Source organism: Streptomyces sp. NPDC102270, assembly GCF_044766405.1.
Classification (GTDB): domain Bacteria; phylum Actinomycetota; class Actinomycetes; order Streptomycetales; family Streptomycetaceae; genus Streptomyces.
Genome location: NZ_JBIWLX010000009.1, coordinates 1 through 112,474, shown reverse-complemented (window position 1 = coordinate 112,474; position 112,474 = coordinate 1). Strand labels below are relative to the sequence as shown.

Below are 112,474 nucleotides of genomic sequence, written 5' to 3'. Positions count from 1 at the left end.
TCGCGCCGTCCAGCGAGGACGCCTCCCGCAGCGAAAGGTCCACGCCCTTCAGCCCGGCCAGGTACAGGATCATCATGTAGCCGGTGTGCCGCCAGGACGCGGCGATCAGCACCGCCCACAGGTTCAGGTGCGGGTCGCCGATCCAGTCGATGTAGTGGCCGGGCTTGTTGGCCCCGATCAGGCTGTTGATCAGCCCGGTGTCGGGGTTGTAGACCAGCTGCCACACGAACCCGGTCACCGCGAGGGAGACCACGACGGGCAGGAAGAACGCCGTCTGGTAGACCCGGGAGAAGCGGATGTTCTTGTCCAGCTGCACGGCCAGGAACAGGCCGAACGGCGTCGGGATCAGGATGAGCACGACGAACCAGATGACGTTGTGCTCGACGGCGGGCCAGAACTGCGGGTTGTCGCTGAACAGTTGCTTGAAGTTGTCCAGGCCGACCCACTTGATGGAGCCGAAGCCGATGCCGTCCCAGCTGGTGAAGGCCAGGGCGATCGAGGCCAGCGCGGTGACCCAGACCAGGGCCACGTGCAGGATCGTGGGCACGCCGGCCATGAAGCCGAGCGTGATGCGGTCACGGCGGGTCAGCAGCCGCCGGTGCCCGCGCGGGACCCGCTTGCTGACCGGCGCGGGGCCCGAAGGCGGCACGGCGGCCGCCTCCGGGGTCTTCGTGGTCGTTTCGGAGCTCATGGTGTCGGTGTTCATCCGCTTCAGAAGGGGGTCGGTCTCAGCCGGACGCGAAGATCGTCTTCTTCTGGCGCTCGATCGAGGACAGCAGACTGTCGATCCCCTTGGGGTCGCGGATGAACTTCTGCAGCGCGGGCTGCATCACCGTCGAGGTGAAGTCCGGCCGGCTGTCCCGGTCCATGAACTGCGTGAGGTGCTTCGCGCCGCTGATCATCTCGTACGCCTTCTTCTGAAGGGCGCTGTAGGCGGAGGTGTCGGCCTTCGAGGAGGCGGCGATGAGGCTCGGGTCGGCCTTGAGGTAGGTCTCCTCGGCCTGCGGCGTGCCCAGGAATTCGAGCAGCTTGACCGAACCGGCGTGGTTCTTGGGCTTCTTGCTGAGCATGATGCCGTCGGTCGGCGCCTCGACGGTGTCCTGCCCGTACGCCGGGTCGATCTCGGGGAAGGCGAAGAAGTCGAGGTCGTCCAGGTCCGCCTTGTTGGTGAACTGCTGGGCCACGAACATGCCGAGCATATACATGCCGGCCTTCTTCGCCACCAGCGTCTGGGCGGCGTCCTGCCAGGTGCGGCCCACCGCGCCCTCCTGGTGGTAGGGGAGGGTCTCGGCCCAGGTGTCGAAGACCTTGCGGACCTTCGGGTCGGTCCACGAAGCCTTGCCCGCCATCAGCTCGACGTGGAAGTCGTAGCCGTTGAGGCGGAAGTTGATCTGGTCGAAGGAGCCCATCGCCGGCCAGGCGTCCTTGTCACCGAACGCGATCGGGACCAGACCGTCCTTCTTCATTTGCTTGCACAGGGCGACGTACGCGTCCCACGTGGTGGGGACCTCGTAGCCGTACTGCTGGAAGACGCTCTTGCGGTAGAAGACCGCCCACGGCGACGTGGTCAGCGGCACCAGGTAGAACTTGCCGTCCTGACCCTTGCTCAGGTCGTGCATCGCCGGAGGGAAGTTGCCGCCGATCGTCTTCCACACGTCGTCGATCGGGGTGGCCAGACCCTTGGCCGCGAAGAACTGCATCCGGTAGCCGGCGAACCACTGGAACACGTCGTCCGGCGTGCCCTGGAGGTAGGAGTTGATCTGCTCCTGGAAGGTGTTGTGGTCCTTGGTGTTGAGGGCGACCGCGATCCCGGACTGCTTCGTGAAGGCGGCGTAGACGTCGCCGTACGCCTTCTTCGGCACCGCGTCGGACGCGTTGGAGCCGACGGTGACGGTCTTGGTGTCCGACGAGGCGGAACTGCCGGCGCAGGCACTCAGCAGAGGGAGGCCGGCACCCAGGACCGCGGCTCCGCCCAGTCCGCGGAGCACGGTGCGGCGGTTGGTTCCGGACATCGGCTGACCGGGGGAAGAACGGTGCATTTCGGCTCCTACAGGGCTGGCGGTACCCCGGTATGGCACGTCAGCCGGACGGGGGTATGACGGAGGGCGGGTCGTCGAGGGACCGTTTGAAGGTCAGTCGCGAGCCGGAATCCAACACGATCGAACAAACACGATCGTCGGACGCCAGGAAGCGTGGACGCTGTGTGGACTCGCTGTCAAGACTTTCCCTCCGACAATCCGCGATGAGCCGGCTCCGGCCGCAAGCCCTATGTGCCGGCCGTCGGGACCGGACGGACGGGGCTGACACGGCCGGCCATCGATCCGCCTCGGGCCCACTAACTGGCGATTCACCTGCAGGAATGCATCGGAGTCACGTTTCCCCTGACGGCTCAAGCGTCTCGCTCAGCAGACCCGCAGGTCTCGATGTCCATCGCACTGGAAGTAAGTGACGTTGCGCGGACCCTTGACGTGTGCCAGGCGGATGCGTACACATTGACCGCGCGGTCAGACCGCGCGGTCATGTAATTTGACCTCGTTCGATGAAGAACGCACGGCCATGGGAGACGTCATGACAACAGGGCTGGAGCGCGGTACGGGCTCCTCCGCGCCGCGTAGTGAGGACGTGGCCAGGCTGGCCGGCGTCTCACGCAAGACGGTCTCCCGGGTCCTCAACAATGAGCCGTACGTCTCCGAGGAGTCCCGCCGACGCGTCCTGGCGGCCGCCGAGGAACTCGGCTACCGCCTGAATCACGCGGCCAGGGCACTGGCTTCCGGCCGTACCCGGTCCATCGGTGTGGTTGCGCTGGCAACCGCCGGGTACGGAACCGCCTCCCTGCTCGTGGGCATCGAACAGGCCGTACGGGACGCCGGCTACGCGCTGCGCGTGGTCAACACCCCGGACGGTGACCCGCAAAGCATCGCCGCCGCGCTGGAATCACTCCTGGAGCAGGGCGTGGACGGCATCGTCGTCTCCGTACCGGTCGTCGAGGGCGAAGTCCCGCTGGGCGTCGACGTGCCGGTCCTCTTCGTAGGAGCCCCACCCGCCTTCAGCGCCACCCGGACGCTGACCGTCGGCGTGGGCGCCCATGAGCTGGCACGCGCGGCCACGGAACATCTGCTGGACCTGGGGCATGCGACCGTCCATCACCTCGCGGGGCCGCGGCGGTGGTACGCCACCAAGGACCGTATCGAGGGATGGCAGGCAGCGCTGGCGGACCGGGGCGCGCACGAGCCCCCCGTGCTGAACGGTGACTGGTCGGCGGCCTCCGGGTATGCCGCGGGCCTCGGGCTGGCCTCGGACCGTTTAGTGACCGCGGTGTTCGCCGCGGGCGACGAGATGGCCATCGGCCTCATTCACGGCCTGCGGGAAAGCGGTCGCCGGGTGCCGGAAGACGTCAGCGTCGTCGGTTTCGACGGCAATCCCGTGTTCGCCTACGTCTCCCCGCCGCTGACCACCGTCCGTCAGCCTTTCGAGGCCGCGTCGAGCGAAGGAATCAGGCTTCTCCTCCACGCCATCGAGAAGCCTGACACCGAGCTGCCGCCCGCGAACGACCCACCCGTCGAACTCGTCGTCCGCGGCTCGACGGCACCCCCGCCCTCCCTCTGACCCACCCCACCTCCTCGTGCCACGGCCCCGGCACACCTACCCGCCGGGGCACCCCATTTCCGCGCTTGTCGCGCCGCGCCCCCGCGCCCGCGTGCCGCGCCCGGCTGTCCCCGGGCCACGCGCCGAACAAACCCCGCCGCGTCACTCCGAGCCGTTCCGAGCCGGCGGACACCGAGTCACACCTTCCCCTTCCCCTGGGAGCCGCAATGTCCCTTGCCCGCACAGGCGCCAGATCCGGCGCCGCTCCGCGTTCCCGTCCCGTCTCCTTCTTCACCCTGGCCTTCATCCTGCTCGTCTCGGTGCTGACCCTGGTCGTACCCGCCGGCCGGGCAGACGCCCTGGCGCGTCCCTCGCAGACCATGTACACCCCGCCGTCGGGTGCGCCCTCGCCAGGGTCGCTCTACCCGCGGGCGGTGCGGATGCAGCACAACGGCTCCGCCAACGGCACCATCCTCGCGACGTTCGAGCAGTACACCACCGGCACGCCGGTCCTCCCGATCTACCGCAGTACGGACAACGGCAACTCCTGGTCGAAGATCTCCGAGGTCGCCGACACGCAGAACGGCTGGGGCATGCGCTGGGAGCCCGAGCTGTTCGAACTGCCCGCGGCGGTGGGCGACTTCCCGGCCGGGACCATCCTGGCCGCCGGCGCCTCGGTTCCCTCCGACCGCTCGGCCATCAAGATCGACGTCTACGCCAGCACCGACCGCGGACAGACCTGGACCTTCGCCGGCAACATCGCCACCGGCGGCCAGGCGTACGACACGAACGGCAACACCCCCGTGTGGGAGCCGTTCTTCCTCTACGCCAACGGCAAGCTGATCGTCTACTACTCCGACCAGCGCGACCCCGCTCACGGCCAGAAGGTCGTGCACCAGGTCACCACCGACCTGCACACCTGGGGTCCGGTCGTGGACGACGTGGCGATGCCCACCTACAGCCAGCGCCCGGGCATGCCCACCGTCGCGAAGCTGCCCAACGGCAACTACGCCATGACGTACGAGTACGGGGGCTCGCCCTCGGGCAACTTCGCCGTCCACTACAAGATCTCCGCCGACCCGGAGGCCTTCAACTCCGTCACGGGCATTCCCCTGCAGGCGACGGACGGCACGATACCCACCAGCACGCCGTACATCACGTGGCTGCCCACCGGTGGTCCGAACGGCACGCTGGTCGTCAGTGCCTACAGCACCAGCGACCTGTTCCTCAACACCCAGAACGGCGCCGCGAACACCTGGACGCGCATCAGCTCCAACGTCGCCGGCGGCTACAGCCGTGGCATGGTGCCCCTGTCCGACGGTCACAGCCTGCTCGTGCTCAGTGGCGGCAGCGGCGGCCCCAACCTCTCCAACCCCGTCACCTACAGCACCATCGACCTGGGCGGCGGCATCTCGGACGGTGCCACCTACACCGTGTCGAACGCGGGCAGCAACCTCCTGCTGAGCATCGCGGGCGGCTCCACCACCAACGGCGCGAACGCCACCCAGCAGGCCGCCGACAACGCCACCGACCAGCAGTGGCGCTTCGTGCAGCAGAGCTCCGGCTACTTCAAGATCCTCAACGTCGCCAGCGGCAAGGTCCTCGGGGTGGAGAACCAGTCCACCGCCGACGGAGCGAAGATCCTCCAGTGGGACGACAACGGCACCCTGGACCACGAGTGGGCCGTCGCCCCGAACCCGGCCGGCGGCTACAGCCTCACCAACCGCGTGACCGGCAAGTACCTGGAGATCCCGAACGCCTCCACCGCCACCGGCACCATCGCCGGCCAGTGGAGCGCCACCAGCTGCGCCTGCCAGCGCTGGAACGTCACCCAGACCGCTCTGCCGGCGCTGGGCACCGGGCAGTACGTCCTCGTCAACAAGAACAGCGGGAAGTACCTGGACATCCCGCAGGGCTCGACAGCCACCAACACGGCAGTCCAGCAGTGGCAGAACTCGGCCTGCTTCTGCCAGCTGTACACCTTCCAGTCCGCCGGCGGCGGAGCCTGGACCATCAAGAACGCCAACAGCAACCTGAACCTGGACATCCGTAGCGGTTCCACCGCCGCCGGAGCCGCCGTCGTCCAGAACACGCCGTCCATCGCGAACTCACAGAAATGGGCCCTCACCGACGCGGGCAACGGCTACTACAAACTCAAGAACGTCGGCAGCGGTTTCAACGCCGCCGTCGCCCAGTCCTCCACCGCCAACGGCGCGGCAGTCGTGCAGTGGAACAACCTGACCATCGACGACCAGCTCTGGAAGATCGTCCGCATCAACTGAACAGTGTGGCGAAGGGCCTCCTGTCACCTCGGGATCGCGATGCGCGACCGAGTGGCAGGGGGCTTCCCACGCGGGCCGTCGCGCAGGAGCAGGCCCTGACCGCCGGCGGCGCCACCCGGCTGGGTGGATCGCGTGGAGACGGCTGATTTCGTGACGCGGGGAGAGTCACAGCCGTACGCGCTGCCGGGAGGATTTGCGCATCCTCGGCCACACGGCCCAGGACGTAGCGCCGCCTCGATTCCCCTGACCTGCGGACCGGCGGTAGCGCAGATCTAATGGCATTGAGTGCTCGCATGTGCCCCGGATCACACGGGTCCAGAAATATCTGACGAGTCAGGTACTGTTTGATCAGGTGAACCGCTCGCAATCGGCGGGCGCCCCTCTCTGCCGAGGTCTTCGATGAAGCTCGTCTACATCTTCGACGCCTATTGCGGCTGGTCGCACGGATTCACCGCGACCCTGCGCGAAATCATCACGCGCCACCCCGACCTGCCGGTCGAGGTCGTCTCCGGCGGCCTGTTCACCGGCGACCGCCGGGTCCCGATCCGTGAGTTCGGCTACGTCCAGGGGGCCAACGCCCAGATCACGGAGCTGACCGGCGCCGAGTTCGGTGAGGCCTACGAGAGGCTCATCGCCGACGGATCCTTCGTCATGGACTCCGAGGCCGCCGCCCGTGGCGTCGCAGCCGTGCGTCAGGTGGCCCCCGACCGCGCGGCGGAGCTGGCCACCGCCTTGCAGCACGCCTTCTACATCGACGGCCTGAGCCTGTCCGACCCGGTCACCTACCGGACGGTCGCCCGGGCGGCCGGGCTCGACTCGGATGCCGTCGTCGCCGCCTTCGAAGCGCCCGAGGCGCAGAGCGCGGCCCGCGCCGACTTCCGCCGCACCGCCGAACTGGGTGTCACCGGCTTCCCCACCCTGCTCGCCCTCGACGGCGAGCGCGCCGTCCCCCTGGCCCGCGGACACGCCACCGCCGACGAGGTGGACCGGCGTCTCGCAAGCCTCAACTGACCCCGCAATCCTCCACCCCCCAAGGAGTTACGAGCATGAGCGCCCTCGACTTCAAGGTCCTCGACCTCGACTTTCCCGCCGGCAGCAAGAACAAGACGGCCACCCTCGTCACCGGCGAGCAGGAGGCCCTGCTGGTGGACGCCGCCTTCACCCGCGCCGACGGCCACCGCCTGGCCGCCGAGATCCTCGACTCCGGCAAGACGCTCACCACCGTGTTCGTCTCCCACGCCGACCCCGACTTCTACTTCGGCGCCGAGGTGATCGCCGACGCCTTCCCCGATGCCGTCTTCGTCGCCACGCCGATCGTCATCGAGCACATCCACCACTCCTACGAGGGCAAGCTGAAGGCCTGGGCGGCGCTGGGCCCGAACCTGCCCACCCGCCTGGTCGACCTCCAGCCGCTCACCGGCGACCTCACCCTGGAAGGCCACCGATTCGAACTCAAGGGCGGCTCCGCGGGTCTGCCCGACCGTCACTACCTGTGGCAGGCGGAGTCCCGCGCCCTGCTCGGCGGGGTCCTGCTCTTCCAGCAGGAGCACGTCTGGGTCGCCGACACCGCCACCCCGGAGTCCCGCGCCGCCTGGATCGACCTGCTCGACGAGATGGCCGCCCTCGACCCGCAGCTCGTCGTGCCCGGCCACCGCCTGCCCGGCACCGCCGCAGACACCTCCGCCATCACCGCCACCCGCGACTACCTGCTCGCCTTCGAGGAGGAACTCGGCAAGGCGGCCGACGGTGCCGCGCTCACGGAGGCGCTCGTGGCCCGCTACCCGGACAACGGCATGCTGATCGCCGCCCAGATCGGTGCGAAGGTCGCCAAGGGCGAGATGAAGTGGGGCTGACCATGAGCGAGTTCGCCACCTCCACCGCCCCCGCCGACGTCGTACGGCGCCAGTACCTGGCTTCCGCCGCGGGAGACCTGGCGGCCCTGCGCGCCACCCTCGCCCCGGACGTGGAGTGGACCGAGATGGCCGGCTTCCCGCTGGCCGGCACCTACCGCACCCCCGACGGCGTCACGTCGAACGTGATGGAACAGCTCGGCAAGGACTGGGACGGCTGGACCGCCCACGACGACACCTACGTCGTCGACGGCGAGAACGTCGTCGTCCTCGCCCGCTACACCGCGGCCAACAAGGCCACCGGCAAGCGGATCAATGTGCGGGTCGCCCACCACTTCGTCGTACGCGGCGGACTCATCGTCCGCTTCGAGCAGTTCGTCGACACGGCCCTCGTCCGCGACGCCATGACCGGCTGACGCGTTTCCGTTCCATCCGCATGGCAGGAGAACAGCATGTCCGCCGACGACAACAAGGCGCTCGTGATCGCCTTCTACGAGCTGGCCTTCAACGACTACCAGCCGGAACAGGCCGCCGAAGCCCACCTCGGTGAGACCTACATCCAGCACAACCCCGAGGCGCAGGACAGTCCCCAGGCGTTCGTCGGCTATGTGCACTGGCTGCGCGGGCAGTTTCCCGACCTGCGCCTGGACATCAAGCGCGCGGTCGCCGAAGGGGACCTGGTGGTCACCCACAGCAACCTGCACCTCAAACCCGGCGACCGAGGCATGGCCGTCGCTGACTTCTGGCGCGTCGTCGACGGGAAGATCGTCGAGCACTGGGACGTGATCCAGGAAGTGCCGGAAAAGAGCGCCAACGACAACGCGATGTTCTGACTCCGCGGTGACATCCGCGCCGGGATCGGGTGCGGATGCGGATGCCCCTTGGGCCCTCCGCCCGCCGAGTGAACGGCCCACTGGGGGGCGTGGCTTCGCGCGCCGCGCAGTGGACTCAAAGCACCCCGTAGCTGCGGTGGCGTTCCCGCGATGTGGCCCGCCGCTGATGGCAGTCAGGCGACCGGACTCGTCATCCCCTCCGAGTGCTCACCGCCCCTGACCCAGGGGCGGTGCTGCAACCGGCGCCCTTCTTCCCCTCAGCCAGAAAGGTCCTGCCCCACATGACCGAACTGCGCAGTCGCCGCCACCTGCTCGCCACCGGAGCGGGCGCCGCTCTCGGCCTCGGCGCCTTGGCCGCCACCGCCTCGCCCGCCGCAGCGTCTACCGGCCCCGGTTCAACGGCAGGAGCCGAGGAGACGAGGACGCTCGACGAGCTCTACCAGGCGGCTCTCGCCGAGGGCGGCAAGCTCGTCATCTACGCAGGCGGTGACGTCTCCTCGCAGGCGGACGGCCTCCGAAGCGGCTTCAAGAGTCGCTTCCCGGACATCGACCTGACGGTCGTCGTCGACTACAGCAAGTTCCACGACGTCCGCGTGGACAACCAGTTCGCCACCGACACCCTCGTGCCCGACGTCGTACAGCTGCAGACCGTGCAGGACTTCGTCCGCTGGAAGCAGCAGGGCCGTCTGCTGGCCTACAAACCGGCCGGCTACTCGAAGGTGTACGCCCCCTTCAAGGACCCGCACGGCGCCTGGGTAGCCGTCCAGGTGAGTGCCTTCAGCTACATGTACGGTCCGGCGGCGGTCGGTTCGGACGCACCGCGCAGCCCACTGGACCTCGCGGACGCCAAGTGGAAGGGGCGGATAGCCTCTTCCTACCCGCACGACGACGACGCGGTCCTTTACCTCTACACGCTCTACGTGGAGAAGTACGGCTGGGAGTGGCTGGCCCGACTGGCGGCCCAGGACGTGCAGTTCGCCCGCGGCAGCTACACCCCGAGAGACGCCGTCACCAGCGGGCAGAAGGCGATCGGCGTCGGTGGCTCCGGTGCGGCCCTGGCGACCGGCCCCGTCAAGTGGGTGCTCCCCGACGAGGCGACGCCGTTCATGTCCTGGGGGCAGCGGGCCGCGATCCTGAAGCGGGCCAAGCACCCGACCGCTGCAAAGCTCTACCTCAGTTGGCGGCTGTCCGTCGAACAGCAGCAGGCCGCCACCAACGGCTGGTCGGTCCGCACCGACGTCACCCCGCCGACGGGCCTGAAGCCCATCTGGCAGTACCCGAACGGCAACCTCGACGGCTTCCCCCGCTTCATGGCCGACCGCGCCGCCGTCGAGCGCTGGAAGCAGACCTTCGCCCTGTACTTCGGCGAGGTCAAGGGCGACCCTTCGCCGGGTTGGCTCGGACTGCACCCGGGAGCCTGATCGGCATCTCGGGGGTATCTGGACCTCGGCCGTCCTCCCAGGGGGGGACGGCCTTGCCGTCGGAGAGGACCTGTGCGCGTCCGTTGTCGGCAGACGTGCGTTGCGGCGGAACGCGTACCAAGATGCCGACCCAGGTTTCCCGCCGTGGCCAAGCGTCACGCGAGGATATGCGCACTGTGCCGGAAGCCGCGACCGTCCAGCTCCAGGGCCAGGACCAGGGTGTATGTGAAATCCATGGGACAGCCGACCGCTTCCGCGGCCTGACCGTCGAGAGACCGGGCGCCCGGCACACGGGACAACTGCTGGGCCTTCGAAACAGCCCCGAACGTGCCCGCCGATCATGCCGGCGCAGCTAGGACGGGGTGAACAGGGCCTGGAGGGTTCGGGTGGCTGTTTCGCGTAGCCAGGCGTGGGCGGGGTCGTTGTCGTGGCGCTGGTGCCAGAGCAGGTGGAGGGGTACGTCGGGCAGGTCGAGCGGCAGCGGCAGTGTGGTCAGGCCGAGTTGGTGGCGGACGGAGCGGGTGGCCGCTTCGGGGAGGGTGACCACGAGGTCGGTCTCGCGGGCGAGTTGCAGTGCGGTGGCCGTGGTGGGGGCGGAGGCGATGACGCGGCGCTCGTGGCCGAGCGCGGTCAGCGCGTCGTCGATCCGGTCGTGGAGGCTTCCGCGCCGGGAGACGATGACGTGATCGGCTGCCGCGTACCTCTCGGCGGTCAGGGGCTGTTCGGCGAGGGCGTGGCCCGGGCGGACCGCGAGGACGAGCCGGTCGCGGCCGACGAGGCGGTGGCGGATGTCGGGCAGGGACGGCGGGCCGGCACTGGAGGCGAGGTCGACTTCGCCGCGGCGCAGCTGGGGGGAGTCGTCGCCGGGCTCGGCGATCAGCCGCACCTGCACCCCGGGGGCCTGACGGTGCACCGCGGCGATCAGGGCGGTCCCGCAGGTGGAGGCGAGGGCGTCGTGCCAGCGGACGGTGAACACCCGCTCCAGAGTCGCCAGGTCGAGTTCCGTCTGAGCGGACAGCAGGTGATGGGCCTGCTGTACCAGGGCGTGGACCTGGGTGCGCATGGCCAGGGCGCGGGTGGTGGGCGTCATATGGCGTCCGGTGCGGACCAGGATCGGGTCACCGGTTGCCTTGCGGATACGGCTCAGGGAGCGGCTCATCGCGGGGGAGGTGACGTGGAGGCGGGCCGCGGCACCCTGGACGCTTCCTTCCTCAAGGAGTGCGTCCAGGGCGGTGAGCAGATTCAGATCCAGTTGCATGGCAGTAACTTTACAAGTGAGAACCATGCACTTGTTGTTAACTGCCGTAGCTCCTACCTTCGAGATGCGGGGCGGAACAGCTTCCGGAAACACCCCCGCTTCCACCGAATCCAAGGAGTGCGCCATGAGCACAGCCATGCCTTTCGACCTCGACGCCACGCTTCTGTCCGCGGTGACCGCTGTGGTGGAGGACGCCGGAGCCACTCTGCGGGAGCGCTACACGACCCACGCCCGGGGCGTGAGCCTGGAGGAGGTCGTCGGCGAGATCCACGCGAACGACGACGCGGTCCTCGCCGTGATGCGCGAGCCGCTCCTCCGGGCGAGGCCGGGGTCGCAGTGGGCGGAGGACGAGCTGGCCGGCGGAGCGCTCCCGGCGGGCGAGTGGTGGGTCGTCGACCCGGCCGAGGGCAACATCAACCACGTCCACGGCATGCCGGACTGGGGCGTCACCGCCACTCTGGTGCGCGACAACCAGCCGGTTCTCACGGTCGTGCACCTCCCGCTGACCGGCGACACCTACACCGCCACCGCGGGCGGCGGCGCTCACCTCAACGGCCGTACCCTGACCGTGTCGGCGAAGAACGACCTGGGCGCCGCGCTGATCGGCACCGGCCAGGCCCGGCCCGGCGAGAGCACCGACACCTTCCGCCGCATCGGCGCATCGGTCACCGCGATGCTCACCGCCGGTCTCGTGGTGCGCGTGTCCGTCCCGGCGACGCTGCAGCTCATCCACGTCGCCGCCGGACGCATGGACGCCTTCTGGCAGTTCTCCGACGTCCGTTCCGGCCTCGTCGCCGGCGCCCTGCTGGTCACCGAGGCCGGAGGCACCGTCACCGACCTGGACGGCAAGCCCTGGAACGCGGCCAGCCGCGACTTCCTCGCCGCAGCCCCCCACATCCACACCGCCGCGCTCGACGTCCTCGCCTCGATCTGACCCCTGGCTCGAAGAGCCACCCCGGCCCTCCCACCTCAGACTTCAAGGAAGACCCCATGACCAGCATCGGAATCCTGGGCGCCGGCCGCGTCGGCACCAACCTCGCCCGCACCCTCAGCGCGGCGGGACATGACGTCACCCTCGGCCGCCGCGAGAACGGCGACGGCAGCGACACGCCGCCCGCTGACGGTGCCGCGTTCCGCTACGCCGATCACTCCACAACCGCCCGCGGCGCGGACATCGTCATCAACGCCACACCCGGCGACACCACCCTGGACCGGCTCACCTCCCTGCGGGCCGAACTCACCGGCAAGATCCTCATCGATGTCTCCAACGCCACCCGCGACGCCGACGACGGCCTGCCCGGTGAGCTGTGCCACCCGGGCAGCAGCCTGGCCGAACAGCTCCAGGCCGCCCTGCCCGACACCCACGTGGTCAAGACCCTCAACACCATGCTGTTCACGGTCATGACCGCCCCCGGGGAACTGACCATCCCGCCCACCGCCTACCTCTCCGGAAACGACGAGCAGGCCAAGAAGACCGTGACCACCCTCCTGGGCGACCTGGGCTGGCAGACCGACTGGGTCGAAGACCTCGGCGACATCACCACCGCCCGCGCGACAGAAGCCATGATCCTCGTCGTCCCCCACGTCCTGCGCCGCCACGGCTTCACCCCCTTCGCCGTCTCCCTCGCCCGCTGACCCCGCCCCGGTGGAAGGGACGTGCCCGTCCGGGCCCGACAGCACCGGGCGGGCAACGGCCCAGCGGCACCGGGCGCGCCACGCAGCACAGCACCGCCGCGCCCCCGATCACCGACAGCGGAAGGAGCCACAGCGGTGACAGCGACCGTGCCGCCAGAAGACCTACGGGACTGGGGGTCGCGCCTTAGGGAAGCCGCCGGTGGAGCGGCCTCAGCAGTCGAACACCGACCAGCAGATGTCGTTCCGCAGTCGCTGGTCGTCCAGCACGAGCTCGCGAATCGCCTCCGGGAGCTGGTCGCGCTGCCACTGGCACTCGCGTCGCCCAGCGGCCTCGCTCTCGCCTTTCGGCGCGGCAGCGCGTGCGGCCTTGATCGCATAGGCAGCCGCACCGAGCTCGTGCGCGGCGACGTGTGCGACAACTGCGGCCTGACCGGCGGCATAAGCGGCATGCCGTGCCGCGCCACGCAGGTCTCGAGCCGCGCCCATTGTATGGCCGCCCGCCGCGCGGGCCTGCATCATCCTGACCTCGCCACGCACCCAGGCGCGGGCATGCTCGATCGCCTGGCGCGGTCGTGGGTCCTCAGGCTGAGCCGACTCGAAGAAGTCAAGGACGTGCTCCGCGCAGGCCGCCGCCCAAAGGGCGAGGAGATGGTGATCCGAATCAGTGAGGATCCCGCCGCGGCGGATCGTCACGAAGCGAGGATCCCTGACCTTCGGGAGGATCATCGGCCGGCGCTCCTTCCTCCTGGCATCCGCCCGCCACATAGGTACGCGCACCCGCGACCATGCCCGCCCCGAAGCGAAGCGTGCAAGCCCGGCGGTCGATCCAAAGCTCTGCCTCAGTCGCCGACCACTCGCTCACGGACGCGCGCGGGTGGCGGCCTCAAAGACGGCATCTTCTCCCGGATGTAGTTGCGCTCGATCTGCCCGGCGATGGCGAGCACTGCAAAGAACATGGCGCCCATGCCGTTGGGGTCGTAGATGCCGGGGAGCGGGCCGGTGAGGAGTTCGAGCTGGATGCCGCCGGCCTGGAGTTCGGCGGACAGCCTCATCAGCTCAGCGGCGTTGCGGGCCAGGCGCTTGAGCCCGTGGACGGTGAAGATGACTGGCGTCTCGGGCGCGGCCTCCTCGAACTGGTGGGCCAGTGCGAGCGCCTTCTCCAGTTCGGGCCGCACCTGGACGCGGGTGCTGAGCTGCTCCTGGAAGATCTTGTGACACTCTGCCCGGCGGAGGGCTTCGAGCTGGCTCGCCAGTTCCTGGCGGGCTGTCGACGTACGGGCGTACCCCGATTCTCACCGGCCGCTCGGTGCGGGGCGCGGGCACGACGGCGAGCGCCGGACCCTGCTTCCATGCGCGGCCGGGACCGCGGTCGGCGGGGACGAGGACTTCGAGCTCTTCGCGCAGCGCGGGAACGAGGACGAAGTGCGGAGTGTGGTACTTCGCGGCGGTCTTCCCGCCCCGGGTGCGGCAGGCGCTGCCAGCGGGCGTGTCACAGTTCGGGCAGTCGTGGCGTTCTACGCCGATGCGGCCTGATCGGGCGTCACATCCATGGTGGCAGTCTCTCAGAACCCTGTCGCACAACCTGCGGGTTTTGAGGGGCCTTTTGCGAGCGATCACCTGCGGAGACGTGGTCGCGTCCGGGGCTCTCGCAGAACGGAACTGCTTCCGGGGCGGGAACGCTGATCCGGCACGGGCGATCGGGTCGCGATCAGGTCGGTCGAGGTTGCCGCAGTCCCTGGAGGAGCAGTTCGATCAAGCGGCGGGGGTCGTAGCGGGGGTCGTCGTCGCGCCCGATGCAGAGGTTGCCGATGCCGCGCATCAGTTCGTAGGGCTGGATGTCGGGCCTGATGTCGCCGGCCGCGACCGCGGCGTTGAGTAGTTGGGCGCTCACGGGCTCCAGGCGGTCGACGAGGTAGGTGTGCAGCGTGGCGAAGCGGTCGCTGTCGGACTGCAGGGCGTCGGCGAGTCCGTGCTTGGTGACCAGGAAGTCGACGAAGAGGTCGATCCACTGACGCAGTGCGTCGAACGGGGATTCCGAACTGGCCAGCAGGTTCGGGCCGGCCTCGGCGCATGCCTCGATCTGATGGCGGTAGACGGCGGTGACGAGGTCCGCCCGGGTCGGGAAGTGGCGGTAGATCGTGCCCATCCCGACGCCCGCCCGTGCGGCGATCTGGCGAATCGGCGCGTCGACTCCGGAGGTGACGAACACCTCGGCGGCGGCGGTGAGCACGGTCTGCTGGTTGCGCAGCGCGTCGGTCCGCTTTCGGGCCGACGCCTTTCCCGTGGGGCTCTCGCTGGGCATCACGCTCTTCCTTCCGGCGCCACTTGACAAAGCGGAGCGTTGTTCCGGATGCTAAGTGGAACGACGCTCCGCTTCAGGTTAGCCGAAAGCCGGGGCGCCCCCTACCTCCCTTGCCCTACCGCCTCCGAACCGGCGGTCGGCAGGGCCCGCAGAAAAGGAAATTGCGCATCATGAGCACATCCGCCGCCACCGCCGACACCTCGGGCTCGCCAGTCCCGGTCCTGTCCTACAGCCCGCTGGTGCTGTCCGTACCCGGACGTCCCGTGGACCTTGAGGTACGGGTCACCGCGCCCGAGACCGGCACGGACCTTCCGGTCATCCTTCTCTCCCACGGTCAGGGACCTTCGAACAACCTGTCCTCGCTGAACGGCTACGCGCCGCTTGTCAACTCCTGGGCGGCGCACGGGTTCGTGGTCATCCAGCCCACCCACCTCACCTCCAGGACACTGAGCCACCTGGTCGCTGACGCCCCCGGGGCGCCCTTCTTCTGGCGCTCGCGATCGGAGGACATGTCGCACGTCCTCGACCGGCTCGACGTGATCGAGAAGGCCGTGCCGCTGCTCGCCGGGCGGATCGACCACACCAAGGTCGCTGTCGCCGGACACTCCTTCGGCGGTTTCACCTCCAGCCTCCTGCTAGGCGCCCGGGTCACCGACCCCGATACCGGGGAGGAAGTAAGCCTCATCGAGCCCCGGTTCAAGGCGGGTGTGCTGCTGGCCGCGCCCGGCAGGGGCGACGTCCTCAACGGACCCATGGGCGACATGCTGCCGGTCTTCGGGACCATCGACTTCTCCACGATGACCACGCCCGCGCTGGTCGTCGCCGGCGACGAGGACGACTCCCGGCACTTCACGGACATGGGCCCGGACTGGCACGCCGACCCCTACACGCTCGCCCCGGGACCCAAGTCCCTGCTCACCCTGTTCGGCGCGGGGCACGCGCTCGGCGGGATCCCCGGATACGACGTCGCCGAGACGACGGACGAGAGCCCCGAGCGGGTCGCCGCCGTCGCGCGCCTCACCGCGGCCTACCTCCGCACCGAGCTCTGCCCCGGCGACAACGCCTGGCAGACGGCACGCGACGCGCTGGCGACCGGCTCCGGCCCCGACTCGTTCGGACGAGTCGAAGCCAAGTAGGCCGCCCGCGGACACGTCCGGCACCGCGCGGACGGTCCGCGCTGTCGGCATCACGCACTCCAGGGGCCCTGGCGGGGCGCGCTACGCCCCGCCAGGGCCCTGCCAGGTTCGCCGAGGACTCGCTCTGCGGGTATCCCCGGACGGCCTCCGCCTTTCACCGTTCCGCGCCTACGTCATCCCCGCCACCTGACCGGCCCCGCGTTAGGGCCGATCGCTGTCCAGGCCCGGCTCACTCCTGCTGAGCGCGTCGTCGATGGCCTTGGCCTCCAGGTGGCGCATCATCGCGATGCGTTTGAGCCCGCTGGTCCGCTCCCGTTTCGCCGCCTCGGTGCCCAGCCCGTAGCGAGCCAGGGCGGAGAGCCGGTCCGGCGGGACCTTGTCCAGCTTCACCCGCCCCAGTTTGAACGCGGCGATGTCGCCGACCCGCTGCAATGCGCCCTTCATCGCGGTGCCGGTGGTCCGCGTCTGCGGCCGGCGCATCCGCTCCAGCTCCGCATACCGCTTGCCCTCCGGCGTCTTCAGCGTGGCCACCAGGTCCCCGGGCAGCGCCGGATCGACCCGCCGGGCGGCCTTGGCGACCGTGGTGTGCAGCCGCCCGTCCGCGATGGTGCGGACCTCGGCGACCTGCCGGGCCAGCACGCTCACCCCCGGCAGCAGCACCCGGTGCCGGCGCAGCCACCCCACCCGCGTGATCGAACAGCGCCTTCGGACCCTCCGCGTGAGCCGTCCACGCCCGCCCGTGCAGGAACGTCCGAAACTTCCGCCCCTGGCCGTGGTCCTCGTACAGGTGGCAGCCGTACGCGTCGCGGGTCTCCCACGCGTGCTCGTACGGCTTCGGTTGCTCGGTATACGGCTTGGTCCCGGCAGCGGCGGCGGGACCGCATGATCCGCGACAGTGAGCGTTCGGCGACCCAGCGGCGGGGCAGCACGACGAAGCCGGGTGTGTTCGGTGATCGGCGGACGATCTTGATCGTGAGATCGAGCCGGGTCTTCGCCCAGGGCACGAGGGTTGCCCAACTGGGTCGATCACGCCGGCCGTTCCCGGTGCCACGGCGAGAAGTCCATCGGCGTCCCCCGCCAGTCAATGCCGTTGTCCACGAGGTAGCGGATCGCGTCCAGCATCGCGCGGTGGCAGTACGCCTCGGGCTGCCCGTCCCGCCCGTGCGGCATGGTCGACTGCGTTTGCGAGGCGGTGGGCGACACCATCACAGGCCGGAGACGTCGCGTTGAACCTCACTCGCGCGCGCGACCTTGAGCTGCCAAGAGACTCTGCAGCAACCACCGCTCAGCCGCGTTCCTGCACAAGCTTCACTCGGTGACCCTCAGGATCACGCAGCCAGGAAAATCGAAGACGTCCGTCCGGTGAGTCGGTCGGACTCTTCAGTGGCTCGCCTCCTGCATCGAGCACCGTCTGGTGCACGCCGTCGACGTCGTTGCACCACAACACGATCTCAGTGTTTTCCCCGGGCGCCGTGGCGATGCCGAAAAGCTCGCTGCCCACACGAGCGGAGCTGAACCCGATCCGGACGCCTGCCGCCTCCACCTCGACCTGGTGAGGCTCGCCCTCGGACGGGAAGCGGAACTTCTCCGGCATCCCAAGGCTGCGGAAGAACGCCGCACAGCGCTCCACGTCGTCGCACCACAGGTTCACCTGAACAGCTCCGAACACCGCCATGCCCACACGCTGCCCACCCAGACGCCGTTCGATCGACAGGGTCAAGCGCTCTGTACGACAACAGGCACTCAGCCGACCAGCTCGGCGTTCGGCCCCCAGCCCGCCCCTCACCCCACGTCCCGCCGGACGAGCGCGTGCGCGATCGGCTCACCGCTGCGCTGCGCGTACGTCATCCGTTCGCGTAACTCGCGCAGGGTCCGGGGGCGGTATCCGGGGCCGCCGCAGCAGCTCTTGTGGAACCCCACACCGGCGTTCAGCAGCACCGTCAGTGTCCGCCACGCTGCGACATCCCGCCGTCGGGGCGGGGCGAACGCCGAACCTGCGTGGATCAGCGGCTGCGCACAACGGGGACAGGCCCGCTGACGCGTGCTGTCGTAGGGCTGCTTGTAGGAGGCCCGGCAAGAGAGACAGACGTACGAGGTCTTCGCATGAGCCATGGGCTCAACCGTAGAGGTCTCCCAGGGGCCCGACCAGCGAATTGAACAGACCGAGAGGCCCGGACGGCGTGTTGGCAAGCTGCCGGATCCCAACTGGCCAACTGAGGTGCTCAGTCACAGCGATGAGGCGAAGTCCGGTGTCGCCGTGGCGATCGGGTTGCGCAGCTTTCCGGCGCTCAACCGGCCGTCGTCGGCCTTGACTCCGACCACGCCGCACGGCAGGTTCGTCCCCGGGCTGGGAGGTGGGCGCGCTGGTGGACCCCGGGCACTTCGAACGCGTTCTGCCCTACGCCGAGTTCGGCACCGGCAGACTGTCTTCGCGGACGTTCCCCGTGGCGGCCGGATCCTCCAGGAGGAGAACTTCGGCCCCGGGTCGCCCCCGCGCCCACCTCGCCTACCGGGTCCGCACTCCCGGGAACAACCGGAGTCGGAATCGCTGTGTCCTGGTCACCGCGTGGTCTCGGCCGCGCTCCGGTCGGGGAGCAGGGCGAGGAGTTGTTCGGTGTGGCCGGGCAGTTCTGTCTGGGCCAGGCCGGTGACGATGTCGCGCAGCGCCATGGGCTGATCGACCAGGAGGGTGTCGTGGGACAGGAGCCGCGTGGGCGCGAGGGTGCTGAGCTCGGCGTCGCTGAGCGCCGTGGCTGCGGTGAGTGCGCACAGGGCGGCTGCCTGGCTGCTGATGCGGTCGCGGAGCCCGGCGTTGTCACCGGCGTGCGCGATGGTTTGCTCGATGGTCCAGGCGTCGAGGGCGATCCGGTTGTCGTACGTCGTGTTGGTCCCCGCTGCGACACCTGCGACGGCGGCGATGGTAGCTGCGCTGATGAGAGAGACGTGGGCGAGGATCTGGTCTGCGTTCCACTCGCCGTCCGGCGGGCGGGGGCGGGGGTTGGGGCTGTCGGCGTTGGCCACTGTGGCGGCGGCGTCGAGCAGGGCGCGGTAGGCGTCCTGGAGTGGGGCGGTGTCCAACATGTCGTGCACCTCTTTGTGCGGACGTAGGGGGAAGGAAGGGGAGGAGGGGCGCGGCTCACGTGTGGGCGGCGCGGGACATTTCCCAGGGCGCCTGTGGCAGGACCTCGCCGGTCTCCAGCAGCGACTTGAGATTCGCCAGCACGGCCGGCCAGCCGGCCGAGATGCCGCCCAGCATTTCCTGGTCGGGGAGGTTCTCGTGCGTCACGGTGAGGCGCACGATGTCTTGATGCGGTTCGACGAGGAAGGTGACGACCGACGCCTCTCTCGGTGCTTTGGCATCGGGGGCGTCATCAAAGGTGATGACCAGCCGGGTCGGGGGCTCGGCCTCCAGGACTCGGCCCACCACGTCGATCTTGCCTGACCCGTCGGCCCGCCGGTGTTCCCAGGCCGAGCCCGGCTGCCAGTCGGAGACGTTGGCGTGCCCCCAGTAGCGTGCCGTCAGGTCGGCGTCGGTCAGGGCATGCCACACCTGCTGCGCACTGGCGCGGATGTAGGTGACGTATACATAGTCCGGCACCGGTGTGGGTGCGTTGGTCATGGCGTACTCCTCTGCCTGGTGCTTGATGGCGCTGATCGCTTGCAGGCGGGGCTTGTCGAAGCCGGAGATCCAGCGCTCCTCGATCTCGTGGATCGGGGCCGGGTTGAGGTAGTGCAGCCGCTCCCGGCCGCGCCGCACCACGGTGACGAGGTTGGCCCGCACGAGGATGTCCAGGTGCTGCGTCACCGATTGGCGCGCCATGTCGAGGCGCTCGCACAGTTCGCGCAAGGTCTGCCCGTTGTGCTCGCGCAGCCGGTCGAGCAGGAGTCGCCGGGTGGGATCGGCCAGTGCCTTGAATGCCGAGTCCATCGCTGTCGCTTCGAGGCTCACGCTCGTCATTATGCAGGTATTCACCTGCCTATTGTCAAGGTGAGGCCGGTCGAGCGAGCCGGGCGCAGCGCCGCGCCCGAACCCCCCCGGCCGAAACCGCCATCACCACCGGCGCCGGCAGGCCCCCCTCCCCGAGCCGCACTGGCACTTCTCGCCCATGCTGTGGCTTTTCGGCTGCACAGGTTGAACGGGGATCGCCCATCAGACCGCGACCGGGACACCTTCGGGATGCCCTTCGGTCACTGGGGCACGGACCGACCGGAGCCTGCGGGTCGGATGCGGCTACGCCGCCGCGTCTCCGGTGGTCTCCCTGCTGGAACGTTTCGGAGTGGGGCCAGAACCACGCCACCACGCTGGCGTCGTACGGGGCCTGCCCCTCGATACCACCGCGCTGGCCCGGCGCGCCGGGCCAAGTCCTTTGTACCCAGGGCGCGTTCCTCGTCGCCGCTGCTCGGTCGGGTGGCCGGACCCGATGGGTCCACGTGCATGGTGAGGCCGGCGCGCCGCTCGTCTGGACCGCGCCATCGACGGTGTCATCGGCGAACGGAACGAACGCGGGGGCGGCTGCGAAAGCGGGAGAAAGGGTGCGGTCGCATCGGGGTCCCGCTCGGTCGGGACGAAATGGCCGTCGTCCTGCCGCGCGGTTGCGGCGCGAACGTGCGTGCGCGGGATGTGCCGGCCGTCGGCGACGCACACCGTGGGGGGTTGCCGGACTGAGGTCTAGCAGTCACTCCGGCGCCGGAGAGGTCTCCCGATTCATCGGGTCTATCGACAGCATGAGCAGATTTGATGTCTCCCTGCCCATTGCTTGGCCGTAATGGCGAGAGGGGCAAGGTCTCGAACTTCCCGGTGTGCCGACGGGCTTCCGCGCTTCCCGCGTCCCACGCCAATAGTCTGGTCCAAGTCCTTGACTCCTCCGATGTATTGAGGTTGCCTGCTTTCCGCACTCCTCACCCCACGCCCTCACTTCACCGGAAAGGGACCCCCCCATGAACAGGAGATCCGTCTTACGGGCCGGTGCCGGTCTGCTGGCCGGCGGCGCCGCGCTCGCACTGCCGCCCGCCGCCCTTGCCACCGTGGAGCCCGCCGCGCTCGCCGCCTCCCCGACCGACGGCTGGACCAGGACCTCGTTCACCTACAGCTGGCAGAAGCCGTGGAACCTCGACCTCAGTGACCGGCACAGCTACAGCGGCGGCGTCGACCGCATGTGGGTGTACGCCACCGACCAGCCGTTCCAGGAGGGCAGTTCCACAGACCCGCGTACCGAGATGCGCTGGAAGGTCGACTACACCACGGGCGACCGCATGTGGGACGCCGACGTCTACCTCCCGTCCGGCACCGACGGGGCGTCCTTCGTTCAGATCCTGCGCAGCGTTCACCCCTCGGGCACTCCCGCCACCGACATCATGCTCAACATCTACGAGACCAACGGCGGCACCGTACGCCGTTACGACGGCACGGTGCTCAAGACGGGCGCGTACGACACCTGGTTCAACGTGAAGATCGCCCACGAGGCGAGAACCGGGACCGGCACCGTCAGGGTCTACTTCGACGACTCCCTCGTCCTGACCGTCGACGACCGGGGCCCCGCCACCCGCTACTTCAAGAACGGCGTCTACAACCACGGTTCCGGCCGCGCCGAGGCCCGCTTCCGCAACATCCAGTACTGGACACGGTGACCCTTCACGCGCCGACGACAGGCTCTCGCCTGCTCGGCGGCACCGTTCAGGCGTGCACGGGCGGCCGGGCGCACACCGCCGACCGGAGGTCCGGTGGCGAAAGTGGATCAGGAGTCGTGGTCGGCTGGGGGCAGCTGTCTGCTCCGACCAGCCCCGCGATAGGGGAGCGGTCGGTTCGGAGCGCGTCGCGCTGTTCGGTCACCCATTCCTCAACCTGATCACCTTCCTTAACCTGATCACCGTCCAGCCTGGTCCCGCTACGTCCACGCCCCCTTGTATCGGCCAACTTGCGCCTCTTAACAGTTCCTCAGCGTTATCCACTCACGCGTACGGCGTCTATTCGCCGACGGCGGTTGCCAAGTCCCGTGCGGTGCTGCCCTAGTTGCGACGGCAAGCGTGTCGATGAGTCAGGAGACTGCCGGGTCGGAGGCCACCGCCCCGAACACGGGCCGCTCGGCGCGCAGCGTGCCAACATCGACGAGTGAACCCGTCTCTTTCCTCCGCCGGTGCTCCGTCGCTGTCCGACCACGGCGGGTACCGGCCCGGCTGCATGCTGGCACTCATGGCGCCCGTCATCCTCGTGCTGCTCGCCGGGGGCACGCTCATGATCGTGTCTCATCGCCAGAATGACGCCGAGGAACGCCATGAGAACGAGGCGCTGGAGCAGATAGCGAGGCATGCGGAGTCGTACGAGGACGATGTGCAGAACGAGGCGCGGAACGGCTACCCGAGCGAGGACCGGACACGCGCCATCGCCCAGCAGAATCACAGCAGCCTCATCTCATACGGGCCGTCAGCCAGGTCTCTGACCACCGTGGTCGAGTTCTTCGCGACGTATGAGGACACCAGTTTCTTCGGCACCTCACCCTCAAGGGCCTACCGCTGCTATGTGGGTGGAACAGTCCGGACGACGCTCGCCCTTCAAGAATGCAATTCCACCTGACCGGACAACCACCAACGGCGTCTGCGGGATCGTGGCCGAGGCGGATGTCGCGTACGAGGCAGCGCTGGGCCAGGGGCCCCCGATCACCGGAGCGCTCAGGCGCCGTGGACGGTGCGTGTCGCCGGACTGCGGGCTATCTACTGCGTAGCAGGCTTGGGCAGCTGAAGGTGCTCGGGCGTGGGCGGAGCACTCTCCGTGTCCCGGCCCGCCCAGGGCTCCGCGCTGCGATCATCGGCCTGCCCCGCAGATCCCACGCCGCGGTGACAGCGCCGCGTGCGGTGCGTCCCGACAGAGGTCCCTGCTTGAGTACGTGCAGGCCGGGGCGTTGTCAGTGGTGGCGGGCAGGATAACGGACATGACGACACCCGCTGCAGAGATCATGGACAGTGCCGCCTACGCGCAGGCGGTCGAGGACGCGGTGAAGGCGTCGGCGGCCTACTACGGGGGCGGCACGTCGGCGCTGGACGACGATGCCTACGACCGGCTGGTACGCGGCATCGCCGCGTGGGAGACGGACCATCCCGATCAGACGCTGCCCGACTCGCCGACCGGGAAAGTCGCCGGCGGGGCGGTGGTGGGCGATGTGCCGCACACGGTGGCGATGCTGAGCCTGGACAACGTGTTCTCACCCGAGGAGTTCGCGGCCTGGACGGCCTCGCTGGCCAGACGGATCGGCCGCGAGGCTCAACGTTTCAGCGTCGAGCCGAAGCTCGACGGTCTCGCCATCGCGGCCCGATACCGCCAGGGCCGGCTGACCCGGCTGATCACCCGCGGCGACGGGATCGCCGGGGAGGACGTCTCGCACGCGATCGGCACCCTCGAGGGCCTGCCCCACACGCTGGCGGATCCGGTCACCGTGGAGGTGCGCGGCGAAGTCCTCATGACGAGGGCCCAGTTCGAGCATGCCAACGAGATGCGCACCGCGCACGGTGGGCAGCCGTTCGCCAACCCGCGCGGTGCTTCCGCAGGCAGCCTGCGTGCCAAGGACCGTGCCTACACGGTGCCGATGACGTTCTTCGGCTACAGCCTGCTGCCGCTGGCCGACACCGACACCGCGCTCGCCGCGCGGCTGGGCGAGCTCGCCCACAGCGACCTCATGGCTCTGAGCGCGCAGCTGGGAGTGAACACCACCGCCGCCACCGCGGTCCCCGCAATCGTCGCCGACACCGTTGAGGAGGTCCTGGAGCGCGTGCGGGAGATCGCCGCGCTGCGCGCGGAACTGCCGTTCGGCATCGACGGCATCGTCGCCAAGGCCGACCTGGCCGCCGACCAGCGGGCCGCAGGATCCGGTTCGCGCGCTCCGCACTGGGCGATCGCCTACAAGCTTCCCGCCGTGGAGAAGATCACCCGCCTGATCGAGGTGGAGTGGAACGTGGGGCGCACAGGGATCATCGCCCCGCGCGGCGTCCTGGAGCCGGTGGAGATCGAGGGTGCCACCATCACTTACGCCACCCTGCACAACCCGGCCGACATCACCCGCCGCGACCTGCGCCTGGGCGATCAGGTCATGGTCCACCGTGCCGGCGATGTCATCCCGCGCATCGAGGCACCGGTCGCCCACCTGCGCACCGGCGACGAGCAACCGATCGTGTTCCCGGAGGTGTGCCCTCGGTGCGGCTCCGCCATCGACACCAGCCAGGAACGCTGGCGGTGCGAGCAGGGCCGCAACTGCCACCTGGTCGCTTCCTTGTCCTACGCGGCCGGCCGCGACCAGCTCGACATCGAAGGCCTGGGCGCCACCCGCATCGTGCAGCTCGTCGAGGCCGGCCTGGTGGCCGATCTCGCCGACCTGTTCACCCTCACCCGCGACCAACTCCTTGCACTGGAACGGATGGGCGCGACCAGCACCGACAACCTCCTCACCGCGATCGCCGCGGCCAAGGACCAGCCGCTGTCGCGGGTCCTGTGCGCGCTCGGGGTCCGCGGAACGGGCCGCTCCATGTCCCGCCGCATCGCCCGCCACTTCGCCACCATGGACAACATCCGATCCGCCGACGCAGAAGCGATGCAGCAGGTCGAGGGCATCGGCACCGAAAAAGCACCCTCGATCGTCGCCGAACTCGCCGAACTCGCCCCGCTCATCGACAAACTCGCCGCGGCAGGGGTGAACATGACCGAACCCGGCGTGACTCCGCCGCCCGCGGCCCGCGACACCGACGCCGTTGCCGATGGGACGGATGCGGCGGTCGGGCCCCTGGCCGGGATGACGGTTGTGGTCACCGGCGCGATGACCGGTGCGCTGGAGAATCTCAGCCGCAACCAGATGAACGAACTCATCGAACGCGCCGGTGGCCGCTCCTCCTCCAGCGTCTCCCGGAAGACCACCCTGGTCGTGGCCGGGGAAGGCGCCGGATCCAAGCGCGCCAAGGCCGAAGCCCTCGGCATCCGCCTGGCCGGCCCGGACGAATTCGCCGCCCTGGTCGCCGACTTCACCAGCTGACCACCGCGACGGCTGTGCTCCAGCTCACCGCGGCCAGGGCAACGAGCGGGAACACCGCACAACCGTTGACCGTTCATCTGTATGTGGCTGGCGGAGGGGACAGTGTCCCCGGGCCTCACCTTCCGCCCATGGGGACGATCGTCCGGCTGAAGCCCCATGGAGCAACCCGCCGAGAGGCGACCGCCCTCCGCACGCCACGGCCCCGGCTGGTCTCCCCCGTCCAGCCGGGGCCTTCTCATACCCCAGCAACCGGCACAGACCCTTCGAGAAGATTCCGTACCGCAGGGGCGAGACCGGCGAGCACGGTGAGCGCAACACGTACGTCCGCGACCTCGACGCCAACCGCAGGGTCATTTGCCCGGACAGCAGGGCCGCCAAAACCGCCCACCCGAATACCACACCGGTGACCGACATCTCGGCCAGCGACAAGGTGTCCTGTGACGAGTTCACTAGCGCAAGGCCGCGCCGACTCCGAAGCGTGCGGCAGGTCCGCGATGTCCGGGTGGGTCAACTCCACCTCGCCTCGACGCCGTCGCGGCCGGCACCGCCAACAGCACCCAGCTCTACCCCTGCTCGAACGGCAGCAACCAACACTGGACCCACACCTGAGGGAGACGCCGCCGGGTGAGGGGTTGCCCGGATTCCGACGGAAGCCTCCAGGCAACCCCTGGGCCGTTCGTCGGGATGCGAGGCGGCTCTCTCCGTTGGATGGTGGAGCCATGAACCAGGACTACCGCCAGCCCCAGCGGATGATCGAGATCGACACCCGGCTCATCAGGACCGGCGCCGTGCTCACCGCGGCCGGTGCCGCTGTGGCGTGCGCCGGCATGGGCGTCGCGGCCTTCGCCGTGTTCTCGGCAGGCCGGCGCATGATCCGTGAGATGGACGTGCCCCCCTCCCAGCAGGCGGCCATGAAGTGGCGGCAGGCCAAGGAGGCGTCCCTGGCGGGCGCGCGGGCGTGGCAGGCCGCGTCCGACGCCCAGAACGGGTCGCTCGCCCGCTAGGTCCGGTGCCGCCTTCCGGACTTGCCACGTGCGGACGCGATGGTCGCGCGTTCCCTTGTCTGTGGTCGTGGCGGCTGTGAGCAAGCACGCCTACGTGGGCTCCCCGTGGTCGGCCGCCGTGGTTCTGGCCGTCATCAGGCCTGGTAGCCCGGCGGTGTGACGTGCCCCGCCGAAATCGGCGGCACCGTGTGCCGGTCGGTGTCGCCCGCGACGCGGGGTGCTTTCGTCTGAGCCCGGGTGTGCGGCGGCCGGCTCCTGCGCCTGTCCCGGTGGGCCGGCCCAGGCCCGGCCTGCCTCCTGCCTCGCCCGATTCCTGAGGGCGTGCCGTCCGAAACGTCCGAGGAGACATCGCGATGACAACGAAAGTCGAGAGCCGCGGCACGACGTCCGGGCAACTTCTCAGGGGTCAGAAGGCACTGGTGACCGGGGCCAACTCGGGCATCGGCCTGGCGACCGCCGTTGCCCTGGGCCGGGCCGGAGCGGACGTCGTGGTGAACTACGCCGTCGGTGCGGACGAGGCCGAGAAGGTCGTGAAGGAGATCGAGAGCTTCGGCGTCCGCGCCTACGCGCACGAGGCCGATGTGTCCGACGAGGACCAGGTGACCGCCATGGTCGCGCGGATGGTCGAGGAGTTCGGCACCATCGACATCATGGTGGCCAACGCGGGCCTTCAGCGGGACGCGGCCGTGACGGAGATGACGCTCGCCCAGTGGCAGAAGGTCATCGACGTCAACCTGACCGGCCAGTTCCTGTGCGCGCGGGAGGCGGCCAAGGAGTTCATCCGGCGCGGAGTGGTGGAGGAGGTCTCCCGCTCGGCCGGAAAGATCATCTGTATGAGCTCGGTCCACCAGATCGTCCCGTGGTCGGGCCACGTGAACTACGCCTCCTCCAAGGGCGGGGTCGGCATGCTGATGCAGACCCTCGCCCAGGAGCTGGCACCCAAGCGGATCAGGGTCAACGCCGTCGCACCCGGCGCCATCCGCACACCGATCAACCGCGATGCCTGGGACACCCCCGAGGCCGAGGCCGACCTGCTGCGCCTGATCCCGTACCGCCGGGTGGGCGATCCGGACGACATCGCCAACGCCGTCGTCGCCTTGGCTTCCGACCTGCTCGACTACGTCGTCGGCAGCACCCTCTACGTCGACGGCGGAATGACGCTCTTCCCCGGCTTCGCCACCGGAGGCTGAGCTCCGGTGCAGGATCACATCACGCCCCGCCGGGTGGTGATCCTCGGCGGGGGGTTCGCCGGGCTGTTCGCCGCCCGTGCCCTGCGGAAGTCACCGGTCGCGGTGACCGTGGTCGACCGCCGCGCCCACCACCTCTTCCAGCCACTGCTCTACCAGTGCGCCTCCGGAATCCTCTCCGAGGGCCAGATCGCCCAGCCGCTGCGCGGGGTCCTGCGGCGCCACCACAACGTGAGGTGCGTGCTCGCCGAGGCCACCGACGTGGATGCCGGCGCCCGGCTGGTCCACGCCCGGCGACCCGACGGCGGAGTCCTCGTGCTGCCGTACGACGAACTGATCCTCGCGGTGGGGATGCGCCAGTCCTACTTCGGGCACAACGAGTTCGCCGCGCACGCCCCCGGTATGAAGACCCTGGACGACGCACTCGAGATCCGCCGACGGATCTACCGGGCGTTCGAGATGGCCGAAACGGCGGCGAACGACCGGGAACGGGAGCGGTGGCTCACCTTCGCGCTCGTCGGTGGTGGGCCGACCGGTGTGGAACTCGCGGGACAGATCCGGGAGATCGCCGGCCACACCCTCGACCGGGAGTTCCAGAAGATCGACTCCGCCCAGGCACGGGTGCTGCTCTTCGAAGGGTCCGACGCCGTACTGGGCGCGTTCGGCCCGGCACTGGCCCACCGCGCGGCCCGAACCCTGCGGGGGCTCGGTGTGGAGCTCCACCTGGGCACGAAGGTCACCGACATCGACGCGCACGGCCTGACGGTACGAGATCACGACGGCAAGGCGACCTGGTTCGGCGCGCGCACCGTGCTGTGGACGGCGGGCGTCGAAGCGCCGCCGATCGCGGCCGCCCTGGCCCGGGCGACCGGTGCCGAACAGGACCGGGCCGGACGCATCCTGGTCGAACCCGACCTCACCGTGCCGGGCCATCCGGAGATCCGGGTCACCGGCGACGTGATGAGCCTGAACCATCTGCCGGGCCTGGCCGAGGTCGCCATGCAGTCCGGCGCCTACGCGGGCCGGACGGTGCGACATCAGGTCGAAGGCAGGACCAAGAAACCGAAGCCCTTCACGTACGTGGATCTCGGCAGCGCCGCCTACATCGCCCGCGGCCGGGCCGTGGTCAAGGCCGGCCCGCTGCATCTCTCGGGATTCATCGGCTGGCTCGTCTGGCTCTTCATCCACCTGGCCTTCCTTACCGGCTTCCGCAGCAGGCTGGGAGCGGTGCTCAGCTGGTCCGTCGCCTTCGCCACCGGCTCGCGCCGCGAACGCGCCTTCACCCTGACCGACCCCGACGCTCCGGCCGCCGGGCCACCCCCTCAATGAACCCCTCCTTCCCCAGCCCCGCCTGCTCATACGGGGCAGACCTCCGAGGCGCACATGTTCCGCACTGCGGTCCTTCTCGCGAACACGCCGGACCAACTCCTGCCGGCCCGCGAGCTGATGGCCTTCACTCTGGCCTCACACATCCTGCTGGTCCCGTTCGGTGTGGCACTGCCGTTCATCACCCTGCTGATGCACCATCGGGGGCTGCGTCGCAACGATCCCGTCGCCCTCCTGCTCGCCCGGCGTTGGTCGGCGGTGATGGCCGTGCAGTTCGCCATCGGCATCATCACCGGCACCGTGCTGTCCTTCGAGTTCGGCCTGCTGTGGCCCGGCATGATGGGCCGCTGGGGCGACGTCTTCGGCCTCGGGTTCGGCGTCGAGGCGTGGGCGTTCTTCCTGGAGGCCGTACTGATCGCGATCTACCTCTACGGCTGGCGCCGGCTCAAGCCCTGGACGCACTTCTGGCTGGCCGTACCGCTGCCGCTGGCCGCCCTCATGGGCGCGTTCGGCATCATCGCGGCCAACTCCTGGATGAACACCCCCCAGGGCTTCAGCCTCGACCCCCAGGGCAAGCCGATCCACGTCGACGTACGGCAGGCGATCTTTACACCGATCTTCGGCCCGGAGTACTGGCACTTCGTCGTAGCGATGCTCCTGACCGCCGCCTACGTGGTCGCCGGTGTGTACGCGGTCGGCTGGCTGCGCGGGCGCCGAGACCGATACCACCGGCTCGGATTCACGCTGCCGTTCACGGTGGCCGCGATCCTCACACCGGTCCAGTTCATGCTCGGCGACTCCGCCGCTCGCGCCGTGTTCCACAAGCAGCCGATCAAGTTCGCCGCGACGGAGATCGTCTGGAAGACCGACACCCATGTGCCCGAGTACATGTTCGGACGGCTGAGCAGTGACGGGACGATCTCCGGCGGACTCAAGATCCCCCAACTGGACTCGATCCTCGCGGGCTTCAAGCCCAGCACACAGGTGACGGGACTGACCTCGGTGCCGGCCGCCGACCGTCCCACCGCCGTCCAGGCCACCATCGCCCACTGGGCCTTCGACATCATGGTCACCATCGGCAGCCTGCTCATCCTGCTCGCGCTCTGGTACGCCTGGTCCTGGTGGCGGCACCGGGACAACCCCGGCGGCCGCTGGTTCTACCGCTGCGCCGCGTTGGCGGGCGTCTCCTGCCTGGTCACCGTGGAGTGCGGGTGGATCACCACGGAGGTCGGCCGTCAGCCCTGGATCGTCTACAACCACATGCGGGTCTCGGAGGCGGTGACCAGTACGCATGCCTCGGGGCTCTGGACCCTGCTCGGCATCGTCATGGCCGTGTACGTGCTGGTGTTCGGCGCCTTCCTCGCCGTCGTCCTGAAGATGCGCACCCGATGGCGCATCGCCGACGAGGGCTCGACCGCCGCCCGCGCCGATCTTCCCCCGGAGGCCGACACCCCGTACGGGCCCCGAAGCGAGCCCGAGCCCGCAGCCACCGGGGCCGCGCCCGACGGCGGGTCCGGCCACACATCCGGCGGTGCGTCGTGATGGCCGAGTTCATCGCATGGGTACTGGTGCTCGCGATCGCCGCCTACGCCTGCGCCGGAGGCACCGACTACGGCGCGGGGTTCTGGGACCTCCTGGCCGGGGGCGCGGAGCGCGGCAAACGGCCCCGCCGGCTCATCGACCACGCCATGACACCGGTCTGGGAGGTCAACAACGTCTGGTTGATCTTCGTCCTGGTCATCATGTGGACCGGCTTCCCGACAGTCTTCCAGGCCGTCTTCTCCGCTCTGTGGCTGCCGCTCGCCCTCGCCGCCGTCGGCCTCGTGCTCCGCGGCGCCGGGTTCGCCCTGCGCAAGCCGACCCGACGCCTGGCCCAACGACGGATCTACGGGGCGATGTTCGCCGTCTCGTCACTGGTGACGCCGTTCTTCCTGGGGGCAGTGCTCGGCGGCATCGCCTCGGGCCGGGTCAAGGTCGGTACGACCGCCTCCGCGGACGCCTGGGCCAATGGAACCTCCGTCCTCACGGGCCTGCTGGCCATCGCGGCCACCGCGTTCCTCGGGGCGGTCTTCCTCTGCTCCGACGCCCTGCGGTTCGGCGCGCACGATCTCGTCGACTACTTCCGCGTACGGGCGCTGATCGCCTTCGCCGCCGTGGTGGTCCTCGCGCTCATCGCCCTGCCCGTCACCCACGACGACGCCCGGTACGTCTGGGACGGCCTCACCGGGGGCCTGGGCCTGCTGCTGATCATCCTGGCCGCGGTCTGCGGGCTGACGACGGTGCTGTTTCTGCTGCGCCGGTCCTACGGCTGGACTCGCTACACCTCGGTGGCGAGTGTCGCCCTGACCGTCGGCGCCTGGGGCTGCGCGCAGCGGCCCTATGCGCTGCCCACCTCGCTGACGGTGGCCGAAGCGGCGGGCGCCGCCCCCACCCTGCGCTGGCTGGTGATCGTCACCGCCATCGCGATCGTCCTGGTCGGTCCAGCGCTGGTAGTGCTCTACCGGCTCGACACGATGGGCGAGCTGGAGGAGCTGACCGACGCCGACACCGGGGCCGTCCGAGCAGCGGGGGACAACCTGTAGCGACCGCAGCCTGTTGCTCGTCCGCCTCGGCGCCGGTGAGCAGGGTCTCCGACCTGATCCATGGCAAGAGCACCGACTCGTCCATCACGCGTCGAAAGGCCCCCTTGTGACAACCAACAAGGTGCTCATCGACGTGGGCCTGATCCTCGTCCTGGCCGTCGGGCCCCAGGTCCTGGCCGGCCGCCTGCGCATCCCTGCCCTCATTCTGCTGCTGCCGGTCGGCTTCGCCGCGGGCGCGCTGATCGACGACGTCGATCCCGAGCAGCTGCTCGGGGCGGCGTTCTCACCGCTGGTGTCGCTGGCCGTCGCCGTGATCCTCTACGATGCGGGCCTCGGGCTGAATCTGGCGAGGCTGAAGGGCCACACCCGCCGCGTCGTCGTCCGGCTGCTCTGGATCGGTGTCCTGATCACCTGGTTGCTCGGCACGCTCCTCGCCGCGCCCCTGCTGGGAATGTCCCGACGTGCGGCCATCATGACCGGCGCGATCCTCGTGGTCTCGGGACCGACGGTCGTAGGACCGCTCCTCAGCTTTGTGCGACCTAAGGACCGTCTCCAGCACATCCTGATCTGGGAGGGCTCCCTCATCGACCCGGTCGGTGGCGTACTGGGAGCACTGGTCTTCCACGCGGTCGTGGCGAGCCCGGACCACCACCTCGGCAGCGGAACGGCACAGTTCCTGGCCAGCGTGGGTGTCGGAGCGGCCGGAGGAGCCGTCGGGGCGGCCTTGCTGTGGCCGTTGTTCCGGGTACTGCGGCTCGGCGAGGTCCTCGGCACCACAGCGCAACTGGCCGCGGTGATCGGTGTGGCGGCGCTGTGCGATGTGCTGCGGGACGACACGGCACTCATCGCCGCCGTGGTGATGGGCCTGGCCGTCGCCAACCTGCCCGGCACGGGCGCACCCGCACGCCGGCCGTTCTTCGAGACCCTGGTCAGCCTGATCCTCGGCCTGCTCTTCGTCTCCATCTCGGCCACCGTCACCCCGCACTCACTGCGCCATGTGTCGCTGCCCGCGCTCGGCCTCGCCGCCTTTCTGGTGCTGGTCGTCAGGCCGCTGGTCGCGGTCGTGTCCACCCTCGGCCGGGGAACAGGTGCGGGCGGCCGTCCGCGAGGTGCGGTCGGGACGTACGGTGTCGCTCGCAGCCTGGCAGACGCCGAACCTGCGGCGAAAGGCCTGGAATTCGCGCGGGACCGCTTCGCCATGAACATCCACGGTGATGTGAACAGCCACCTGGACGCGCTGTGCCACGCCATCTACGACGGCACCCTGCACGGCAGTGCACCGGCGGCGGACGCCCTGTCCCCGGCCGGAGCGAGCGCGCTCTCCGTCGACCTGGTCCGCGACGGCATCGTCAGGCGCGGGGTCCTGCTCGACGTTCCCCGGTTGCACGGCGTGCCCTGGCTCGAACCCGGAACGAGCGTGACAGCGGAGGACCTTGCCGCGGCCGAGGCGCGGCAGGAGGTCCGGGTGGGCCGGGGCGACATCGTCCTCGTACGGGTCGGACACAGCCGACGCCGTGAGGAGCTCGGCCCCTGGGACGTGTCCGACGCCCGTGCCGGACTGCACCCGACCGGCATGGAGTTCCTGGCCGAGCGAGAGGCGGCCGTACTCGGCAGTGACGGCAACAGCGACACGGCCCCAGTCCGGTGGAGGGGGTCGCGTTCCCCGTGCACGTACTCGCCGTCCACGCGATGCGACTGCATCTGCTCGACTACCTGCAGTTCGAGGACCTCGCACCGATCTGCGCGGGGGAGGGCCGCTGGACGTTCCTGTGTGTGATCGCCCCTCTCCGGCTGCCGACGGCCACCGGCTCCCCGGTCAACCCCCTCGCGATCCTGTGACGGCAGACGGCAGACGGCAGACGAGCGATCGCCCGGCGTCCCAGGAATCAGGCGGTCAGCTGGTGGACGCTCTGCCCACCAGACGGCGACTGTCCGGTCCTGTGGCCCGCCGGCCATGTCCGCAGCCGGACTCAGCCCGAGGCCACCCGGAGACGCCGCCACCACCCTCCTCACCCGTACGGCACAGTCGTGCCCGCGCCGCGGGCGTCGTCGGCCGCCCGGGGCGGCACTCTGGTGAGGCGGTCACGCCCCGGTCGTGACGCCCGGACCGGACAGCGGGAGCAGCATGCGCGCAGACAGAGAATCCGGCTCGTCCGCGGACGGCGGGAAGAGCAGTTGGCGCGAACGGGCGGCGGATCCGAAGGCCCGGCTGCTGAGGCTGCGCGCCACCGCCGAGGAGCGCTTCCCGGTGATCACCCGCCTCACCGCCCACCTGATCGCGGTGAACCTGCTGGACTCCGCGACGCGGCTGGCGGCCCAGGCCTTCCTGACCGCCGTACCCCTGCTCTTCCTGGTCGCCGCTCTCGCCCCACAGGGCCTGCGCAACCAGATCATCGACTCCGTGCACGACCTTTTCGGCATCCACGGCGCCGTCGACCACGAGCTGAAGAAGGTCTACCAGGCCAACCCCGCCGATCTGCAGCAGAGCACCGGGGTCGTCAGCGCACTGATGGTGCTGCTCTCCGCGACCGCCTGCAGCCGCGCGATGCAGCGGTTGTGCCAGCGGGCCTGGCGGTTGCCGAGTGCGGGCGCCCGTGTCGCCGCGTGGAGATGGCCTGTGTGGATCGCGGTCTGGCTTGGCGTCGTCGTTCTGCAGGGGCCGTTGCGGGAGGGATTCGGCGCCGGACTGTGGCTGGGCGTGCCGCTCCTGCTGACCGTGGAGGTGGCCGTGTGGTGGTGGACCCAGCACCTGCTCCTGGCCGGTCGCCTTCCCTGGATGCCGCTGCTTCCCGGGGCGGTCCTCACCGGGGTCGCGCTGACCGTGCTGTCGGTGATCGCGAAGTTCTACGTGCCGGCCGCGCTCAACCGCAGCCTTGACCGGTACGGGTCGCTCGGCGCGGTCTTCACCGTGCTGTCGTGGCTGATCGGACTCTGCGTCGTGGTGGCCGTCTCCATCACCGTCGGTGCGGTCATCGCCCAGGAACCCGCCGTGGCCCGACGTCTTGGATCACCCGATCGGCGCAACTCGCCGGAAAAGTAACCCGGGGATACGTTGGTAGTGGATCAGGAGCCCTTTTCACCCGGCGGGACCGGAGCATGCTCCGAGGACGGTGGCCGGCATGACCGACGCATTGCACTACGACGTCATCATCATCGGTACCGGTGCGGGCGGCGGCACCATCGCCCACCGCCTGGCCCCCACCGGAAAACGGATACTCCTCCTCGAACGCGGCGGCTATCTGCCCCGAGAACGCGCCAACTGGGAATCCACCGCGGTCTTCGTCAAAGGAAAATACCGCGCTCCGGAATTCTGGTACGACAAGAACGGGAACCAGTTTCCGCCCGAGGTCAATTACTACGTGGGCGGCAACACCAAGTTCTACGGCGCCGCACTTTTCCGAATGCGCCCCGAGGACTTCGGCGAACTCCGGCACCACGACGGCATCTCCCCGGCCTGGCCACTGAGCTACGAGGAGCTCGAGCCGCACTACACGCAGGCCGAACACCTCTATCTCGTCCACGGCCGGCACGGTGATGACCCGTCCGGGGGCCCCACCAGCGCCCAGTACGCCCACCCGCCGGGCCAGCACGAGCCGCGCATCCAGCAGCTCAGTCACGATCTGGAGAAGCAGGGACTGCACCCCTTCCACCTCCCGATCGGGGTGAACCTCACCCAGGACGACCGGGGCCGGGCCACACACACCAGCGTCTGCATCCGCTGCGACCGGGTCGACGGCTTCCCCTGCCTGGTCGGCGCCAAGTCCGACGCACAGGTCATCTGCGTCGATCCCGCCCTCGAAGACGCCAACGTCGAGATGGTCACGCACGCGGACGTGCGACGCCTCGACACCGACGGGACCGGTCGCAGTGTCACGTCGGTCGTCGCGACCGTGGGGGACGGGGACGCCACCACCGCGGAGTTCAGTGCCGACGTCGTGGTCGTCGCCTGTGGTGCGGTCAACTCGGCCGCCCTGCTGCTGCGTTCGGCCAACGACCGGCATCCGCAGGGCCTGGGCAACAGCTCGGACGTGGTGGGCCGGCACTACATGCGGCACAACAACCTCGCGCTGATGGCCGTGTCCAAGGAACCCAACGACACCAAGTTCCAGAAAACCCTGGCGCTGCACGACTGGTATCCGGGATCCGACGACTGGGACTACCCCCTCGGCGGCATCCAGATGCTGGGCAAGTCCGACTCCGAGCAGATCCACGGCGAGGCGCCCCGCTGGGCCGGGGCCGTCACCCCCGACATGCCCTTCGAGGTGCTCGCCCCCCGCGCGGTCGACTTCTGGCTGTGCGGAGAGGATCTGCCCCTCGCCGAGAACCGCGTCACCCTGGACCGGGACGGCGGCATCCATCTGGCGCTCGACGAGAAGAACAACATCGCCGGCCTGAAGCACCTGCGGCACAAACTGCAGGGCATGCTCAGCCACTTGGGCATGCACGAACACCATCTGCTGTCGCACAGCATCTACCTGCACAAGGGCATGCCCATCGGCGCCACCGCGCATCAGGCGGGCACCGTCCGCTTCGGCAACGACCCCGAGAGCTCCGCGCTGGACGTCAACTGCAAGGCCCATGACCTCGACAACCTCTACGTCCTCGACACGAGCTTCTTCCCGAGCATCGGAGCGGTCAACCCTTCGTTGACCGCCATCGCCAACGCCCTGCGCGTCGGCGACCACATCGCGGAGCGACTTCAATGACACCGAACCATGCGGACAGCGGCCAAATTCGGCACCGCACACCTCAGGAGCGAGCCCAACGCGGCAAGGCCGCCCGGTCGGCCGTGCCCCGCTCCAGCCACGCCGAGTTCGCGCCCACGGTGAAACGGTCCGACCCGGTGGACGTCATCGACGCGCAGTCCGCGACGCGGGTTCCCGAACTCGTACCGATCCGCTACGGCCGGATGACCGAGTCGCCGTTCCGCTTCTACCGCGGTGCCGCCGCCATCATGGCCGGGGACCTCGCCGACACCCCCGTGTCCGGGATCAGGGCGCAGTTGTGCGGGGACGCGCACCTGCTGAACTTCCGGCTGCTGGCCTCGCCCGAGCGCCGCATGATGTTCGACATCAACGACTTCGACGAGACGCTGCCCGGCCCGTGGGAGTGGGACGTCAAGCGCCTGTCCACGAGTTTGGTCATCGCGGGCCGGGCGAACGGCTTCAGTACCAAGGAGCGGGCCCGCATCGTCCGGGCGACGGTGCGCTCCTACCGCGAGTGGATGCGACGCTTCGCCAAGGAGGGCAACCTCGCCGTGTGGTACGCCCAGTTCGACGAGACGTGGGTGCGGGAACACTTCGGCGCGGAACTGAGCGCACGGGGCCGCGACCGGTGGTCGCAGGCGGTGACCAAGGCACGCAGCCGGGACGGTCTCCAGGCCTTCGGCAAGCTCACCCACATCGTCGACGGTCAGGTCCGCATCGCCCCGGTTCCGCCGCTGATCACCCCGCTCCAGGACCTGCTTCAGGGCGTCGACCGCGACGCGCTGGAGAAGGAGATCCACCGGCTGATCGAACGGTACGGCCGCAGTCTGCAGTCGGACCGGCGCTCCCTTCTGGAGCAGTACCGGGTGGCCGACATGGCCCGCAAGGTGGTCGGGGTCGGCAGCGTGGGCACCCGCTGCTGGATCGTGCTCCTGCTCGGTCGGGACGACCAGGATCCGCTGCTGCTGCAGGCGAAGGAGGCCGACCAGTCGGTGCTGGCGCCCTTCGCCGGAGCCGGCGGCTACGCAACGCAGGGCGAGCGCGTGGTCTCCGGCCAGCGGCTCATGCAGGCCACCAGTGACATCTTCCTCGGCTGGGAGCGGGTCGAGGGGATCGACGGTCGCCGACGTGACTTCTACGTACGGCAGTTGCGGGACTGGAAGGGCATCGCCGAACCGGAGGCGATGGTGCCGGCCGGAATGCGGACCTTCGGCGAGCTGTGCGGCGCCACGCTGGCCCGCGCGCACGCGCGGTCGGGCGACCGGATCGCCATCGCCGCGTACCTGGGCGGGGGCGACTCCTTCGACCGAGCGCTGGTGACCTTCGCCGAGCGTTACGCAGACCAGAACGAGAAGGACCACCAGGCACTCGTCGACGCCGTCCGTACGGGACGAGTAGCGGCTCAAGCGGCCTGACGGGGCGACCAGCAGGGAGAACTCCATGGAACGCTACCCGCCCATCGCCGATCACGGACTTGTCGGGGATCTGCAGACCGCGGCCCTGGTCTCGTCCCAGTGCGTGATCGACTGGTTCGCGGCACCGCGCTTCGACTCGCCGAGTGTCTTCGCCGCCCTGCTGGACCATGACGGTGGCGGTCATTTCCTCCTCGCGCCCGATCATCCCGAGGGCACCTGGAAGCAGCTCTACTACCCGGACAGCGCCGTCGTGGTGAGCCGGTTCATGTCCCCCGACGGAGTCGGCGAGATCGTCGATCACATGCCGGTCCTGCCGGACCCGACTCCGACGGACCGGCATCAAGCTCCTCACCTACGCCCCCAGCGGCGCGCCGGTCGCCGCCGCCACCATGGGACTGCCCGAGCAGGTCGGCGGCGAGCGCAACTGGGACTACCGCTACACGTGGGTCCGGGACGGCTCCCTCTCGGTGCGGGCGCTGCTCGACCTCGGTTTCGTGGAGGAGGCGACCCGCTTCACCCACTGGCTCGGCGACCGTCTGCGGGCCCGCGAGGGACCGGACGACGAACCCCTTCAGATCATGTACCGGGTCGACGGCGACCCGCATCTGACCGAGGAGATCCTGGAGCACTTCGAGGGCTACCGCGGCTCCTACCCGATCCGGGCCGGCAACGCCGCCTCCGACCAACTCCAGCTCGACATCTACGGCGAGGCCCTCTACGCCCTGGCCGAGGGCCGCCACATCGGCGAACAGGCGGGCTACCACGGGTGGAAGGGCCTGACCCGCACCCTCGACTGGCTCGCCGACTCCTGGGACCGCCCCGACGAGGGCATCTGGGAGACCCGGGGCGGACGCAAGGACTTCACCTACAGCCGGCCGTGCACCGGAGTGCGATCCGCAGCCGTGCGTCGCAGTGCTCGCAGAATGCGCTCATCTCGCTCGGTCGCTCGGCGAACCGGTCGAGGCTGCCCACCTCCGCGTTGACCAATGTCGCTGTCTGTGTGCTGTCACCGACGTGCCGAGTGACGTAGGTGTGCGTGATGCTGTACCGGAAGCTGTCCGAGATCTCGCTCCCCACAGGCCCTCCCCGCTCTCCCGGCTCCTGCCGACTTTCTTCCCGCTCTGGACAGTTCACACCCGTGGGCGGCAGGAATGGGTGTGGTTGACAGAAAAGCGCGCCGGCCGGCCGCCGAGGCTGTCCGGCCGGTGTAGCCTCCCCAGCCCGGCGTCGCGGACGCCAATGCCGCGTAGGTGTGCCATCTTTCGGCGGGCAAGGCTGGGCTGTCCACGGCGACGGCCACGGCCGGCACGGGCTGACGCAACGACCACGTCCGACGTCGCTGGTCGAGGAGAACAGGTTCGTACTCGAGGGCAAGCGACGTGCCGACACTCCGGGCCGTGCTGTCACCGCGCCAGGCGCCGTAGTTCGTCCTCGTACAGCTCGACCGGGTCGAATCCCATGCCGGTGAAGTGGCCTGCCAGTTCCAAAGAGAGGGCGCCGTGCAGGCGGGTCCAGAAGTGCAGGGCGAGGCGCAGGGCCGCTGGGGAAGCGGGGTGGTCACCTGCCCACTGCCGGTGTCCGGCGAGGTGGGATTCGAGCGGAGTCTCCTCCACTGCGGTCGTGGCAGGGCCGGCGGCCGGCTGGGCGGCGTCGAGGAGAGCGTCCATGATCTCGGAGGCGATCATGGTGATGTCGTCGGGTGCGTGGTAGCCGGGGACCGGTGTGCCGTAGATGAGGAAGTAGCGTTGCGGGTCGTCCAGCGCCCAGGTACGCAGCGCGCGCCCGAGTCCGGCGAGATCGGCGTCTGACGCGGCGGCGGTGTGGATGGTGTCGGCGAGGCTGCGGTAGGCGTCCCGGATCAGTTCGGTGATGAGTTCGTCCCGGCTGGCGAAGTACCGGTAGAGCGCGGGGCCGCTCATGCCCATCTGTTTGGCGATGGCGTTCAGGGACAGCCCCGGTGCCCCGGCGGCGGCGATCTGCTCCCAGGCCCGTTCCTTGATCTCGGCCCGTACCTGTGCGCGGTAGCGCTCGCGGGGGGTCTCCTTGCTCGCGACGGTCATGTGCCCGTTCCTTCCCTGGGTGTTCGCCGGCTCCCAGGAGCCGGATGCGCAGCTGGCCGCTCGCCCTGAGTTAGACCCTATTACGAACGCTCTTGACTGTCACTCTGCGGTCGCGTTATAACTTCTAACGAACACGCCAGCCACTAACAGAGCTGGTGGAGTCGAGGGAGGTCGTCATGAGCGTCGCAGCGATGGTCGAGGTCGTGCTGCCGGGCAAGGTCGAGCCGGAGGGACTGCAAGTGCGCCACGGCGCCGTCCCGACCGCCGGCCCAGGCCAGGTCGTCGTCCGCATGGAAGCCACCGGGGTCTCCTTCGCGGAGCAGCAGATGCGCCGCGGCCGCTACTACGACCAGCCGCCCTTCCCGTTCGTCCCCGGCTACGACATGGTCGGCACCGTGGCGGCGACCGGCGAGGGTGTCGATGCGGGTCTGGTCGGCACCCGGGTGGCCGCGCTGCTGAAGGTCGGCGGCTGGGCCAGTCACGTGGTCGTCGACGCCGCCGACCTGGTACCGGTCCCGGACGGGGTCGGCGCGGCGGAGGCGGAGACCGTGGTGATCAACGGCATCACCGCCTGGCAGATGCTGCACCGCAAGGCCCGCGTGCGCGCCGGGCAGACCATCTTGGTGCACGGCGCCAACGGGGGAGTGGGCTCGGTCCTGGTCCAGTTCGCGCAGGCCGCGGGCGTGAAGGTGATCGGCACAGCCTCCTCACGTCACCACGCCGCCCTGCGGGAACAGGGAGTGACGCCGGTCGACTACCGTACCGAGAACCTCCCGGCCCGCGTCCGTGAACTCGCCCCGGACGGCGTGGACGCCGTCTTCGACCACGTCGGCGGCCGCGGCATCGTCGACTCCTGGCGCCTTCTCGCACCCGGCGGCACGCTCGTCTCCTACGGCAGCGCCTCCACCCGCGACGACGAGGGCTCCAAGCAGTGGCCCGTCCTCAAGCTGCTCGGCCGGGTCTGGCTGTGGAACACGCTGCCCAACCGCCGCCGCGCCTACTTCTTCAACGTCTGGGCCGGGCGCGCCCTGAACCGCGGCCGTTTCCAGGTCCGGCTGCGCAACGACCTCAGCGAGGTCTTCGAAGCCCTGCGCCGCGGCGAGATCACCGCCCAGATCGCCGCCGAACTGCCCCTGACCCAGGCCGCCGAGGCGATGCGGCTGGCCGAGTCCGGCACCGTCGCCGGAAAGATCGTCCTGCACGCCTGACGCAGCACGCGGAAGCCCGCACACACGGGTCCCCGAGGGCCGCTCCCGGCCGCCCGCCCGGCTGTCCCCGTATCCCCCGCGCCTCGTCACGGCGCGAACACTTTCAGGAGCATCCCGTCATGCCCAGGCCCGGACTGCGGACCTACGTCCGGCGGACTCTGAGCACCGCCCTCGTCGCCGCGGCCACCTTCGCCACCCCGGCGGTCGCCGCCCCCGGCACCACCTGCACCGACTGACATCACAGCCCACCGCTGCTTCCCACTCACACTGATATGCGAGGAACCATCATGGCCGCCACCGCCCGCACCCGGATCCGCCTGCTCCTCCCCGCCGCCATGGTCGCGCTGGCCGTCAGCGCCACAACGGCCGCAGCATCCACCTCGTCCGCCGCCCCACCCGCGCACTCGGTCACCTCCCCGGGTCACCGGGCGGCCGCCAAGAACCCGAAGGCGATGCTCGACGCGTGGCTACGCCTGTGGAACGGTGACTACACCCAGGCGCCCGGCATCATCTCCCCGGACTTCACCGTTCACGCCGCCCTCCTCGACGGCGGCGACGGCAGCAGCATCCGAGGCGCGGACGGCCTGGTGGCCTGGATCTCCCAGACCCGCGCCGCCTTCCCCGACCTGCGCTTCTCCCTCCAGACCGGCCCCCTGATAGCCGGACACCGCGCCTCCGTGCGCTGGACGGCCACCGGCACCTACGCCGGCGGCTTCCCCGGCGCCAAGGCCCAGCCCGGCACGACCGTCACCTTCACCGGCACCGACACCCTGCGCATCAAGGACGGCAGGTTCGTCGAGTACTGGCTCAACTCCGACACCCTCCAGCTCCTCACCCAGCTCCACGCACTGTAAGCACCACCCGCGCGCCGCCCCGCCGCCCTCACCGACCGCATGGCCGAGGAGGGCGGCAGGGCGCTGCGTGGCAGGTGGTGCCCTCGGCTTCCTCGAAGTCCTGCGCCTTACCACCTGCTTCGCAAGAACCACCCCGAAGGTCGGCGCTCGCCGAGGAACCTCACGGACCGCCGACTGCGGTGACCGCTCAGCTGCTCGGTGACGACATGGTTGTAGTCGACGCCGTCGACCAGCCGTACATGGTCGGGGGCGCGCACCCACCCCCGGGTACTCCGCCGCCTCCACACCGCCGTCCTCACGGCATGGTCTGGTCGAACTCGTCCTTGTCGAGCGCGCGGTGGGGCAGGGGAGTGGGGCGGTCGCGGTCGTGGCGCAGACCGTCCAGGAGGAGGGCGACGTACCGCCTCCACAGCTCGGGGGCGCCCTCCCGGGCGCTGCGCGAATGGGAGCAGCGACTGCGGCCCTTCATGGCCGTCCAGCAGAAGACCGGCCGCACGCACGGCCTGACGATGTTCGTCCCCCAGACCCGCCGCGACATCGCCCTGCGCCACCTCACCCAGAAGCTGACCAGCCGCCCGGTCGGCAAACGCGCGATGCAGTCCCTGCTCGTCGGCAAGTTCAAGGAGAAGTCCATCGACATCGCCGCACCCTGACCACCACCGGCGCGAGCCCGCGGCACGCACGTGGCACGCGACTGGCCGACGCCACGAACCAGTCAGGTAGCCAGAAGAGGATGAACAGCCCGGGCATGCCCGGCGCATTCCAGAAACCACGGAGGCAATGTGATGACCCACACGACAGAGACAGTGGTAGACCGCTACATCACGCTCATCGACCCCGTGGTGGATGAGCCTGCGGTACTCGAGGAGCTCGGATCGTTCTTCGCTGCGGACGCCATCGTGCAGCTCGAAGACTTCGAACCGGTGACCAGCCTGCCCGCGATCACGGAGTTCTACCGGCGCTTCTACTCGAACGCGGGCGAGGGCAAGCACTTCTGGAACACCACGGTGCTCGACGACGAAGGGCTCGACGTCCGCTTCCTCGTAGCGGGGCGTACGCCCGATGGTCAGCTGACGGCCAGGAGCGGGATCGAGCAGGCTACCGTCAATGCCGACGGGCTGATCACCTACCTGACCGCCGAAGCGGTGGCCCTGGACGTCTGAGCCGCATAGATGGCCGGACGGCGTCCCGCGTCATGACTCCGCTGCGGACTCTGCTGGTCTAACGGCCAAAGGCAGCCAACGAGCGAGCCCTCCGGCTACTGGATGAGCAACCTGCCCGCCACCACCCCAATCGCCGATCTGGTGCGCCAGGCGAAGATGCGATGGGGCATCGAGCACGACTACCGCGAGCTCAAACCCGGCCTGGGCCTGGACCACTTCGAAGGCCGCACCTGGCGGGGCTGGCACCATCACGTCACCGCCGCGCAGGCTTTTCTCACTCTGAGGCGCTACGACCCCAAAGCCCGCATCACAGCCTGAGCATCTACCACGTCCTCGACGCGCTACAGGACCTGCTGCGGTGCTGGGACGGCACCTGCACCACCTGCGGCCACCCCCTAACCACAGGCAGAGACAGAGCGAGAACCTGACGAAGCACTACTGACTCCTGATCCACCGTCAGGAGCGGAGCCGTCGGGGAAAGCCGGGAGCGAGCGTCGAAGATCGCTGGGTAGAGTGCAGGCGCTTTGCCCCCATGACCCCGTCGCCGAGGAGGCCGTCCCATGGAACCCGTTACGCTGATCACCGGTGGCTCGACCGGAATCGGCGCCGCCACCGCCCGCGTCCTGCTCAAGCAGGGCCACCGCGTGGCCGTCACCGGACGCGACGTGGGCAAACTGGCCGCCTTCGCCACCACCGCGGGGGCGGGCGGGCGGCTGCTGACGATCACCGGCGACGCCAGCGAAGCGGACGACGTCGCCGCCTCCGTCCGCCACGTGCTGGACACCTGGGGCCAGCTGGACAACGTCATAGCCAACGCTGGTTTCTCCCTGCCCGGCAACCTGGAGATCCACGCCCCTGAGGACATGCGCGCCATGATCCTCACCAACGTCCTGGGCCCCGCCCTGCTGATCAAAGAGACCCTGCCCCACCTGAGGACCTCCAAGGGCCGAATCGTGATCATCGGCTCGGTCGCCGGCGTCCGCCACACCCCCGGCAACCTCTACTCCGTCACCAAGTGGGCCGCCCACGCCCTCGCCGAGAACACCCGCCTCCTGGTCGGCCAGGACGGAATCGGCGTCACCGTTGTCGCCCCCGGCATCGTGGACACCCCCTTCTGGCACGCCCGTGGCGGCACCCCCGAGGCAGCCGCCACGATGACCGCCGAGCAGATCGCGGACACCATTGTGTTCGCCATCAACCAGCCCACGGGTGTGGACATCAACCACATCACGGTGCGGCCGACGGGGCAGGTTGGCTGAGGTAGAGCTCCCAAGGGTCGTACGGGGAGGCGCCTTTGGCTCCGCCAAGCTGCGGTATGCGGGGGCTCCGACCGCAGTTTCGTGAAAGGCCGCGTCAGGACGGTGCCCTGACGACTGGCTTCCCCTCTTGCCGGTTACGTCACGGGAGCGATCGCCGAAGCCCGTGGCGGCACGCCCGCGCATCCCTGAGACCCGTAGGGGCGTATGAGGGAGTCGAGGCCGGAGACGGCGTCGGCCGGTCGGTCTCGACCCGGCGCCGCGTGAAGCCGAGCACCGACGCGACCGCAGCCTTCAGGTTGGCATACCGGATCTTGCCGAAGGGCACGCCGCCCAGCACTCTGAAAGCGTGCTCGTGGCCCTCGAAGAACGCCTCCTGACCGCCGGAGGCGAACACCCGGTGCACCGCCTTCCCGGAGAACGACAACCGCAGGCAGAACAAATGGCACTTCACCAGCTCGCCCCGCAAACGGACCGCTCTCGCCGAAGTAGACCTCGGCTTCGGCGCCGGCCAGGTGCGACTGCTCGATGATCACCTGCGCCGGGCCACGGCCGGCCTCGACCCGAATCTCCGGCTTTCCCTTGGCGACGTAGGCGCGCACGACCTGGTAGGACACGTCGTCCGTCGCGTGCTCGTTGATCAACCGGCGATAGATCCGGACCACCGTGTGACGCTGCTTCCTCGGCGCATCCAGATCAGCCAGCAGCATCTGGTCGATCACCGGCTTGAACGGATCCAGCTCGGAACGGCGAGGCGCGTACGGTTCCCGAGGTGCCGTGGACGCGGTGGCAAGCGGAGCCCAGGTGATCGACAGCCAGGTGAAGGTGAGCATCGCCGTCGCGCTGATCAGTGGAATCCTGTTGGTGGTTAAACCGGCGACCATGAGGATCGGACCGAGGACGCCGGCGCTCAGGCTGTAGGTGCTCGATCCGCGCGTGCTCCGTCGGCTCTGGGCGCGGGACAGTACGAGGCGGACGGCGGTCAGTGAGACCACCACGATCATTACCGTATTTCGTTAAATCCGGTGGTGGTGTGGGTTGACGGCGGGCCGGTAGTGGGTCTTAGCCTCGGCATTTCATGACGGCTCGTCGGCCTAACTGGCGTCCCGTCTCGGCGTGTTGGGCTGATGGTGGGCAGCGCGAGGGCCCGGCTGTCGCGTCGGGTGGGCGCCGGGTGCCACGGCTCCGGCGGGGTGGTGTTGCTCGCAGGGAAGGGAACGCGCTGGTCAGCCGGGGTTCGGCAGGGCTTCGAGCCGGGGCAGGGCCTCGGTGATCACACCGCTCCATGGCCAGTGGGTGGGCGAGGCGGAGGATGCGGCGGCGGCCTGTGGTGACCAACTGGGTGGCGGTGGAGAACAGCCGCAACCGCAGGCGGCGGGGCTCCCAGAGGCGGGGCTTGCCGGTCAGGGTGAGCATCGGCATCCAGGCGAGCAGGTCCAGGATCTGGACGATCTCCAGCCAGATCCGGTTCTGCGCCATGTCAGGAAGCGGGAGATTACGCAGGCCGGTGGCGCGGGCGGCGCGGATGCGGTCTTCGGCACGGGCGCGCTGGCGGTGACGCAGTTCCAGCGCGGCGATCGCGACGTTCTTGGTGTTCGTGGCGAAACAGGTCAAGCGCATGCCGTCGGCGTCGATGGAGCGCAGCTGGGCGCCGGGGTGCGGGCGTTCCCTGCGGACGATCAGCCGCATCCCCTCGGGCCAGCCTTTCAGGCAGTCTCCGTCGAGTTCGGCCACCCAGGCGCCGTCGCGGATCTGGCCGCCGGGTTCGACGGCCACCGTCCAGGCCGGGGCGGGAACCTTCAAGACGGTCTGATGGATGGCTTCGGTGATGGTCATGCCGACCGAGTAGGACAGCCACCGGCCGCGCGCGGACAGCCAGTTGACGAACTCGTGGGTGCCCCCGCCCGAGTCGGTGCGGATGAGCGTCCGCCGTCCACGGCGGTACTTCTTCGGCAGCTGCCTCAGGGCGAGTCCGGCCGCTTTGATGTGGTCTGCCGCATGTTGCTTCCCGCGTCGCCCGGCCGCAGCGGACCGGCCACGGGTTCGCCGGACCCGCCCTGGCCGTGGTCGACGAACCCCGTCAGCGGGTGGTGCCCGAAGGTCTTCTTCCAGGTCGCGGCCGCATCCTGCTTCTCGGAGTGTGCGATGACGAGCACACCGTCCAGGTCCACGGTCACCTGCCCGTCGGCATCCCGAGCTGTCTGACCGGCCAACGTCCAGACATGTCCACGTACTTCGGTCAGGGCGGTACGGATCGCCGTCAGGGCCCGATCCCCGCCCGACGCGAGGGTGTCGATCAACCGGGACACCGTCGGATCGGAGGCCACCGGCCCGAACACCGCAGGCTCGGCCCGAAGCAAGCCCACATCCGCCAGGCAGTTCCCGCCCAGCGCGAGGGCGAGCGCCACATCAAGCAGGACCTTGCCCGGATCATGCACCGCCCGCGCTTTGCGCCACGGCGCCAACGCCGCCGATATCGCCCTGCCCAGGCCGGTCTTGCGGATTCTCTCCACCAGCAGCACACCGCCGGCCTGGGAGACGACCCCACGACCCCCACCTTGGGTACGGACACGCGGGTGGGACCCGATACGCTTCTTCACCTGGAGAGTGCTTCTTTCACGCGACGACCTGGACCCTAGTCAAGTCCCATCGTTGCAGGTCAAGAGCACTCTCCGCGTTTCTGATCACCTATCGGACGGTGCCACGTGAAGGCGCGCGGTCAGGAAACGGCCTTGCGCAACGACGCGATGAGGCGGTCAAGATCCCCGCGTGCCGTGTACGTACGGATCGGGTCGATGTAGTCGCGTGACTCGATGATCCGACCGTCCCGCACACGCATGACGAAGATGCAGGGCACCTTGGCCATGGAGTCGTCCGGCAACGTGAACTGGTAGGCGAACTCGGCGACGATCACTTCAGGATCGGCGGTCTCGTGAACGACGACATCGACGACGCTCCTCTTCGGTAAGGACTCCCGACCTTCCGGCGGCACCGTGAAGTGCTCCCGGAGCGCACGCCGACTCGTCAACGGCTCGGACTCCGGTGTCGCCATCGGATGCCGGACATCGGTGACCTCGCCATACAAGTCAGGCAACTCGCTTAAGTTCCCGTCGGCGACCCCATGAACAAGCTGGAGAAACACCTCGCGCGGACTCAGACTCACAAGACTCCCCAAGTGATACGCACAGGCAGCTAACGATCATTATCGCCTGATGCGGGCCCGTACGGCGGACTGTCTCGACCAGTAGCACCCCACCCGTCCGACTTCACCCGTGGCGCTGGACGCGGACATGCGGTCTTCACCTGCAAAGTGCTCCTTCGACAGCAACGGCCAGGACCCTCCGCAGGTCTCATCGTTGCAGTTCAGGAGCACTTCTCGCGTCGCTCGGCAAGCGGTAGTCGACACTGCTCGTGAAAGCCCGAGGTTAGAGAGCATTTGATCTAGGTGGTTGGTGTTCTGGGATGGTTTTGTTACTGGTGGTGTTGGCGGTCGATGGATGAGGCGTGAGTGTTCGTCGTCGTACCGCAGTGACGTTCCGACGCCCGCTGGGTCTTGATCGAACCGGTCTTCAACGCTTGGCGGGCGAGACGGAACGGGCCCGGAACGGCAGCCCGGGTGCACCACTTGCGAGAGATCGTGAACGCTCTCCTCTACGTCAACCGCACCGGCATCACGTGGGAGTACCTGCCGCACGACTTCCCGCCGCACAAGACCGTCTACGACTACTACGCGAAGTGGGAAGCCGACGGCACCACCCAGCAGGCCACGACCTGTTACGCGAGAAGGCCCGCCGATTGCATGGCCGTCGTGCGGAGCCGACCGCGGCCGTGGTGGACGCGCAGAGTGTGAAGACCTCGGCACATGTCGCCGGGACCAGCCAGGGCATCGACGCCGGCCAGAAGATCAAAGGACGCAAGCGTCACCTGATCACAGACACGCTCGGCCTGGTGCTGGCCGTCCCGGTCACCGCCGCCAACGTGCACGACACCACCGGCGGCAAACTCCTGCTGGACGACCTGGCCGCGGCACATCCCGGACGTCGAGGTGGTGCAACGGTCCGGGGCCAAAGGGTTCGAGCCGCTGCCGAAACGGTGGATGATCGAGCGGACCTTCGGCTGGCTGATGCAGCACCGCCGCCTGGCCCGGGACTACGAAGCCCTGCCCGAACGATCACGGGCGATGATCCCGTGGGCGATGGCTAACAAAATGTCGCGCGAACTGACCGGAGAATCCGTACCAACCTGGCGAATTGAAACGGACATCCCACACACATCCGCGTGAACGCCGATCAGATGCTCTCTAAGCGAAGGCCGTCGCTTCAATGTCCGGCGAATGCCCAGGTGAGTGATCCAGTTCGAGATGTCGTTCAGCGCCGGGAGCCAGGCATGGGCACTGGTGCCTCAGCTAGCGAGCAGGGCCTGCATCCACTGGTCTTCGCGTTGCTCGATGTATTCGGCGTCGTTTCGCCAGGCGTCGCCGTGGCCTTCAGCCCACAGCCTTGCCCAGGGCTGGGTTCCTCGGGCTGCCTGGTCGCGCAGGAAGTCGTGCATGGAACGCGTACGGCGCCCCAGTAGAGAGACCAACCGACGACGTTCGGGCTCAGCGAGACCGTAGGCGTCGGCGAAGACTCGCAGTCGGGCCGCCGCGTCCGGGCTCTGCCAGTCCGGATGCGCGGACAGCGGGATGAACCCGTGAATCGCGTATGCGACATCCCACAGGGCCGAGCCAGGACCTGCAGCGTCCCAGTCGATGAAGGCCCACCGCGCCTCGTCTGCGACCACGAGGTTCCAGGGGGCCAGGTCGTTATGGGCGATGATGTCACTGCCCTCAGCGGGGATCAGCGTCTGCCACCGCGCATCGGATGGCGGCGTGAAGTCCTGCACGGCGTCGTGGAAGTCCCGGATCAGCCGTGCCACGCGTGCCAGTTGTCGAGCGGGTTCCATCAGCGAGAACCGGTCGGGCCAGACCACATCTCCCGGCATGAAGGTCAGGACCTCACGCCCCTGATCGTCCATGCCGAGTGGGCGAGGTGCCGCGCCGAATCCCACCTCGTGCAGGTGGGCAAGCAGGGCATGCACAGGGGGAGTCCATGGTCCGGCCGGACGGCGAACGGTGTCCCCGGCCGCCCGAGCAGCAGACCCGGCCGCTCGCGCAGCTGCGCAAGGAGTGGAAGACCAGCGCGATCCGCACCTCCAACGTGGCCGTCGACGTAATCAACTCCCTCCTCGAGTACGCCCGCGCCGCGGCTGTGGCGATCCGGGCCCGGGTCGCCGCCGTGGTTGACGTCGCCCTGGCGGCCCTCGACGTCGCCGCGACCGTGTTCGTGCTGAACGAAGGCGGCCGCTTCCGCCGGCACCTGCTCGCCGAAGCCCGCCGCCACCTCGCTCTCGTCCTGCGCGGCCGCCGCCGCGGCCCCGGCCTGGACGACCCAATCGTGGCCTCTGCCATCTCCATCCACTGCCTGGACGTCAGCGAGCCGAAGACCGTGCGCGGCCTGGAGGCCGACTACCGCCTCTACACCGCCCGTTGGGCGTCCGACCTCCCCGCCCACCCCCGCACCGCGGCCGGGAGGCCGGCCACTGAGTGGACCCGATGCCGCGCACGACCACCGTGGCGCTCTACCTCGACGAACTCGGCTGGCTGCGCGAAGCCTTCGCACGCAACGCCGGTACTGCACAGGACGACAATCTCGAACCGCTCAGCTGACCCCCTGGGACCCGTCGCGCGGTTACCAGGCGGGCATCATCGGCGCGGGGTAGCGGTCGCCGGCCGCGCCGTTCGGAAGGAGCGAGCCGATCAGATCCAGCCCTTCGGGGGTGAAGGTGAGGTGCGCGGCGGCGACGTTCTCGGCCACGCGCCGTGCGCTGCGGGTGCCGGGGATCGGCACGATGTCTGGGCCTTGGGCCAGCAGCCAGCCGAGCGCCACCTGCGCCACTGTGCAGCGCTTCCACTCGGCGATCGCGCCCAGGTCACGGACCAGTGCCCGGTTGGTTTCGTAGTTGCCGGGCTGCCAGCGCGCGTCGTAGGCACGCAGGTCGTTCGGCGGGCAGTCGGCGGCAGGCATGGCTGTCCCGGTCAGGAAGCCGCGGCCGAGTGGGGAGCAGGCGACGAAGCCGATGCCCAGCTCGCGGACTGTCGGCAGCACTGCGGCCTCGACGGAGCGTTCGAACAGCGAGTACTCGCTCTGCAGGACCGAGACCGGGTGGACAGCGTGGGCGCGGCGGATGGCGTCCGGGCCGGCTTCGGACAGGCCGAAGAAGCACACTTTGCCTTCGGTCACGAGCTCGCCGACGGTGCCGGCGACGTCCTCGATCGGCACGTTCGGGTCGACGCGGTGTTGGTAGAGGACATCGATGTGGTCGGTGTCCAGGTGCCGCAGGCTTGCCTCCACGACCGCGCGGATGTGCTCAGGTCGGCTGTCGAAGGCACGGCCGAAGCGGCTCATATCGGTCAGGTCGTAGCCGAACTTGGTGGCCAGGACCACCTCGTCGCGGAAGTTTTTGACCGCCCGCCCGAGCAGTTGCTCGCTCGTGCCGCTGCCCAGCCCGTACAGTTCGGCGGTGTCGAAGTGGGTGACGCCGAGCTCGAAAGCACGGCGGATGGCGGCGATCCCGCCTTCGACATCGGGCGGGCCGTACCCCATGGTCATACCCATCGTGCCCAGGCCCAGCGCTGAAGAGGTCAAGCCCTGCGAGCCGAGCGAACGGACCGGCATAGGGTGTTCTGTAACGTGCTGTGCGTTCATTCCCCTGACGCTAGGGGCCAACGTATCCGCAGGTCATTGGGCAACCTTCGCGTACGATTGCCTGATCGTCTCATCATGGCCGGCTGTGAAGCGCGGGCTGGGCACCAGAGGGAACCGTATGTTGGACCGTCTCGCTCAGGCGATTACCGATCACCGCGACGGCCCATGGGCCACCACCGCAGTGCCCCGGCTGTCGCTGGTCGCGACCGACGAGTTGCTGCCGCCCAGCCGTCTGCTCTACGAGCCGATGGTGAGCTTCATCGCCGCCGGCGCCAAGCACACCATCGCCGGCTCGCAGAGCTGGAGCGTGCCCGGCGGCCGGATGCTGCTGAATACCGTGCAACTGCCGGTCACCGCCATCTTTGAACAGGTGCCCTACCGCTCGGCGGTCCTGGCCCTGGACCAGCAGATCCTCACCGAACTGCTACTGGAACTCGGCCCCGCCGCACCGCCCCCGGCTGCCGAGCCCGCCTGGCGGGCCACGGCCGGTATGCCCACTGAACTGATCGACGCCGTGACCCGCCTGGTGCGCCTGCTGGATGCCCCCGACGACATCCCGGCTCTGGCGCCACGCGTCGAAAGCGAGATCATCTACCGGCTGCTGACCGGCCCGCTCGGTCCGGCGCTACGCCAGGCCGTGGCAGCCCCGGGCACTCGGATCCGCGGCGTCATCACCTGGCTCGGCGACCGCTTTGCCGAACCGGTGAGCATCGACCAGATCGCCGCCGAGGCCGGCATGAGCCCGGCGACCCTGCACCGCCATTTCAAGGCAGCGACCGGTACGAGCCCGCTGCGCTATCAGAAACACTTGCGGCTGCTGTCGGCCAGGCGTCAACTGCTGGCCGGCGACGCCACCGCCGCCCAGGCCGCCCGCACCGTGGGATACACCAGCACGACCCAGTTCAGCCGCGAATACCGGGCCTTCTACGGACTGCCACCCGTCCAGGACATCACCCGCCTGCGCGCCGGGCTCACGCCACGCCCCGCGGCGTAGGCTTCCGGCCTCCCGGCGGCGACGAGGAATTGTCAAGACTGGTGGATGAGGAGTGGTTGCCTGTGGGCAGGCGAAGGGACTTGAGTCTCCAGTAGGGGGAGACACAAAGGTGGGGGCATGGACGGCGACACGCTCTACGCGATCGGCGAGCTCGCTCGGCGGACCGGTCTCACGGTCAAGACCATTCGGTTCTACTCCGATCGCGGAATCGTGGCGCCGACGGACCGCAGCCCGGCCGGCTACCGCCTCTACAACATCGACGCCGTCGCACGCCTGGACCTCGTACGGACCCTGCGCGAGCTGGGACTGGACCTTCCCACGATCCGCAAGGTCGTGGACCGCGAGCTCTCGCTTCCCGAGGTCGCCGCGGCACACGCCGAAGCGCTGGCAGTGCAGATCCGTGTTCTGCGCCTGCGGCGCGCGGTGCTGACGGCGGTGGCCGAGCGCGGGTCCACACCTGAGGAGACGGAACTCATGCACCGGCTGGCCCAACTTTCCGAGGACGAACGCCGACGTCTGATCGGTGATTTCCTCAACGCCGTCTTCGGCGGTCTTGACGCCACCCCCGCATTCGCGGGGGTCATGCGCACGATGACTCCCGAGCTGCCCGACGACCCGGAAACGGAGCAGGTCCAGGCATGGGTGGAGTTGGCCGAACTTTCCCTCGACCCGGATTTCCGCACCGTCGTGCGGCGGATGGCCGAGGACCAGGCAGCCGAGCAGGCCCCAAGCGACACGATGGTCCCGCGCCGCGACATTGCCGCAGCCGTCCGTGACCAGGCCGGCCCGGCCCTGGCCGCCGGCATCGACCCGGCCTCGCCCGAGGCCGATCCGATCGTCGCGGCGTTCACTGCGCACTACGCGCACCTCCTCGGCCGCCCGGACGACGTCGAGCTTCGCCGTCGGCTGGCGACTCGGCTGGAGAGTGTGAACGACCCCCGCAGGGAGCGGTACCTCCAGCTGCTCGCAGTGGTCAACGGCTGGCCGGCCCCGGAGAGTCTGGCTCCGGTGTTCGACTGGTCCGTCCAGGCTCTGCGCGTCCGGACACAGCGATGATGGGGCGGTCGCAAGGCGGCATGGGCCGGACGCGGCTGGCATCGGGTGAAAATGCCGCCGCATGTGATCGGTTGATGAGTGCCCCGGTCGTACTTCAGGTGGCCGCGTCGCCGGCCTCTCCCGCGCTCGTTCTTCGCCCCTGGCGCATGGAGGACGTTGCCGCATTGGTCGAGGTGAGCCGGGATCCCGCACTGCGCCAGTGGGCGACCTCTGTCGTGGACAACGATGCTGACGGGGCACGGTGGGTGCAGGCTGGGCAGTGGGGGACCGGTTCGGCTTCGCCGTCCTTGAGACACAACCCGGTTCGGTTCGCGAACAGTTGGTGGGCAACGTGGTCCTCAAGGAAGTCGCCTCCGCCAAACCGGCGGCCGAAGTGGGCTACCGGACCGCGGCGCACGCCCGCGGGCGGGGAGTGGCCTCCCGCGCTCTGGAGACACCCACCAGTTGGGCCTTCGACACCTTCGGAGCCGACGGGCCGGAGCGTCTCGAACTCCTGCCCCAGGTGGACAACCTGGCATCGTGCCGGGTTGCACAGAAGAGCCGCTACGACTTCGACACCATCCTGCCCGCGGCACCGCCCTCCTTCCCTCGCGATGGCACCTGCACATACGGCGCACGAGTGCCTGAGATCCTCCCGGCTTCTGCGGATAGGTTGAGGCTGCTCACGCCGAGAGGGTCTCGGAGCGTTCGAAGAGGTGGCCGCGTTCGAAACGGGCCCCGGCACGGACCGGAGCGACGAGGTGGGTTGCGTTCACCGCCCGCCAGCCTGCCTGGGCGGAACGCTGACTGGGAGCGGGGTTGGCCGCGGGCGTTTCCACAGGCGGGGAACCCCCCTTGTCACGCTGGTCGATGACCGGTACAACAGGGCCGTGACCGACCCTTTCGCGCCATCTCCGGACGGCCAGATCACCCGGCCCGCCACGCCCGACCCGGCGGGCAGGAGGCGGTGGACCAAGGAGTCGGCTGGAGCCGCGTTCGCGGGCTTTGCGGCCTTCTGGGGTGCCCAGATGCTGGTCTTCGAGCCTGTGAGCCAGATGCTTCCCGAGTATGAACACACAGTCACCGCCCTGGCGGGATTCCTTGCCGCCGCGGCTGCCTATCCGCTTGCCAGGTGGTGGCTCGAACGCCTACCGCCGTCGGTCTCATCCAAGCGGTAGGCGGTAGCACAACGGCAAGCCGGCGGGCCCGGGAACCCGTACGGCCGCCGCAGCTGCGGAACGGCGGCCGACGCCAGAGAGCAGAACCCGCTCGCGTACACCATTGAAGTACAGCAATCCCACCGACCGCTGCGCTGACCAGCCCACCAGGCCTCAGCGACGGCCCCGCCTGTAGAACGCATCGGCGGGTAGCTCGGCCAAAGGGCCGCACAGAGCGCCCTTGTTACTGGCCCTCTGCCCTGCGCCTCCGGTACGACCCCCGGGGTCGTATCCCGTCCTGAAACAGCCGCAGCACGGCTTCACAGGCGAAAGCCGACAACGCTTGTCGACGGTTCCGGGCAACACTTAGTGATCACGTAGCTCGGAAGTATCGACCAGAACTGGCAACGCGCGTTGCTGGCCTACGTCGTTGAGACGCTACCAACAGCTGTAGTTCACGGTCCGAGGAGTTGGAGCACGTGTGGCCAACTGTCCGCCTTCGCTCGGGCGTTCGCTGTGCGGGTTCCGCCCAGGTGGCCGCCTCCGCCGCCGGGGAGGTAGGGGAAGTCCGCGACGGCGTGCCCGGCCTTCGGATAGAGCAGGGCCTTGTGCTTGTGGCCGGTTGCGTTGCGTTCCTGTGCGATCGATTCGGCGGACGGGAGCGAGCCCCACACCGGGTCGTCGCCGCCGGCGATGGCCAGCACGGTGCCCCGTACATGGTCGAGCGGGATGGGGATGAGCTGCAGACCCTTGTCGTTCTTGGTCCATGCGGCCTGTCCTCGCCCGCAGCTGAAGCAGCCGCGGTAATAGGCTCGGTTGGTGTTGCGGCTGGGCATGTAGACGACGGCATCGCGCACGAGGTCCGGATAGTACTGGGCCATCAGCTGGGCTGCTTCGGAGCCGCGGGAGCCACCGATCACCACGAGACGCTGAGCATCGGCCTGCGGCTGGTTGCGCAGAAGCCGGGCGGCGGTGGCGAAGTACTCCAGGGAGATGGCGGCGAGGTTCTTGGGCCGTCCCTGGCAGTCGAAGTAACACAGGGCCAGGGTGGGGTGGCCGCGGGAGGCCAGCAGGGTCGCTGTGAGCGGGGAGCGGACGCCGCCCTCGGAGCCCCCGAGGAGCAGGACCGGCGCACGCCGGGGCCCGTGCGAGGGAGGTAGGAAGAGTTCCCCGCGTAGCTTGTCGTGGGCCACGGTGAGCTCCTTGCGGTGCACTCCGCCAATGACCCATGTGCGGGTGAGTTGTCGCTCCGCGATGGTGCGGCTGCCTCCTTGGACCGCGAGGCGTACCTGGTAGGAGGAGGCCTTTTGCAGGTCGTTCGTGCGGAACCAGCTCTTGTCGGGATCGCCCTTGGCGGGGGTCATGGACCAGAACAGACCCATGCCGTCGGCTCCCCGATAGGTCCCTGCCTTGGGCTCGGCATGATCCAGATCTACGATGCCCTCGTCGTCGGCGTTGAAGACGGCGCGCCCCGTCCAGGTCATGCCGTCGGCGTCCGTGGCGCGTGCCGTGACGGTGATTTCCTCGCCGGAGGCGAGCCCGCTGATCCGAGTGTGTACCGGCTCGTCCGCCAGGCCAACCGGCTTGTCCAGGTGAAGGATGGCCGCCCGACTGTGTGTGACATCCGGTTCTAGGCCTCCGGAGCAGCCTGCGGTGGCCAGCAGGATCAATGCCAATGCTGTCGCGTAGGCCGCGGTTCGTCTTCTCGCCCTCTGCATGCGTGCAGTGTGATCGTCCGATGTCTTTGCAGGGAAGGGGAGAAGTAAGCACAGTGACCCTCCGAAGTCAGGTCACGACGGCATCCTGGGCTCGGCGGCCCGGGCGCGGGCGAGCCGGTAGGAGTCGGTGCAGGGGCAGCTCACTCAGCGGCATGGTCCAGCCGCCCACCCGCAGCCCGTCCTCGGTCAACTCCACGGTCCGCGCCAGCGGATTCCACGACCGCTCGCCATACAGCACGTGGCTCATCACAGATCCCCGTACTTCCCCGGCTCAGCCCAGTCCACCGCCGCTGACATTGCCAGACGGCGCTGCCCCACCCTCACACACCCAGGGCTTCTCTCGTCGCCAAGAGTCTGACCTGGGCGGGCCCGACGCCCAGGCTCGTGGTGCACGGCTTCACCATGCCAGGCCCCACAGATTCCTGTGCCGGTCCCTTAGTTCCGGAATTCGTACGCGTACAGCGCGACGGCTTTCGCGGTTTCTGTCCGCTTCATGCGGTGTGGTGCATCCACCGCAGCAGCGTGGTGTTGATGCTGTCGGGCAGCGCGCTGAGCTGGTCGATGGCGTCGCGGTCCTCGGGCCGGGGCGGGATACCGGCGGCGGTCAGCGCGGCGTGCAGGGCCAGGCGGCGCTGGTCGCGGGGGGCGATGAGGATGTTGAGGCGCTCGGAGGGGTTGGGCGGCGGCAGCAGGTAGTCCGTGTCCTGCTCGGCGGCGGCCGGAGGCCAGATGGTCTGGGCCGGGCCGGCGGCGTAGGGGTCGACGAAGGTCTGCGGCGTGTGGTGTTCAAAGGTGATGGTCACGTCGGTCTCCTCCGGTAGCGGTTGGATGTGCAGGGGGAGAGGCCCGCGTGGCCTTGAGCGGTTGCGGCTGTGGGGCGATATCACGCCGACGGCGTCATCGGCGGCTCATCGTCTTTTTCGACCAACACCGCGGCATGCCGGCCACGCGCGACCAGCCGCTCGTGGCCACCGGCGTCGGCGGAGAGTCCGAGGGCTGTTACGCACTTTCGGGTGACGGCCTCGCAGCTGCTGGGGTGGCGCCTCCTGGCGATAGCGGCGGGGCGGCCAGGACCCGTACGGGGTCTCTGCGGGGCGGGGCGTCAACTTCGTGCATACGGTGCATAGATGGACGTTACAGGCGAGGGTTGCGGCAATGTGGGCGAACGGTAACGGACTGCTCGTAATGCGTTCACAACCTGCACGGCACCGCCATGGTGTGGATGTGCGGCCGACCGGCCGCCACCCGCACCGCACTAGCCCGTTCCCGCCGGCCCGCTGTCAGGGCCCCAGGGCGCGGGAGTGCTCGTACAGCCTGGGGGCCTTGTGTCTTCTTCCACGGTGACCGCCCGTCGCCTGTCCGCCGCCGCGTTGGCGGCCGCCGCGATCGTGGGGGCGGTGGCGCTGCCGGCGTCGGCGGCCGACCACGCCCGGCCCGACCGTACGAAGGTGGAGATCAGCGCGGTCCAGTACGACGCGCCCGGCTGGGACGACCGTTCGCGGCGCTCACTGAACAAGGAGTGGGTGGAGCTCACCAACACCTCGCGCCGCACGGTCAATCTCGACGGCTGGACCCTGAAGAACGAGGACGGCGACACCTACACCTTCGACCACTACCGCCTCGAGGGCCGCGCCACGGTCCGCATCCACACCGGCAGGGGCCACGACACCGACAGCGACCTTTACATGGACCGCCACAACGAGGTGTGGGACAACCACTCCGACACCGCCACCCTGCGCAACGACCATGACCGCTTCATCGACGACGCCTCCTGGGGCCACCACCGCCACGGTGGTCACGGGGGTGGCCACCACCACTGACCCGTCTTCCCGCCCCTGCGGCACGAGGTGAAGCAGTGGTGTGACGCGGCATGGCCCCGGCCGGCTCGCCCGGCCGGGGCCTGCGTCGTTCTGCCCTTGTTCGGGTGTGAGCGCTTGAACGGGCAAGTCGAGGGCCCCGGGGGGCTGCGCCCCGTGGGCGTGACGGTCGGAAAGGCGCGGTTCTTCCGGCATCCGTACGAGAGCATCCCGGCCCTGGCGCCGGTCGAACTCATGCGGGGCCGGATGAAGGGCATCGACAACATCGCGGTCGAGCGGATCGTCTACTTCGAGCGCCTGCGGGTGTACGAGCACGAGATCCTCACCGCGCTCCAGGAGCTGGCCAAGAGGTACCCCGACACCCCGGCCTGCCTCATGTGCTTCGAGAAGGTGGCGGAGCTCGACGAGGAGTGTCACCGGCACTGGTACGCCGAGTGGGCTGAGAAGCGGTAGGGCTGGGAGATTCCGGAGCTGCCCGTCCCGGCCAGGGCGGCATCGGCCCGGCCTGCCAAGTCGAGGGCGCCGGCCCCGACACCCTGTTCTGACCGCTGACCGCTGACCGCTGACCGCTGACCGCTGACCGCTTATCGACGGACGTGGCCGGGGAGGCTTCTCCCCGGCCCTCGGTCATTCGCCACGGCGTCACGGCCATCACCGCGAGCAGCTCGATTGGATGGAGCACCGCCTCGGTATCTTCGAAGGCGGAGGTTGGGGGTTCGAGTCCTCCCTCGCGGCCAAACTTGAGGCTCTCCTGCCGACGTTCCACTTTCCCCTAATTGCCGCCGGTCAAGATCCTTTCCCCGGCACTTGGCAAAGCGCTGTGTCTCGACTGGCCAACTCGGTGCCCGGCATCGCGGTCAGCCTGGTTGAGGCGTGAATCAATTCTCCGATGGACATCTCGGTGAGCGAGGGTGACGATTGGAGATGGAGGTTCGTACTCCTCATTAGGTCGATACGGCGGATTCGGTGATACATATGATCGATCTCGACGTTCTCGTCGTCGGTGGCGGCGCCCAAGGGCTTTGGCTTCTAAATGATCTGACGAAACGCCATTACAGAGCTATTCTCCTTGAGCGCCGTGAGTTGGGCAGTGGTCAGACATGTCATTCTCATGGATTGATACACCGAGGGCACTATTATGACGACGTCGACATGATGATCATCCTGAACGCGGCCGCTCAGTTCTGGGAAGCCTTCGTGGACGAGAAAGGCGTCAGCAAGCTAAATCCGTCCCGTGCCCTGGCCGGTTTTGGGGCTGGTACGGCAGTGCAACGACACACATATTTCTGGAGCACGGCAGGCCTCCGGTTCGAGCGGTGCGAAAATCCGCCCTCCGCCCTGCAGGGCGGAAAGGTGAAGCATCTATTTGAGACGGACGAGTTCTCGTTGGACGCTAGCGAAATCATCGAGGCGCTGGTCCATGATGTCGACCACGCCGTCTACAAACTCGACGATCATGGTGGTGATCTTGAGTTCGTCAGTGAGGGTGCATCAATTCGACATGTCATCGCGCATCTCTCGGGCGAGGAGGTAACTCTCAGGCCCAAGTTCGTGGTGTTTGCTGCCGGTGTCGGGAACTACGGCCTGCTCGCCAAGCTGGGTGCGGACAAGAATGTCATGCGTGGAGAAACTCCGGTACAGGCACAACGCAAGAACCATATGATGGTGCTCCGAGGACCGGAACTTCCTTCGATCACGGCCGTGTTCCCCATTCGGGGTGGCCTGGACGGAGTTTTCCTGTGTCCGCGCCGGGACCCGGACTCGGGTGAACCAGTCTGGCTCGTCTCTGATCACAACAGCACGCCCTTTCCCATGAGCCCAAGCGAGCGATCGGCGGTGGATCCGCACCCTTCCGAAGAGTGGGTGCAGCGGATGCTGGTCTCCCTGCGGTCCACCGCTCCGGAGTTGTTGACCGACAGGTCGGCGCAAGGTCTGGAAGTCGCGGTTTATACGGGATTGACGTCCGAACGGAACTTCGGTGTCGGTTCCCATATGACGGATCTCTACATCGATCCACTCGGATTCGAAAACTTGTTGGCTATCTGGCCTACCAAGCTCACGATGACCCCCTTCGCCAGTAATGTGGCGCTCAGGTTCATTAGGCCCAAAGTTCCTGAGCCGGCTGGAGAATGGCCAACCGTGGAACGCGAGATCAAGTTGCCAGGTCCGCAGACGGCTTGCGAGATGTGGCGTCGCGCTAAAGTCAACGGTCCCCATGAATGCAAGACGGATTGGACCCCTTATCCGGAGTTCATGAACCGCTGGCATGTCAATCTCGGTTAGGACCTGCAATGAGTAAGGAATTTAATGACCACCTCACGTCGGGATTGTCTCAAGCGAACGAGCCGGCGCGGCGCCGTGAAAGTTCGACCCAGCTCCGCAACTTCGGCTTTGCTAGGCGGCACAGCCTTGAGAAGCGCGGGACCCTCATGCATGCAGCGTCACGCAAATTGTCTGAAGGTGGTCTTGAGAACCTGCATAACGCGCTGCAGGACAACGATGAAACGGTACGCCTCAACGCCATCATCGGAGCAGGCGATCTGGGAGATGAGAGTACCGTTCCCCATCTCGAGATGGTCTGCAATGGGGCAGACGCTAACTCCAGAATGGCCGCAATAATCTCTATCGGGGATATTGGTGGGAGGCGCGGAGCTTCCTTTCTTGCCGGAATCGCCAAGGATTCTGATGAACCGGAGGAGATGCGGTTCGCTGCGCTGACGGAAATCGAGGAACTGGTCGCGAAGAGCATCACTTCGGGGCCGGATCGACGGTTCGACCCAGCTCCAATGCCTCCTGGTGAGCCCTCGTCGCCTGACGAACCCGAGGACGTCACCAGGGTGCGGTTGCAACTGATCGAGGACATGAGGTCCATTGAGTCGGACGGGTCCGCCGACGAACACCTGCGGCTTAAGGCAGCGGACATCCGTAGCTACTTGGAAAGTGGTGTGGCCTAACGCAGGTAGTCGGGCGAGCCGAGATCTGCTTTATAAAGAAGGAAAGCTCCTGTGCCTCCACTGAAGCCAGACAACCCCCGGCCTTGCCTGCGCCGAACATAACGTTCGGATCGACGACCTTGCGGCCCCGCCCGGCAGCCCGGGCGGGGCCGACGCCGTGTGATCTACCCTGCCCCCGACGCTGCTGGTTGTGGGCCGAGCGAACCGCTGACTCCCCCTGGGATCGCCATGCCAGCAGGTTTCGCAGCCCCCGGCGTCCTCTTCGCCGGGAACTCCTCAGCCCCTGACCGGGCCTTCTACCGGCAGGTGTTCAACAAGCTCCCCGCGACAAGTACACCCGCTACGTCGAGGTCGGGGTGGGCTCGTTCGCCGCGGCCCTTGTCGCCGCCAACATGGGCATCCCTCCGTCGTGTATCACACCGGGATCGTCGGCACCCACGTGTCAGGCGGTGACCCGCAGGCCGCGCACCTCCTGTACGTGCACTGGCTCGCCCGCATGCAGGCCAAGCCCGAGGTGGGTTACTGGACGAACCTCGTCACCGACATGGTTGAGCGGGAGGACGAGCACAAGGCCCGGCTCGCCGGCTCTCTCCAGCAGATCGGCGAACGGCTCCCTGGCGTCTCCTTCACCCCGAAGTGCATGTGGGACCACCTCGCGGAGGCTGAGGACGACCCGCACGCGATCATCATCGCGGCGCCGCCCACCTGCAAAGCCGGGTTCGAGAGGTTCTTCGACATCTGCGGCCGGATCGAGTGGGCCGAGCCGAAGTATGCGGTATTCGACCCGGGCGTCGACATGCAGCGGCCCGCCGATCACATGCGGGACAAGGCGGCGCTGCTGATGTTCCTCCAAGAGGAACGCAGCGGACGAGGAAATATCCCAGACGCTCATCCACGAGATGATGCACTGCGCGGGATACACCCACCCTGTTCGGCGCGACCCTCCCCCGGGGGGTAGCTGCGCTGCCCCAACCCGGCCCTGTTCGACTGCCCCAACGACAATGGCGTGTACTTCGGCACGCCTCCTCTGCGGGCGGAGTTCTGCATTGCCGGTGATCAGGACGACCTGGTCGCCAGGCTGGAGAGCAAGGCCGGTGAGGAAAGCTGCGTGATCGACGAGGCGGCTGTGGCGACGATCCACACGGGCTGACAACTCGTCAACGCGGTCTCGTTGCAAGGATGGCCAGGCCGCGTCCCCGTATGCGTTCAACAAGCGGCCGTCAGTAGAGCAGCCGAGGCCCTCCGCCCGGGGGCGCGGGCCTCGGCTTCTCTGTGGAAGGTGACGGCGGATCTTGTCGAACATTCTTCTGACCCTGCTGGAGCTATCCGCCTATCCGCCTATCCGCCATTCCACAAGGCCCTGTGCGGTCAGCACGCCTCGTGCAAGACCCGGATGCCGTCCTCGGCCGGGACGGCGGCATAGGTCTGCTGCTCATGTTCCACGCGGGCGGTGTACAGGAGGCGCCACCACGACGTCACGGTCGGTCGGCGGCGAAGGAGCGCCCGCCGCTCGCGTTCGGTCATGCCGCCCCAGATGCCGTGCTCGATGCGCTGGTCCAGGGCGTAGGCCAGACATTCGGTGCGCACGGGGCAGCCGGTACACACGGCCTTCGCCCGGTTTTGCGCAGCTCCCTCGACGAACAGTTCATCCGGGTCGACGCTCTTGCACAACCCTCGGTCGCCCCAGTCGGTATCCGTTATCACCTCGGCACCGTCCCCTCCCCGATTCCGCCGGCAGCTACGCCCGGCCATGCGGCAGGCATGTGAGAGTACGCGAGTCCGGTGCCGTGTGTTCAGCAGCGCAAGAGCGCCCAACTCTCTTGAGTGACACGGACTTGCCACAGGGTGGGCCGGGGCGATAACGGCGAGCGAAGCGGGGATGTCGTCGGCGAACCCCTCGCTCGCTTTCCGGACAGTGCGAGGCGCGGCGGCCTCGGGCGTTCTGGGGGCGTGCTCATCACTCGTGGGGGAGTTCCCATGCGCGTTTTTTGTCACCGGCGGCACCGGTCTGATCGGTTCCGCCGTCGTCGCCGAACTGCTCGGCAACGGCCACACCGTCCTCGCACTCGCTCGCTCCGACACATCCGCGCAGGCCGCAGAGGCGGCCGGTGCCGAGCCCCTCCGGGGAGCCCTCGCCGACCTGGACACCCTGCGCGTCCGCCCGGGCAGACGGAGTGATCCACCTCGCGTTCCATCACGACTTCAGCAGCCACGACACCCTCGCGAAGGCGGTCGCGGAGGAGGGTGCCGCCCTCACTGTCCTCGGCGAGGAACTCGTCGGCAGCGCCCCCCCCCGCTCGTCACCTGCTCGGGTACGCCCTACGTACCTGGCCGCGCCTCCACCGAGGCCGATCCGCCGACGACCGAGGGGCCGGTCGGCGGGCGCGGGCGCGCGGTCACATCGGTCCTGGGCCTGTCGTCGCGCGGGGTCCGCAGCAGCGCCGTACGCCTGCCGCGCACGGTTCACCACCAGGCCTCCGGCGGATTCGCCCGGCCTCTTGACCGCCATCGCACGCCGGACCGGCGTGTCCGGTTACCCGGGTGACGGTGCACAGCGCTGGCCGGCCGTGCACGCGCTCGACGCGGCAGTCCTCTTCCGGCTCGCCCTGGAGCAGGCGCAAGCGGGTACCTCCTGGCATGCCGTAGTCGACGAGGGGGACAAGGTTCGCGATATCGCCTCAGTCACCGGCCGACGGTTGGGCCTGCCGGTCGAGTCGGTACCGGCGGAGACCTTCGGCCCCTTCGGCCCCTTCGGCCAGATCTTCGCGAGCGACCGGCCCTCGTCCGGCACGTACACCCGGCAGGCGCTCGGCTGGGAGCCCAAGCACCCCAGCCTTCTGGAAAACCTGGAGAACATGCAGCCCTAACGGTGATACCTGAGCCTGTTTCAACAGGACACGGGCTCAGGTCGGTGGCTGGCTGGAAGGAGCGGCCTGGTCGGAGGGCTGGGGCCAGCTGCTGCTGGTGGCGACCGCTGCTCCTTGCGATGGTCTTCACCCGCTGGGAGAACGGCTTCAGGGCCTCCTGCTCCTGGTCCGGGCCGTAGTCCTTCTACGGGCCGACTCCGAGAGTGAAGGCGCTGGCCTCTTCGCCGATGGCGTCGGCTGTGCGCAGCAGGAAGCAGCCGCGTTCGCGGTACTTGTAGCAGCCGGTGAATGCGGCGACCATCGTGCCGATGAAGCCGATGGCGATGAGCGTGAGGTTTCTGCCAGACACCTCACGTTGCTATGCCGTCAAGCGGTTCGGGTCTCGCTCTCGAACAACGGTGAGCTCCGGGACAGCCTTGCCACATGACCGAATCGGCCTCTGCCCAGGGGGCCTGACCACGGCCGCGGTCGGGCCCCGGCTGCCCCATCCCCGGCTGGTCAAAGAGCCCGGTCCTGGCGGCACGGAACCGCCGCTGTCGTCGTTCCCCCCTTGGCTACCCGGTCCGGCCGAGAAGGACTTGAGAGAGTCCCTTGCTGTACGGGTCGCGGCTGGGGGCGCAGCGGTGCACGGCGTAAAGTCCCTATGTGACACACACCTTCGAAGAACTCCTGGACAAGCAACGCGCCGCCGACCAGGCGCACGCCACCGTGCAAGCCCTGCGTGGCCAAGGCGACCCGCCCGCTTACGAGACCGCGTGGCAGGCATGGCGCGACCTCGCCCGCGAGGTACAGGCCGCGGTCACCGAGCACGCGAAAGAGCAGGGCACGATGCGGGCCGGAGTGGAACTTGATGTGAAGAGGGCGGTCCGTTACACCGAGTAGCAGGACGCAGTGGTCGACGCTGGGGCGTTGCGCTAGTGCCGTGACCGCATAGGTTGGCCGGGTTGGGTGGTGGCGGTTGGATGCCGGGTGATGCCCGATCCGACCGCTGGCGGTGCGGTGGCCGAGCCTTTCCGCGCGCGCAGGCTGACCGACCAGGAGGGCCGGAAGCTGCAGCAAGCCCCTCGCGCGCAAGGCGCAGTTCAGGAGCCGGCGCCGCTGACCCCGGGGGCGACGAAGCGCCGGTGCAGGGGGTGGAACTTCGGCTCGGGGTCGCTTTGCACGCCCAGTTCGCCCTTGAGTACGGGGGCGATCCTGGCCTCGATGAACCGGTTGAAGTGGTCCTCCGACTCCCAGATGTCCATCACGTTGAGGCCGCCGTTGACGAACCACGCGGCGTGCAGCACGCACCCCTGCGGTGCGTCTTCTTCCCAGCGCACCTTCTTGCGCACCGCGTCGTACACGTCGGGTGTGATCTCGGGCCAGGAAAAGGTCATCACGACTGCCATGGAGTTTCCTTTCGCCGCCTGGACGCGCCGCGGCCGGACGGCCCGCGGCATAGCACTGCGAAGCTAAGCCGCCGGCATCGCCGGGTGCACTCCGGGGCGTCCATCCGAGAAGGGTTGGTGTCCGCGGGCAGAACGGGCCCCCCTCTCGGCCAAGCCGTCCAGTTCCTTGGTGCGGCCGGACACCGCCCGACTGCCTGCGGGCCTATACGGCTAGGTAGGCGGCGTCCGCGCCCAGCAGCCGGCGCCCGTGCCTGACTGGCCCTGACAAGCCTCTGGACGGGCCGGTGGGTGATCAGGCAGGCCGCAAGTCGAGGAAGGCCTCGTGGATGTCGTCGCGTCGTTCGCAACGGATCCGTAAGTGGCTCAAGCCGTGCGGCCAGGAGATCGTCCGCCCAACGATCCAGCGGAAAGTTCCCCGTCCCGTCCCGTGCGGGTGTCCCTGTTCGACGATCGCGGGCCGGATGCCGCGCTGCCGCAAGAGCCGTGGGTACTCGTCGTGGTCGTAGCCGCGGTGTCGGTGCCGCGCCGGGAGCGCGGCACCACGCGCCCTGCGTCGACGGAGACCAATGCCCGGAAGCCGTCCCACTTCGGCTCCTCTGCCCAGCCCGGCCGGAGATTGGGCCCGGGCACCGGAGTGCTCAGCATCGGCTCCGGCAGCTGCCACGTCACCGTGCATGCCTTCCACCCGGACCGTCGGCCAGGCGAGTGACTCCAGAAGAGTCCGGCCGCCGCACCGACCGGTCAGGCGCTGAGGTGCGCAGCCGTCTTCTACCGCGTCCGCGACCAGCTGCGGTGCCGAATCCGCCGGACCAGGGGAACCGCCCGCACCCGCTGGCAGCGGTGATCGACTCGCGCACACGGGGAGTGTCATGAATCAGGTGTGATCTTCCGCGAAGGAGTCACCTGATGAATACGACGACGGATCACCGGGAGTGGGATGATCGTCAGTTTTCGGTCTCGAGTTGGACGTGCTCGATGTCGTTGTCCAGGAAGGTGGTCAGGTCGTGGGCTTCGGTGCAAACGGCTTCCTGTTCCAGGGCGGTGAGGGGGCGCAGGCAGCTGATGTGGAGTTGGTGGTTGCGCACGGTCCAGGTGGCGGTGACGCGTCCGTCGACAAGGACGGTGCGGTGGCCTGCGACGGACAGACCGAGGTGGGGGGCGTCGATGATGCGGCTGCGGTCGTGGTAGCCGAGGATGGCGTTGTCGAAGGCCGGGAGGAACCGGACGGGGGCGGGGGTGTCGGGGTGGGGGCGGGGTGCGTCCGGCAGGTCGAGCAGTTCGCGGCCGCGTGCGTCACGGAAGACGACGAGTTCTTCTCGGGCGGCTTTGATGGCGGCGGGAAGGCCGGCGAGGCCGCACCAGGCACGTAGGTCCGCGCTGGCGGCGGGCCCGTACGCGGCGAGGTAGCGGCGCAGCAGTTGCTGTCCGACGGGATCACTGCCATCGGCGGGCAGGGGGTCGATGTCTCGTCCCAGCCAGATGCTCAACGGCAGGTTGCGTACGCCGGCGCCCTGGTGCCACAGGCCGCGGGGCGGGAGTTGGGCCATGGGGATGAGGGCCGCGACGAGCAGCTCGCCCAGGACACGACGTGGTGGGCCGGGCCAGCGTTCTCCGAGAGCCTGTACGAGCTCGGTCATGGTGCGGGGCTGCTGGTCGGCCATGACCGCGCGGCCGGCGGCGGCGACTTCGTCCACATCGATGCCGGCCAGTTCACGCCGGTAGGTTCCCAGCACTCGCCCGCGCAGCATGGTGTCGTGGCGGGCTCGCCAGGTGAGCGCGTCGTCGGCGGTGACGAGGTGGACGGTGCGCCGCATCAGGTGAGTGCGCACCACCGCGCGACCGGTCAGCGCATCGTCGAGTTGCTGGGGCTTGAAGCCGGACAGGCGGGACCACAGCCCGGTGAAGGGTTCCTGCGGTTCCTGTGCCTGCAGGCCGCACAGATGGGCCACTGCCTCCGACACGGATGTGTCGCTGCGCTGGAGCAGGTGCTGGCGGGCGAGGGTGGCGCGGTTGAGGGCACGGGCGTCAAGAACGGTCATGGCGTCCTCACGCGGCGGCTCGCTCGTGGAACGGGCGCCGACGCAGGTCCGAGCGGGTGAGGGAGGGAGGTGTGCAGGAGACGTCCAGAGGGCTGATGTCGGTGCCGGGCGGGACGATTGCGTCGATCTCGTCGAGGATGTCGTCGCCGAGAGTGAGGGTGGCGCCGACGAGCAGGTCGTCCAGCTGGTCCATGGTGCGTGGGCCGATGATGGCGGCGGTGACGTCGGGGTGGCTGGTGGCGAAGGCCGTGGCCACGTGTGTGAGGGAGCGGCCGGTTTCTTCGGCGAGGGTGAGCAGCTGCTCCACCGCGTCAAGCTTGCGTTCGTCGGTGAGGTGCCGGGAGACCCACTGCATGCGGGCGTTGTCGGGCCGTGGGGCGTTCTTGCGGTAGCGGCCGGTGAGCAGACCCATGGCCAACGGACTCCACACCAGAACGCCCAGGCCGTAGCGGCGGCAGGCGGGCAGGACCTCACGCTCGATGCCGCGGTTCAGGATGGAGTAGGTGGGCTGCTCGGTTCGCAGGCGGTGCAGGCCGCGCTGCTGGGACACCCACTGGGCCTCGACGATTTTCGAGGCCGGCAGGTTGCAGGAGCCGATCGCGCGAACCTTCCCGGCGCGCACGAGGTCGGTGAGCGCGGAGAGGGTCTCCTCGATGTCGGTGTGCGGGTCGGGGTGGTGGATCTGGTAGAGGTCGATGTAATCGGTTTGCAGCCGCTTCAGTGAGCCCTCGACCGCTTGGACGACCCAACGCCGCGAGCTGCCGCTGCGGTTGGGGTCCTCGCCCATCGGTCCGTTGAACTTGATTGCCAGCACGACCTCGTCGCGGCGCCCTTTGAGGGCCTTTCCGACGATCTCCTCGGTCTCGCTGTAGCCGTACACATCGGCAGTGTCGACAAAATTGATGCCCGCATCCAGCGCCCGGTGGATCATGCGCACGCAGTCGTCGTGATCAGGATTGCCCATTTTGCCGAACATCATGGTGCCCAGGCAGTAGGCACTGACTTCGATGCCGGTCCGTCCCAGCTTCCGTATCCTCACGGTGCCCCGTTTCCTTCCGCTGCCGTACGTGTTCGGTGCCTGCGCCGTCCGGGCCGCCCGCGGCTGCGGCGGCCCGGACGGCGCAGGCATGTCAGGTCGGTCGGTTGGTTCAGCCGTTGTACGGAGCGGTGACGTCCAGGACCCAGGTGATGCCGAAGCGGTCGGTGAGCATGCCGTACAGCGGTGCCCACTGCGCGGGCTCCAGCGGACGCACGATGGTCGAGCCCTCGGCGAGCTTGCCCCACAGGGCGCTGATCTCCTCGGCGTCGTCGCCGCGCACGGAGACGAAGAACGGGTTCTCGCCCTGGTTCCAGGGCAGCTGCGAGGGCACGTCGTAGGCCATGACGTGGAAGCCGTTGTCGCCGGCCACCTCGCCCCACATCACCCAGTCCGCCTCGCTCTCGTCCTGCACGGCGCCCGCGCACTTGTAGGTGACGGCGACAGTGCGTCCGCCGAAGACGGACTGGTAGAAGTCCAGCGCCTCACGTGCGGTGCCCCGGAAGTTCAGGTGAGTGGTGGTCGTGACGGACATGACCTGCTCCTTGCTCGATGTGGTGAATACGCCGCCGACCGTCCCAGCTCCAGCGGCGGCTGCCGTGACCAGGAGCGATGCCTCCCGAACGGCTCGTATGCCACGATGGCAGAGGTAGAGGACAGGTTGTGTCCGGTACTCCAGGGAGTATGGGTGCCATGCATAAAACATCTGCCCGGCTGCTCGCGCTGCTCTCGCTCCTGCAAACGCCCCGTGACTGGTCCGGCGATGATCTCGCCGAGCGTCTCGGCATCACGTCGCGCACGGTGCGCCGTGACATCGACCGCCTGCGCGAACTCGACTACCCGATCAAGACCCTCAAAGGACCGGCCGGCGGCTACCGCCTGGAGGCCGGCACTCACCTGCCGCCCATGCTGTTCGACGACGACCAGGCCGTCGCCCTGGCCGTCGCGCTGCAGACCGCGGCCGCCGGCACCGCCGTCGCCGAAGACGCCACCCGCGCGCTGGCCACCCTCCGCCAGGTCATGCCACCCCGCCTGCGCCACCGCATCGACCTGTTGCACATCACCGCCGTCCAACCGTCCGCGGCGGCCGGCGACACCCCCCAGGTCGACGCTCAGGTCCTGATGGACCTGAGCCGCGCCATCCACGCCCGCGAGGAACTGCGCTTCGACTACGCCCCGGGTTCAAGTACCTCGGCCGATGACATCCGCCGGGTACAACCCCACCACCTGGTCACCTGGCGTCATCGCTGGTACCTCGTGGCCTGGGACCTCCAGCGCGAGGACTGGCGTACCTTCCGCGTCGACCGCATACGGCCCCGCACACCCACCGGCCCCCGCTTCACCCCTCGTGACCTCCCCGGCGGCACCGCCTCCACCTTCATCACCAGCCGATTCCGCGGCAACGACGGCGCCACCACCGAGTGGCCCTGCCAAGGCGAAGTCATCCTCCGCCTCCCGGCCGCCGATGTCGCGCCCTTCGCCCAGGACGGAATCGTTGAGGAACTCGGCTCCCGTCACTGCCGGCTCATCCTCGGCTCCTGGTCATGGACCGGACTCGCCGCCGCCATCGGCCGCTTCGACACCGATGTCGAAGTCATCGGCCCACCCCAACTGGCCACCGCATTCGGGGACCTCGCCGCCCGCTACGCCCGCGCCGCCCGCACCACAAGGCCAGAGACCGGCCAGGCGCGGTGAGAACAGACCTCACCACGCCGCTCAGGCCTGCGGCGCTAGAGGGTAAGTACGATCTTTCCCCGGGCGTGGCCGGTCTCGCTCAACTGGTGTGCCGCGACCGCATTCTCCAGGGTGAAGGCGGCCGCGATCGGCACGGTGAAGCTGCCCTGCTGTGCGAGGGCGGCGGCCGCTGCGAGTCCTTCGACCGCCTGCCGGTCCGCTCCGGGGCCCATCGAGCCTGACAGGTGGACGCCGTACTTCGCGGCGTTGAGGTCGGCGACGGTCACCACCCGGTCCGGGCTTCCGGTGAGGTCCACCAGATCGGGCAGCGAGCCGGACCCGGCGCAGTCCATGACGACGTCGACCCCGTCCGGTGCCAGGGCGGTGACCCGCTCGCCCAAGCCGGGGCCGTAGGTGGTCGGTATCGCTCCCAGCCCCGCGAGGAACTCGTGGTTGCGTGCACTGGCCGTACCGATGACGGTCGCGCCGCGGGCCGCCGCGAGCTGGATGGCGACCGTGCCGACCCCACCGGCCGCGCCCTCGATCAGCAGGGTCGTGCCGGTGCTGATCTTCAGCCGGTCGAGGACGCGCGTGGCTGTCTCGACGTTCGCGGCCGCGCCGCCTGCCTGCTCCCAGCTCAGTTCGTCCGGCTTCGGCGCCCAGGCTGCCAGGACGGCGTACTCCGCGTTCGCGCCGCCGAGGACGGCGAGATCGACGATGCCGAAGGCCGCGTCGCCCGGCCGGACACCGGTGACTCCTGGACCGACCTCATCGACCACGCCCGCGGCATCCACGCCGAGCACGTGGGGCAGGCGCAGCGGCATCATGTCGCGGAACCTGCCCATGCGCAGGGAGCAGTCGGAAGGAGTGACGCCCGAGGCTTGTACGGCCACCCGGATGCGGCCCGCTCCCGCGTGTGGTTCTGGCACGTCGACGACGTCGAGGATGCTTGCGGGCCCGTACTCGGAGAAAGTCAGTGCTCTCATGGCGTCGGACGCTAACGGAACACCCCGTCCGTCTGGCTGAAGTGAGAGCGGTGGAGAACCATGTGCCTCATTCCCTGCGCTCCGATGCCCGGGACAACCGCGAGCGCATCCTCTCCGTGACCCGCACGGCGTCCGCCGCGGAAGGGCTGGGTGTGACGATGCGCCAGATCGCGCGGCGCGCCGAGGTCGGCCCCGCAACCCTCTACCGGCACTTCCCGACCAAGGAGGCGCTGGTCACCGAGGTCGTCGCCGAGCAGAGATGACGGCCTGCACCGCCATCGTCGACGAGGCGCTGGCCGATCCGGACCCATGGCGTGGCTTCTGCCGGGTCGTCGAGAAAATATGTGAAATGCACGCAGAGGACCGGGGCTTCACCACGGCGTTCGTCTCGGCTTTCCCCCACGCGATCGACTTCGCCGCAGCCCGTGAGCGGGCACTGGGCAAGGTCGCCGAACTCGCCCGCCGGGCCAAGGAGACGGGCAAGCTGCGCCCGGAATTCGTCCTGGACGACCTGATCATGGTGCTCATGGCCAACGGCGGCATCCGAACCCCCTCGCCGGCCACGGCGGTGGCCGCCGCGCGACGCTTCGCCGCGCTGCTGATCCAGGGCATGCGGGCCGAGCCGGTCCTTCCGCCGCTGCCCCCGGCGGTCCGGCTACCGCTGACGGTCATGACCTAGCGGCGCACCGGGCAGCGGGCACGTCCAGGACGACGAGCAGCTACGCACAGTCGTCAACAGGGCGAGCGTTGCTTGATGCGGCACTAGCCGGCCCAGATGTGGGCGGTGGGCTGCTCGCGCGACAGCCTCTGCACGCTGGACACGCTGCTGAACCTCGACGGCGGGGTGAAGCCGGAGATGGTCGCGATCGACAACGCCTCGTCACTCGTAGATGGCCTTCGGGCTGTACAAGATGCTCGGCTTCCGCTTCGCCCCGCGCTTCGCGACCTGGCCGACCAGCGTTTCTGGCGGGCCGACCTGCCCGACGGCGAGGAGCCGGCCGCCGGGTACGGGCCGCTGGAGGACCAGGTCCGCGCCTACGGCCTGCTGTGGATGTTCGGCCGAGAGGGCCATCCCACGCCGCTCGGTGCGGCGTTCGCCGAGTACGGGCGCATCGACAAGACCATGCACCTGCTCGCCCTGGTCGATCCGATGGACGACACTACCGCCGTCTGATGAAGCGGCAGCTCACCGTGCAGGAATCCCGTCACCGGCTCGCCCGCGCCATCTGCCACGGCGGCCGGAGCCAGATCCGCCGGGCGTACCGCGAGGGCCAGGAGTGCCAGCACGCCGCCCTCGGCCTGGTCCTCAATGCCGTGGTGCTCTGGAACACCCGCTACCTGGACGGCGCTGTCTCCCAGCTCCGCGCCGAGGGCCCCGACACCAAGGACGAGGGCGTCGCCCGGCTCTCCCCGCTCAAGGACCAGCACATCAACTTTTATCTGGACAGTTTTCCGTGCGCGGGACTGGCTCAACTTCAAATGCATCCTGATCGAGGCCAGCTCCCACGCCTACCGCCTCCAGGCCACCGAGGCCGAGCACCAGGACTGCGAGGAGCCGGCCGTTCTCCCCGGTGCAGTTCGGTCGTGACTCCTCGCGGTCACTGACCTGACCGGTCCTTGTCATCGCGCTGATCATCGAGGCGGACCGTCAGGTCGGGCCAGTGCTCGGACCACCGCGCCAGATCACCGGAGGTGAACGACCATCCCGAACGCAGGGCTTCGTCCGGCAGGAAGCGAACGCAAGTCCCCGTGCTCCCGTCGGCCTCGACGGGTTCCAGACCGGTCACCGGGACGCCGTGCTCATAGCGCTGGTTCCAGGATCCGTTGAGGCGGCGGTTGGTGTGAATCAGCCACTCGCTGAGCGCTGCGACGACGGACATGCCGCGACGCGGATGTCCGTCCGGAAGCCGTTCCGTCTCGGGGAGGTCGAAGAACCGGAGGTCCTTCGTGGCCATGACCGGCTTCTTCACCACCCGGCCATGCTCGTCGACCCGAGTGTCGGTGCCGCGGCCGTCATCCTCCACCGACACGGAGCCGTCGGGATGCAGCGTGACCACGCACCGTCCGCCGCCCCGGCTCGCTGCCTCGTCAGCGGCATAAGCAACGATCTCAAGAACAAGATGTCCCGGGCCGCCCGGAGCGAACTCTGCAGGTTCCCGGCGGATCTGACCGAGGTGGTCCGCGTCCACGACGTCGGCCCAATCGTGCGTGGTGTTGACCCAAGAAGCTTTTGATCCATCCATCCGGCAAGTATCCGTCGGGGCTCTCGTTCAGGCCGCCGGAATCAACCGCTCAGCAGTGATCGTCAGGGCCGGGCTCGGCACTCTCGCCGAGGTCGGCGAGGAGGGCACGGATTCGGCCGGCGACGGCGTTGTGTCGTTCGGCCTCGCGGGGCCATCCGCGTTCAACGGCGTCCTGGGCGAGCTGCTGCTCGCGGGCGAGCCGGGACCGGAGGCGCGGGGCGAATTCGCTTGTGGTGAGGAACTTCGAGCAGCGGAGGTAGAGGTCGCACTCGCAGGGGCCTTCGGCGGGCGCCCGCAGGCAGTGGCCGAGTTCGAGTTCGGTCTTGAAGAAGTTGGTCTTGAGCCAGTTCAGGGTGTCCTCGCCGATCCTGCTGGCGAGGAGTTCCTCGGCTGCCGGGCCCGCGATCCGGCCGCCGGCGGCGATGACCTTGTGGTACTGCTCCTTCAGGACGGGGTCGCTGATGTGGGAGTAGGTGGCCGACATCTGCGCGTTGCGGTGCCAGAGGATCGCCATGATCTTCTGGATCTGGGCGCCACCTTCGGCGAGCTGGGTGCCGACCGTGTGGCGAAACCGGTGGGCGGTCACGGTGGGGTTGCCGTCGCCGTCGACGAGTCCGGCCTTGCGGCAGGCGATCTCCAGGGCGTCCGCGTAGAGGAAGTGACGGCCCATAGGCTTGCCCCGCCGCATGAACACGTAGCGGACCGACCGCTGGGCCCATGTGTCGTGACAGGCCGCGGCGTTCGCGGCCTTGGCCGCGTCGATCAGCTCACGCAGGGCGTCCGCCGCCTGGGGGTGCAAGGGGACCATGCGCTCGGTGTAGGTCTTGCCGACCGGGATCCGCAGCCGCGGATAGCCGTCGGGGTAGGCGTCCAGGCAGTCCAGGGTCAGCCGTGTGATCTCCCCGCGTCGGGCGCCGCTCCAGCGCAGCAGAAGCAGAGCCGCTCGTTGGTGCGGGTCTTCGAGTTCCTCAACGGCGTCCATGAGGCGGTCCAGCTCGGCCCGGGGGATGAACCGCGGGAGCGCGGAGGGGAGTTTGGGCATGGCCGAGCGGCCGAGCAGTGGTCGGCCCGGGACATCGCTCCAGCCCCACTGGCTGGTCTCTCGGAAGAACTGAAGCAGCGGGCTGCGGTAGGTGTAGCGGGACCGTGCCGTCAGCGGCCGCCCGGTGCGGGCGTTGAGGTGTTCGTGCAGGTGGGCCATGAAGCCCTCGACGTGCCGGCGCTCCAGCTGGGTCATCGCCTCGATGTCGGGGCGGGCCTGGGCGAGCCAGCGCAGGAAGTAGCGGAAGGCGTCGCGCGAGTGGCGGACCGACTCCGCGCGGTCGCTGGTCTGCAACCGTCCCGACAGCCAACGCGTTACCGGGGCGGCGAGCGCCCGCGGTGTCTCGGGAGGGGTGAGTTCGGTTCGCCAGAGTTCGGCGGTCTTCAGCCCGTGGAACGGCGGCTCGGGGACCTGCCCGATGTTGAACAGCAGCACATGTACGCCGTGCAGCCTGGTCAGACACGCCTTCCGGTAGATCTCGGCGAGCTGGTCCATGGGCATGCGGCGGCGTGCGTTGGAGACATGGCTGGCCCGTACGAACCCGGCCTCCGGCCGGGCGCAGTAGGGCTTGATCTCTTCGGCCGGCGCGGTGAGGTCGTCGAGCCGGATCGCCCGCAGCTCGGGGTCACCGCGCATCAGGAGAAGGCGGGTGAAGGTCCAAGTGAGGACCGACCGGCCGCTGCCTGGCGCGTAGCCGAGCTGGAGCATGCGGGCGGAGAGCGGCTCGAGCAGGTCCAGGTCCAGCCCGAGGCCGGCGGCTACTTTCGGGACGAACAGGCTGTCGAAGTTCCGGCTGAGGACGTAGTCGGTGTCCAGCCGGAGATTGTGCATCAGCGAGAGGTGGCGAGATAGGGGCCGGCCTCGTGAGACGGCCCGATGCGCTTGCCGGGCTCGTGCGGATCGCGTCCGTGCAGGTCCAGGCGGACCAGTAGGGGCTCGGCGAACCAGTCCTCTAGGACCGGCCAGTGCTTGAGGAAGCGGTTGTGGAAGTAGCGGCGGGATTTGATCGACGCCGGGGCGTCGGCGAATGTCGACCGGACCCAGGCGAGGTACTCCTCCCTCGGTGCGTGACACCTGCCGCGGTCCGGTTCCGGGACGGCTGCGAGGGCGAGCGCGGTCACCGGTTCTTCTCCAGCGCGCGGGTGTAGTCGGCAAGCACGGCCTCGTCGGAGACGCGGGTGTAGACCTTCGTTGACTCAGGCGATGCGTGTCCCAGTCTCTTATATAGCGACAGCTCCCGCATCCCGCCCTCCCACATGGCCGTGGCGTGAGTGTGCCGCAGCGCGTGGGGCGTGGTCTCCGGCGTTCGCAGGCCGAGCTTGCCCAGCCGCCGCGCGAACAGCCGCACCACCGCGTCGTAGCCCAGCGGTTCCAGGCGGCGGGTGCCCTTGCCGCCGACCAGGAACACGAACGGGTCGTGTCGAGGGGACGCTCGTGCATCACGTAGCGGCTGACCGCGTCCAGGGTGCGAGGTTCGTGCAGGTCCACAACCCGTTCGGTGCGGGACTTGCCGCGGGCTCCGCGCGGGTGGTCGTCGCGCTTGCGGACCGTCACCCGGCGGCGGCCGTAGGCGATGTCGTCCAGGTGCGGCGGGAGCACCTCGCCCGGCCGCAGCCCGCCGTCCGGCATCAGCAAGAACGCCGCCAGGTCGCGCAGCCGCTTCAGGCTGCCGATGAACTTCTCGTCCACCGGACGCGGTAGTCGCCGCGGCTGTTTGACCGTCACCGTGCGGCGCATCGGCTGCTGACGGCTCGCGCGGCCCATGAACGGCTGATGCCGGTCAGGCACCCGGGCAAGTGCCGGGTCAAGGCGCTTCTGCATGGGGGAGTCGCCGTCGTACTCCTCGGCGACCACCGCCCAGTCGTAGAAGCTGGAGGCCGCAGCCAGGATCCGGTTCACCGTCGCCGGCGCGAGCAGGCTGCCGGGCGCCGCCGGACCGCCGACCACGACCGTCAGGCCGAGCCGTTGGGCGGGGCGGCGCGACGGTGCCCGTCTCAGGAACGCCAGCAGCCGTAACGCATCCGGGCCCCGGAACTCGCGCCAGTCCATACCTTCAGCAGCGAGGAAGGTGTACAGGCGCCGCAGGTCGTAGGCGTACGCGCAGATCGTGTGCGGCGAAAAGCCCCGGTCGACCAGATGATCCAGGAACCGGCAGACGTACGACACCGCCATCGCGTTCCTTGACCACCCGCACACCGACCTCCCTAAGCCTGCACTCAGGTGGCCCAACGAACCTCGGACGGCCACCGCCACGGTGCCGGTCCAGGGGTCACTCGAGGGTGTCCAGATAAGGAGATCCTGGGCCGCTACCTGTTCAACATCAAAGCCAGCGGCCCCGGCCAGGGCCTACGCCCGCTGCGGGACCCGGGAGCACCCGAGGACGGCAATGAGGAGGAATTAGGGAGGTGCGTCGCGCCCAGTGCCCACCGCTGGGAAGGCGTTGGGTACTGGGCGCGGTGGAGGTGTTCGCCGGTCAGGTGGCCCTGGCTGTCCCGGCTTCGCGTTCTTCGGCGGGGGCGTTCACGTCCCGATAGGCAGCGACGGCCGGGCCGGCGCCGCTGCTGTGGCCGGGAAACCTCTCGTCCCGGTTCCAGGAGGTGGTCCACCACCGGGCCAGGCCCGGGCCTTTCAGACTGTAGTGGGCGGGGAGTTTGGTGTCGCAGCTCCAGGAGGTGCCGTTGAACGTGGTGTGCCGCGGAGAGTCGTCGCTGCCCGCGCCGCGGTGCACCATGTGCAGCTTCCCGCCGAACTGCTCGCGGCCTGATCGACACGACCACGTGTTGCAACGGCCCCCTGAAACCGCCGTGGTAGCGGGCTTACGCCCGTGGCGGGACGGCAGACGAGCTCAGAGCTGGGTTTCGCCGCCGTCCCCGGCCAGCTCGATGCCGGTGGTGTACGTGGCGTCGAAGGCGAGGAATGCGGCCGCCTTGGCGAACTCTTCGACGGTGCCGTAGCGCTTCATGGGGTTGCTCGCGATCCGCTCCGCCCTGAACTGGTCGGCGGCCTCTTTGGACAAGTTCATCGTTTCCAGAATCCCCGAGGCGATGGGACCCGGGCTGATCGCATTGACACGGATTCCCCGCGGAAGCAGTTCGCGGGAGAAAGTGCGGGCCATCGAGCGCAGCGCCGCCTTGCCGGCCGCATAGACGCTGGTGTCCACCATGCCGATGACGTTCGCGATCGAGGTGGTGAGGACGATTCCGGCGTTCGCGCTCAGCAGCGGGGCGAACTTCTGCACGGTGAAGAAGGCGCCCTTGACGTTGATCGCGAACAGCTCGTCGTACACCTCCTCGGTCGTCGACTCGAGGGGCGTGAGGGGTGAGATGCCGGCGTTGACGAACAAAGCATCGATCGAGCCGAGCTCGCTCTTTATACGGCCGGCGAGCATATCCAGGTCGGACAGTGAGGCCACATCCGCCCGGACGGCCAAGGCATTCTCGCCGAGCCGCTCGCGTGCCGCGCCGAGCTTGGCCTGAGATCGGCCGGTGATCACCACGCGGGTTCCGTCTTGCACCAGCAGCTCCGCCAGCGCGAGCCCCATGCCGCTGCTGCCACCCGTGATCACCACAGCCTTACCCATACCGAGGTTGTTCCGTTCCATCGAATCAGCCGAGGGTTTCGATCTTCATGTCGCCTGTGGTGACCGTGCGGATGTGATCGCTGGCGAGCAGCTCGTGCGGATTGCCGAGGTCGATGGCGCTGACCTCGTCGAGGCGGGCCAGCTGGGAAGGAGCGAGGTCGACCTGCAGGGCGCCAAGGTTGTCCTCCAGCTGCGCGATGGTGCGGGCGCCGATGATGGGTGCCGTCACGCCCGGGGCGTTCAGGGTCCAGGCCAGTGCGACCTGGGCGGGCGTGCGGCCCAGCTCCGAAGCCACCTCCTTCACCGCATCGGCAATGGCAAGGTTGCGGTCGGTGACCCACCCCAGGGCGACGTTGAGGCTCTTGCGGTTGCCGGCGGTTTCGCCGACAACGGAGCCCGCCGGGTTCTGGTCCTCCCGGCTGTACTTGCCGGTGAGCACCCCTCCGCCCAACGGGGAGAAGGAGACGACGCCGAGTCCCATCTCGCGTGCCATCGGGATCAGGTCACGCTCCGCGGTGCGCTCGATCAGGCTGTACTCGGTCTCCAGTGCGACCAGTGGCGACCAGCCGCGCAGGTCGGCGATCGCCTGCATGCGCGACACCTGCCAGGCTGGGGCGCTGGAGATCGCCACGTACAGCACCTTGCCCTGCCTCACCAGGTCGTCCAGGCCCTGCAGGATCTCCTCCACCGGCGTCCTGAAGTCCCATACGTTCACGTAGAGCAGATCGATGTAGTCGGTGTTCAGCTGCCGAAGACTGGCTTCCACCGACGCCAGCATGCTCTTGCGGTGGGTACCTCCGGAATTCGGGTCACCGGGCTGGCGCAGCGTCGAGTATTTCGTCGCCAACACCATCTTGTCGCGGTTGGTGCGGGCGAATTCGCCGAGCAGTCGCTCGGAGCTGCCGTTGGTGTAGGTGCTGGCGGTGTCGAAGAAGTTGCCGCCGAGCTCGGTGTAGCGGTCGAAGAGCTTGCGCGCCTCGTTGCGCTCGGCGCCCCAGCCCCACTCGGTGCCGAAGGTCGCCGTGCCCAGCGCCAGCGGTGAGACCCGGAGTCCGGAACGGCCCAGCAGCCGATACGTGTCGAGAGTGAGTGCCATCGTGTTCTCCTGTGAGGTGCGGTTCATGGCGTTCGAGAAGTGAGGATTGGTGGTCGGCTCGCCCGGGTTTCAGGCGCCGAGCCCGTTCGCCCGGATTTCAGGCGCCGAGCCCGTAGCCGCCGGCCACGGTGATGTCCTGGCCGGTGATGTAGCCGGTGGCGTCCGAGGCGAGGAAGGCGACTGCTTCCGCGACCTCCTGGCTGGATCCCAAGCGCTCGAAGGGGATCTTCGAGCGCATGGCGTCCCGGCCGCTCTCGGGCACCCCCAGCTTGTTGAGCAGCGGGGTGTCGGTGACCCCGGGGCTCACGGCGTTGACGCGAATCCCGCGCGGAGCCAGTTCGAGCGCGAGCGAGGGCAGCAAGGCCGGCAGCACGCCGCGTGTCGCCGCCCCCGCCATGGCGCCAGGGGTGCCGCAACGGGTTCCGATGCCCACTGTCAGCACGATCGAGCCGCCGTCGTTCATGAGGGGAAAGGGGCCTTTTGGAGGGTGACGTACTGGTCCTTGAAGTTGAGGTCGGCGTGCTCGTCGAACGATTCTTCCGTCACCTCGGAAACCGGTGCCGGACGGAAGATCCCGGCGTTGAAGAAGAGTGCGCGCCCGTCGGATCGGACGACGAGCACGTCGTCGGGGAATCGGATCTTGCTCGTGCCAGGAATCGGGATTCTGTCCGGTGACCGTGGCCTGGTAGCCGCGAGTGTGCAGCAGCTCGGCCGTCGCTCTGTCGATCCCGGTCGTTCCCCCGGTGATGAGAGCTGTGTGCATGGCAAACCTTTCGTCGCTGAAGCGATGGGTGAGACCCTCCTTAATCGGGGACCTCCCCGGTTGTCTCACCGTACACTGAACCGGGGACATCCCCGAATCGTTTCCGAGTCTCATCCGACACTCACGATCGCGAAGGTCATGACACCTCCACGCAGCACCCTGCGCGCCGACGCGCAGCGCAACCGCGAGCAGCTGATCGCCACGGCCGCCGAAGCCTTCGCGTCCGGGCGCGGGATCTCGCTGGACGCGATCGCCAAACGCGCGGGCGTGGGGAACGCCACCCTGTACCGGCACTTCCCCACCCGAGAGGATCTCGTCGAAGAGGTCTACCGGGACCAGATCCGACCCTTGCGCGAAGATGCGCGCACCCTGCTGGCTACCAAGCCGCCCGCGCAGGCCCTCCACGCGTGGATGCTCCGATTCGCCGACTGGGCCGGTGAACGACGCGGCATCTGCGAGGCCCTGGTCGCCATGAGCGCTTCCGGCCGCTTCGGCACCGGACCGGTCTGCGACGACGTCCAGCAGGTCCTGGCGATGGTGCTCGAGGCCGGCGCCACAGCAGGAGAACTACGCAGCGACATCGACCCGGTCGAGGTAGGCGGCATCCTCGCCGGTTTGCTCTCCGTGGCCGGCGCACCCGAGCAGCGCCCCCAGCTGAACCGAATGCTGGACATCGTCGTCGACGGACTCAGACCCCGCTGACTGGCTCTGACAAAAGCGAGTCGATCATGTGACTGTCGGTCCGGTCGCTCGCTGATGAGGGCATGGGGAAGCGTCAGTAGCGGCCGTGGATCGTGTCGGACGAACTGTGCTCACTCATCGAGCCGTTGCTGCCCGAGCCGCCACCGAAGCAGGTCGAGGGGCGGCCGCGGGTGCCCGACCGGCAGGCCTTGTGCGGGATCTTGTTCGTGCTGCACGCCCGACCCGTTGGCGCCGTCTGGCGCCGTCTGGCGGCGTGGAACGAGGTCGGAGTCTGGGAGAAGCTGCACCAGCTGCTGCTGAACGAGCTGCGGTCGAAGAACCAGCTGGACTGGTCGCGGGCGGTGATCAACTCCTCCCGCGTCCGGGCCGCACGCAGGGGCCCCAAAGGGGCCCCCAGCCCGGTCGACCGCGCATGGCCGGGCAGCAAGCACCACATCATCACCGACGGCCAGGGCATCCCGCTCGCGGTGTCGCTGACCGGCGGCAACCGCAACGACGTCACCCAACTGCTGCCCCTGCTGGACAAGATCCCGGCCATGGCCGGAGTCGTCTACCGACCGCGTCGGCGGCCCGACATGCTCTTCGTCGACCGCGGACGACCACGACAAGTACCGCGGGCGCGGCCCGGCAGCGGGCGCCGTTCTCGTGCAGGATCGTGCGTTCGTGGGTCGCAGAACCGCACGTCCGGTAAATGATCTACGGCGTCCTCGATGATCTGCGTCTTCGTCGCTGTCCGACGAGGTCTGGACGCCATACCGCGATGTTCTCGTCAGCAGGCGCCCCGCCGTCGGAATTACTGGAACAGGCGGTCGAGGTAATAGTCGATGGCGGCGGTGGCTTGCTCGGGGGTGCGCAGGCCCAGGATGACGGGTGGTCCCTGCGAGTCGGCGAGGCCGAAGAGCAGTTCGGCTTCCATGTCGGGGTCGCGGTCCCGTGCGATGTCGCCGGCTTCCTGGGCCACGCGGACGAGGTCGGCGAGGAGCCGGTAGAGGCGGGGCAGCCCGTCGACGTAGAGGGCTCGCAGTTTGGGGTTCGCAAGCATGCGGATGAGGTACGCGACGCCGACGAGCCACTCGCGGCGGCGCCGGTCATCCCGGGGGATCGTCTCCAGCAGCACCCAGCGCAGCGCCTCCCGGGGGGTGGGCTCGCCCTCGGGCCACGCCTGCTCGTTCCACCGCTGCTGGACCAGCCAGTCCTGGTACTCGATCGCGTAGGCGAGCAGTTCGTCCTTGTTGGCGAAGTAGTGCTGGATGCGCCCGGCCGAGACGCCCGCCTGCGCCGCCACGGCCCGCACGGAGATCGCTTCCAGTCCCTGGTCGGCGACGATGTCGAGCAGCGCCTCGGCGATCTGATCCCGGCGGGCCTTGTGGTCTACCTGTCTCGGCACGTCGACGGGCACCTGCCTTTCTCGTGGTTGCCTTCCTGGGCGGATCAGCCTAATCTCGCTTTGACAATACAAACGTATTGCAACGAGGGGCGGGGCCGCCTGCGCACTGCGGCGGCAAGGGGGAGAGGGCTGGACCATGCCGAAGCGACGCTCCACTGCCGGCGCCGCACTGGGCGCGGCCCTCCTCCTGGCGGTGATGGTCACAGCGGATGCGGTGCAGCCCTTGCCGGAGACGGCCGGGCAGCACCCGCACGGGCAGCGTGCCCATGGTCGGCACCCCGCGGCCCGGTCGGACACCGTCCGAACGCGCCAGGGCCGCCTGGAGGGGGTGACCGCCGACGGCGTCACCACCTATCAGGGCGTCCCCTACGCGGCGCCTCCGGTCGGCCCGCTGCGCTGGCGACCCCCGGCCGCGCCACCCACCTGGACCGGCACGCGGACGGCGGCCGAGCCCGGACCGGCCTGCGCGCAGCCCGAGGTGGCGGACTCCGCGGAGGACTGCCTGTACCTCAACGTCACCACGCCCGCTGATGGAGCGGGCCGCGCGACCCCGCGGCCGGTCATGGTGTGGCTGCACGGCGGGGCCTTCAGTTCGGGTTCCGGGGATCAGTACGACGCCACCCGGATGGCCCGGCAGGGCGACGTCACGGTCGTGACGGTCAACTCGCGCCTGGGTGCCCTGGGTTTCTTCGCCCATCCGGACCTGCCCGACTCCGGGGCCTTCGGCCTGCAGGACCAGCAGGCGGCGTTGCGCTGGGTACGGGACAACGCTGCCGCGTTCGGCGGCGATCCCGGCGATGTCACGCTCATGGGCGAGTCCTCCGGAGGTGCGAGCGTGTGCGCCCAGCTCACCTCACCCAAGGCCGCCGGACTCTTCCACCGCGCGATCGTCCAAAGCGGTTCCTGCCTGCAGAACTGGCCCAAGAACACGCTCGCGCCCGGCGACCCCGCCGCCACCTATTTCGCCCACCAGGACGAGTTGGCCGCCAAGGGCCGTGGCGCTCTGGGCTGCCGCAGCCTGGGGTGCCTGCGCGCCAAGCCCGTCAAGGAGGTGTTGTCCCTCAACGGGCGCTTCCACCAGCCCGCCTACGGGACGAGTGTCCTGCCCCGCTCGCCGGCCCGCGCGCTCGCCGCCGGCCAGGTCCACCGCGTGCCCGTCCTGCAGGGCAACACCCGTGACGAGCACCGGCTGTTCGCCGCCCTGTTCACGCTGGACGGGCCGATGACGGCAGCGGACTACCACCGTCTGCTCACCGAGACCTACGGCCGCAGGCAAGCGGCCCGCATCGCCCGCGCGTATCCGCCCGGTGCCACGCCCGCGCTGGCCTGGGCCAAGGTCGGCACCGACCGCGGCTGGGTGTGCCCCACCCTGGCCGCCGACCGGCTGCTGGCCAGGCATGTTCCGGTCTACAGCTACGAGTTCGCCGACCGCCATCCACCCGCGCCCGACCTCCACCCCGACTTCCCGCTGGGCGCCTACCACAGCGCGGAGCTGCCCTACCTCTTCGGCATGGGCGACCTTCGCCTCGACGACGGGCAGTCCGCCCTGTCCCGACGCATGATCGCCGTGTGGACGACGTTCGCCAGAACTGGCACGCCCGGCGACGACTGGCCGCCCTTCCCGCACACCCAGCAGCTGGCTCGGGACACGCTCTCCGGCGTCGACGCGGCGGCCGAACACCGCTGCGCCTTCTGGTCGCGCACCTCCTGACGCCCGTGATCCCACACGCGCCGCGGACCGTACGAACGAACCCCTCCGGAGGAAACGCATGAAGGACATCGGCACGCCGCTCGCCGAGGCCGACTACATCGGCGCCACCGCCCATGAGTTGAGCGAGAAGCGAGTAGCGGCGAAGCTCGCCGCCGGTATCAGCCAAAGGACCCTCTTCCAGCGCCGCGGCCGGATCATCCTGCACCCCGAACTGCTCGTCCTCACCGGCTGGTCCGACGACGGCGATCTCACCCTCACCCGCGCGGACATCACCGCCGCCGAAACCCGCTTCACGCGCCTCTACGGCCGCTTCCTCGGCGGCCTGCTGAACGCCGGCCAGCCCCTCATCCTCAACACCACTCATGCATCGGCCGACGAGGTGTACCTGCTCATCAACCACCGCGGCTTCCTGGAGACCACGGACGACCGGGCCTGGAAGAAGCGCATCGAACGGTGGCGCCGCGGCTGAAGCGTTGGGACGAACATCTGCCGACACTCGCACCCTGACCACGACCGGCAGGTGGGCTGGGTCGACAACGCGTGTCGGTGGGCGGACACTGCGCCGCCGGGAGACCCGCCGTCGTGGACGGGACCCACTGCCGACCCGAGTTGCGGAACACGTCTGCTCACTGGAGGGACCGAAATCCTGGTCCGCCGCCCGGCCGGCGGGCGTAAGGACCGGGAGAGGTTCACCTCCGGCACGTACAAGCAGAACCCCCTCAGGTCCAGGGTCGTCACAGACGTCGACAGCGTGATCTGGGTGCCGGTCGGCTTGCCCAGGCTGGTGTAGCCGATGGTGGCCGCGGTGGACCCGCCGGTCGTGCCCTGGAAGTAGCGGGTCGACGAGGCCGGCAGGCCGATCCGGAGGGTTGTCGTACGTCCAGGAGGCGAACTCGTAGTCAGACGTGGACTTGTCGGTGGCCATGAGCTTGGGAGGTGCGCGTGGCCGCCGACCGCCCTCATCGGCCGTTGACGCCTTGCCAGCCCGGGCGGCGGCGTCAGCGGTCGCCCTGCGGCCGCGACCTCCGCGCCGTCAGGAACACCAGCGCGCCGCCCGCCACCAACAGGACGGCGGTACCCGCCCGCAGCACCACTCCGTCCGTGCCCGTGGCGGCGAGCCCGCCGCCGGCCGTCGGTACGGTCCCGGTTCCCGCCCCGGAGCCGGACGGGCTCGCGGTGGCCGTGTGCGGGGGAGAAGCGGAGGTGCTGGGCGACGGGCTGGACGTCGCCGAGCCGGTGGCCTTCACCGCGATCACCGCGGTGTCGTTCGCCGCGTCGTCATCACGGTTGGGGTAGTCGCGGTTCTCCACCGCCTTCACGCTGCCCTGCGCGTCAGGGACTACCCGGTCGATCCGCACCGTGAACTCCTGGGTCACCAAGTCCCCCGGACTGAAGTCCGTACTGCCGATGTCGCAGGTGTAGCTCTTCGCTCCGGCCTTCCGCGGTGTGCAGTTCCACTGCGGCCCGGGGTCGCCCTGCTCACCGGGGCCAGGGGCGCCGGTGATGGTCGTGCCCGCGGGCGGGGTCACCACGAAGGTGCCGGAGTTGTCGGCGTCCGTCCACCGAAAGCCCATCCGGCCCGGCCCGTTGTTCCGCACGCCCACGGTGATGCTCACCGTGTCGCCGGCCTTGCCCTCGACCGTGTCGCCGAGCGCCTGGTAGTCGGCGTGCTGGGTGGTGGCGAAGGTGCCGTAGCCGGAGCCGGTGAAGCCGGAGCCGGAGGCGACGGACTTCAGGCCGAGCGGCGCGCCGGTGCCCCTCTCGGGGAAGTCGGACGGGTCGAAGGAGTCGGGCACGGTGCCGCCGACCGGCCACGCGAGGTAGGTGTTGTAGCCGTACATCGTGTCCGCGGCAGCGGTGTAGCGCAGCGGCGCGTCGGTCTCGTAGGCCGCGCCGGGCCCGACCGGGGTGTCGAACCGGCACCAGGCGCCGACGCTGGGCCGGTCCGAGTAGTGGCAGTTGGAGTGGTCACGGGCGAGAGAGACGCCTTCGGAGTCCTGCACCAGCAACATGACGCCCTTGTCGGCGGGGGCTGTGCCGGTGTTGGCGAAGGCCGGGGTGCGCTCGAAGACGGCGCCGGCCGCGATGTCTTCAAGCGCCGGGTAGGGGCGGCTGACGAGCTTCGGCCCGCCGACCAGGACGGCCGTCTCCCCGGTCACGGCGGGCGCGTCGGAGGCGGTGGCGGTGTAGGTGATGGCACCGGTGTCGCCGGCCTTGGCGGCCCTGGTGGGCTTCAGGAAGAACGGGTCGATCGACTCCGTGCCCGACAACGGGCCCACGTCACATCTCACCTTGAGGGTGCCGGTGCTCACGCAGTCCCCCGTGACCACCATCGTCACCTTTCCGGCGAGGGACGACGCGTCGACCGCGACCGAGACGTCATGGGCGTCCCCGCCCGAGGCGGTGATGCCGAGGTCCAGGTTCGGGCCCTCGCCCTCGGTGGGGAGGTAGTAGTTCTCCTGGGCGTCGAGGAGAAGCGTCGTTCCGGCGGCGTGCGCGGCCGGGGTTGCAACCGCCAGGGCGGCAGTCGCGACAGCGGCGGCCGCCGCTGTCCGCCAGGTTCTACGTATCGTCAGCACACTGTGTGGACACGTCAGAAGACCGGAAGGTTGCGCGCATGCGGCGGTTGTCTGACGGACAGGTTCCGCTCTGGGAAGGTTCACCGGGAATCTGTACCGTCCAGAGGACGCGTTTGCACAGGTCACCGCAATCCGTCGGTAGCCCGCGGTTGTTCACACCGCGTCGATCCGGCGTCCGGCCGAACCCGGCAGACCTGAGTTGGGTAGTGAGGCCGAAAGGATCGGCTGCTGCGGAGCATCGGCAAGGTGATGTTCTTCGCCGTCCTGCGCCGCCGTAGCCGGGTCCGGACGGCTTGTGGCAGGTAAGTCCGAGGCGCCCTCGCCCGGCGGCGTATCTGGGGAGACGCTGAAGCCAGCGTTGCACAGATTCCATCGGGCATGGTCTCTGCTCCCCTCCGAGCGGACTGAGCTGAGGCCGAGCGGTCCTTCTTTCCCCCTGGGGGCCGTGAGCCGGGCCGCTCTGGCCCACCGGCGTCATCATGATCATCGCCATCAGCGGCTCGGTGTGGATGTGGCGGGAGCGCAAGCTCAAGAAGGACAGGTAGCAACCCTCACCTGACCCACGTGCACGTGACGGATCGAGCGTGCGCTGTGGGGCCCCGTCGACCAGGCCGATCCCACCGGGCCTCGACAGCCTCTTCGGTGCTGTGGCAAGTGCCGCCGTCGCGAGGACGTTGCTCGACGGAGTCCTGGGGCCGGTGGCGGGCGGAGCGGCCGGCGGCTGCTCCGGTGGTGCGGTGAGCGCGCTCATCGGCGGTTCCTCGGCCGGGAAGGTCTGCGCGGTGCTCTGACCGGCGTCGTGTCCGGAGGGGCAACGGTCATGCCTCACTGGAGATCCGCATGAACCCACCACCGCCGGGCAAGGGCTGTTCACTACGTCCCGGGGATCTCGTCGAGATCCCCGGGGAGCACGTCCGCTTGATGGCCGTGTGGTCAGGGCGCGTCGATGAGCATCCGGCCGTCAGTGTGCGCGAGCGCTGCGACTCCGCTTGCGTAGGCCGACTGTACGCGGGAGCGCTCGGTGGCGTTCGGCGTGGCGTTGGTGCAGGCCGTGCCGGCGCTCGACCCCGACATCAGCTGTGAGCAGGGCCCGGGCTTGGTGTCCGGCAGGCCGAGGCTGTGCCCCAGCTCATGAGCGGCGATCCGGGTCTTGTCGTAGCCCTGGTCCACGGCCTGGCTGCCGAGCTCGACGCGGACCTGACGGCCCGGACGAACGGGACCGAGCGTGGCCTGCGGCCAGCCCGTGGTGGCGACGATCACGATCTCGGCCACTGTGCCGGACGCCGCTTCCACCAGATGGACGTTGCTCACGTTCGCGTTCCACGAGGCGACTCCGGCCGCGATCGCGGCCTCCCACCCTGCGGCGCGACTGTCGTCGTAGCGAAGGGTCACCGCTGCCGCCTGCGCGGCGGGCGATTCACCCGCGGGAGCGGGAGCGGGAGCGGCGGTCGCGGCGCCCGCCATGGCGAGGACGAGTGCTGTGGCGGAAGTGCCTGCCTTGAGCCAAGTGCCGAGGGGCATTGCTGCTCCTTCATCCGTGGGGGGAATCCGGCCCCGGCGGGGCCGGGTACGCGAAGGAGCGGCACGGGCTGTCCGGTGGGGGCCGGACGCGCCGTCGACCGCCCCTCCGGGGCGTTGCGATGGTATGCCCCTGCAATCACTGTCCGCCATGCACCTGTCATGCTGAATTTCCGTCAGAATCCAGTTTTCAGTGGAAGTTGTCCGGCCGGTCTTCGAACGCCACTTGCTGTGCCTGCGGAAACCGCCAGTCGGGGCTGCCGCGTACGCGGAACCGTCCCGTAGAAGAGGTCGGGCTGTTTGCCGATGGCTCTTGAGGAGAGACGGCCACGGACCCGTTCGTTCCGTGTCCGGAGTCGGTAACCGGTGCCGGTGGCCTACAACGCTGGTCGCGTGACGACGGTCAAACCCTTCGAAGTCGACAAGCTGTTGGAGCTGTCGACGAAACGGGGGATTCACATGAACATCATTCAGCGTGCCGCAGCGGTCGCAGCGGTCACGGCCGCCGTGGTCGGCGCCATGGGGGCCGTCGCACCGCAGGCAGGGGCGGCGACACCCCTGGCGAAGTACAACGGTGTCTGCGGGGCGGGATACACGGTGGTCGACTCGGCACCGGTCGGTACGGCGGGCACGGTCTACCTGACGTACAACCCGTCCACGGGACAGGACTGCGTGGTGACCGTGCGCGCCCGTTCCGGCACCGCCGTGTCCATGCTGGCGGCGGTCACGGACGCCCAGGACGTCGACCCCGAGTTCGATGACGGTTTCTACAAGACCTACGCCGGTCCGGTGTACATCGGCCACCCCGGGCACTGCGTGAGCTACTGGGGACGGATCTCCGGGCAGAGCGGGGGAGCGAACAACGTGCACTGCACACCACTGACCGACTGAGCGGTTTTGCTGCCGATCCCGCCGTCGGCCAGCACAAGCCTCCCCACGAACGTCCACAGCTGAAGTGGGAGGCCGAACGAGTCACCGGAGCTCGGCGAAACCGTGGCCGCCGCTCCCGTGGCAAGGGCCCAGGAAGGCGGCCGTTTCGCGTGTCGGTCTGTCACTTGTAGATCTTGCCGGGCTGGGCCTTGGCCGGAGCGAGCAGCTGGGAGACGGTCACGAAGGTGTAGCCCTGCTTCCTGAGCGCCTTCAGGATGGAAGGCATGGCCGGCACGGTGCCTTTGTGCAGCGGGTGGAGCAGGATGATCCCGTCGCGGTCGGCGCCCGCGAGCACGCGCTTGGTGATCAGCGCGGTGTCGTCCGTCTCGTAGTCCTTCGCGGTCACCGTCCACAGCACCTGCGCCATCCCCAGCTCTTTCGAGACCTTGGAGACGCGGTCGTCGGTGCGGCCCTGGGGCGGGCGCATCAGCGTCGGCTCGCTGCCGGTGATGCCGAAGATGGCCCGTGCCGTGCGGCGCAGCTCGTCGCGGATCTGCGCGTCAGAGACATCGGTCAGCACCGCGTGCGTCCAGGTGTGGTCCCCGATCTCGTGGCCGTCCGTGGCGATCCGCCGCACCACATCCGGGAACTTGTGGATGCGCCGGCCCTCGAGGAAGAACGTCGATGGCGCCTTGTACTCCTTCAGGAGGTCCATCAGTCGGTCGGTGGGTTGGCCCGGGTTGCCGTCGAAGGTGAGCGCGATGCACTTGACCTTCCGGCAGTCCACCTGCCCCGACGGTACGACTGCTCCGGACGCGACCCGGTCACGTTCCTCGTGCGGGGAGAGCGTCTTCATCTTGTTCGCCTGGATGGCCATGGCGGCGGACACCGTCACGGCCGCCACCACGGCCAGGGTCAGGAGTATGAGTAGGCGAGGCCGTCTCTTCGGAATCTTCACCCCGAGGAGAGGATTTCCGCTCCGCAAGGGTTGCTCAGCGGCCTCGATAGTGAGGCAGGACACGTGTGTGCAGCGTGTTTCGAGTGCGCTGCGGCGCCACCTCGGCGGCGATCCGCTCCGGCGCCTCTCCGACGGGTTCTGCCGCCGACGGGGACGCTGGTGTGCCTCGCGCCGTGCAGCGGCCTGCTGCGGCCGCCGCCAGGCTGGCCGCTTCGGCTTCCGCCTTCGCGAGTTCCTTGCGCAGCCGGGCGGCACGACCCGCCGCGTCAGCACCGCGGCCACCCTCCGCCTCGTCCCCATCCTGTGAACTGCCTTGCTCCCGTGGGCAGTAGACGCCACGGACGCCCCGCGGCCCCAGTTCAGGCGAATCCCTCCATGACCGGAAGATCACCTGCCATCGAACACGCCACCGGTCGGCACGAGCACGCCCATGACCAGCCATACCAACCCCGAGGCCTGCAACTTCAGGATGTGAGAACAGGGGGCGCAAGAGGCTCAAGGCGGAACTGAGTGAGGGCGGCGGCAACTGCGCCAGGGGTCAGGCAGGCTGCGGATGATCAGCTCGTTCGCGTGCAGCAGCACCCGCATCTGACGCCCGTTGAAGTGGACCGGCGCCGAGCGGGTGTTGCCGCGGACACTGAACTGGCAGTCCTGGTAGCGGCATGTTCGCACCCACTCACTCCCTTGGCCTTGCCGCGGGGGCCGGGTTCCAGCGTCGCGAACGTCAGGGACGGAACCCGGTGAGAGGCTCTTTCAGGCGTGCGGCGCGTACCGGCCGCACGCCTGGTGCGGGCGTGTGTCAACCGTCATACCGGTCGAGGGTGCCCTGCGTGTCCGCACTGTTCCCGCCGCACGCCGTGGCCGGTACGGCGGTACAGGCGGTCTTCACCCAGGAGCGCACACCGGCGAGGGCCGGCAGGACCACCCAGGCCTGCAGCATCTTGGTCTGGAAGCCCACCCCGATCCAGGCACCGGCCGCCAGCAGCAAGCAGCAGTCTGGCACCGAGCACGGCCCGCTGGCAGGCGTCGGCGGCCAGGACCAGGCACATGGTCAGCGCGCCGTCCTCCATCGAGTGCCCGAACATCGACGCCAGCACGGGGATCAGCGTCATGATGCCGGCGGCGAGGAGACCCGGTACGGGACCGGACCAGCGCCGCACCACGCGGTAGGTGATGAGCACCGTGACCACGCCCTCGACGACCTGGGGGAGCGTCAGCGACCATGCGTGGAAGCCGAAGACGCGGGCGGAGAGCGCATGCGGCCACCGGAACCCGGCGAGCTTGTCGATGGTGAGGGTGGCGCCCGGGTCCAGCGCGCCGTAGAAGAACGCCTTCCAGCTCTCCGACATGCTGCGGGCGGCGACGGCGTAGAACGGGGCGTATCCGCTGGTCGTGATGTTCCAGGAGTAGAGCAGGGCGGCCAGGGCGGCGACGGCCTGAAGTGCCGGACGTGCCCAACGTGGCTGGTCCGCGGGGGACTTCCACACCTCCCAGCCGCGCCGGACGTCGGCTTTCGGAGGGGATGTGGGTTCGGGTAAGGAAGCGGTGGGGGAGTCGAGAGCGGTAGTCATGACGGTCCATCACTCTCGCGTAATGAGGTGTCCATGGCAGAAATGGTAGGAGCGACTCCGCTGTTCAGACCAGAACGGCCGCCGGCCGGGGACGGACGATGAGCGGGTGATTCGAGGCGCCTGTCACAGCGAAGGTGCCCCGTTCGTGACGGACGGCCGTACGCGCCTCGGCCGGCCTGCCGTTCAACAGAAGGCCGGCCGAGGTCCGCACATCAGCCGTGGCGGTGGGAACGTCGGTTACCGGTGACCACTCGGTACAGCACGAGCAGGATCAGGGAGCCGACGATGGCGGCTGTCCAGGTCGACAGGTCGAAGAAACCGTCGATCGAGTCGACACCGAGGATCACCTTGCCGAGCCAACCCCCGAGCAGGCCGCCGACGATGCCGATCAGCATAGTGATGATGATTCCGCCCGGGTCCTTGCCGGGAAGCAGAAGCTTGGCGACCGCGCCGGCAAGCAGGCCGAGCAGCATCCACGCAATACCTTCCTCACCCGGATGCGCACGGACGGGATAGATGAACCTGAAGTAAAGGTGACCGGCTTGAGGTGGACGGCTCCGTGGCGCATACCCCGAGCTCACCGGGTTGCCTCGCCAACAACTGAGCGAGGTGATCGACGCGCTGACTCCGGCACCGGACGTGTGACAGCCGGGGTCACGGGCCCAGTCCGGTGCCGGAGTGGCCGGAGACGTGCCGTGATGTCGCCGAGCGGGTGGACGTCATCAGCCATGCGGACATCCGGGACCTGAGTGCGGGCGACCTGCCTTCAGGCCGCGGCGCGGAAGACGTACGCCGTCATCGGGGCGGTAACCGGCCCCGGACCCAAGCGGGCCGTCATCTCCTCGATGACGGTGGCCCGGACGGCCGGTCCGCCGCCGCGCTCCTCAACGGCCGCGCGCACCGGTGTACCGGTGAGGTACCCGGTGGCGAGGTCGGCGGTCGACGCGGCCCGGCCCTGAAGTGTCAAACTCCTGCTCGTCCTCGACAGCGAAACCGGCGGCCGCCAGATCAGCGGCCACGACAGCGGGATCGCAGTAACCGTGCGGAAACGTCGGAAAGAACTGCGGCGGGTCGACGGGAAAGGCCCGCTCCAGCCCGGCCTGCAGCGCGACTTCGAAAGCGTGCGTCACGAGAGGGCCCCAGGTGTTGAACAGGAACCGGCCGTCCGGCGCCAGCACCCGGCGGATCTCGCTGAAGGCCGCGACACGGTCGGGAAAGAACATCACGCCGAACTGGCAGACCACCAGATCGAAGCCTCCGTCCGGGAACGGTAGCCGCTGCGCGTCTGCCTGCCGCCACACCGCGCCCGGGGCCCGGGCCGACCCGAACGTGACCATGGCCTCGTTCAGATCCGTGGCCGTCAGCTCGACCGAGGGCGCCGCTGAGAGCAGGACCGACGTCAACGCGCCAGTGCCCGCGGCCAGTTCGAGGACCCGGCCAGGACTGAGCGCCGCCGCCCGGGCGGCCAGGTCCTCGGCGAAGGGCCGGAAGACCACCGGCACGAGGTACTGCTCGTAGGCGACCGGCATGGACTCGGACCACCGCCGGTCTGCGTTGATTCCTGTCACCTCATGACGGTAGCGCTGCGTCGGGAACCCTCCTCCCCGCCCCGCCGCCACGAGGTGCGATGGGGAGCAGGAGGGGTTTGTGAACTGCACGGCGTTCTGAGCCGGAGCAGTGTCGGTGATCCCGGCCGTCGTACAAGCTGAACACGGCTGCCGGCGCCCCGACGCCCGCCGTTTCGGAGCGTCGAGGTCGACACAGTCCCACTGCCCCCAGAAGTCCGGTCACGCCTCACGAGTCAGGGGTGTGCGTCAGGGCCTGCCCGTCCGAGTACTCCCTGGCGCCGCCCCATCGCTGCTCGGAGCGCGCCTCTCCGTGCGATAGTCGTAGTACGCCCACACCGCAACCGCCGTGCAGGCCGTAAGCCCGGCTGTCACGGTCCGTACGGACCCGCTGGTCAGAGCCGCGGCCAGACCGGTGAATCCCGCGCCGCAGAACATGAGCACGCGACTGACGAAGCGCTGCTTGGGCGGTTGGGGCTCCTCTCGGTCCTTGAGATCATGCACGGCGTCACGAGCTGGATGGGCGGAACCGCGCCGGACTCGGGCCCGGTAGGTCAGCCCATAGCTGATCAGCGCGTACAGTGCGACAGCCCCAAGGGTCCAGAGCCAGGCGTACGGGTCGTCACTTGATCCTCGTGCCAGATACATGAAGCTGCCCTCCACAACCGGCTCGACCGGTGAACAGAATTCAACTGAGGCTGTCGTTACGGTCGGTGGCGGCAGCAGGGTTGGCGGGACGGAAGCAAGCCCTCACCGTCTTACCGTGCCGCTGGCACCTCATTCCCCACCCGTCGGCGAGCTTGCGCACGATGGACACTCTGCGGCCGGAGACCGCGCCCTGGTCCGGTTCGCGCTGCCGTGGCAGCGACGAGTCCTCGTCGTGGACGCTTACCTGAAGACAGTCACCGTCCCAGGTGAGGACCAGGTGTGCGTCGCTGTGCGCGTGGATGTGCGCATTGGTGATCAGCTCGGACAGCGCCAGCACGATGGAGTCCACCATGTCCGGTTCGGCAGCGGTCCAAGGCAGGGACTCAAGACGGCTGCGGGTCCACTCCCGTCCGATGGGCGCACTCCTTCGCACATGGGGAACGAGTGCGCCCACCTCATCACCTTCACCGCCACTGTCCGACTTCCTCCCCTAGGCCCACCAAACGTTGCGTGGACGCTCCGTGTACCCGGCCCCCGAGCCGACAGGCATGACGAAGCCGTTCTTCGAGGACGCAGTCGATATCAGGTGAATCCGCGCCCGCCTCCTCGGTACTGTGACGTGGCATGACCGCCATCGAGATCACCGCCGACCTGGTTCGCAACCTCCTGCAGGAGCAACATCCAGACCTCGCGGGCCTGGCCATCCGTGAGGTGGCCGGCGGATGGGGCAACCAAATGTGGCGTCTCGGGGACGAGCTGGCCGTGCGCATGCAGCGTATGGACCCCACCCCGGAGCTCCAGCTCAAGGAGCGGCGGTGGCTCCCCGTGCTGGCCCCGCGCCTGCCGCTCCCGGTTCCGACCCCGGTGCGATTCGGCGACCCGTCCGAGCGGTTCCCCAAGCACTGGACCGTGATGACCTGGGTCTCCGGTGAGCCGCTGGACCAGGTCTCGATCAGCCGAGGCGACCATGCCGCCGGCGCGTTGGCGGGCTTCCTTCAGGCGCTCCACGTGGAGGCGCCCCCCGAGGCGCCGATCGCCGCGGACCGCGGTGCCCATCCCAAGAACTGCACGGACGGCTTTGAGAACTTCCTCCAGGCCGTGGCTCTCGATCGCGACATCGCCGCCGACGTCCGGGCCGTCTGGGGCGAGGCCGTTGCGGCTCCGGGGTGGGACAGTCCACGAGTGTGGGTGCACGGCGACCTCCATCCGGCGAACGTCGTCGTATCGGACGGAACGCTCTCCGGGGTCGTCGACTTCGGCGACATGTTCGCCGGTGATCCGGCGTGGGACCTCGCCGCCGCTTGGGTGCTGCTCCCCGCGGGCACGGCCTCACGGTTCTTCGACATGTATGCGCAGGCCGACGAGGCGGCGATCCGGCGTGCCCGCGGACTGGCTGCCATGAAGAGCCTCTTCCTGATGCTGATGGGGCAGAACGGAGATCGCGGTCTTCCCGGCGGCAAGCCGCACTGGGGACCTGTAGGCCGGGCGGCACTTGATCGTGTTCTGAAGGGCGTTTGACGCACGCTGCGTTGGGATGCCCAAGTACACGGCCACCTGCCGCCCGTTGGCTCGAGCGATCCACTGCATGACGCTGGGCTGGGCGGCGTCCCTGGAGGGCTACGCCGGCCCGGCGCGCAGCGCCTGTGCTACGTTGCGGCCATGGTTGCTCCTGCACATGCGCGGTACGTCTGAGCATCGTGCCTCCCCGCCTTCCTCTATGAAGGCGAGCGTGACTTTCTCCGTAGTCGCCGTTCGGCTCTGACCCGTCGTTCCTCACGTCTGGTCGCCGAGACGGCACCACATCTGGAGAAACTCAGCTATGTGCAGTTCCAGCTGCTGGCCCGCCTCGGGGACTCTCCGACGGGCAGTCACGCATGACCGACCTGGCCGACGGGGTCGTCTACAGCCGCAGCGGCCTGACCTACCAGGTGGACCTGCTCGAAAGGCAGGGCCTGCTCGTCCGCGCTCCCTCGCCCGACGACGAACGGGTGGTCAGCGGCCTGCTGTTCGAGCCGCTTTCGCGCGACGACGTCGAAGCTCTCGCCGGCCTGCTTGCGCCGGTGCGGGACCACATGCGCTCGATGCCGTCTCGCTCGGCCGCGCCGCGCCTCCGCAAAGGCGGAGCATAAGGACTCGACCCAGACCACGCAGTAGGGACACGACACGTCGGCGACACGCTGTCAGACGTTCCTGCGATGATCCCCCGTCATGGGGAGATACCCTCGGCCCGCATCGTATGGAAACCCGTCCTCACCGACGCCGAGTCGATCGTCGGCGACATCTTCGGCTGGTTCGTCCGCACCGGGTTCCCCGCAACCGTGTTGAAGGCCCAACTCGCACCGTTCGCCTGCGGCTTGGTCCGGAGGAGCCCTACCCCCCCAGCACAAGCCAGGTCTGCCACGACGAGGGCGCAGGCACGACCGAGGCCCACGGCCTGCATTTCGGTGGGGGCGTCCTGAGAGAGGTCGGCGGACGTCGCTGATTCGTTCAGGTGAGCCTGCACTGGTCGAGGGTGCGGGCGTTGCTGCAAGACCAGACGGCGATGCACAGAGTGCATGTTCTGGAAGAACTGCTGTTCCTCTCGAGCGACGTTGTGGCCGCCGAGCCGGTCGAGGTGATCGACAAGGTCGTGGCCGGGCGACGGCCAGGCTGACGGTCTGCCGAGCTACGAGTGCTGGGCCGATCGACTACATGGCTCCGCCTGCGGACCCCCGCGCTTTCAAGCGTCGCAGTGCCCAACACCGAGTCGGAGACCGTGTCACGAGAAGTGCACCGGAGCCCCACGAAAGTGGCGCGGCCACTCGTGGCCACGGCGTTACCGCAGGATCGCCATCGCCCTCACCGAGCCGCAGCTTTCCACGGTCCACCCCGCCGCGCGGTGCTCGCGGGTTCTCTGGGCGCGGGCGTCAGGTGTGAACCGCGTACAGGAAGTTGTCCTGGCTGCTGACGTACACGGTTCCGTCGGCCACCACGGGCGACGAATTCACCTTTCCGCCTGCGTGCAGCCGCCAACGTTCCTCACCGGTAGCCGCGTTGACGGCCCAGAGCGACATGTCCTCGCTGCCTATGTACACGGTTCCGTCCGCCACCGTCGGCGACGATTCGCGCGCGGCTCCGGTCTCCTGCTTCCAGCGTTCCTTCCCGGTGGCCGCGTCGACGGCCCACAGGTACCAGCCGTTGCTGCCCATGTACACGGTCCCGTCGACGACCGCCGGCGTGGACCATGTGTCCCTGCCGTAGGACCGCTGCCACCGCCTCCCGCCGCTGGCGGCGTCCACCGCGATCAGGCCGCGGTCGCCGCCGACGTAGACGGTGCCGTCGGCCACTACCGGTGAGGTGTAAGGCGGAGAGTAGGTTTTCACCCCCCACAGCCTGTTTCCCGTGGCGGCGTCCACCGCCCACAGGGAGTCGCCGGGGAAGCTGACGTAGACCCGGCCGTCGGCCACCGTGGGGGAGGTGAACTGGCGGTAGGCCCGTGGTCGGCGCGGTCGTAGCCGCTGCTTCCACCGCCTGCGGCCGGTGGCCGCGTCCACGGCCCAGAGGAACCCGTTCCGGCCGGCTGTGTACACCGTGCCGTCGGCCACCGCCGGTCGGGTATCTCTCACATAGTCGGTCGCACGCTTCCACCGCACATGGCCGGTGGCCGCGTCCACGGCCCACAGGTGCCTCCCGTTACCGACGTACAGGGTGCCGTCGGCAATCACCGGTGATGAGTCGAACAGGCGGGCGGACGTCAGTCTCCACCGTTCCTGGCCTGTGGCGGCGTCCAGTGCCAGCAAGCCGCGATAGGAGCTCAGGTACACGACGCCGTCGGCGACAGCCGGCGTGAAGTGTCCCGCACCCTTGACCCGCACTCGCCAGCGCACGGTGCCGCCGATCGGGGCAGGGGCTGCCGGAGCGGATCCTCGACGGGGGCCCGTTCGCAGCGCAGGGGCCAAGGCAGCGCGGTTGTCCTGGGCAGGGGCTTCGCCCGGCCGGTGAGCCCGTACGGCGTAGAGGTGCTCGTCGAGACTGTCGATGTACACCGTGTCACCCCTCACCAAGGGCGTGGAGTGCACCGGCCCTGTGGTCCTGACCTTCCACCGTGCCTGGCCCGTGGCCGCGTCCACCGCCCACAGGCGCCCGTCAGCGCTGCCTGCGTACACCGTGCCGTCGGCGACTGCCGGCGTCGCGTGGATCTCACCGCGGGTCTTCAGCCGCCACTTTTCCCGACCGGATTCGGCGTCCACCGCGACCAGGTACCAGCCGCTGACACCGGCGACCACGATGCCCTCGGCCACTGCGGGCTTCGCCCACACGGTCCCTCCCGGGGACAACCGCCAGCGTTCCTCGCCCGTCGCCGCGTCCATCACGACCAGGCCCTCGCGATTGCCCACGTACACGCTTCCGCCGGCTACCGTCGGCGTCTGCTGAACACCCCAGCGGGGAACGACATCCCATCGCCTGGCTCCGGTGGCGCTGTCCAGCGCCAGCAGGTGCCCGCCCCCGGCCGCGTACAGAACACCGTCGGCCACCGTGGGTGGTGGATTCAGGAACGTGCGACGGTCCACCACCTCGACGTCCCAGACTGGCCGGCCGGTGAGCCCGTCCAGCGCCCACATCCGGCAGTCGTGTGCGGCGTACACGATGTTGCCGGCCACCGCCGGCGTCGACATGTTCGTCTTCATCCTGGCCTTCGACTGGCGCGCTCTCCACTTCCAGCGCACCTCGCCGGTCGTGGCGTCCACCGCCGTCAAGTAGCCGGCCATGTCGGCGAAGCACACGACGCCGGTGCCGGCCACCGGCGATGACTCGATCGTGGAGTCGTTGCGCAGTGTCCAACGCCGCTCTCCGGTCCTCGCGTCGATCGCTGCCAGAGTGCTGAGGTCCTCGGGGACGTACACGGCGCCGTCGGCCATCGCCGGCCTCCGGTGGAGGATGCCCCCACCAGGCACCCTCCACAGCGTCCTGTCGCTGACGTCGACACCGGCCACCGCTTCCCCCCTCACCGCGCGCCGTTCGCCTTCGCGGCCGCCCGGCGCCGTGCGGCCGGCTCACCGAGCAAGCCGACAACGCACCGAACCCTGACATCTGGCGTTCGTGGAGCGCATCCGTGAAACCACGTAGCCTCACGGCCCGTTGGCTGCGGACTCCGTCCTTGGCGGGTTCAGTCGGGACCGGGCGCACAGCCCTGGCGAAGCAGTTACGTGGTTTCACGGATGGCTCGCGGCCGCGTGGCCGGGACACTGATCACACGGGGCTTGTCGGAGGGCGGGAACGATCGGGGGGTGTTGTGCGGGAACTGGACCATGCGTGGGGGAGCGCGGCCGCGCGCGGCTTCGGCCACTACGAGGGCTTCGCGTGCCCCGAGAAGTCGCCCGACGGACCCTCGTGGGTGTTCTGTCTGCCCGTGGCCGCGGGGTCCGGGGTCCTCGTTTTCCGTCTCCTGCACGGCCTTGACGAGGGTTACCGGTGGCTCCGGCTCTCGGGTGCCGTCCTCTTCCTGATGTTGGCCGCGTGGTGCGTGGTGATGGTGTTTCTGCCCCGGTACCTGCGGCGGCCGGGCGGCCCGGCGCCTCGGCTCTACTGTTTCGAGGACGGTGTCGTGGTGGCCACTGGCCGCACATTGCGGCCCTTCGGCTGGCAGGAGGTCTCCGTCGACAGCGTGGAGTGGCGGGGGCACGAGGACCAGGGAACACGTATCACCGTGAAGGGACCTGACGGCAGCGTCCTCGCCCTGTTCCCCCGGAAGGAGATCTACGCCAATGGGGCCTGGCGGATCGAAAGCCTCCACAAGGCCGCCGTCGCGGGGGGTGCCGCAGACGGCGGCCCAGACCATCACGACCACAGCCCGGGCTGACCGATGGCGAGAGCTGCTGGTATGTCATACGGCCTGTTCCGAAGGGAGCGCGCCTCCGTTGCGGGCGCACTGCCCCGGGACCGGCTTCACCAAAGGAGCACCAGGCATGCCAGAAGGTTCCCCCGGCTCACCGCTCGACGTCTGGGACATGGCATGCCTGCTCGACGCGGTGGCCGAAACCGTCGACCATGACGTGGCCCTCGCCCCGGCCGGCCGGGCCGAGACACTGCTCGACACCGGCGGCGGCCTTGATCACGACATTCTGCTGAGGTCCGTGAGACTCCTGTTGGCCCGGCACGGGTACGTGGAGCGGGCGAGATCCCTCGCCGACCGGCTCGACCCCGATCTGCGCGTGGGGCGGCAGGCGGAGATCGTCGGAGAGCTGGCCCGCTGCGGCGACACGGACGCGGGCGAGGCTTTCGCCCACTCGATCAACGACCGTGGGGCACAAGCCAGGGCACTGATCGAAGTAGCCCGGGAGCTGGCCCGGTATGGCGATCCGGGCCGAAGCCGTCGCCCACCGGATCGATGACCGCTGGGCACAAGGCGAGGCGCTGGTCGCGGTCGTCCGGGAGCTGGTGCGGTATGGCGATCCGGGCCGCGCCGAGACCCTCGCCCACGCCATCGTCTACCGCGCGACACGCGCCCGAGCACTGACCGCACTCGCGGAGCTGTCCGAGCCCTCCCTCGCCCGGAGGCTTGCTGCACAGGTTGTGGTTCTCGAAGGCTGGGCCACTGTCCTGCCGGTTCTGGAGCGGGTCGTGCCCGGTTCAGTGGCGGTTGTCGTCGATCAGTTGACGAGCTGATCGGCGGGCGAATACGCCACAGTGCCGGACCGCACGTCACCGCGTTCTGCCGGGCCACGGCATCTCTCTCCCCCCGCAGGTGCTTCGCCGGGAGCAAAGGGTTGCCAACCACCCTGTCCCCTTGTTTGTCACCTCCCCCTGTTTGTCACCGCTGATTGTGAGACTCGCGTCATGAATCCCAAGCTGCCCTTGCACAGCCCTCGTTGGCGTGACCTCGACGGGGTGACAGCCGAGGAGGTGAAAGCGCTCCTGGAGCAGATGGCGTCCACGGCTGCCACCGGCACCGGCGATGAATGGCGACAGGCCTGGACGTACATGACCGACAGCCTGATGGATGTCGGAACCGTGTCCAATGGGGCCTACGCGGCCCTGCCGCATCTCGCCGAGGCGGCAGCGGCCCTGCCTCCGGGACAGTCCGTGGATTTCTGGGTGGACATGGGATTCATCGTGACCGCGGAGGACAGGCCTCCCGTCCCGGCGGATCTCGAGGCCGGGTTCAGCGTCGCACTGCATCTGGCCGAGCGGGCGGCCACACGTAGTCTCCTTGCCGCAAATGCTCCCGCACCGGTCTGCGCCCACCTTGTGCTCTCCTGCGTGGCTTTCGCCGGCCACCATACGGGTGAAGCGCTGTGGAGGCTTCTCGATCCCAAGGCAGGCGGCCTCCTGCTGTTGTGTCCCGGGTGCGGGAGCGATACCGAGTTCCCCGACTTCTTTGTGGACCCGGTGTGTCCGCCTTTCGAAGCTCCGCAGCTTCTTGAGCCCCTCCCTGTTCGCCAGGGAGAGCACCCGTGGGGCGAGGTCGCCGCGACGTTGCGGGAGGTGGCGCTGGGGGAGGGTTGGGAGCCCTTCCTACGGGTGGCACGCCAAGTCGCGGAGACGGGAATACCCTCCGGAGCACCAGGGCAGGCCGTGCTGTGCCTGGTCGCCGGCATGGTCGCGGTCAAGGGCACCCCGCAACCGGCCGCGCAGGAATGGGCCCGCGAACTGATGATGTTGACCGGGTACTTCCGCTGCTGGGACTGCGAGCGGACATGGACGATCGCTGACGGCCTGACGGAGACCCCGGACGGTGCGCGCCCTCGGAACCATCCGACGGCAACGTGGACGGCCTCCGACGGGTCGGCCGCCACGTTCGAGCCGGCGGCCGACCGAACACGCGAAGTGGCGACCCGGTTCCGACAGGACGGGAGCGCCCTGCTCGCGGGCGACGGCACATCCTGGGGCCGCATATCGGTGTTCTCCGATTCCGAGCCCGGTGGGCCCCGAGGTGTCGACGCGCTGACGGTGGTGCCCCGCCCGGGTCAGCCACCTCTCGTGGCCGGCGGCGGAGACAGGGGCGTGGTGTCTTTGTGGGGTGTGGCCGACGGCCGACTCGTCCAGGAACCGCTGCCAGGCCATCCTGACCGCATACGTTCGATGACCGCGCTGCCTCTGCCCGATGGCCGCATCCTTCTGGCGAGCGGAGGCGACACCGGGACCATCGCCCTGTGGAATCCGCTCACTCGGCAGCCGGTTCGTGAACCGGTCGGCAACTGGACCGGTGGGGTGACCGGAATGTGTACGGCGACCGTCCCCGACGGTCGGACCCTGCTCGTCACCGCCACACCCCGAGGCGCGGTCAGGTTGTGGGACCCGCTCACCGGTGAGTCCGTCGGGCGCCTCAACCCCTACGGCAGTCCGATCCAGTCGATCGCCGCCGTCCCGATCTCCGCCGACCACACGCTGATCGCGGCCGCGGACAGCGGGGGCCGCGTTCATGTGTGGGATCCGGCCGTCAAGGACCCGTGGGAACGAGGCGTGGCCGTCCAGTTGAACGCACATGCGCTGAGGGACGCCGACCACCGTGTGGCAACGGTGGCGGCTGTGCCCGCACACCACCGAACGGTGCTGGCCACCGGAGACAACCGCGGCGTGGTCATGCTGTGGGACCTTGCCACCGGTGCCCCGATCGGCGACGGTCTGCCCGTCTCGACAGGCACCGCCGGCCCGTCGGTCATCACCGGCACCACCCTGCCCGACGGCCGCACCGTCCTGGTCACCGGCAGCAAGAGCAGTCGCAGACTGCGGATATGGGAACCGGAGACGGGCGGGGTGCAGCACATCGCCCTGGAGGTGGCGCTCACCTGCCTGGCCACCGCAGGTCCCGAGCTGATCGTCGGACATGACCGCGGAGTCCTCAAACTTCCGCTCGCCAGGAACTGAACCGTTCCGGGCGTGCAAGGCCGCTCGGCGACGACTGCGCAACAGGTGCCGCCACGTGTGTCACGGGCGACATCCAGTCGTACCACTCAAGCATCTGTGCGCCACTCAGCCGTGGCAGGCGTACGCCTGTGCCAGCCCTGGTCGCCACCTCGGATCCCACCGGGGGCTGCGCGGGAGAACGGCTACCCGACAGACAACTGCCCCGGCTGCCCCGACCGCCCACGCACCGGCACAAGCAACTAACCCCAAGGCCCGTGCAATTAGGTGTGGGCCCAGTACCTCTACGTGCACGAGTCAGTAATTTCCCCGATGGATCCGGGGCTGCGTCTTGCGATCATCGTGAATCGCGTGACGCGGGTGGTCGGTGCGGAGGGGGCAGTACCTGAGGGCTTCCCGGAGGCGGCACGTTGCCCTGGAAGCGTCGGCGAAGGCGCTCGGGTTAGGCCAAGGGGGACGAGCGTCGCGATTTTTCGGGGGACCAGCCGTCGTCACATGCCCCCAGGCTCGCCCGGATCGCCGGAAAGTCGACTCAGCCGCGAGGTCGCGCAACGTCGGACAGGCGAGGCATGCACGGTCGTCCGACGAGGCTGGCGAACGGTCCAGCGTTTCACACGAAGAGAAGGATGCGCCATGAACCTTTCGATCCGCTCCCGTCCCGCCGTGCGGGGTGTTCTCGTCATGACAGGCACAGCTCTGCTGCTCACCGCCCTCGCCGGCTGCTCCAAGGACAAGGAGACGGTGGCGGACTGGGCCAAGGATGGCGGCCACAAACACATGAGCGCCATCGCCACGGATGTGAAAACCCTGGGTGAGGTGAGTGGACAATTTGCCGCGGACATCGCGCCGCGCTGTAGTCAGGTGCTCGATGACGTGAAGGCGGCGAAGGCATTCCGTGACCCGCCTGACAAGCTCGCCAACGATTGGCAGGAGGCGCTCAACCAGGTCCAGACGGCCGCTTCCCACTGCCTGCGCAACGTCAAGGCCGGCAGGGGGGCGGACCTCGTCGAGGCCATCGACGCCCTGACCTCGTTTCGCGCATTCCTCAGCGGGTTCGACCTTGCCCTCAGCCAGTCCTGATCCGCGCCGTGCCCTGCGCCCGACTCGTCGGTAGAGGTCCTGTGATCTCACAACGAGCTGAGTACACAACGGTGTTCTGACTACCCCGGCTTGCTGCCGCGTCCAAAGCTTCGTCCGCAATGTATGTCAGTGGTCCCTTTTAGGATGGGCGGGACTGCAGAGATCGACTGTGCGGGCAAGGCGGAGGCGAGCGCGTGGCACAACTGGTGGGCAGATCAGTGGAACTCGCACGGCTTGACGCCCTGATCGCGGGTCTGGACCGGCCCGGGGCCCCGGCGGTCGTCGACATCGCCGGCGAACCCGGCATCGGCAAGAGCCGGTTGCTCAGCGAGGTCTGTGCCACGGCCCGCCAGGCCGGATTCACCGTGCTTCGCGGCCGGGCCACGGAGTACGAACAGCACCTCCCTTTTCAGGCTTTCGCCGACGCGCTGGCCGATGTCGACCCCGGCATCATGGCCGCTGACCCTGCCCTCCCCGAATTGGACCTGGTGCTGCACGGCATCCGGAAGGCCCCGGGCGAGGCGTCCGGCTCGGGTGCAGCTGCCCGCTTGGGGCTGCATCGTGCGATCACCGCGTTCTTCACACGCCTGGGCGAGCGTGGTCTGATGTTGGCCATCGATGACCTGCACTGGGCGGACCCCGCGTCACGGGAACTCGTGGATCACCTGATCCGGCATCCTGCCCGCGGCCGGGTCCTCCTGGCCGTGGCCCGGCGGATCCGGCAGACCCCCACCTCCCTCACCGCGGCACTGGCGCGCGGCACCGACAGCGGAGACGTACTCCACATCGAGCTGGGGCCGCTCCCCGAGGACGAGTCCCTCCGTGCGTGGGCTCGTGACATCCCCCAGTACCAGGCACAACAGCTGTACGCCGCCAGCGAGGGCAACCCCCTCTACCTGCTCGCACTGTTGCACGCCTACCGGAGCGGAGCGCCTCTGCACACCATCCTCGCCCTCTCCGATACGACGGACGCCGTCGGAGTACCCAACGGACTCGCAGCCCTGCTGCTCGACGAGTTGTCCACGCTGACCGCGCCACAGCACCGTGTCGCCGAGGCGGTGGCAGTGCTCGGCGACCAAACCACACCCGCCATGGTGACCGAATCGATCGGGCTGTCCGGCAAGAAGGTGGAGGAGGTGGGGGAGCAGATCCGCGCACTGGTGGCGCGAGATGTGCTGCGCACCGGGCCGGGCGGCCGCTTGGCATTCCGCCACCCGCTCGTGCGGGCCCTTCTCTACGAGAACACCGAGCGAGGCCGGCGGGCCGAGCTGCATCATCGGGCTGCGCAGGAACTGGCCCGCCGTGGTGCTCCCGCCACCGAGCGGGCCCATCACGTCGAACGGTCGATGACCGGATGGGATGACGAGGCCGCGGCCACGCTGGAGGAGGCCGCCGAGCAATGCGTGGCGACCGCGCCGGCCACCGCCGCCCACCTGCTGCACGTCGTACTCGCCCACATGCCGGACACCCCCCACCACGTCCGAAGGCGTGGCGAACTCGTCCTGGCGCGCGCCCAGGCCCTCGGCGTCAGCGGGAACCTCCGAGAGAGCCGGGACCTGCTGCACCACCTGATAGAGGCGTCGGGCAAGGACCATGCCGACCTCCGTACGGCGGCCATCGCCCAGTGCGCAGTGATGGAGCGGCACCTCGGCCACTCTCCGGAGGCCACTGCCCTGCTGCTCCGGGAGCTGTCCCACCAACCGGGCCCCGCACCCGGGCAGGCAGTCTCCCTGAGGCTCGCCCTCGGCATGTCCGCCCTGCTGACCGCCTCGTATCCCGAGGCACGCGCGGATGTGGCAGAAGCCGTTTCCATCGCAGGCTCCGACGACAACCCCACGGGTGAAGCGGCGGCCCTTGCCCTGGCGGCCCTGGGAGAGGCGTACGAGGGCGAGACGGAAGCGGCCGCCCGATTCGCCGACGCCGCGTCCCGACTCGTGGATGCGCTGACCGACCCCGGCCTCACGGATCTGTGTGAGTCGCTGGGATGGCTGGCCTGGGCAGAAGTCCTGCTGGAGCGCTATGCGGACGCGGAGCGGCACTTCACCCGGGGGCTCGCCATCGCCCGGCGAGGTGGTCGGCTCCACGTCCTGCCGCACCTGCTGACGAGCAAGGCCTTTGTCCACCTCACCACCTGCCGCCTGCCGTCCGCACTGGAGGCGGCCGAGGAAGCGGAGACACTGGCGCGGGCCGCGGGCAGCCCCGACCTGTTGGGGTTCACCCTCGCCATCAAGACGCTGGTGCTGCTGCTGGGCCGTCCCTTCGGGGACGACAGTGCCCTGACCACCGCCGAGGAGGCAGTCGGGGTGACCAGCGCGAGCAAGGGCTGGTGGGCCAGCCTGGCGTGGTGCATGCTCGGGCACGCGGCGTTCGTGAGCGGCGACCCGCACCGCGCTCAAGAGGCCATTATCGCGGCCGGCGGGGGCCGTGAACTTCCCTTGCTGCAACCGTCCATCCGCCCGGGCCAGCTGGACACCCTCACGGGCGCGGCCCTCACCGCCGGTGACGTCGACCAGGCCGGACGCTGGGCCGCACAGGCGACGCGCGAGGCCGACCGGCTCGGTCTCGACGGGCAGCGCGCGGGCGCCCTACGAGCCCAGGCCTCGCTGGCCGAGCACCGCGGCGACACTGACAAGGCTGTTCGTCTCCTCGAAGCGGCCGCAGAGCAATACATCCGCTGCGGCCAGAGCCTGTGGGAGGCGTACACCTTGCTGCGCGCGGCACCCTTGGTACAGCGCAATGGTCAGGGCACGCGCGCCGCCGCCATGTGGCACCGCGCCCATCGGATCGCCGTCGGTGGCGGCGCACGCCTGCTCGTGGACCTTGCCGAGTTGACCCGCCCTCAGGTGATGTCCAACGCGCCCGCCGTACCGGCTGAGCTGGCAGAACTGACGACACGTGAGGTCGAGGTGGCCGGACTCCTGGCGGAGGGTCTGAGCAACCAGGACATCGCCGCCCGACTCCACCTCAGCCGGCGCACCGTTGAAACGCACCTGTCCTCGGTCTACCGCAAGCTGTCCGTACCTTCCCGCTCGGCACTGACCCGCCTCATCACGCGCGTCGGGCTGGGAGTTGGCTCGTGAGTGGTCCGGTACTCCGTGTACCCACACGGATCGCAGTGGAAGGCCGCGGGGACAACACCCACGACTGGTTGCTCACGACCCGGGGGTTCGTGAACAGGCTGTGAGCTCGACTCTGTCGGGGATCTTGGAGTTGCCGAATCAAGTGCCTGAGGTTCGCCAGGACTTCGGCCGGGGTAGTTCGTGCTGGTCGAGGTAGTTCTGGAAGGCGGTCGGCTGGCGGGGTGTGGGTGCTTCCTCGGTTGGTGCCAGTCCGCTGAGGCGCTCGATGTTCACGGCGATGGCCGTCAGGACGTGCTGGATGTGGGCATTTCCCTGTCCTCGGTAGCGGCAGCGGCGCATGCCGTGTCCGTGGGCGAACTCGTTGACGGTTCCCTCCACTCCGGAGCGCACCGCGTAGCGGGTCTTCCACTCGAGTGTCTGCTGCTCGGCGCGGACGCGGAGTTGCAGGTCGCGGAGTTCTCGTGGGGGAAATCCCACGGTCCGGGCGCTGTCGGCGGTGGTGGTGCAGCGGGTGCGGGCAGGGCAGGGGCGCCACTGGCTCTTGGTGAACCTGGCCACGATCAGCGGGGCGGCGGTGGGTGAGGAGGTCGGGTAGGGTGCGTGCCAGCCCGCGCTGATCTGGCCCTGGGGGCAGGTGACCTGCCGGCGGTCGAAGTCGATGTGGAAGTCGTCCCGGCCGAAGCCCTCGTTCTTGCGGTGCTGGCGGGTGGGGTTGCTGCGCAGCGGCCCGGAGACGGTGACCTGGTGTTCACGGGCGGCTTGTTCCAGGTGGGGCAGGCAGGTGTAGCCGGCGTCCACCAGGTGCTCGGCGGGCAGTAACTGATCGTTTCAGAATGAAGTTCGCTGTGGGGCTTGGCAGTTATGTGGTGTGTCGGCAGTATCTGTTGGGTGTCTGCTGATCTTGTCCCTGATGACCTGTGGGAACGTGTGGCTCCGCTACTGCCTGCTCGTCCGGCGAGGTAAGTCTGCGCCTTGCTCCACGGGAAGGGGACTGCATGTCCTTCACCTGGCGATATCTCGTACGCCCTCAGCCGGATCGGCAACCTTGACGGCAGCTTCGACGACGTCAGTGACGCAGAACTGGCCCGTTTGCGCCCTGCCGAGCGCGACGCCGAGGAACAGCCGGCCCGGCCCTGTTCCCGCTGCGGAGTCGATCTCCTGCTTCACTGGCACGGCCCACTCGGGACCGGTGTGTGGATGGAGCTCTGTGTGGCCTGCGAAGCGCACCGTCCCGCAGCCCGCGCCTTCATCCGCTGGCACCGCGACGCCGACCGTGACCCGAGGGCCCTCCCTCAACTGTTCGAGGACTGGGAGGCCGAGACCATGCGCGCCCACGGCTGGGTTCGCGCTAAGGAACCCGAGGCTCCCTTCAGTCCACCTGCCCCGCCCGGCCTCACACCGCGCGGCCGAGGCTGAGCGTGGTGTCAGAGGAGTCGAGCCCCCGCGGCCGCAGCATGGCAGCCTCGGCGAGAGTCGTGCCATCGTTGCCGTACGCCAGCGGGCCCGTGATTCCCGCGATGGCGGCCGCGCTACGGGCGCCGGTCGGCTGGTGCAGTCGGGCAGGCGATCACCGGGAACGCCACCGTGTGCCCGCCCGCGGTGAACGTGATCGCTGCGGGGCGCTGGGCCCAGAAGGGGGAGACGCCGATGAGTGGGTCGCCGTGCTCGCTGTTGAGGAGGCGCAGCCACACCTCTGTGCTGGTAATGCCGGCGCGGTAAGCGGTACGGAAGACGACTCGAGTGGCGATGGGCGAACTCAAAACTGGCTCACTAGGGGCCTGCCGTCGCCTTCTTCACATCTGGGTCCGCAGCGAGACGCTTCGGCAGTCGGGTGTCCTTGTCGAGCTTCGCGAACAGGAGTTGTTGCACGGTGATGTTGACGCTTGTGTCCGGCATGTTTTTGTAACGGCCCTCAGTGGAGACGTCTACCAGATCCGCGCCCCGCAGATCGACCTCGGAGATGTCCGCTCCAGTGAAATCGGCGGCACCCAGCGTCGCACGACGCAGGTCCGCCTTGTTCATCCGTGCGTTGCGCAGGTCCGCACCCGTCAGGATCGCGTCCCGCAGATCGGTGAGTCCGAGCTCGGCCTTCTGGAGATCCACCACAGGCATGACGGCCTCGCGCAGATCCGCGAACGACAGTTTGGCGCCGCTCAGGTCCGTACCGTCCAGGTACGCGGCGCGCATATGCGCGAGCGTGAGCGTCGCCCCGCTCCAGTCCGAGCCGATCACGTCGACATCCCGCAGCTCCGCACCGGTCAAATTCGCTCGGTGCATCACCATGTCGGCGAGCCTCGCGTCACTCAGGCGGGCCTCGGTCAGGTTGGCCTCACTCAGGTCCGCGCCGTCGAGGACCGTGTCGCGCAGGTCGGTGTGGCGGAGATCCGCTCCCGTCAGGTCGGCGTGACTGAGATTGACATGACGCAGATACGCCCCCCGGAGGTCCACGACGGCCGTACCGTCATGCCGACCGTCTCTGGCGCCCAACACCGACAGGGCCGCCACGACATCCCGGTGCGGAGACGCCGGGGCGGGTACGTCCTTCGTCGGTTTCGGGGCGTGCGCGCGTATATAGGCGGACAGGACGTCGATCACGGTGGGCTGGTCGCGCGGGGAGTCCTGCATGATGCGCTGGAGAGCGTAGACGCCGCCCAGGCGCACATCCTCGGAGTCGTCGCCGATGTGTTCGACGGCCGCGTTGAACCGGTCGGCTATCTGTCCTTCCCGCGTGATGTGCTGCTCGCTGTCGACCTGCCTGATCGACACCCAGGCGAAGGCGGCAACGGCGAGGGAGGCAGTTGTGGCCAACAGCCCGACGGAGCGCTCCAGACGGGCCCACCAGCTCGCGCCCTCGGCGCCACCGCCGACCTCGTCAGAGCGGGATCCGCCGCCCGCAGCCGAGCCGGTGAGCGCGCGGTGCCGCTCAGCGGCTCCGGCGCGCTGGCCCGGCCGCCGCGCTCCCAACGGTGCCCGCGCTCGCGTGCCCCGCGGCTGCCGCCTCCGCCCGGCGATGCGCTGGAGTTGCGCGCGACGCGCTCCTGCCCGCGGTGTTCCCCTCGTCGTCATGAACACCAATGTGAACCACCGGCGGGCGGCACACCAACCACCCCTCCCTCCTAAGCGCGACCCCGCCGGCCCCAGACAAGGGCCGTGGACGGGGCCGCCGCTGGCGGTCCGTCAGAGCCCGTCGCGGCTCCAGCTTGCCGCGACAGATCGCAAGAACCGGGCTGACGTGCCGGGCATGAGTCGTGAGCCCTACGGCTGGTGGTGCTCCCGCCAGGCGCGGCACAGCGCGTTGAACTCCTCCTGGCGTTCGGCGAGGAGGTCCTGGGGCCGCTGCAGGTGGCAGTCGAGGTAACCGTCCTGGAAGGTTTCGAAGCCGATCCGCTCCCATAGGCGGCTCAGTTTGGCGGCGGCTTCGCGATGCTGTTCTTCTGTCAACTCGCGGCCGTCGCCCTTCCCTCGATGCCGGCCGCGCGACGGGCGCCGGTCGGCTGGTGCAGTCGGGCAGGCGATCGCCGGGAACGCCGCCGTGTGCCCGCCTGCGGTGAACGTGATCACGGCGGGCCGTTGGGCCGAGAAGGGGCAGACGTCGATGAGGTGCTCGCCGTGCTCATCGTTGAGGATGCGCAGCCACGCCTCCGTGCTGGTGGATGCTGGCGCGGTACGCGGTCATGTCCCACGGTTCGGTGGTGAACCCGCAGGTGTCGGCGCGGGCGATCACGGTGTCCGGGGCGCCGGCCGTGGACATGTGCAGAGCGGTGCCGTCGTACACGAGTCGGATCCCGTCCTGCTCAAGGTCTCGTCGTCGGGAGGCCTGGCGCAGGAGATCGCACAGGTCCCGATCTTCAGCTGAGCCATGGCCTCGCCCTCTGCTCGAAGTCACCGCCGAGTCGGCGGCCGTCGCCACCTCGATCGCCGGTCCCGCTCACGAGGGTCACAAGCCGAAACGCCAGAGGTGGGTGAAGCGGTCCAGGACGGTCTCGGCATCGATCTCGTTGTTCCCCACGCGGGTGAGTCACATCGGGACGGTGTCCAGGCGCTCGCAGACCACGACGCTCTCGGGCTGATGGGTCAGGTAGCAGCGGCTCTCGGCGCGATGGTCGTGCGCGGCACCTCGCGCGACAGCCTCTACGCCCTGGACACCCTGCTGAACCTCGACGGCGGCGTGCGCCCGGAGATGGTGGCGACCGACAACGCCTCCTACTCGGACATGGCGTTCGGCCTGTACAAGATGCTCGGCTTCCGCTTCGCCCCACGCTTCCGCGACCTGGCCGGACATGCTCCGGGCGGCCGGGTCGCTCATCACCAACCAGGTCCGGGCCTACGACCTGCTGCGGACGTTCGGCCGCGAAGGGCACCCGACCCCCCTGGGGGCCGCGTTCGCCGAGTACGGGCACATCGACAAGACCATGCACCTGCTCGCCCTGGTAGACCCGGTCGATGACACCTACCGGCGCCTGATGAACCGGCAGCTCACCGTGCAGGAATCCCGCCAACGCCTCGCCCGCGCGATCTGCCACGGCGGCCGCGGCCAGATCCGCCAGGCGTCCCGCGAAGGACAGGAAGATTAGCTCGCTGCTCTCGGCCTGGTCCTCAACGCCGTGGTCCTGTGGAACACCCGCTACCTGGACGCCGCCGTTGCCCGGCTCCGTGCCGAGGGCAACGACATCAAGGACGAAGACGTCGCCCGCCTCTCCCTGCTCAAGGACCGGCACATCAACTTCCTGGGCCGCTACCTGTTCAACATCAAAGCCAGCGGTCCCGGCCAGGGCCTGCGCCCCTTCCGGGACCCGGACGCCGCCGAGGACGACGAGGAGCGATGGCCAGCGCACCCGACCGAGCTGGCCACTCGTTGCGCCCCGCGGGGGCCTGGCACCCGACGCACCCGACGCGTTGTGACGCCTTCGCGGCAGGCGTCACAACACGTCGGGTGCACTCTCCTGGGCGGGACCTTTGGATGCCGGGTGATCCGGAACGCCGGCCGGGGCGGCGGCCCGCAGCGCCGCATCGACTCGGCGGTTGCTGGTCATGGTGGCCGTGACGGCCGTCATCGCCAGGAGGAGGACGGCGGCGGCGTTGAGCGGGGTGCGGATGTCGTAGGTGGTGGCCAGCCAGCCGCCGAGGAAGGCCCCGATGGGGGCGGCGCACATGGCCAGCATGCGGGAGGTGGAGGCGACCCGGCCCATGAGGTGGGCCGGGACGATCGCCTGTCGGAGGGAGGGCCCGAGCACCATCGTGGCGCCCATGCCGGCCCCGCAGACGGCGAGCGCCAGCCCAGCCACGTACGGGTTGGGGGGCAGCGGCCAGGCCCAGGATGGCAAGCCCTTCGACGGCGGCTGTGCAGGTCAGCGCGGTGCCGGTGCCGAGTCGTCGGCCGAGGTAGGAGACGATGCCTGCACCGAGCAGGCCGCCGGTGGCCTCCGCCGTGAGGAGCAGGCCGAAGCCGTAGGTGTCGATGCCGAGGCGGTCGTGGGCGAAGAGGGCGAGGACGGTCTCCACAGGGAGGAAGGTGACGTTCCCGATCGCCGGGCGCAGTGCGAGCCCGAGCAGCAACCGGTCCCGGAAGACTTACGAGGCCCCGGCCCACGCCTGCCGAAGCAGCGATTCGTGGACCTTCGGGACGGGCCGTGGCATGGCGGGGAGCGACCGTACGAGCGGTGCGGAGGGCACTGTCACGTTGGCTGACCGGTGGGATGATCTTCGGGTCGATCAACCTGGGAAGGGTCGTCCGTGGGGAGCGCGTCGCCGTCGTACAAGGGTCACCGGTAGCCGGTCGAGGTCATCTCCCACTGTGTGTGGCTGTACCACCGCTTCGCGCTGTCGTTCCGCGAGGTCGAAGAGCTCATGCTCGAGCGCGGCGTGACCGTCTCCTACGAGACGGTGCGGCGGTGGTGTGGCAAGTTCGGGCAGCAGTACGCCAACGCCCTGCGCCGCCGGCAGCCCCGGCCTGGGGATAAGTGGCATCTGGACGAAGTCTTCATCAAGATCAACGGCGAGCAGCGGTACCTGTGGCGGGCCGTCGACCAGGACGGCAACGTGCTGGACATCCTGGTGCAGAATCACCGGGACAAGGCGGCGGCCAGGCGTTTCTTCCGCAGGCTGATGAAGAAGACCGGCGCGGTGCCGCGGGTGGTTGTCACCGACAAGCTCCGCTCCTACAGCGCGGCCCACCGCGAGGTTATGCCCTGCGTCGAGCACCGGCAGTCGAAGTACCTCGACTACCGGGCGGAGAACAGCCACCAGCCCACCAGGCAGCGTGAACGGGCGATGAAAGGCTTCCGCTCCGTGGGCGGGGCACAGCGGTTTCTGTCCGCGTTCAGCGGCATCTCACCCCACTTCCGGCCACGCCGCCATCTGATGACGGCCTCCGGCTACCGAGCCGAGATGACTGTCCGCTTCGCAATCTGGGAGCACATCACCGGAGTCGCCGGCCCTACCGCCTGAGCACAGCCCGGAACCGACTCCACCACGCCGCACCACACCATCAGGCACCTACCCCCGCAACAACGTGACAGCGCCCCATGAAATGCATCCGCCCCTTCGTGCTGATCGCGGACATCGCGTTCGCCGAGAAACGGTTGCCCGAGCGGCGCACGATGGGGGGTGCACCCCTTGGCGCCCCAGGTACGACGGTGCCTGGTCGGAGCGGATGCCGACCTGGGCGGCGAAGAGCACCTCGCTGCCCTCGGCCTTCGCCTTCGCACGGACCGCCGGCCAGGTCTCCTCCCGCCAGACGCGCACCGCCGCCG

At 68.9% G+C, this 112,474-nt stretch carries 105 protein-coding genes, 1 tRNA gene and 15 pseudogenes (1 of these 121 cut by a window edge); 65 read left to right on the top strand and 56 right to left on the bottom strand.

What is annotated here, in order from left to right; genetic code table 11:
- Positions 1–691, bottom strand: the 5' portion of a protein-coding gene (locus ACIRP7_RS20125) for a carbohydrate ABC transporter permease (RefSeq protein WP_403661011.1). Its footprint begins 290 nt before the window's first position; the window shows 691 of its 981 coding nt (coding positions 1–691); its start codon is at positions 689–691; its stop codon lies beyond the left edge, outside the window.
- A 37-nt stretch (positions 692–728) separates the two neighbouring features.
- Positions 729–2,039, bottom strand: coding sequence for an ABC transporter substrate-binding protein (locus tag ACIRP7_RS20120; protein ID WP_403661008.1), 1,311 nt, complete (start codon positions 2,037–2,039; stop codon positions 729–731).
- A 529-nt stretch (positions 2,040–2,568) separates the two neighbouring features.
- Between ACIRP7_RS20120 and ACIRP7_RS20115 the strand changes: the two genes are divergently transcribed.
- The 7 genes from ACIRP7_RS20115 to ACIRP7_RS20085 all read left to right on the top strand — a co-directional run bounded on the left by ACIRP7_RS20115 (position 2,569) and on the right by ACIRP7_RS20085 (position 9,971).
- Positions 2,569–3,606: a LacI family DNA-binding transcriptional regulator gene (locus ACIRP7_RS20115; protein ID WP_403661005.1), complete on the top strand. Its 1,038-nt coding sequence runs from the start codon at positions 2,569–2,571 to the stop codon at positions 3,604–3,606.
- Positions 3,607–3,812: 206 nt separating this feature from the next.
- Entirely contained in the window at positions 3,813–5,867 is a 2,055-nt protein-coding gene (locus ACIRP7_RS20110; protein ID WP_403661002.1) for an RICIN domain-containing protein, read from the top strand.
- 399 nt (positions 5,868–6,266) lie between these two features.
- The gene (locus ACIRP7_RS20105; protein WP_403660998.1) at positions 6,267–6,878 is read left to right on the top strand and encodes a DsbA family protein; all 612 of its coding nucleotides are present in this window, start codon (positions 6,267–6,269) and stop codon (positions 6,876–6,878) included.
- 35 nt (positions 6,879–6,913) lie between these two features.
- A complete protein-coding gene (locus ACIRP7_RS20100) occupies positions 6,914–7,720 on the top strand; it encodes an MBL fold metallo-hydrolase (RefSeq protein WP_403660995.1) in 807 nt (268 codons plus the stop codon).
- A gap of 2 nt (positions 7,721–7,722) precedes the next feature.
- A complete protein-coding gene (locus ACIRP7_RS20095) occupies positions 7,723–8,133 on the top strand; it encodes a nuclear transport factor 2 family protein (RefSeq protein ID WP_352392205.1) in 411 nt (136 codons plus the stop codon).
- Positions 8,134–8,169: 36 nt separating this feature from the next.
- Positions 8,170–8,550 (top strand): nuclear transport factor 2 family protein, encoded by a 381-nt coding sequence (locus tag ACIRP7_RS20090; protein WP_403660992.1) that lies wholly within the window; start codon positions 8,170–8,172, stop codon positions 8,548–8,550.
- A 281-nt stretch (positions 8,551–8,831) separates the two neighbouring features.
- Complete coding sequence (locus ACIRP7_RS20085) at positions 8,832–9,971, top strand: ABC transporter substrate-binding protein (protein ID WP_403660989.1); 1,140 nt, start codon at positions 8,832–8,834, stop codon at positions 9,969–9,971.
- A gap of 352 nt (positions 9,972–10,323) precedes the next feature.
- On the opposite strand, the gene ACIRP7_RS20080 is transcribed toward ACIRP7_RS20085, so the two are convergent.
- Positions 10,324–11,229, bottom strand: a complete 906-nt coding sequence (locus ACIRP7_RS20080) for a LysR family transcriptional regulator (protein ID WP_403660986.1) — start codon at positions 11,227–11,229, stop codon at positions 10,324–10,326.
- 124 nt (positions 11,230–11,353) lie between these two features.
- On the opposite strand from ACIRP7_RS20080, the gene ACIRP7_RS20075 reads away from it, so the two are divergent.
- Both ACIRP7_RS20075 and ACIRP7_RS20070 read left to right on the top strand, forming a co-directional pair.
- On the top strand, positions 11,354–12,163 hold the full coding sequence (locus ACIRP7_RS20075; RefSeq protein WP_403660983.1) for an inositol monophosphatase family protein: 810 nt from the start codon (positions 11,354–11,356) through the stop codon (positions 12,161–12,163).
- Between the two features lie 56 nt (positions 12,164–12,219).
- On the top strand, positions 12,220–12,864 hold the full coding sequence (locus ACIRP7_RS20070) for an NADPH-dependent F420 reductase (RefSeq protein ID WP_403660980.1): 645 nt from the start codon (positions 12,220–12,222) through the stop codon (positions 12,862–12,864).
- Positions 12,865–13,074: 210 nt separating this feature from the next.
- Here the strand turns inward: ACIRP7_RS20070 and ACIRP7_RS20065 are convergent, their stop codons facing one another.
- From ACIRP7_RS20065 to ACIRP7_RS20055, 3 genes and pseudogenes are all read right to left on the bottom strand, one after another.
- The gene (locus ACIRP7_RS20065) at positions 13,075–13,590 is read right to left on the bottom strand and encodes a putative immunity protein (protein WP_403660977.1); all 516 of its coding nucleotides are present in this window, start codon (positions 13,588–13,590) and stop codon (positions 13,075–13,077) included.
- Between the two features lie 113 nt (positions 13,591–13,703).
- Positions 13,704–14,138: pseudogene (locus tag ACIRP7_RS20060) on the bottom strand (recombinase family protein); the annotation flags it as partial.
- Positions 14,139–14,572: 434 nt separating this feature from the next.
- On the bottom strand, positions 14,573–15,166 hold the full coding sequence (locus ACIRP7_RS20055; protein WP_403660974.1) for a TetR/AcrR family transcriptional regulator: 594 nt from the start codon (positions 15,164–15,166) through the stop codon (positions 14,573–14,575).
- Positions 15,167–15,336: 170 nt separating this feature from the next.
- On the opposite strand from ACIRP7_RS20055, the gene ACIRP7_RS20050 reads away from it, so the two are divergent.
- Positions 15,337–16,302 carry an alpha/beta hydrolase family protein gene (locus tag ACIRP7_RS20050; protein ID WP_403660971.1) on the top strand — a complete coding sequence of 322 codons (966 nt, stop codon included), beginning with the start codon at positions 15,337–15,339 and terminating at the stop codon, positions 16,300–16,302.
- 240 nt (positions 16,303–16,542) lie between these two features.
- Here ACIRP7_RS20050 and ACIRP7_RS20045 read toward each other — a convergent pair.
- From ACIRP7_RS20045 to ACIRP7_RS20020, 6 genes and pseudogenes are all read right to left on the bottom strand, one after another.
- A pseudogene (locus tag ACIRP7_RS20045) lies at positions 16,543–17,200 on the bottom strand (DUF4158 domain-containing protein); the annotation flags it as partial.
- Positions 17,201–17,328: 128 nt separating this feature from the next.
- Positions 17,329–17,472 carry a transposase gene (locus tag ACIRP7_RS20040; RefSeq protein WP_403660968.1) on the bottom strand — a complete coding sequence of 48 codons (144 nt, stop codon included), beginning with the start codon at positions 17,470–17,472 and terminating at the stop codon, positions 17,329–17,331.
- 115 nt (positions 17,473–17,587) lie between these two features.
- Entirely contained in the window at positions 17,588–18,022 is a 435-nt protein-coding gene (locus ACIRP7_RS20035) for a VOC family protein (RefSeq protein WP_403660966.1), read from the bottom strand.
- A 62-nt stretch (positions 18,023–18,084) separates the two neighbouring features.
- Positions 18,085–18,414 (bottom strand): deoxyxylulose-5-phosphate synthase, encoded by a 330-nt coding sequence (locus ACIRP7_RS20030; protein WP_403660963.1) that lies wholly within the window; start codon positions 18,412–18,414, stop codon positions 18,085–18,087.
- Positions 18,415–18,861: 447 nt separating this feature from the next.
- Positions 18,862–19,383 (bottom strand): hypothetical protein, encoded by a 522-nt coding sequence (locus tag ACIRP7_RS20025; protein WP_403660960.1) that lies wholly within the window; start codon positions 19,381–19,383, stop codon positions 18,862–18,864.
- A gap of 55 nt (positions 19,384–19,438) precedes the next feature.
- Positions 19,439–20,230: an ArsR/SmtB family transcription factor gene (locus ACIRP7_RS20020; RefSeq protein WP_403661744.1), complete on the bottom strand. Its 792-nt coding sequence runs from the start codon at positions 20,228–20,230 to the stop codon at positions 19,439–19,441.
- 1,010 nt (positions 20,231–21,240) lie between these two features.
- On the opposite strand from ACIRP7_RS20020, the gene ACIRP7_RS20015 reads away from it, so the two are divergent.
- The 13 genes and pseudogenes from ACIRP7_RS20015 to ACIRP7_RS19955 form a co-directional block, all read left to right on the top strand.
- Entirely contained in the window at positions 21,241–21,930 is a 690-nt protein-coding gene (locus tag ACIRP7_RS20015) for a polysaccharide lyase family 7 protein (RefSeq protein ID WP_403660957.1), read from the top strand.
- Between the two features lie 481 nt (positions 21,931–22,411).
- Positions 22,412–22,873 (top strand): hypothetical protein, encoded by a 462-nt coding sequence (locus ACIRP7_RS20010; RefSeq protein WP_403660954.1) that lies wholly within the window; start codon positions 22,412–22,414, stop codon positions 22,871–22,873.
- 355 nt (positions 22,874–23,228) lie between these two features.
- On the top strand, positions 23,229–25,313 hold the full coding sequence (ligA, locus tag ACIRP7_RS20005) for an NAD-dependent DNA ligase LigA (protein WP_403660951.1): 2,085 nt from the start codon (positions 23,229–23,231) through the stop codon (positions 25,311–25,313).
- 719 nt (positions 25,314–26,032) lie between these two features.
- On the top strand, positions 26,033–26,317 hold the full coding sequence (locus ACIRP7_RS20000; RefSeq protein ID WP_403660949.1) for a hypothetical protein: 285 nt from the start codon (positions 26,033–26,035) through the stop codon (positions 26,315–26,317).
- A gap of 353 nt (positions 26,318–26,670) precedes the next feature.
- Positions 26,671–27,507, top strand: a complete 837-nt coding sequence (locus tag ACIRP7_RS19995; protein ID WP_403660946.1) for an SDR family oxidoreductase — start codon at positions 26,671–26,673, stop codon at positions 27,505–27,507.
- Positions 27,508–27,513: 6 nt separating this feature from the next.
- A complete protein-coding gene (locus tag ACIRP7_RS19990; RefSeq protein ID WP_403660943.1) occupies positions 27,514–28,833 on the top strand; it encodes an NAD(P)/FAD-dependent oxidoreductase in 1,320 nt (439 codons plus the stop codon).
- A gap of 54 nt (positions 28,834–28,887) precedes the next feature.
- Positions 28,888–30,372 carry a cytochrome ubiquinol oxidase subunit I gene (locus ACIRP7_RS19985; RefSeq protein WP_403660940.1) on the top strand — a complete coding sequence of 495 codons (1,485 nt, stop codon included), beginning with the start codon at positions 28,888–28,890 and terminating at the stop codon, positions 30,370–30,372.
- The gene (locus ACIRP7_RS19980) at positions 30,372–31,412 is read left to right on the top strand and encodes a cytochrome d ubiquinol oxidase subunit II (protein WP_403660937.1); all 1,041 of its coding nucleotides are present in this window, start codon (positions 30,372–30,374) and stop codon (positions 31,410–31,412) included. Before ACIRP7_RS19985 ends, ACIRP7_RS19980 begins: the two co-directional genes overlap by 1 nt.
- 106 nt (positions 31,413–31,518) lie before the next feature.
- Positions 31,519–33,189 (top strand): cation:proton antiporter, encoded by a 1,671-nt coding sequence (locus ACIRP7_RS19975; protein ID WP_403660934.1) that lies wholly within the window; start codon positions 31,519–31,521, stop codon positions 33,187–33,189.
- A gap of 348 nt (positions 33,190–33,537) precedes the next feature.
- Positions 33,538–34,452 carry a YhjD/YihY/BrkB family envelope integrity protein gene (locus tag ACIRP7_RS19970; RefSeq protein WP_403660931.1) on the top strand — a complete coding sequence of 305 codons (915 nt, stop codon included), beginning with the start codon at positions 33,538–33,540 and terminating at the stop codon, positions 34,450–34,452.
- A 79-nt stretch (positions 34,453–34,531) separates the two neighbouring features.
- A complete protein-coding gene (locus ACIRP7_RS19965; protein ID WP_403660928.1) occupies positions 34,532–36,118 on the top strand; it encodes a GMC oxidoreductase in 1,587 nt (528 codons plus the stop codon).
- Positions 36,115–37,533 (top strand): DUF2252 domain-containing protein, encoded by a 1,419-nt coding sequence (locus ACIRP7_RS19960; protein WP_403660925.1) that lies wholly within the window; start codon positions 36,115–36,117, stop codon positions 37,531–37,533. Before ACIRP7_RS19965 ends, ACIRP7_RS19960 begins: the two co-directional genes overlap by 4 nt.
- 25 nt (positions 37,534–37,558) lie before the next feature.
- A pseudogene (locus tag ACIRP7_RS19955) lies at positions 37,559–38,408 on the top strand (glycoside hydrolase family 15 protein); the annotation flags it as partial.
- Positions 38,409–38,936: 528 nt separating this feature from the next.
- Here ACIRP7_RS19955 and ACIRP7_RS19950 read toward each other — a convergent pair.
- Positions 38,937–39,593, bottom strand: a complete 657-nt coding sequence (locus ACIRP7_RS19950) for a TetR/AcrR family transcriptional regulator (RefSeq protein ID WP_403660922.1) — start codon at positions 39,591–39,593, stop codon at positions 38,937–38,939.
- Between the two features lie 176 nt (positions 39,594–39,769).
- On the opposite strand from ACIRP7_RS19950, the gene ACIRP7_RS19945 reads away from it, so the two are divergent.
- Both ACIRP7_RS19945 and ACIRP7_RS19940 read left to right on the top strand, forming a co-directional pair.
- Positions 39,770–40,801 (top strand): medium chain dehydrogenase/reductase family protein, encoded by a 1,032-nt coding sequence (locus ACIRP7_RS19945; protein ID WP_403660919.1) that lies wholly within the window; start codon positions 39,770–39,772, stop codon positions 40,799–40,801.
- A gap of 287 nt (positions 40,802–41,088) precedes the next feature.
- Positions 41,089–41,655, top strand: a complete 567-nt coding sequence (locus ACIRP7_RS19940; protein WP_403660916.1) for an ester cyclase — start codon at positions 41,089–41,091, stop codon at positions 41,653–41,655.
- A gap of 295 nt (positions 41,656–41,950) precedes the next feature.
- Here ACIRP7_RS19940 and ACIRP7_RS19935 read toward each other — a convergent pair whose 3' ends face one another.
- A complete protein-coding gene (locus ACIRP7_RS19935) occupies positions 41,951–42,124 on the bottom strand; it encodes a hypothetical protein (RefSeq protein WP_403660913.1) in 174 nt (57 codons plus the stop codon).
- Between ACIRP7_RS19935 and ACIRP7_RS19930 the strand changes: the two genes are divergently transcribed.
- From ACIRP7_RS19930 to ACIRP7_RS19915, 4 genes and pseudogenes are all read left to right on the top strand, one after another.
- On the top strand, positions 42,123–42,308 hold the full coding sequence (locus ACIRP7_RS19930) for a hypothetical protein (RefSeq protein WP_403660911.1): 186 nt from the start codon (positions 42,123–42,125) through the stop codon (positions 42,306–42,308). The two genes, ACIRP7_RS19935 and ACIRP7_RS19930, sit on opposite strands and share 2 nt — an antisense overlap.
- Before the next feature lie 132 nt (positions 42,309–42,440).
- A complete protein-coding gene (locus ACIRP7_RS19925) occupies positions 42,441–42,818 on the top strand; it encodes an ethyl tert-butyl ether degradation protein EthD (RefSeq protein WP_403660908.1) in 378 nt (125 codons plus the stop codon).
- Positions 42,819–42,872: 54 nt separating this feature from the next.
- A pseudogene (locus ACIRP7_RS19920) lies at positions 42,873–43,136 on the top strand (IS701 family transposase); the annotation flags it as partial.
- A gap of 242 nt (positions 43,137–43,378) precedes the next feature.
- On the top strand, positions 43,379–44,077 hold the full coding sequence (locus ACIRP7_RS19915; RefSeq protein ID WP_403660905.1) for an SDR family oxidoreductase: 699 nt from the start codon (positions 43,379–43,381) through the stop codon (positions 44,075–44,077).
- A 134-nt stretch (positions 44,078–44,211) separates the two neighbouring features.
- Here the strand turns inward: ACIRP7_RS19915 and ACIRP7_RS19910 are convergent, their stop codons facing one another.
- The 3 genes and pseudogenes from ACIRP7_RS19910 to ACIRP7_RS19900 form a co-directional block, all read right to left on the bottom strand.
- Positions 44,212–45,072 carry a hypothetical protein gene (locus ACIRP7_RS19910; RefSeq protein WP_403660902.1) on the bottom strand — a complete coding sequence of 287 codons (861 nt, stop codon included), beginning with the start codon at positions 45,070–45,072 and terminating at the stop codon, positions 44,212–44,214.
- Positions 45,073–45,300: 228 nt separating this feature from the next.
- Positions 45,301–46,674: pseudogene (locus ACIRP7_RS19905) on the bottom strand (IS1380 family transposase).
- A gap of 119 nt (positions 46,675–46,793) precedes the next feature.
- Positions 46,794–47,237, bottom strand: a complete 444-nt coding sequence (locus ACIRP7_RS19900) for a nuclear transport factor 2 family protein (RefSeq protein ID WP_403660899.1) — start codon at positions 47,235–47,237, stop codon at positions 46,794–46,796.
- A 372-nt stretch (positions 47,238–47,609) separates the two neighbouring features.
- Here ACIRP7_RS19900 and ACIRP7_RS19895 point away from each other — a divergent pair.
- A pseudogene (locus ACIRP7_RS19895) lies at positions 47,610–48,356 on the top strand (IS5 family transposase); the annotation flags it as partial.
- Between the two features lie 119 nt (positions 48,357–48,475).
- On the opposite strand, the gene ACIRP7_RS19890 reads toward ACIRP7_RS19895, so the two are convergent.
- Together ACIRP7_RS19890 and ACIRP7_RS19885 are read right to left on the bottom strand one after the other, a co-directional pair.
- Positions 48,476–49,153: a phosphotransferase enzyme family protein gene (locus ACIRP7_RS19890; protein ID WP_403660896.1), complete on the bottom strand. Its 678-nt coding sequence runs from the start codon at positions 49,151–49,153 to the stop codon at positions 48,476–48,478.
- A 650-nt stretch (positions 49,154–49,803) separates the two neighbouring features.
- Positions 49,804–50,820 (bottom strand): aldo/keto reductase, encoded by a 1,017-nt coding sequence (locus ACIRP7_RS19885; protein ID WP_403660893.1) that lies wholly within the window; start codon positions 50,818–50,820, stop codon positions 49,804–49,806.
- A 118-nt stretch (positions 50,821–50,938) separates the two neighbouring features.
- Here ACIRP7_RS19885 and ACIRP7_RS19880 point away from each other — a divergent pair, with 118 nt between their 5' ends.
- The 4 genes and pseudogenes from ACIRP7_RS19880 (at position 50,939) to ACIRP7_RS19865 (ending at position 54,027) form a co-directional block, all read left to right on the top strand.
- Positions 50,939–51,814 (top strand): AraC family transcriptional regulator N-terminal domain-containing protein, encoded by an 876-nt coding sequence (locus ACIRP7_RS19880; protein WP_403660890.1) that lies wholly within the window; start codon positions 50,939–50,941, stop codon positions 51,812–51,814.
- A 117-nt stretch (positions 51,815–51,931) separates the two neighbouring features.
- Positions 51,932–52,870, top strand: a complete 939-nt coding sequence (locus ACIRP7_RS19875; RefSeq protein ID WP_403660887.1) for a MerR family transcriptional regulator — start codon at positions 51,932–51,934, stop codon at positions 52,868–52,870.
- 146 nt (positions 52,871–53,016) lie between these two features.
- A pseudogene (locus ACIRP7_RS19870) lies at positions 53,017–53,497 on the top strand (GNAT family N-acetyltransferase).
- 242 nt (positions 53,498–53,739) lie between these two features.
- Positions 53,740–54,027, top strand: coding sequence for a hypothetical protein (locus ACIRP7_RS19865; protein ID WP_403660884.1), 288 nt, complete (start codon positions 53,740–53,742; stop codon positions 54,025–54,027).
- A 434-nt stretch (positions 54,028–54,461) separates the two neighbouring features.
- On the opposite strand, the gene ACIRP7_RS19860 is transcribed toward ACIRP7_RS19865, so the two are convergent.
- The 3 genes from ACIRP7_RS19860 to ACIRP7_RS19850 form a co-directional block, all read right to left on the bottom strand.
- Positions 54,462–55,724 (bottom strand): acyl-CoA thioesterase/bile acid-CoA:amino acid N-acyltransferase family protein, encoded by a 1,263-nt coding sequence (locus ACIRP7_RS19860; protein WP_403660881.1) that lies wholly within the window; start codon positions 55,722–55,724, stop codon positions 54,462–54,464.
- 67 nt (positions 55,725–55,791) lie between these two features.
- A complete protein-coding gene (locus tag ACIRP7_RS19855) occupies positions 55,792–55,971 on the bottom strand; it encodes a hypothetical protein (protein WP_403660878.1) in 180 nt (59 codons plus the stop codon).
- 244 nt (positions 55,972–56,215) lie between these two features.
- Positions 56,216–56,527 (bottom strand): hypothetical protein, encoded by a 312-nt coding sequence (locus tag ACIRP7_RS19850; RefSeq protein WP_403660875.1) that lies wholly within the window; start codon positions 56,525–56,527, stop codon positions 56,216–56,218.
- Between the two features lie 537 nt (positions 56,528–57,064).
- On the opposite strand from ACIRP7_RS19850, the gene ACIRP7_RS19845 reads away from it, so the two are divergent.
- From ACIRP7_RS19845 to ACIRP7_RS19815, 7 genes are all read left to right on the top strand, one after another.
- Entirely contained in the window at positions 57,065–57,544 is a 480-nt protein-coding gene (locus tag ACIRP7_RS19845; protein WP_403660872.1) for a lamin tail domain-containing protein, read from the top strand.
- A 114-nt stretch (positions 57,545–57,658) separates the two neighbouring features.
- Complete coding sequence (locus ACIRP7_RS19840; protein WP_403660869.1) at positions 57,659–57,994, top strand: hypothetical protein; 336 nt, start codon at positions 57,659–57,661, stop codon at positions 57,992–57,994.
- A gap of 202 nt (positions 57,995–58,196) precedes the next feature.
- Positions 58,197–58,278: transfer RNA gene (locus ACIRP7_RS19835), tRNA-OTHER, on the top strand.
- Between the two features lie 238 nt (positions 58,279–58,516).
- A complete protein-coding gene (locus tag ACIRP7_RS19830; RefSeq protein WP_403660866.1) occupies positions 58,517–59,824 on the top strand; it encodes an FAD-dependent oxidoreductase in 1,308 nt (435 codons plus the stop codon).
- An 8-nt stretch (positions 59,825–59,832) separates the two neighbouring features.
- Complete coding sequence (locus tag ACIRP7_RS19825) at positions 59,833–60,495, top strand: HEAT repeat domain-containing protein (RefSeq protein ID WP_403660863.1); 663 nt, start codon at positions 59,833–59,835, stop codon at positions 60,493–60,495.
- A 409-nt stretch (positions 60,496–60,904) separates the two neighbouring features.
- Positions 60,905–61,453, top strand: a complete 549-nt coding sequence (locus ACIRP7_RS19820; protein ID WP_403660860.1) for a hypothetical protein — start codon at positions 60,905–60,907, stop codon at positions 61,451–61,453.
- A gap of 48 nt (positions 61,454–61,501) precedes the next feature.
- A complete protein-coding gene (locus ACIRP7_RS19815) occupies positions 61,502–61,645 on the top strand; it encodes a hypothetical protein (RefSeq protein ID WP_403660858.1) in 144 nt (47 codons plus the stop codon).
- A 218-nt stretch (positions 61,646–61,863) separates the two neighbouring features.
- Here the strand turns inward: ACIRP7_RS19815 and ACIRP7_RS19810 are convergent, their stop codons facing one another.
- A complete protein-coding gene (locus ACIRP7_RS19810) occupies positions 61,864–62,247 on the bottom strand; it encodes a WhiB family transcriptional regulator (RefSeq protein WP_403660855.1) in 384 nt (127 codons plus the stop codon).
- A 211-nt stretch (positions 62,248–62,458) separates the two neighbouring features.
- On the opposite strand from ACIRP7_RS19810, the pseudogene ACIRP7_RS19805 reads away from it, so the two are divergent.
- Positions 62,459–63,362: pseudogene (locus ACIRP7_RS19805) on the top strand (SDR family oxidoreductase).
- Positions 63,363–63,546: 184 nt separating this feature from the next.
- Here ACIRP7_RS19805 and ACIRP7_RS19800 read toward each other — a convergent pair.
- Entirely contained in the window at positions 63,547–63,711 is a 165-nt protein-coding gene (locus ACIRP7_RS19800; RefSeq protein ID WP_403660852.1) for a hypothetical protein, read from the bottom strand.
- A 296-nt stretch (positions 63,712–64,007) separates the two neighbouring features.
- Between ACIRP7_RS19800 and ACIRP7_RS19795 the strand changes: the two genes are divergently transcribed.
- A complete protein-coding gene (locus ACIRP7_RS19795; RefSeq protein WP_403660850.1) occupies positions 64,008–64,244 on the top strand; it encodes a hypothetical protein in 237 nt (78 codons plus the stop codon).
- 200 nt (positions 64,245–64,444) lie between these two features.
- Here the strand turns inward: ACIRP7_RS19795 and ACIRP7_RS19790 are convergent, their stop codons facing one another.
- The 4 genes from ACIRP7_RS19790 to ACIRP7_RS19775 all read right to left on the bottom strand — a co-directional run bounded on the left by ACIRP7_RS19790 (position 64,445) and on the right by ACIRP7_RS19775 (position 68,360).
- A complete protein-coding gene (locus ACIRP7_RS19790; RefSeq protein WP_403660847.1) occupies positions 64,445–64,750 on the bottom strand; it encodes a hypothetical protein in 306 nt (101 codons plus the stop codon).
- 944 nt (positions 64,751–65,694) lie between these two features.
- Complete coding sequence (locus ACIRP7_RS19785; protein WP_403660844.1) at positions 65,695–66,789, bottom strand: winged helix DNA-binding domain-containing protein; 1,095 nt, start codon at positions 66,787–66,789, stop codon at positions 65,695–65,697.
- 7 nt (positions 66,790–66,796) lie between these two features.
- Positions 66,797–67,828 carry an aldo/keto reductase gene (locus ACIRP7_RS19780; RefSeq protein WP_403660841.1) on the bottom strand — a complete coding sequence of 344 codons (1,032 nt, stop codon included), beginning with the start codon at positions 67,826–67,828 and terminating at the stop codon, positions 66,797–66,799.
- Positions 67,829–67,937: 109 nt separating this feature from the next.
- Positions 67,938–68,360, bottom strand: coding sequence for a VOC family protein (locus tag ACIRP7_RS19775; protein ID WP_403660838.1), 423 nt, complete (start codon positions 68,358–68,360; stop codon positions 67,938–67,940).
- Between the two features lie 158 nt (positions 68,361–68,518).
- On the opposite strand from ACIRP7_RS19775, the gene ACIRP7_RS19770 reads away from it, so the two are divergent.
- Positions 68,519–69,520 carry a helix-turn-helix transcriptional regulator gene (locus ACIRP7_RS19770; protein WP_403660835.1) on the top strand — a complete coding sequence of 334 codons (1,002 nt, stop codon included), beginning with the start codon at positions 68,519–68,521 and terminating at the stop codon, positions 69,518–69,520.
- Between the two features lie 35 nt (positions 69,521–69,555).
- Here ACIRP7_RS19770 and ACIRP7_RS19765 read toward each other — a convergent pair whose 3' ends face one another.
- A complete protein-coding gene (locus tag ACIRP7_RS19765; protein ID WP_403660832.1) occupies positions 69,556–70,485 on the bottom strand; it encodes an NADP-dependent oxidoreductase in 930 nt (309 codons plus the stop codon).
- A gap of 50 nt (positions 70,486–70,535) precedes the next feature.
- Here ACIRP7_RS19765 and ACIRP7_RS19760 point away from each other — a divergent pair.
- Positions 70,536–71,164, top strand: a pseudogene (locus ACIRP7_RS19760) (TetR/AcrR family transcriptional regulator).
- A 108-nt stretch (positions 71,165–71,272) separates the two neighbouring features.
- Positions 71,273–71,994 (top strand): annotated as a pseudogene (locus tag ACIRP7_RS19755) (Tn3 family transposase); the annotation flags it as partial.
- An 89-nt stretch (positions 71,995–72,083) separates the two neighbouring features.
- Here the strand turns inward: ACIRP7_RS19755 and ACIRP7_RS19750 are convergent.
- The 4 genes from ACIRP7_RS19750 to ACIRP7_RS19735 form a co-directional block, all read right to left on the bottom strand.
- Positions 72,084–72,674, bottom strand: a complete 591-nt coding sequence (locus ACIRP7_RS19750) for an ATP-binding protein (protein ID WP_403660829.1) — start codon at positions 72,672–72,674, stop codon at positions 72,084–72,086.
- Between the two features lie 103 nt (positions 72,675–72,777).
- On the bottom strand, positions 72,778–74,601 hold the full coding sequence (locus ACIRP7_RS19745) for a tyrosine-type recombinase/integrase (RefSeq protein WP_403661741.1): 1,824 nt from the start codon (positions 74,599–74,601) through the stop codon (positions 72,778–72,780).
- Complete coding sequence (locus ACIRP7_RS19740) at positions 74,601–74,891, bottom strand: hypothetical protein (RefSeq protein WP_403661807.1); 291 nt, start codon at positions 74,889–74,891, stop codon at positions 74,601–74,603. The genes ACIRP7_RS19745 and ACIRP7_RS19740 overlap by 1 nt, the downstream gene beginning before the upstream one ends.
- Positions 74,888–75,178 carry a tyrosine-type recombinase/integrase gene (locus tag ACIRP7_RS19735; protein WP_403661738.1) on the bottom strand — a complete coding sequence of 97 codons (291 nt, stop codon included), beginning with the start codon at positions 75,176–75,178 and terminating at the stop codon, positions 74,888–74,890. The genes ACIRP7_RS19740 and ACIRP7_RS19735 overlap by 4 nt, the downstream gene beginning before the upstream one ends.
- Positions 75,179–75,246: 68 nt before the next feature.
- On the opposite strand from ACIRP7_RS19735, the gene ACIRP7_RS19730 reads away from it, so the two are divergent.
- The gene (locus ACIRP7_RS19730) at positions 75,247–75,471 is read left to right on the top strand and encodes a hypothetical protein (protein WP_403661805.1); all 225 of its coding nucleotides are present in this window, start codon (positions 75,247–75,249) and stop codon (positions 75,469–75,471) included.
- Positions 75,472–75,816: 345 nt separating this feature from the next.
- Here ACIRP7_RS19730 and ACIRP7_RS19725 read toward each other — a convergent pair.
- The 6 genes and pseudogenes from ACIRP7_RS19725 to ACIRP7_RS19700 all read right to left on the bottom strand — a co-directional run.
- Positions 75,817–75,942, bottom strand: a pseudogene (locus ACIRP7_RS19725) (site-specific integrase); the annotation flags it as partial.
- Positions 75,943–76,243: 301 nt separating this feature from the next.
- On the bottom strand, positions 76,244–76,501 hold the full coding sequence (locus tag ACIRP7_RS19720; protein WP_403660826.1) for a hypothetical protein: 258 nt from the start codon (positions 76,499–76,501) through the stop codon (positions 76,244–76,246).
- Between the two features lie 114 nt (positions 76,502–76,615).
- On the bottom strand, positions 76,616–77,371 hold the full coding sequence (locus ACIRP7_RS19715) for an SDR family oxidoreductase (RefSeq protein ID WP_403660823.1): 756 nt from the start codon (positions 77,369–77,371) through the stop codon (positions 76,616–76,618).
- A gap of 4 nt (positions 77,372–77,375) precedes the next feature.
- Positions 77,376–78,446 (bottom strand): aldo/keto reductase, encoded by a 1,071-nt coding sequence (locus tag ACIRP7_RS19710; RefSeq protein ID WP_403660820.1) that lies wholly within the window; start codon positions 78,444–78,446, stop codon positions 77,376–77,378.
- Positions 78,447–78,543: 97 nt separating this feature from the next.
- A complete protein-coding gene (locus ACIRP7_RS19705; protein WP_403660817.1) occupies positions 78,544–78,909 on the bottom strand; it encodes an SDR family oxidoreductase in 366 nt (121 codons plus the stop codon).
- Positions 78,906–79,067: a hypothetical protein gene (locus ACIRP7_RS19700; RefSeq protein WP_403660814.1), complete on the bottom strand. Its 162-nt coding sequence runs from the start codon at positions 79,065–79,067 to the stop codon at positions 78,906–78,908. The genes ACIRP7_RS19705 and ACIRP7_RS19700 overlap by 4 nt, the downstream gene beginning before the upstream one ends.
- A gap of 280 nt (positions 79,068–79,347) precedes the next feature.
- Here ACIRP7_RS19700 and ACIRP7_RS19695 point away from each other — a divergent pair, with 280 nt between their 5' ends.
- Together ACIRP7_RS19695 and ACIRP7_RS19690 are read left to right on the top strand one after the other, a co-directional pair.
- A complete protein-coding gene (locus tag ACIRP7_RS19695; protein ID WP_403660811.1) occupies positions 79,348–79,911 on the top strand; it encodes a TetR/AcrR family transcriptional regulator in 564 nt (187 codons plus the stop codon).
- A gap of 92 nt (positions 79,912–80,003) precedes the next feature.
- Complete coding sequence (locus ACIRP7_RS19690; RefSeq protein WP_403660808.1) at positions 80,004–80,606, top strand: transposase; 603 nt, start codon at positions 80,004–80,006, stop codon at positions 80,604–80,606.
- A gap of 98 nt (positions 80,607–80,704) precedes the next feature.
- Here the strand turns inward: ACIRP7_RS19690 and ACIRP7_RS19685 are convergent, their stop codons facing one another.
- On the bottom strand, positions 80,705–81,298 hold the full coding sequence (locus tag ACIRP7_RS19685; RefSeq protein ID WP_403660805.1) for a TetR/AcrR family transcriptional regulator: 594 nt from the start codon (positions 81,296–81,298) through the stop codon (positions 80,705–80,707).
- A gap of 136 nt (positions 81,299–81,434) precedes the next feature.
- On the opposite strand from ACIRP7_RS19685, the gene ACIRP7_RS19680 reads away from it, so the two are divergent.
- Positions 81,435–83,009, top strand: coding sequence for a carboxylesterase/lipase family protein (locus ACIRP7_RS19680; protein WP_403660802.1), 1,575 nt, complete (start codon positions 81,435–81,437; stop codon positions 83,007–83,009).
- A gap of 58 nt (positions 83,010–83,067) precedes the next feature.
- The gene (locus ACIRP7_RS19675; RefSeq protein ID WP_403660799.1) at positions 83,068–83,478 is read left to right on the top strand and encodes a hypothetical protein; all 411 of its coding nucleotides are present in this window, start codon (positions 83,068–83,070) and stop codon (positions 83,476–83,478) included.
- 529 nt (positions 83,479–84,007) lie between these two features.
- On the opposite strand, the gene ACIRP7_RS19670 is transcribed toward ACIRP7_RS19675, so the two are convergent.
- Entirely contained in the window at positions 84,008–85,588 is a 1,581-nt protein-coding gene (locus tag ACIRP7_RS19670; protein ID WP_403660796.1) for a hypothetical protein, read from the bottom strand.
- A gap of 647 nt (positions 85,589–86,235) precedes the next feature.
- On the opposite strand from ACIRP7_RS19670, the gene ACIRP7_RS19665 reads away from it, so the two are divergent.
- Positions 86,236–86,379 carry a hypothetical protein gene (locus ACIRP7_RS19665; RefSeq protein WP_403660793.1) on the top strand — a complete coding sequence of 48 codons (144 nt, stop codon included), beginning with the start codon at positions 86,236–86,238 and terminating at the stop codon, positions 86,377–86,379.
- A 142-nt stretch (positions 86,380–86,521) separates the two neighbouring features.
- On the opposite strand, the gene ACIRP7_RS19660 is transcribed toward ACIRP7_RS19665, so the two are convergent.
- Entirely contained in the window at positions 86,522–87,109 is a 588-nt protein-coding gene (locus tag ACIRP7_RS19660) for a snapalysin family zinc-dependent metalloprotease (protein ID WP_403660790.1), read from the bottom strand.
- Between the two features lie 390 nt (positions 87,110–87,499).
- Here ACIRP7_RS19660 and ACIRP7_RS19655 point away from each other — a divergent pair, with 390 nt between their 5' ends.
- Positions 87,500–87,997, top strand: a complete 498-nt coding sequence (locus tag ACIRP7_RS19655; RefSeq protein ID WP_403660787.1) for a spore-associated protein — start codon at positions 87,500–87,502, stop codon at positions 87,995–87,997.
- Positions 87,998–88,157: 160 nt separating this feature from the next.
- On the opposite strand, the gene ACIRP7_RS19650 is transcribed toward ACIRP7_RS19655, so the two are convergent.
- The 5 genes and pseudogenes from ACIRP7_RS19650 to ACIRP7_RS19630 all read right to left on the bottom strand — a co-directional run bounded on the left by ACIRP7_RS19650 (position 88,158) and on the right by ACIRP7_RS19630 (position 93,070).
- A complete protein-coding gene (locus ACIRP7_RS19650) occupies positions 88,158–88,934 on the bottom strand; it encodes a polysaccharide deacetylase family protein (protein ID WP_403660784.1) in 777 nt (258 codons plus the stop codon).
- An 806-nt stretch (positions 88,935–89,740) separates the two neighbouring features.
- A complete protein-coding gene (locus ACIRP7_RS19645; protein WP_403660782.1) occupies positions 89,741–90,505 on the bottom strand; it encodes an ArnT family glycosyltransferase in 765 nt (254 codons plus the stop codon).
- 212 nt (positions 90,506–90,717) lie between these two features.
- Complete coding sequence (locus ACIRP7_RS19640) at positions 90,718–90,978, bottom strand: GlsB/YeaQ/YmgE family stress response membrane protein (protein ID WP_403660779.1); 261 nt, start codon at positions 90,976–90,978, stop codon at positions 90,718–90,720.
- A 293-nt stretch (positions 90,979–91,271) separates the two neighbouring features.
- Positions 91,272–92,034 (bottom strand): annotated as a pseudogene (locus tag ACIRP7_RS19635) (class I SAM-dependent methyltransferase).
- A 724-nt stretch (positions 92,035–92,758) separates the two neighbouring features.
- Positions 92,759–93,070 (bottom strand): ATP-binding protein, encoded by a 312-nt coding sequence (locus tag ACIRP7_RS19630; protein WP_403660776.1) that lies wholly within the window; start codon positions 93,068–93,070, stop codon positions 92,759–92,761.
- A gap of 272 nt (positions 93,071–93,342) precedes the next feature.
- On the opposite strand from ACIRP7_RS19630, the gene ACIRP7_RS19625 reads away from it, so the two are divergent.
- From ACIRP7_RS19625 to ACIRP7_RS19615, 3 genes are all read left to right on the top strand, one after another.
- On the top strand, positions 93,343–94,236 hold the full coding sequence (locus ACIRP7_RS19625) for an aminoglycoside phosphotransferase family protein (RefSeq protein ID WP_403660773.1): 894 nt from the start codon (positions 93,343–93,345) through the stop codon (positions 94,234–94,236).
- 356 nt (positions 94,237–94,592) lie between these two features.
- Positions 94,593–94,847 carry a MarR family transcriptional regulator gene (locus ACIRP7_RS19620; protein ID WP_403660770.1) on the top strand — a complete coding sequence of 85 codons (255 nt, stop codon included), beginning with the start codon at positions 94,593–94,595 and terminating at the stop codon, positions 94,845–94,847.
- Positions 94,848–95,239: 392 nt separating this feature from the next.
- Positions 95,240–95,371 carry a hypothetical protein gene (locus tag ACIRP7_RS19615; RefSeq protein ID WP_403660767.1) on the top strand — a complete coding sequence of 44 codons (132 nt, stop codon included), beginning with the start codon at positions 95,240–95,242 and terminating at the stop codon, positions 95,369–95,371.
- A gap of 253 nt (positions 95,372–95,624) precedes the next feature.
- On the opposite strand, the gene ACIRP7_RS19610 is transcribed toward ACIRP7_RS19615, so the two are convergent.
- A complete protein-coding gene (locus tag ACIRP7_RS19610) occupies positions 95,625–97,691 on the bottom strand; it encodes a PQQ-binding-like beta-propeller repeat protein (protein ID WP_403660764.1) in 2,067 nt (688 codons plus the stop codon).
- A gap of 299 nt (positions 97,692–97,990) precedes the next feature.
- On the opposite strand from ACIRP7_RS19610, the gene ACIRP7_RS19605 reads away from it, so the two are divergent.
- The 6 genes from ACIRP7_RS19605 to ACIRP7_RS19580 all read left to right on the top strand — a co-directional run bounded on the left by ACIRP7_RS19605 (position 97,991) and on the right by ACIRP7_RS19580 (position 105,722).
- Positions 97,991–98,557, top strand: a complete 567-nt coding sequence (locus ACIRP7_RS19605; RefSeq protein WP_403660761.1) for a hypothetical protein — start codon at positions 97,991–97,993, stop codon at positions 98,555–98,557.
- 106 nt (positions 98,558–98,663) lie between these two features.
- Positions 98,664–99,089 (top strand): hypothetical protein, encoded by a 426-nt coding sequence (locus ACIRP7_RS19600; protein WP_403660758.1) that lies wholly within the window; start codon positions 98,664–98,666, stop codon positions 99,087–99,089.
- The gene (locus ACIRP7_RS19595) at positions 99,049–99,363 is read left to right on the top strand and encodes a hypothetical protein (RefSeq protein WP_403660755.1); all 315 of its coding nucleotides are present in this window, start codon (positions 99,049–99,051) and stop codon (positions 99,361–99,363) included. Before ACIRP7_RS19600 ends, ACIRP7_RS19595 begins: the two co-directional genes overlap by 41 nt.
- Positions 99,364–99,534: 171 nt before the next feature.
- Entirely contained in the window at positions 99,535–101,565 is a 2,031-nt protein-coding gene (locus tag ACIRP7_RS19590) for a WD40 repeat domain-containing protein (RefSeq protein WP_403660749.1), read from the top strand.
- Positions 101,566–102,195: 630 nt separating this feature from the next.
- Positions 102,196–102,642 carry a hypothetical protein gene (locus ACIRP7_RS19585; protein WP_403660746.1) on the top strand — a complete coding sequence of 149 codons (447 nt, stop codon included), beginning with the start codon at positions 102,196–102,198 and terminating at the stop codon, positions 102,640–102,642.
- A 194-nt stretch (positions 102,643–102,836) separates the two neighbouring features.
- Positions 102,837–105,722, top strand: a complete 2,886-nt coding sequence (locus ACIRP7_RS19580) for an AAA family ATPase (RefSeq protein WP_403660743.1) — start codon at positions 102,837–102,839, stop codon at positions 105,720–105,722.
- A gap of 138 nt (positions 105,723–105,860) precedes the next feature.
- Here the strand turns inward: ACIRP7_RS19580 and ACIRP7_RS19575 are convergent, their stop codons facing one another.
- Positions 105,861–106,520: a transposase gene (locus ACIRP7_RS19575; RefSeq protein ID WP_403660740.1), complete on the bottom strand. Its 660-nt coding sequence runs from the start codon at positions 106,518–106,520 to the stop codon at positions 105,861–105,863.
- A gap of 204 nt (positions 106,521–106,724) precedes the next feature.
- The gene (locus ACIRP7_RS19570) at positions 106,725–106,889 is read right to left on the bottom strand and encodes a hypothetical protein (protein ID WP_403661802.1); all 165 of its coding nucleotides are present in this window, start codon (positions 106,887–106,889) and stop codon (positions 106,725–106,727) included.
- Here ACIRP7_RS19570 and ACIRP7_RS19565 point away from each other — a divergent pair.
- Entirely contained in the window at positions 106,812–107,138 is a 327-nt protein-coding gene (locus tag ACIRP7_RS19565; protein WP_403660737.1) for a DUF6300 family protein, read from the top strand. The two genes, ACIRP7_RS19570 and ACIRP7_RS19565, sit on opposite strands and share 78 nt — an antisense overlap.
- 113 nt (positions 107,139–107,251) lie before the next feature.
- Here ACIRP7_RS19565 and ACIRP7_RS19560 read toward each other — a convergent pair whose 3' ends face one another.
- From ACIRP7_RS19560 to ACIRP7_RS19545, 4 genes are all read right to left on the bottom strand, one after another.
- Complete coding sequence (locus ACIRP7_RS19560; protein ID WP_403660734.1) at positions 107,252–107,482, bottom strand: hypothetical protein; 231 nt, start codon at positions 107,480–107,482, stop codon at positions 107,252–107,254.
- A 10-nt stretch (positions 107,483–107,492) separates the two neighbouring features.
- Positions 107,493–108,788, bottom strand: coding sequence for a pentapeptide repeat-containing protein (locus ACIRP7_RS19555; protein ID WP_403660731.1), 1,296 nt, complete (start codon positions 108,786–108,788; stop codon positions 107,493–107,495).
- Positions 108,789–108,977: 189 nt separating this feature from the next.
- Positions 108,978–109,283: a hypothetical protein gene (locus ACIRP7_RS19550; RefSeq protein WP_403660727.1), complete on the bottom strand. Its 306-nt coding sequence runs from the start codon at positions 109,281–109,283 to the stop codon at positions 108,978–108,980.
- 52 nt (positions 109,284–109,335) lie between these two features.
- A complete protein-coding gene (locus tag ACIRP7_RS19545; RefSeq protein WP_403660724.1) occupies positions 109,336–109,497 on the bottom strand; it encodes a hypothetical protein in 162 nt (53 codons plus the stop codon).
- Between the two features lie 306 nt (positions 109,498–109,803).
- Here ACIRP7_RS19545 and ACIRP7_RS19540 point away from each other — a divergent pair.
- Positions 109,804–110,530, top strand: a pseudogene (locus ACIRP7_RS19540) (Tn3 family transposase); the annotation flags it as partial.
- 111 nt (positions 110,531–110,641) lie between these two features.
- Here the strand turns inward: ACIRP7_RS19540 and ACIRP7_RS19535 are convergent.
- Positions 110,642–111,389 (bottom strand): annotated as a pseudogene (locus ACIRP7_RS19535) (MFS transporter); the annotation flags it as partial.
- A 117-nt stretch (positions 111,390–111,506) separates the two neighbouring features.
- Between ACIRP7_RS19535 and ACIRP7_RS19530 the strand changes: the two are divergent.
- Entirely contained in the window at positions 111,507–112,169 is a 663-nt protein-coding gene (locus ACIRP7_RS19530) for an IS6 family transposase (protein ID WP_403661735.1), read from the top strand.
- Positions 112,170–112,245: 76 nt separating this feature from the next.
- Here ACIRP7_RS19530 and ACIRP7_RS19525 read toward each other — a convergent pair.
- A pseudogene (locus ACIRP7_RS19525) lies at positions 112,246–112,474 on the bottom strand (IS630 family transposase); the annotation flags it as partial.

Excerpts from the sequence above, each read along its gene's own strand:
- ACIRP7_RS20050 (WP_403660971.1), top strand. The coding sequence starts at position 15,337 with ATGAGCACATCCGCCGCCACCGCCGACACCTCGGGCTCGCCAGTCCCG.
- ACIRP7_RS19825 (WP_403660863.1), top strand. The coding sequence starts at position 59,833 with ATGAGTAAGGAATTTAATGACCACCTCACGTCGGGATTGTCTCAAGCG.
- ACIRP7_RS19770 (WP_403660835.1), top strand. The coding sequence starts at position 68,519 with ATGCATAAAACATCTGCCCGGCTGCTCGCGCTGCTCTCGCTCCTGCAA.
- ACIRP7_RS19960 (WP_403660925.1), top strand. The coding sequence starts at position 36,115 with ATGACACCGAACCATGCGGACAGCGGCCAAATTCGGCACCGCACACCT.
- ACIRP7_RS19950 (WP_403660922.1), bottom strand. The coding sequence starts at position 39,593 with ATGACCGTCGCGAGCAAGGAGACCCCCCGCGAGCGCTACCGCGCACAG.
- ACIRP7_RS20105 (WP_403660998.1), top strand. The coding sequence starts at position 6,267 with ATGAAGCTCGTCTACATCTTCGACGCCTATTGCGGCTGGTCGCACGGA.
- ACIRP7_RS19765 (WP_403660832.1), bottom strand. The coding sequence starts at position 70,485 with ATGAGAGCACTGACTTTCTCCGAGTACGGGCCCGCAAGCATCCTCGAC.
- ACIRP7_RS20100 (WP_403660995.1), top strand. The coding sequence starts at position 6,914 with ATGAGCGCCCTCGACTTCAAGGTCCTCGACCTCGACTTTCCCGCCGGC.
- ACIRP7_RS19680 (WP_403660802.1), top strand. The coding sequence starts at position 81,435 with ATGCCGAAGCGACGCTCCACTGCCGGCGCCGCACTGGGCGCGGCCCTC.
- ACIRP7_RS19645 (WP_403660782.1), bottom strand. The coding sequence starts at position 90,505 with ATGACTACCGCTCTCGACTCCCCCACCGCTTCCTTACCCGAACCCACA.
- ACIRP7_RS19620 (WP_403660770.1), top strand. The coding sequence starts at position 94,593 with ATGACCGACCTGGCCGACGGGGTCGTCTACAGCCGCAGCGGCCTGACC.
- ACIRP7_RS19830 (WP_403660866.1), top strand. The coding sequence starts at position 58,517 with ATGATCGATCTCGACGTTCTCGTCGTCGGTGGCGGCGCCCAAGGGCTT.
- ACIRP7_RS19630 (WP_403660776.1), bottom strand. The coding sequence starts at position 93,070 with ATGGTGGACTCCATCGTGCTGGCGCTGTCCGAGCTGATCACCAATGCG.
- ACIRP7_RS20120 (WP_403661008.1), bottom strand. The coding sequence starts at position 2,039 with ATGCACCGTTCTTCCCCCGGTCAGCCGATGTCCGGAACCAACCGCCGC.
- ACIRP7_RS19640 (WP_403660779.1), bottom strand. The coding sequence starts at position 90,978 with ATGCTGCTCGGCCTGCTTGCCGGCGCGGTCGCCAAGCTTCTGCTTCCC.
- ACIRP7_RS20080 (WP_403660986.1), bottom strand. The coding sequence starts at position 11,229 with ATGCAACTGGATCTGAATCTGCTCACCGCCCTGGACGCACTCCTTGAG.
- ACIRP7_RS19785 (WP_403660844.1), bottom strand. The coding sequence starts at position 66,789 with ATGACCGTTCTTGACGCCCGTGCCCTCAACCGCGCCACCCTCGCCCGC.
- ACIRP7_RS20095 (WP_352392205.1), top strand. The coding sequence starts at position 7,723 with ATGAGCGAGTTCGCCACCTCCACCGCCCCCGCCGACGTCGTACGGCGC.
- ACIRP7_RS19600 (WP_403660758.1), top strand. The coding sequence starts at position 98,664 with ATGCCAGAAGGTTCCCCCGGCTCACCGCTCGACGTCTGGGACATGGCA.
- ACIRP7_RS20025 (WP_403660960.1), bottom strand. The coding sequence starts at position 19,383 with ATGTTGGACACCGCCCCACTCCAGGACGCCTACCGCGCCCTGCTCGAC.
- ACIRP7_RS19705 (WP_403660817.1), bottom strand. The coding sequence starts at position 78,909 with ATGAACGACGGCGGCTCGATCGTGCTGACAGTGGGCATCGGAACCCGT.
- ACIRP7_RS19715 (WP_403660823.1), bottom strand. The coding sequence starts at position 77,371 with ATGGAACGGAACAACCTCGGTATGGGTAAGGCTGTGGTGATCACGGGT.
- ACIRP7_RS19930 (WP_403660911.1), top strand. The coding sequence starts at position 42,123 with ATGGCCGTCCAGCAGAAGACCGGCCGCACGCACGGCCTGACGATGTTC.
- ACIRP7_RS19980 (WP_403660937.1), top strand. The coding sequence starts at position 30,372 with ATGGCCGAGTTCATCGCATGGGTACTGGTGCTCGCGATCGCCGCCTAC.
- ACIRP7_RS20110 (WP_403661002.1), top strand. The coding sequence starts at position 3,813 with ATGTCCCTTGCCCGCACAGGCGCCAGATCCGGCGCCGCTCCGCGTTCC.
- ACIRP7_RS19625 (WP_403660773.1), top strand. The coding sequence starts at position 93,343 with ATGACCGCCATCGAGATCACCGCCGACCTGGTTCGCAACCTCCTGCAG.
- ACIRP7_RS20040 (WP_403660968.1), bottom strand. The coding sequence starts at position 17,472 with ATGCCGCACGGGCGGGACGGGCAGCCCGAGGCGTACTGCCACCGCGCG.
- ACIRP7_RS19940 (WP_403660916.1), top strand. The coding sequence starts at position 41,089 with ATGGCCGCCACCGCCCGCACCCGGATCCGCCTGCTCCTCCCCGCCGCC.
- ACIRP7_RS20015 (WP_403660957.1), top strand. The coding sequence starts at position 21,241 with ATGAACAGGAGATCCGTCTTACGGGCCGGTGCCGGTCTGCTGGCCGGC.
- ACIRP7_RS20085 (WP_403660989.1), top strand. The coding sequence starts at position 8,832 with ATGACCGAACTGCGCAGTCGCCGCCACCTGCTCGCCACCGGAGCGGGC.
- ACIRP7_RS19925 (WP_403660908.1), top strand. The coding sequence starts at position 42,441 with ATGACCCACACGACAGAGACAGTGGTAGACCGCTACATCACGCTCATC.
- ACIRP7_RS19965 (WP_403660928.1), top strand. The coding sequence starts at position 34,532 with ATGACCGACGCATTGCACTACGACGTCATCATCATCGGTACCGGTGCG.
- ACIRP7_RS19595 (WP_403660755.1), top strand. The coding sequence starts at position 99,049 with ATGGCGATCCGGGCCGAAGCCGTCGCCCACCGGATCGATGACCGCTGG.
- ACIRP7_RS19660 (WP_403660790.1), bottom strand. The coding sequence starts at position 87,109 with ATGCCCCTCGGCACTTGGCTCAAGGCAGGCACTTCCGCCACAGCACTC.
- ACIRP7_RS19710 (WP_403660820.1), bottom strand. The coding sequence starts at position 78,446 with ATGGCACTCACTCTCGACACGTATCGGCTGCTGGGCCGTTCCGGACTC.
- ACIRP7_RS19885 (WP_403660893.1), bottom strand. The coding sequence starts at position 50,820 with ATGAACGCACAGCACGTTACAGAACACCCTATGCCGGTCCGTTCGCTC.
- ACIRP7_RS19555 (WP_403660731.1), bottom strand. The coding sequence starts at position 108,788 with ATGACGACGAGGGGAACACCGCGGGCAGGAGCGCGTCGCGCGCAACTC.
- ACIRP7_RS19810 (WP_403660855.1), bottom strand. The coding sequence starts at position 62,247 with ATGGCCGGGCGTAGCTGCCGGCGGAATCGGGGAGGGGACGGTGCCGAG.
- ACIRP7_RS20075 (WP_403660983.1), top strand. The coding sequence starts at position 11,354 with ATGAGCACAGCCATGCCTTTCGACCTCGACGCCACGCTTCTGTCCGCG.
- ACIRP7_RS20000 (WP_403660949.1), top strand. The coding sequence starts at position 26,033 with ATGAACCAGGACTACCGCCAGCCCCAGCGGATGATCGAGATCGACACC.
- ACIRP7_RS19880 (WP_403660890.1), top strand. The coding sequence starts at position 50,939 with ATGTTGGACCGTCTCGCTCAGGCGATTACCGATCACCGCGACGGCCCA.
- ACIRP7_RS19935 (WP_403660913.1), bottom strand. The coding sequence starts at position 42,124 with ATGAAGGGCCGCAGTCGCTGCTCCCATTCGCGCAGCGCCCGGGAGGGC.
- ACIRP7_RS19675 (WP_403660799.1), top strand. The coding sequence starts at position 83,068 with ATGAAGGACATCGGCACGCCGCTCGCCGAGGCCGACTACATCGGCGCC.
- ACIRP7_RS19855 (WP_403660878.1), bottom strand. The coding sequence starts at position 55,971 with ATGAGCCACGTGCTGTATGGCGAGCGGTCGTGGAATCCGCTGGCGCGG.
- ACIRP7_RS19790 (WP_403660847.1), bottom strand. The coding sequence starts at position 64,750 with ATGGCAGTCGTGATGACCTTTTCCTGGCCCGAGATCACACCCGACGTG.
- ACIRP7_RS20055 (WP_403660974.1), bottom strand. The coding sequence starts at position 15,166 with ATGCCCAGCGAGAGCCCCACGGGAAAGGCGTCGGCCCGAAAGCGGACC.
- ACIRP7_RS20020 (WP_403661744.1), bottom strand. The coding sequence starts at position 20,230 with ATGGACTCGGCATTCAAGGCACTGGCCGATCCCACCCGGCGACTCCTG.
- ACIRP7_RS20070 (WP_403660980.1), top strand. The coding sequence starts at position 12,220 with ATGACCAGCATCGGAATCCTGGGCGCCGGCCGCGTCGGCACCAACCTC.
- ACIRP7_RS19720 (WP_403660826.1), bottom strand. The coding sequence starts at position 76,501 with ATGGTGCACCGCGGCGCGGGCAGCGACGACTCTCCGCGGCACACCACG.
- ACIRP7_RS20090 (WP_403660992.1), top strand. The coding sequence starts at position 8,170 with ATGTCCGCCGACGACAACAAGGCGCTCGTGATCGCCTTCTACGAGCTG.
- ACIRP7_RS19995 (WP_403660946.1), top strand. The coding sequence starts at position 26,671 with ATGACAACGAAAGTCGAGAGCCGCGGCACGACGTCCGGGCAACTTCTC.
- ACIRP7_RS20065 (WP_403660977.1), bottom strand. The coding sequence starts at position 13,590 with ATGATCCTCCCGAAGGTCAGGGATCCTCGCTTCGTGACGATCCGCCGC.
- ACIRP7_RS20115 (WP_403661005.1), top strand. The coding sequence starts at position 2,569 with ATGACAACAGGGCTGGAGCGCGGTACGGGCTCCTCCGCGCCGCGTAGT.
- ACIRP7_RS19585 (WP_403660746.1), top strand. The coding sequence starts at position 102,196 with ATGAACCTTTCGATCCGCTCCCGTCCCGCCGTGCGGGGTGTTCTCGTC.
- ACIRP7_RS19590 (WP_403660749.1), top strand. The coding sequence starts at position 99,535 with ATGAATCCCAAGCTGCCCTTGCACAGCCCTCGTTGGCGTGACCTCGAC.
- ACIRP7_RS19875 (WP_403660887.1), top strand. The coding sequence starts at position 51,932 with ATGGACGGCGACACGCTCTACGCGATCGGCGAGCTCGCTCGGCGGACC.
- ACIRP7_RS19695 (WP_403660811.1), top strand. The coding sequence starts at position 79,348 with ATGACACCTCCACGCAGCACCCTGCGCGCCGACGCGCAGCGCAACCGC.
- ligA (WP_403660951.1), top strand. The coding sequence starts at position 23,229 with ATGACGACACCCGCTGCAGAGATCATGGACAGTGCCGCCTACGCGCAG.
- ACIRP7_RS19745 (WP_403661741.1), bottom strand. The coding sequence starts at position 74,601 with ATGCACAATCTCCGGCTGGACACCGACTACGTCCTCAGCCGGAACTTC.
- ACIRP7_RS19945 (WP_403660919.1), top strand. The coding sequence starts at position 39,770 with ATGAGCGTCGCAGCGATGGTCGAGGTCGTGCTGCCGGGCAAGGTCGAG.
- ACIRP7_RS19915 (WP_403660905.1), top strand. The coding sequence starts at position 43,379 with ATGGAACCCGTTACGCTGATCACCGGTGGCTCGACCGGAATCGGCGCC.
- ACIRP7_RS19775 (WP_403660838.1), bottom strand. The coding sequence starts at position 68,360 with ATGTCCGTCACGACCACCACTCACCTGAACTTCCGGGGCACCGCACGT.
- ACIRP7_RS20030 (WP_403660963.1), bottom strand. The coding sequence starts at position 18,414 with ATGGCTCATGCGAAGACCTCGTACGTCTGTCTCTCTTGCCGGGCCTCC.
- ACIRP7_RS19985 (WP_403660940.1), top strand. The coding sequence starts at position 28,888 with ATGTTCCGCACTGCGGTCCTTCTCGCGAACACGCCGGACCAACTCCTG.
- ACIRP7_RS19860 (WP_403660881.1), bottom strand. The coding sequence starts at position 55,724 with ATGCAGAGGGCGAGAAGACGAACCGCGGCCTACGCGACAGCATTGGCA.
- ACIRP7_RS19970 (WP_403660931.1), top strand. The coding sequence starts at position 33,538 with ATGCGCGCAGACAGAGAATCCGGCTCGTCCGCGGACGGCGGGAAGAGC.